The sequence below is a fragment of the Providencia sp. UF-183 genome (assembly GCF_058246155.1).
Genome location: NZ_JBSICD010000002.1, coordinates 229,596 through 331,131, shown reverse-complemented (window position 1 = coordinate 331,131; position 101,536 = coordinate 229,596). Strand labels below are relative to the sequence as shown.

General features: G+C 42.7%; 90 protein-coding genes, 1 tRNA gene and 1 pseudogene (1 of these 92 running past the window's edge). 41 read left to right on the top strand and 51 right to left on the bottom strand.

All coding sequences use genetic code 11. From position 1 onward, the window contains the following. The 23 genes from AC4IFT_RS02970 to pth all read right to left on the bottom strand — a co-directional run. Positions 1–1,559: ImcF-related family protein (locus tag AC4IFT_RS02970; RefSeq protein WP_490750594.1), on the bottom strand; the 1,559-nt coding region annotated here is incomplete at its 3' end. A 1-nt stretch (position 1,560) separates the two neighbouring features. Then, the gene (locus tag AC4IFT_RS02965) at positions 1,561–2,643 is read right to left on the bottom strand and encodes a hypothetical protein (protein ID WP_490750593.1); all 1,083 of its coding nucleotides are present in this window, start codon (positions 2,641–2,643) and stop codon (positions 1,561–1,563) included. 21 nt (positions 2,644–2,664) lie between these two features. Next, positions 2,665–2,922 carry a PAAR domain-containing protein gene (locus tag AC4IFT_RS02960; protein ID WP_490750592.1) on the bottom strand — a complete coding sequence of 86 codons (258 nt, stop codon included), beginning with the start codon at positions 2,920–2,922 and terminating at the stop codon, positions 2,665–2,667. Positions 2,923–3,009: 87 nt separating this feature from the next. Next, the gene (locus tag AC4IFT_RS02955; protein ID WP_490750591.1) at positions 3,010–3,306 is read right to left on the bottom strand and encodes a hypothetical protein; all 297 of its coding nucleotides are present in this window, start codon (positions 3,304–3,306) and stop codon (positions 3,010–3,012) included. Between the two features lie 193 nt (positions 3,307–3,499). Continuing rightward, positions 3,500–4,615 carry a T6SS immunity protein Tli4 family protein gene (locus tag AC4IFT_RS02950; RefSeq protein ID WP_490750602.1) on the bottom strand — a complete coding sequence of 372 codons (1,116 nt, stop codon included), beginning with the start codon at positions 4,613–4,615 and terminating at the stop codon, positions 3,500–3,502. A gap of 162 nt (positions 4,616–4,777) precedes the next feature. Then, positions 4,778–5,902 carry a T6SS immunity protein Tli4 family protein gene (locus tag AC4IFT_RS02945; protein WP_490750600.1) on the bottom strand — a complete coding sequence of 375 codons (1,125 nt, stop codon included), beginning with the start codon at positions 5,900–5,902 and terminating at the stop codon, positions 4,778–4,780. 165 nt (positions 5,903–6,067) lie between these two features. Next, positions 6,068–7,186: a T6SS immunity protein Tli4 family protein gene (locus AC4IFT_RS02940; RefSeq protein WP_490750599.1), complete on the bottom strand. Its 1,119-nt coding sequence runs from the start codon at positions 7,184–7,186 to the stop codon at positions 6,068–6,070. Between the two features lie 188 nt (positions 7,187–7,374). After that, on the bottom strand, positions 7,375–8,439 hold the full coding sequence (locus AC4IFT_RS02935; protein ID WP_490750598.1) for a T6SS immunity protein Tli4 family protein: 1,065 nt from the start codon (positions 8,437–8,439) through the stop codon (positions 7,375–7,377). Positions 8,440–8,687: 248 nt separating this feature from the next. Further along, positions 8,688–9,800, bottom strand: coding sequence for a T6SS immunity protein Tli4 family protein (locus AC4IFT_RS02930; RefSeq protein ID WP_490750590.1), 1,113 nt, complete (start codon positions 9,798–9,800; stop codon positions 8,688–8,690). After that, complete coding sequence (locus tag AC4IFT_RS02925) at positions 9,781–11,499, bottom strand: esterase/lipase family protein (protein ID WP_490750589.1); 1,719 nt, start codon at positions 11,497–11,499, stop codon at positions 9,781–9,783. Before AC4IFT_RS02925 ends, AC4IFT_RS02930 begins: the two co-directional genes overlap by 20 nt. Positions 11,500–11,540: 41 nt before the next feature. After that, positions 11,541–14,060, bottom strand: a complete 2,520-nt coding sequence (locus tag AC4IFT_RS02920; protein WP_490750588.1) for a type VI secretion system Vgr family protein — start codon at positions 14,058–14,060, stop codon at positions 11,541–11,543. Then, a complete protein-coding gene (gene tssH, locus AC4IFT_RS02915; RefSeq protein ID WP_490750587.1) occupies positions 14,057–16,714 on the bottom strand; it encodes a type VI secretion system ATPase TssH in 2,658 nt (885 codons plus the stop codon). Before tssH ends, AC4IFT_RS02920 begins: the two co-directional genes overlap by 4 nt. Before the next feature lie 167 nt (positions 16,715–16,881). Beyond that, positions 16,882–17,373 (bottom strand): Hcp family type VI secretion system effector, encoded by a 492-nt coding sequence (locus AC4IFT_RS02910; protein ID WP_219248511.1) that lies wholly within the window; start codon positions 17,371–17,373, stop codon positions 16,882–16,884. Positions 17,374–17,428: 55 nt separating this feature from the next. Further along, on the bottom strand, positions 17,429–19,114 hold the full coding sequence (locus AC4IFT_RS02905; protein ID WP_490750586.1) for an OmpA family protein: 1,686 nt from the start codon (positions 19,112–19,114) through the stop codon (positions 17,429–17,431). Beyond that, entirely contained in the window at positions 19,114–19,773 is a 660-nt protein-coding gene (gene tssL, locus AC4IFT_RS02900) for a type VI secretion system protein TssL, short form (protein WP_490750585.1), read from the bottom strand. The genes AC4IFT_RS02905 and tssL overlap by 1 nt, the downstream gene beginning before the upstream one ends. Beyond that, positions 19,770–21,107, bottom strand: a complete 1,338-nt coding sequence (tssK, locus tag AC4IFT_RS02895) for a type VI secretion system baseplate subunit TssK (RefSeq protein WP_490750584.1) — start codon at positions 21,105–21,107, stop codon at positions 19,770–19,772. Before tssK ends, tssL begins: the two co-directional genes overlap by 4 nt. A gap of 12 nt (positions 21,108–21,119) precedes the next feature. Then, on the bottom strand, positions 21,120–22,667 hold the full coding sequence (gene tssC / locus AC4IFT_RS02890) for a type VI secretion system contractile sheath large subunit (RefSeq protein WP_273839727.1): 1,548 nt from the start codon (positions 22,665–22,667) through the stop codon (positions 21,120–21,122). Between the two features lie 20 nt (positions 22,668–22,687). Further along, complete coding sequence (gene tssB / locus AC4IFT_RS02885; protein WP_219248501.1) at positions 22,688–23,185, bottom strand: type VI secretion system contractile sheath small subunit; 498 nt, start codon at positions 23,183–23,185, stop codon at positions 22,688–22,690. Positions 23,186–24,228: 1,043 nt separating this feature from the next. Then, a complete protein-coding gene (locus tag AC4IFT_RS02880; protein ID WP_490750583.1) occupies positions 24,229–25,299 on the bottom strand; it encodes a T6SS immunity protein Tli4 family protein in 1,071 nt (356 codons plus the stop codon). Between the two features lie 93 nt (positions 25,300–25,392). Beyond that, positions 25,393–26,463, bottom strand: a complete 1,071-nt coding sequence (locus AC4IFT_RS02875; protein WP_490750582.1) for a T6SS immunity protein Tli4 family protein — start codon at positions 26,461–26,463, stop codon at positions 25,393–25,395. Continuing rightward, positions 26,460–28,217, bottom strand: coding sequence for an esterase/lipase family protein (locus AC4IFT_RS02870; protein WP_490750581.1), 1,758 nt, complete (start codon positions 28,215–28,217; stop codon positions 26,460–26,462). The genes AC4IFT_RS02875 and AC4IFT_RS02870 overlap by 4 nt, the downstream gene beginning before the upstream one ends. Before the next feature lie 373 nt (positions 28,218–28,590). Beyond that, positions 28,591–29,682 (bottom strand): redox-regulated ATPase YchF, encoded by a 1,092-nt coding sequence (ychF, locus tag AC4IFT_RS02865; RefSeq protein ID WP_219248458.1) that lies wholly within the window; start codon positions 29,680–29,682, stop codon positions 28,591–28,593. Between the two features lie 103 nt (positions 29,683–29,785). After that, entirely contained in the window at positions 29,786–30,376 is a 591-nt protein-coding gene (gene pth / locus AC4IFT_RS02860) for an aminoacyl-tRNA hydrolase (protein ID WP_490750580.1), read from the bottom strand. Positions 30,377–30,675: 299 nt separating this feature from the next. On the opposite strand from pth, the gene ychH reads away from it, so the two are divergent. Next, entirely contained in the window at positions 30,676–30,942 is a 267-nt protein-coding gene (gene ychH, locus AC4IFT_RS02855; RefSeq protein WP_490750579.1) for a stress-induced protein YchH, read from the top strand. Positions 30,943–31,246: 304 nt separating this feature from the next. Here the strand turns inward: ychH and prs are convergent, their stop codons facing one another. The 3 genes from prs to lolB form a co-directional block, all read right to left on the bottom strand. Continuing rightward, the gene (prs, locus tag AC4IFT_RS02850) at positions 31,247–32,194 is read right to left on the bottom strand and encodes a ribose-phosphate diphosphokinase (protein WP_219248451.1); all 948 of its coding nucleotides are present in this window, start codon (positions 32,192–32,194) and stop codon (positions 31,247–31,249) included. A 68-nt stretch (positions 32,195–32,262) separates the two neighbouring features. Beyond that, positions 32,263–33,138: a 4-(cytidine 5'-diphospho)-2-C-methyl-D-erythritol kinase gene (ispE, locus tag AC4IFT_RS02845; protein ID WP_490750578.1), complete on the bottom strand. Its 876-nt coding sequence runs from the start codon at positions 33,136–33,138 to the stop codon at positions 32,263–32,265. Continuing rightward, positions 33,135–33,791 (bottom strand): lipoprotein insertase outer membrane protein LolB, encoded by a 657-nt coding sequence (gene lolB, locus AC4IFT_RS02840; protein ID WP_275076760.1) that lies wholly within the window; start codon positions 33,789–33,791, stop codon positions 33,135–33,137. The genes ispE and lolB overlap by 4 nt, the downstream gene beginning before the upstream one ends. Positions 33,792–34,289: 498 nt before the next feature. On the opposite strand from lolB, the gene hemA reads away from it, so the two are divergent. From hemA to mnmL, 6 genes are read left to right on the top strand one after another with little or no spacing between them, the layout of a single operon-like run. Beyond that, positions 34,290–35,552 (top strand): glutamyl-tRNA reductase, encoded by a 1,263-nt coding sequence (gene hemA, locus AC4IFT_RS02835; protein ID WP_490736981.1) that lies wholly within the window; start codon positions 34,290–34,292, stop codon positions 35,550–35,552. A 31-nt stretch (positions 35,553–35,583) separates the two neighbouring features. Next, positions 35,584–36,666, top strand: coding sequence for a peptide chain release factor 1 (gene prfA / locus AC4IFT_RS02830; RefSeq protein WP_219248445.1), 1,083 nt, complete (start codon positions 35,584–35,586; stop codon positions 36,664–36,666). After that, complete coding sequence (gene prmC, locus AC4IFT_RS02825) at positions 36,666–37,499, top strand: peptide chain release factor N(5)-glutamine methyltransferase (RefSeq protein WP_490736984.1); 834 nt, start codon at positions 36,666–36,668, stop codon at positions 37,497–37,499. Before prfA ends, prmC begins: the two co-directional genes overlap by 1 nt. 23 nt (positions 37,500–37,522) lie before the next feature. After that, entirely contained in the window at positions 37,523–38,332 is an 810-nt protein-coding gene (gene sirB1 / locus AC4IFT_RS02820; protein ID WP_490736986.1) for an invasion regulator SirB1, read from the top strand. 45 nt (positions 38,333–38,377) lie between these two features. Continuing rightward, positions 38,378–39,232: a 3-deoxy-8-phosphooctulonate synthase gene (kdsA, locus tag AC4IFT_RS02815; RefSeq protein ID WP_219248439.1), complete on the top strand. Its 855-nt coding sequence runs from the start codon at positions 38,378–38,380 to the stop codon at positions 39,230–39,232. Between the two features lie 11 nt (positions 39,233–39,243). Next, positions 39,244–40,149 carry a tRNA modification radical SAM protein MnmL/YtqA gene (gene mnmL, locus AC4IFT_RS02810; protein WP_490750577.1) on the top strand — a complete coding sequence of 302 codons (906 nt, stop codon included), beginning with the start codon at positions 39,244–39,246 and terminating at the stop codon, positions 40,147–40,149. A gap of 79 nt (positions 40,150–40,228) precedes the next feature. Here mnmL and dauA read toward each other — a convergent pair whose 3' ends face one another. From dauA to AC4IFT_RS02780, 6 genes are all read right to left on the bottom strand, one after another. Beyond that, positions 40,229–41,944: a C4-dicarboxylic acid transporter DauA gene (gene dauA, locus AC4IFT_RS02805; protein ID WP_490750576.1), complete on the bottom strand. Its 1,716-nt coding sequence runs from the start codon at positions 41,942–41,944 to the stop codon at positions 40,229–40,231. Between the two features lie 286 nt (positions 41,945–42,230). After that, a complete protein-coding gene (locus AC4IFT_RS02800) occupies positions 42,231–42,632 on the bottom strand; it encodes a hypothetical protein (RefSeq protein WP_490750575.1) in 402 nt (133 codons plus the stop codon). After that, complete coding sequence (locus tag AC4IFT_RS02795; RefSeq protein ID WP_490750574.1) at positions 42,629–43,969, bottom strand: phosphatase PAP2/dual specificity phosphatase family protein; 1,341 nt, start codon at positions 43,967–43,969, stop codon at positions 42,629–42,631. Before AC4IFT_RS02795 ends, AC4IFT_RS02800 begins: the two co-directional genes overlap by 4 nt. 203 nt (positions 43,970–44,172) lie before the next feature. Further along, entirely contained in the window at positions 44,173–45,939 is a 1,767-nt protein-coding gene (locus AC4IFT_RS02790) for a bifunctional alpha/beta hydrolase/class I SAM-dependent methyltransferase (protein ID WP_490736996.1), read from the bottom strand. A 9-nt stretch (positions 45,940–45,948) separates the two neighbouring features. Further along, a complete protein-coding gene (locus tag AC4IFT_RS02785; protein WP_490750573.1) occupies positions 45,949–46,572 on the bottom strand; it encodes a CDP-alcohol phosphatidyltransferase family protein in 624 nt (207 codons plus the stop codon). Positions 46,573–46,818: 246 nt separating this feature from the next. After that, a complete protein-coding gene (locus tag AC4IFT_RS02780; RefSeq protein WP_490737000.1) occupies positions 46,819–47,622 on the bottom strand; it encodes a helix-turn-helix domain-containing protein in 804 nt (267 codons plus the stop codon). 154 nt (positions 47,623–47,776) lie between these two features. Here AC4IFT_RS02780 and AC4IFT_RS02775 point away from each other — a divergent pair, with 154 nt between their 5' ends. The 5 genes from AC4IFT_RS02775 (at position 47,777) to AC4IFT_RS02755 (ending at position 53,968) form a co-directional block, all read left to right on the top strand. After that, positions 47,777–48,727 carry a 4-hydroxyproline epimerase gene (locus tag AC4IFT_RS02775; protein ID WP_490750572.1) on the top strand — a complete coding sequence of 317 codons (951 nt, stop codon included), beginning with the start codon at positions 47,777–47,779 and terminating at the stop codon, positions 48,725–48,727. A 10-nt stretch (positions 48,728–48,737) separates the two neighbouring features. Continuing rightward, positions 48,738–49,985, top strand: a complete 1,248-nt coding sequence (locus AC4IFT_RS02770) for an NAD(P)/FAD-dependent oxidoreductase (RefSeq protein WP_490750571.1) — start codon at positions 48,738–48,740, stop codon at positions 49,983–49,985. A 17-nt stretch (positions 49,986–50,002) separates the two neighbouring features. Further along, positions 50,003–50,869: a 4-hydroxy-tetrahydrodipicolinate synthase gene (gene dapA, locus AC4IFT_RS02765; RefSeq protein ID WP_490750570.1), complete on the top strand. Its 867-nt coding sequence runs from the start codon at positions 50,003–50,005 to the stop codon at positions 50,867–50,869. Positions 50,870–50,879: 10 nt separating this feature from the next. Next, positions 50,880–52,364 (top strand): aldehyde dehydrogenase, encoded by a 1,485-nt coding sequence (locus tag AC4IFT_RS02760; RefSeq protein ID WP_490750569.1) that lies wholly within the window; start codon positions 50,880–50,882, stop codon positions 52,362–52,364. A gap of 86 nt (positions 52,365–52,450) precedes the next feature. Beyond that, positions 52,451–53,968, top strand: a complete 1,518-nt coding sequence (locus AC4IFT_RS02755; RefSeq protein WP_490750568.1) for an alanine/glycine:cation symporter family protein — start codon at positions 52,451–52,453, stop codon at positions 53,966–53,968. A gap of 9 nt (positions 53,969–53,977) precedes the next feature. Here the strand turns inward: AC4IFT_RS02755 and AC4IFT_RS02750 are convergent. Beyond that, positions 53,978–54,065 (bottom strand) — tRNA-Ser (locus tag AC4IFT_RS02750). Positions 54,066–54,402: 337 nt separating this feature from the next. On the opposite strand from AC4IFT_RS02750, the gene ghrA reads away from it, so the two are divergent. Together ghrA and AC4IFT_RS02740 are read left to right on the top strand one after the other, a co-directional pair. Continuing rightward, complete coding sequence (gene ghrA / locus AC4IFT_RS02745; RefSeq protein ID WP_490737012.1) at positions 54,403–55,344, top strand: glyoxylate/hydroxypyruvate reductase GhrA; 942 nt, start codon at positions 54,403–54,405, stop codon at positions 55,342–55,344. A gap of 143 nt (positions 55,345–55,487) precedes the next feature. Further along, complete coding sequence (locus AC4IFT_RS02740) at positions 55,488–56,039, top strand: TorD/DmsD family molecular chaperone (protein WP_490737014.1); 552 nt, start codon at positions 55,488–55,490, stop codon at positions 56,037–56,039. 134 nt (positions 56,040–56,173) lie between these two features. Here AC4IFT_RS02740 and AC4IFT_RS02735 read toward each other — a convergent pair whose 3' ends face one another. Together AC4IFT_RS02735 and mdtH are read right to left on the bottom strand one after the other, a co-directional pair. After that, a complete protein-coding gene (locus AC4IFT_RS02735) occupies positions 56,174–56,734 on the bottom strand; it encodes a lipoprotein (protein ID WP_206084148.1) in 561 nt (186 codons plus the stop codon). Positions 56,735–56,775: 41 nt separating this feature from the next. Then, a complete protein-coding gene (gene mdtH / locus AC4IFT_RS02730; protein ID WP_490750567.1) occupies positions 56,776–57,978 on the bottom strand; it encodes a multidrug efflux MFS transporter MdtH in 1,203 nt (400 codons plus the stop codon). 329 nt (positions 57,979–58,307) lie between these two features. Between mdtH and rimJ the strand changes: the two genes are divergently transcribed. From rimJ to AC4IFT_RS02710, 4 genes are all read left to right on the top strand, one after another. Then, the gene (gene rimJ / locus AC4IFT_RS02725) at positions 58,308–58,895 is read left to right on the top strand and encodes a ribosomal protein S5-alanine N-acetyltransferase (protein ID WP_490732440.1); all 588 of its coding nucleotides are present in this window, start codon (positions 58,308–58,310) and stop codon (positions 58,893–58,895) included. Between the two features lie 83 nt (positions 58,896–58,978). Beyond that, positions 58,979–60,517: a murein biosynthesis integral membrane protein MurJ gene (gene murJ / locus AC4IFT_RS02720; RefSeq protein WP_490732442.1), complete on the top strand. Its 1,539-nt coding sequence runs from the start codon at positions 58,979–58,981 to the stop codon at positions 60,515–60,517. Between the two features lie 333 nt (positions 60,518–60,850). Then, entirely contained in the window at positions 60,851–61,087 is a 237-nt protein-coding gene (locus AC4IFT_RS02715) for a hypothetical protein (RefSeq protein WP_490750566.1), read from the top strand. 52 nt (positions 61,088–61,139) lie between these two features. Then, positions 61,140–61,712 carry a helix-turn-helix transcriptional regulator gene (locus AC4IFT_RS02710; RefSeq protein WP_490732444.1) on the top strand — a complete coding sequence of 191 codons (573 nt, stop codon included), beginning with the start codon at positions 61,140–61,142 and terminating at the stop codon, positions 61,710–61,712. Positions 61,713–61,730: 18 nt separating this feature from the next. Here the strand turns inward: AC4IFT_RS02710 and argS are convergent, their stop codons facing one another. Beyond that, complete coding sequence (argS, locus tag AC4IFT_RS02705; protein WP_490732446.1) at positions 61,731–63,461, bottom strand: arginine--tRNA ligase; 1,731 nt, start codon at positions 63,459–63,461, stop codon at positions 61,731–61,733. Between the two features lie 166 nt (positions 63,462–63,627). Here argS and AC4IFT_RS02700 point away from each other — a divergent pair, with 166 nt between their 5' ends. The 5 genes from AC4IFT_RS02700 (at position 63,628) to AC4IFT_RS02680 (ending at position 69,279) form a co-directional block, all read left to right on the top strand. Next, positions 63,628–64,182, top strand: a complete 555-nt coding sequence (locus AC4IFT_RS02700; RefSeq protein WP_490750564.1) for a VOC family protein — start codon at positions 63,628–63,630, stop codon at positions 64,180–64,182. A 184-nt stretch (positions 64,183–64,366) separates the two neighbouring features. Further along, positions 64,367–65,128: a copper homeostasis protein CutC gene (gene cutC / locus AC4IFT_RS02695; protein ID WP_490732449.1), complete on the top strand. Its 762-nt coding sequence runs from the start codon at positions 64,367–64,369 to the stop codon at positions 65,126–65,128. A 321-nt stretch (positions 65,129–65,449) separates the two neighbouring features. Beyond that, complete coding sequence (locus tag AC4IFT_RS02690; protein WP_490732450.1) at positions 65,450–67,873, top strand: DMSO/selenate family reductase complex A subunit; 2,424 nt, start codon at positions 65,450–65,452, stop codon at positions 67,871–67,873. Positions 67,874–67,883: 10 nt separating this feature from the next. Beyond that, positions 67,884–68,501 carry a DMSO/selenate family reductase complex B subunit gene (locus tag AC4IFT_RS02685; protein WP_273803411.1) on the top strand — a complete coding sequence of 206 codons (618 nt, stop codon included), beginning with the start codon at positions 67,884–67,886 and terminating at the stop codon, positions 68,499–68,501. A gap of 1 nt (position 68,502) precedes the next feature. Beyond that, positions 68,503–69,279 (top strand): dimethyl sulfoxide reductase anchor subunit family protein, encoded by a 777-nt coding sequence (locus AC4IFT_RS02680; protein WP_490750563.1) that lies wholly within the window; start codon positions 68,503–68,505, stop codon positions 69,277–69,279. 52 nt (positions 69,280–69,331) lie between these two features. Here AC4IFT_RS02680 and cmoB read toward each other — a convergent pair whose 3' ends face one another. The 5 genes from cmoB to AC4IFT_RS02655 all read right to left on the bottom strand — a co-directional run bounded on the left by cmoB (position 69,332) and on the right by AC4IFT_RS02655 (position 72,567). Next, entirely contained in the window at positions 69,332–70,303 is a 972-nt protein-coding gene (gene cmoB, locus AC4IFT_RS02675; protein ID WP_490732451.1) for a tRNA 5-methoxyuridine(34)/uridine 5-oxyacetic acid(34) synthase CmoB, read from the bottom strand. Between the two features lie 2 nt (positions 70,304–70,305). Beyond that, positions 70,306–71,055 carry a carboxy-S-adenosyl-L-methionine synthase CmoA gene (cmoA, locus tag AC4IFT_RS02670; RefSeq protein ID WP_490750562.1) on the bottom strand — a complete coding sequence of 250 codons (750 nt, stop codon included), beginning with the start codon at positions 71,053–71,055 and terminating at the stop codon, positions 70,306–70,308. A gap of 124 nt (positions 71,056–71,179) precedes the next feature. Then, positions 71,180–71,578: an MAPEG family protein gene (locus AC4IFT_RS02665; protein WP_490732455.1), complete on the bottom strand. Its 399-nt coding sequence runs from the start codon at positions 71,576–71,578 to the stop codon at positions 71,180–71,182. Positions 71,579–71,727: 149 nt separating this feature from the next. Beyond that, complete coding sequence (locus AC4IFT_RS02660) at positions 71,728–72,132, bottom strand: NUDIX hydrolase (RefSeq protein ID WP_490750561.1); 405 nt, start codon at positions 72,130–72,132, stop codon at positions 71,728–71,730. Between the two features lie 111 nt (positions 72,133–72,243). Continuing rightward, positions 72,244–72,567, bottom strand: coding sequence for a DUF4377 domain-containing protein (locus AC4IFT_RS02655; RefSeq protein WP_490732459.1), 324 nt, complete (start codon positions 72,565–72,567; stop codon positions 72,244–72,246). 539 nt (positions 72,568–73,106) lie between these two features. Here AC4IFT_RS02655 and aspS point away from each other — a divergent pair. The 6 genes from aspS to ruvB all read left to right on the top strand — a co-directional run bounded on the left by aspS (position 73,107) and on the right by ruvB (position 78,629). Then, positions 73,107–74,876, top strand: a complete 1,770-nt coding sequence (gene aspS / locus AC4IFT_RS02650) for an aspartate--tRNA ligase (RefSeq protein WP_490750560.1) — start codon at positions 73,107–73,109, stop codon at positions 74,874–74,876. A gap of 8 nt (positions 74,877–74,884) precedes the next feature. After that, positions 74,885–75,316, top strand: a complete 432-nt coding sequence (gene nudB, locus AC4IFT_RS02645) for a dihydroneopterin triphosphate diphosphatase (protein WP_490750559.1) — start codon at positions 74,885–74,887, stop codon at positions 75,314–75,316. Between the two features lie 30 nt (positions 75,317–75,346). After that, complete coding sequence (locus AC4IFT_RS02640; RefSeq protein ID WP_273827371.1) at positions 75,347–76,090, top strand: YebC/PmpR family DNA-binding transcriptional regulator; 744 nt, start codon at positions 75,347–75,349, stop codon at positions 76,088–76,090. A 232-nt stretch (positions 76,091–76,322) separates the two neighbouring features. Further along, positions 76,323–76,844, top strand: coding sequence for a crossover junction endodeoxyribonuclease RuvC (gene ruvC / locus AC4IFT_RS02635; RefSeq protein ID WP_206084169.1), 522 nt, complete (start codon positions 76,323–76,325; stop codon positions 76,842–76,844). 140 nt (positions 76,845–76,984) lie between these two features. After that, on the top strand, positions 76,985–77,602 hold the full coding sequence (ruvA, locus tag AC4IFT_RS02630; protein ID WP_219248376.1) for a Holliday junction branch migration protein RuvA: 618 nt from the start codon (positions 76,985–76,987) through the stop codon (positions 77,600–77,602). A 16-nt stretch (positions 77,603–77,618) separates the two neighbouring features. Continuing rightward, positions 77,619–78,629, top strand: coding sequence for a Holliday junction branch migration DNA helicase RuvB (ruvB, locus tag AC4IFT_RS02625; protein ID WP_490732466.1), 1,011 nt, complete (start codon positions 77,619–77,621; stop codon positions 78,627–78,629). 59 nt (positions 78,630–78,688) lie between these two features. Here the strand turns inward: ruvB and znuB are convergent, their stop codons facing one another. Both znuB and znuC read right to left on the bottom strand, forming a co-directional pair. Next, positions 78,689–79,474 carry a zinc ABC transporter permease subunit ZnuB gene (gene znuB, locus AC4IFT_RS02620; protein WP_490750558.1) on the bottom strand — a complete coding sequence of 262 codons (786 nt, stop codon included), beginning with the start codon at positions 79,472–79,474 and terminating at the stop codon, positions 78,689–78,691. Further along, positions 79,467–80,234, bottom strand: coding sequence for a zinc ABC transporter ATP-binding protein ZnuC (gene znuC / locus AC4IFT_RS02615; RefSeq protein ID WP_490732470.1), 768 nt, complete (start codon positions 80,232–80,234; stop codon positions 79,467–79,469). Before znuC ends, znuB begins: the two co-directional genes overlap by 8 nt. 76 nt (positions 80,235–80,310) lie before the next feature. Here znuC and znuA point away from each other — a divergent pair, with 76 nt between their 5' ends. The 4 genes from znuA to AC4IFT_RS02595 all read left to right on the top strand — a co-directional run bounded on the left by znuA (position 80,311) and on the right by AC4IFT_RS02595 (position 84,310). After that, entirely contained in the window at positions 80,311–81,270 is a 960-nt protein-coding gene (gene znuA, locus AC4IFT_RS02610) for a zinc ABC transporter substrate-binding protein ZnuA (RefSeq protein WP_490750557.1), read from the top strand. 20 nt (positions 81,271–81,290) lie between these two features. Beyond that, complete coding sequence (mepM, locus tag AC4IFT_RS02605) at positions 81,291–82,628, top strand: murein DD-endopeptidase MepM (RefSeq protein WP_490750556.1); 1,338 nt, start codon at positions 81,291–81,293, stop codon at positions 82,626–82,628. Between the two features lie 117 nt (positions 82,629–82,745). Continuing rightward, positions 82,746–83,720: a lauroyl-Kdo(2)-lipid IV(A) myristoyltransferase gene (gene lpxM, locus AC4IFT_RS02600; RefSeq protein WP_490750555.1), complete on the top strand. Its 975-nt coding sequence runs from the start codon at positions 82,746–82,748 to the stop codon at positions 83,718–83,720. A gap of 161 nt (positions 83,721–83,881) precedes the next feature. Then, entirely contained in the window at positions 83,882–84,310 is a 429-nt protein-coding gene (locus AC4IFT_RS02595) for a DUF7832 domain-containing protein (protein WP_490732478.1), read from the top strand. Between the two features lie 48 nt (positions 84,311–84,358). On the opposite strand, the gene AC4IFT_RS02590 is transcribed toward AC4IFT_RS02595, so the two are convergent. The 5 genes and pseudogenes from AC4IFT_RS02590 to AC4IFT_RS02570 form a co-directional block, all read right to left on the bottom strand. Continuing rightward, positions 84,359–85,219, bottom strand: coding sequence for an ABC transporter substrate-binding protein (locus AC4IFT_RS02590; protein WP_490750554.1), 861 nt, complete (start codon positions 85,217–85,219; stop codon positions 84,359–84,361). Positions 85,220–85,230: 11 nt separating this feature from the next. Continuing rightward, complete coding sequence (locus AC4IFT_RS02585) at positions 85,231–86,580, bottom strand: TonB-dependent receptor domain-containing protein (protein WP_490750553.1); 1,350 nt, start codon at positions 86,578–86,580, stop codon at positions 85,231–85,233. A gap of 349 nt (positions 86,581–86,929) precedes the next feature. After that, positions 86,930–87,226 (bottom strand): annotated as a pseudogene (locus AC4IFT_RS02580) (Plug domain-containing protein); the annotation flags it as partial. 333 nt (positions 87,227–87,559) lie between these two features. After that, the gene (gene pyk, locus AC4IFT_RS02575; protein WP_206084183.1) at positions 87,560–89,002 is read right to left on the bottom strand and encodes a pyruvate kinase; all 1,443 of its coding nucleotides are present in this window, start codon (positions 89,000–89,002) and stop codon (positions 87,560–87,562) included. A 199-nt stretch (positions 89,003–89,201) separates the two neighbouring features. Next, on the bottom strand, positions 89,202–90,047 hold the full coding sequence (locus AC4IFT_RS02570) for a MurR/RpiR family transcriptional regulator (RefSeq protein ID WP_490750552.1): 846 nt from the start codon (positions 90,045–90,047) through the stop codon (positions 89,202–89,204). Positions 90,048–90,517: 470 nt separating this feature from the next. Between AC4IFT_RS02570 and zwf the strand changes: the two genes are divergently transcribed. After that, positions 90,518–91,993: a glucose-6-phosphate dehydrogenase gene (gene zwf / locus AC4IFT_RS02565; protein WP_206084185.1), complete on the top strand. Its 1,476-nt coding sequence runs from the start codon at positions 90,518–90,520 to the stop codon at positions 91,991–91,993. Between the two features lie 75 nt (positions 91,994–92,068). Here zwf and pdxK read toward each other — a convergent pair whose 3' ends face one another. Then, positions 92,069–92,917, bottom strand: coding sequence for a pyridoxine/pyridoxal/pyridoxamine kinase (pdxK, locus tag AC4IFT_RS02560; RefSeq protein ID WP_490750551.1), 849 nt, complete (start codon positions 92,915–92,917; stop codon positions 92,069–92,071). Positions 92,918–93,550: 633 nt separating this feature from the next. Between pdxK and mdtJ the strand changes: the two genes are divergently transcribed. Next, positions 93,551–93,979, top strand: a complete 429-nt coding sequence (gene mdtJ / locus AC4IFT_RS02555; RefSeq protein WP_206084191.1) for a multidrug/spermidine efflux SMR transporter subunit MdtJ — start codon at positions 93,551–93,553, stop codon at positions 93,977–93,979. Position 93,980: 1 nt separating this feature from the next. Further along, positions 93,981–94,313: a multidrug/spermidine efflux SMR transporter subunit MdtI gene (gene mdtI, locus AC4IFT_RS02550; RefSeq protein ID WP_042843883.1), complete on the top strand. Its 333-nt coding sequence runs from the start codon at positions 93,981–93,983 to the stop codon at positions 94,311–94,313. A gap of 163 nt (positions 94,314–94,476) precedes the next feature. On the opposite strand, the gene AC4IFT_RS02545 is transcribed toward mdtI, so the two are convergent. Then, the gene (locus AC4IFT_RS02545) at positions 94,477–94,824 is read right to left on the bottom strand and encodes a RidA family protein (protein WP_110591678.1); all 348 of its coding nucleotides are present in this window, start codon (positions 94,822–94,824) and stop codon (positions 94,477–94,479) included. Positions 94,825–94,975: 151 nt separating this feature from the next. On the opposite strand from AC4IFT_RS02545, the gene yoaA reads away from it, so the two are divergent. The 3 genes from yoaA to AC4IFT_RS02530 all read left to right on the top strand — a co-directional run bounded on the left by yoaA (position 94,976) and on the right by AC4IFT_RS02530 (position 98,500). Then, positions 94,976–96,898, top strand: coding sequence for a DNA repair helicase YoaA (gene yoaA / locus AC4IFT_RS02540; protein ID WP_490750550.1), 1,923 nt, complete (start codon positions 94,976–94,978; stop codon positions 96,896–96,898). Positions 96,899–96,988: 90 nt separating this feature from the next. Beyond that, positions 96,989–97,687 (top strand): tRNA (adenosine(37)-N6)-threonylcarbamoyltransferase complex dimerization subunit type 1 TsaB, encoded by a 699-nt coding sequence (gene tsaB / locus AC4IFT_RS02535; RefSeq protein WP_490750549.1) that lies wholly within the window; start codon positions 96,989–96,991, stop codon positions 97,685–97,687. A 216-nt stretch (positions 97,688–97,903) separates the two neighbouring features. Then, positions 97,904–98,500, top strand: coding sequence for a Slp family lipoprotein (locus AC4IFT_RS02530; protein WP_490732493.1), 597 nt, complete (start codon positions 97,904–97,906; stop codon positions 98,498–98,500). A 71-nt stretch (positions 98,501–98,571) separates the two neighbouring features. Here AC4IFT_RS02530 and AC4IFT_RS02525 read toward each other — a convergent pair whose 3' ends face one another. Further along, positions 98,572–99,102: a helix-turn-helix domain-containing protein gene (locus AC4IFT_RS02525; protein WP_490732495.1), complete on the bottom strand. Its 531-nt coding sequence runs from the start codon at positions 99,100–99,102 to the stop codon at positions 98,572–98,574. Between the two features lie 113 nt (positions 99,103–99,215). On the opposite strand from AC4IFT_RS02525, the gene AC4IFT_RS02520 reads away from it, so the two are divergent. Together AC4IFT_RS02520 and fadD are read left to right on the top strand one after the other, a co-directional pair. Then, positions 99,216–100,175 carry a DMT family transporter gene (locus AC4IFT_RS02520; RefSeq protein ID WP_490750548.1) on the top strand — a complete coding sequence of 320 codons (960 nt, stop codon included), beginning with the start codon at positions 99,216–99,218 and terminating at the stop codon, positions 100,173–100,175. Between the two features lie 332 nt (positions 100,176–100,507). After that, positions 100,508–101,536, top strand: the 5' portion of a protein-coding gene (fadD, locus tag AC4IFT_RS02515) for a long-chain-fatty-acid--CoA ligase FadD (protein ID WP_219248341.1). The gene runs 660 nt beyond the window's last position; only the first 1,029 of its 1,689 coding nucleotides appear in the window; the start codon lies at positions 100,508–100,510; its stop codon lies off the right edge, out of view.

Sequence of the window (101,536 nt, the reverse complement as noted above, 5' to 3'; positions counted from 1 at the left end):
AAAAATTCGGGCTCCATGCGCTCGGGGGAGCTCATCATTAAATAAGCTTTTAACAAGGCGTAAGTGGCAGGCGTGGCGTCGGCGCGAGCGGGGCTATCAGGGGGGAGCTCGGCATACTGCTGTAATTTTGCTTCCAATTGCTGGCGAGTGTTGTCGCGCAACAGGGGTAAAATGGTTTGGGTGTAGGTGGGCCATAACTGGTCGAGCAGGGCATCATTGTGGTTTAAGCCAAAGCGCTGCCACACGGGGGTAAAGTGGGTGGCACGGTGGTCGAGTTTTCCTAACATTTGTTGGAAATCGAACTGGGCATTTAGGCGCTCGGCGGCGCTGCGCTGGTTATCCACGGCAGCAAATGCCAGCTGCTGGCTGTCGTTAATCAATTGGCGGTTGGCAAAATACGACACCACCAACCCCACGCCCCACACTGCCATCGCCGTGGCGACCGCGTATTGCATCACGCGCTGCGGGTTGATGCCTAAGTGTGACGGTTGCAATGACGGGGCGATATCGCCTTGCACTGCAAGCAGGCTTTTCCAGCGGTTATCTTCTTGCCATGTATGGGGGTGAAGGGCCTCACTCGGTTGGGTGACGGCGGTGCTAAATGCTAACCCTGCAAAGGGTAAGCGACGAATGCCAGAGGTCAATGGGGCTAAGCGAACGGCTAACTCTTCGCTGCCGCTCCCCCGTAAAAACTGCGCTAAAATCAGCCAATAAGTGTGCGTTAGGTTGACAGACAGGGCTTGGGCGCCATGCAATGACAACAGCGGAACCAGCTCACGCAGCGCGGGGGTGAGCTGCTCGGGCTGGCCGTAAGGCTCGGTTAAACACAACACCGCAGGTGCATCGGCACTGCAAAGCTCGGGGTTATCGCTAACATTCCACACCCACACAGGGGCTTGCCACTTAAGGGCTTTAAACAGGCCATAAATAAAGCGGCTCGCCATATCGGACGTCGCCGCATTGAGGTGGTGAACGTTGAGGGTGCTGTGCATCAATTGGTCTATTACGGTGTTTTCGGTGACCCAAATCAGCGCATCCACCGGCCGACGGCGGCGTAATTGTTTGAGCATCAACACATTTTCGTCATTGACGGTGGCCGCGACCTCGCCCCCATAAATCAACACGGTGCCATTGCTTTCCTGCCAAATTTCGTGAGACAACCGCGGCGCCAGTTTATCAACGGCGGCGGGGGAGCCGATAAGCAGTTGGATGGCGACTTTTTTACGCCAAAAAAGGCCGTAGTGGGATTGGAGGTAGTCTTTTAATTCAGCGGAAATTGTTGCGCGGTTATCAATCACCTTAGTTGATTTATTAATTGGCTGATTCAGTGGTTTATAGCCAATTTGCTGTATCTTTTGCTTGAGTCTATTTAGGTTGGGATAAAACATAATACTCACTAAAGCCACGGCAAAGAAAACAGATAAAATAGTCAGAAAGTAATTAATATTAAAAGCATAGGACTGATGAATTATAAATGCGATAACCAATATTAACGCCATAAAACCAAATAGGAGTAAAAATAATGTCCATCGTGATAAATGATTAGATGATTGTTCCATATTAAGACCTGTCGCTAATATAAACAGCATATCCCGTATTATCGGGGGTTATGTGGACTAAAACTTGATCAGTTTTTGTCTTCTGAGCAATGTCAGAGACAAGGGATAAATAGGTAAAAAAGGCATTAGGGTGTGATTTAGCATAAGATAAATTGATAGAGTTAATGGGGCGAGCCCTATTAAAATCAATTTGGTTTTCGGCATAATCCAGTAAAATTATTTCTGTTTGTGGCTGGCTTATATTAGAAAGCCAAGTCTGAAAAAAGTTTTTTCGTGATATTCCGCTGTAATTAACAAATTTATTAAATTCAGTACCAAAGGTGTTGCTATCGAAAGTCATGACACGTTCTATCGCGATAAGCTGATTTGCTGATTGGCATATTTTATTGTCTTGGCTAAATAACTGAGCAGAAACAAAATGGCTATATGCGCCATCTTGCTGAATAGTGATCACTAAAAATGTATTTCTATTCTCATTATCATAATTTAAAAAAAGAGGCTCAAATGAAGATAATAGAATAGGTTTTAGGTGCCATTGATTGAAAACTAAGACATCAGGTGAATTGATGCCAGAATGGCAGATTAAATAAATGACAGATAATGTATTTCGGTAATTTTTACACTGTTTTTCAATTTTTTGATGTATTTCACTAAATAATTCCTCATCTATTTCCTGTAATAACGGCCGGGGCTTTTCTGGAAACATAGGGATGTCTTCTGAATGTGTTAAAAAAACATCAGTACCTTGTTTGTCAGGTGTATAAATCACATTAGCAATCGACATAATAGAAGACTGGCTCCATGCTTGCCATTGTGATTTCGTGACATCCTTTTCATTTTCCCAATTATCATAGGTCATTAATGAATGTTGATAGCGTATATATAAAAAAGCGAGAAGAATAAAACCAATCAGTAAAATAGCGGGAACAGTCAATAAAAGTAAGCGTGTTTTTTGTTCTGCTGAAAGCGTTAAACTGTATGTATAAATACCCCCTATAAGAAGCGTGAATGCGGCAATAATTGGCTTATATTTAGGTGGGGTTAATTTTGTTTTATTTGGAATAACGGGGATTTCCCAGCGCATAGCGTAATAACCTTTGATAAGTTAGACAATATTGGCAGTGGGCTCTGAACTGATAACATGGCAACCACAGGCACAAAGGCACTGGTCAATAACAATTGCGATATTATTTTCAAACGCAGAATCAGACCCTTGTATAATGGTATTATTACCGTGCTTTGAGCATGATATTAAGTCACCAACCAATGCAACTTGTTTGCCGTTAATAAATAGGGTTGATGAAGCAGAAATAACGTAGCCACCATGTGTGTTTCTATCACCAAGACAGACCATTCCTTTCATAGTAAACCAACTTAAATTAAATAGTTATGATTAATAAATATAAATTAATGGCTATTCTATAAGCATTAAAATAGTCATCAGATAATTTTAAAGCCCTTGTTCTTTACAATCATTATCTGTTAATAAAGATAAGCGAATAGAAATATCTTTATCAGCAATTTCAGGTATGACTAAAGGGTGCCCGTCTTTATCTAAACGGCCATAATAATCTTTACCTTCCGCAGTGATTTTATAGCATTGTCCTTCATTAGAGTCGCCAAAAGGGCTTGCTATCGTAATGTTTTTATTTCGCTCGGTGGTTGCTGTTTTTGTCACACAACCTGAAATGGCGGCGATGCTGATAACTAAAGAGGACAGTGTAAATAACTTTAAATAATTGTGCATAATAGTTCCTTGAAATAAACTAAGAAATAATTAAGGTGGTTTTAATTGTTGCTCTAGCCATAAAGCAGAGCAGGGGTTAGCGATTTAAATTATGTAATATAAAAATTATATTATTAAAATAGCTGATATAATATATTAGTGAGTTGCAGTATAATTGCTTGGTGATAACGGTCTAATTATTATGTGGTAAAGACTAAAATGCATTGGGTTTATAACGCAGAGACCCGACAATGCGATCCCAAATTTCAACCATTTGAGCATCATTGTAAGTCGTTTTTTTATTGTCGTTAAATAAGGTGATGCTTAAAAAGGGTTTGGAAAATGAAGAGGTACCTTGGTTCGCTTTTAACAGAAAATAATAGTAGGGGAAACCTGACTCCACTTTATTTTCTTTTTCATTATAAACGTCTTGTCGGCCTGCCATTAACCATTCTTGAACTGGAACATCATTAGGCTTTAACTCACCTTTTTTAAAGGTGTGCATATTATTTAATATCATTGATTTTTTTATCTCTGATGACCGACTTAATAGGGTATCATCAGCCGCTGTTACATGGTCTTCCATAATGGCGGATAAGCCGAAATCATTATTTTCATATAAAAAATATAATCTTTCGTTAGGTTGACTTTTATCATCAAGTATAAATCCATTGGGAATACAGACGCCTTTCCCTTTTGGGATCTCATGATCTAATCGCCCGCTCATTCGTGAAATCAATGATTGCATTGCAGCTAACTTGGCTGGTTTTTCATTCATATCAAACTCAGAAAAGCCTGCTTTTTCATATGTTTCTTTTCTAGCAGAGTGTTTCGGATTTGATAAATCCAATATGTCTACAGTAATAATAAATGCGATATGTTCAGTATATACATGAGCTTCAAGCGTACGGCTTGAGTCATCCTGTCCTGAATTATTTCTATCAAAAATAACGCCTTTACCGTTTGGCAATTGAATGATACTTTTAAGCGCAGGGGCATTTTCTTCACTTGGTTCCCATTCTCTTAATTCTTTTTCCCGTAATTCAATTCGTTGCCTAAATGCTGGTGGATAAATAAATTGACTTTCAATTTTAAAATCACCAATAAAGATTTTGTTTTTAAGCTTATTGTTAAATGATTCAGGAACATCTATCACATAGCGCCCAATACATTGTGGTTTTGCGTTTTCAAATAATAAGTCGATCACAATTTTTTCCTTATCAGTTAATGGAGAAGGTAAACTCTCACGAGTTAACCAAAAAAACGCCACAATAATTATCGCAATCAACCCGATTGCTATTTTTTGTGTTTTAGTTAACTGCACGGATATTAATCTCTAACATTATTTTACTGACTGACGGAAATAGGATATTTAATGCATTCATGGTGTTGCATTTATTATTTAAAGTAACCGCGTATTGAATAGCCAATAATAGGTGGCGGTTGTGTAACTGACTGACTAACAACCACCTAATTATCGCTTTTGCATAGGTTAAAATGCATTGGGTTTATAGCGCAGAGACCCGATAATACGATCCCAAATTTCAACCATTTGTGCTTCGCTATATGAGGTGAATTTGTTTTGATTATGTATACCAATATTCAATTTAGGGATTATGTTAGTTGCTGTTGCTTCATTAGCAAAAAACTGAAAGTCATAATACCGCAGGTTGGGTATTCGCCTATTTTCAATTTTAGAATAAACTTCTTGTTTTTTTGTCACAAGCCACTCTTGTGATGGTATACCATTAGGTGCTAGATTACCTTTTTTTATCGTCTGATACCCTTGCTGATAGAGCATTGGTATTATCTCACTATCTCGATTTAATAGAGTATCATTAGAACCTAAGTAACGATTATCAAATTCTAATGATAAGTAAAAATCTGTATTCCCATAGAGAATAGTCGCTTGTTGTTGATGTTTTTCAGTGTCATCTAAAATAAAACCATTAGGAATACAGGTGCCTTTTTCTATAGGGATTTCATGATCTAATCGTCCACTTAACCGAGAAATAAGAGAGCGCATAGCGATTAATCGAGAAGGTTTCTGATTTGATTGGAACTCGCTTCCACCCCGAGCTAAATATTCAGCCTTTCTTTTTGTGTATTTTTTATCGGAGAAATCTCGGATATCAGTAGTAATAATAAATGCAATATGATTAAGATAGATATGTGCTTCTAATACTCGGTAGGCATCATCAGTGGCAGGTTTATTTCGATCAAAAATTACGCCTTTACCATCAGGTAATTGAATGATTTCTTTAAGCATCGGGGCATTTTTTGCGCTTGTTTTCCATTCTTTTAACTCTGCTTCTCGGAGCTTAATACGTTGTTTAAATGCAGGGGGATAAATAAATTGGCTGTCAATTTTGAAATTATCAAAGTAAATATTGTCTTTTAGCTGATTATTAAATGATACTGGCACATCAATAACATAACGACTAATACATTGTGGTTTGGTTTCTTGAAATAATGAATCTATCACCACTTTTTCCTTGTCAGTCAGTTGAATGCGGGCTTGCTGTTCTGTAAAAAGAATAAGCCCCACCAGTATCATTATCACGGTAAGTGTTATTGCACCCCAATAGAGGTTTTTTTTAGTTAGCTGCACGGATATTAACCTCTAACATTATTTTACTGACTGACGGAAATAGGATATTTAATGCATTCATGATGTTGCATATATTATTATTTAAAGTAACCACGTATTGAATAACCAATAATAGGTGGCGGTTGTGTAACTGACTGACTAACAACCACCTAATTATCGCTTTTGCATAGGTTAAAATGCATTGGGTTTATAACGCAGAGACCCGATAATACGATCCCAAATTTCAACCATTTGAGCATCATTGTAAGTCGTTTTTTTATTGTCGTTAAATAAGGTGATGCTTAAAAAGGGTTTGGAAAATGAAGAGGTACCTTGGTTCGCTTTTAACAGAAAATAATAGTAGGGGAAACCTGACTCCACTTTATTTTCTTTTTCATTATAAACGTCTTGTCGGCCTGCCATTAACCATTCTTGAACTGGAACATCATTAGGCTTTAACTCACCTTTTTTAAAGGTGTGCATATTATTTAATATCATTGATTTTTTTATCTCTGATGACCGACTTAATAGGGTATCATCAGCTGCTGTTACATGGTCTTCCATAATGGCTGATAAGCCAAAATCATTATTTTCATATAAAAAATATAATCTTTCGTTAGGTTGATTTTCATCATCAAGTATAAATCCATTGGGGATACAGACGCCTTTCCCTTTTGGGATCTCATGATCTAATCGCCCGCTTAGCCGTGAAATAAGAGATAGCATAGCAGTGAGTTTTATTGGTCGAGTATTTGTTTCTATTTCGCTAAATCCTGAAACTTCTATATAAGATTTTTTTTCATCTGCATATCTGGGGGCTGATAAGTCTCGTATGTTTGTTGTGATAATAAATGCAATATGGTTGATATATACATGTGCTTCTAATGTACGATATGCATCATTAGCCCCTGGTCTATTTCTATCGTAAATAACGCCCTTACCGTTTGGCAATTGAATGATGTTTTTAAGTGCAGGGGCATTTTCTTCACTTTGTTCCCATTCTCTTAATTCTTTTTCCCGTAATTCAATTCGTTGCCTAAATGCTGGTGGATAAATAAATTGACTTTCAATTTTAAAATCACCAATAAAGATTTTGTTTTTAAGCTTATTGTTAAATGATTCAGGAACATCTATCACATAGCGCCCAATACATTGTGGTTTTGCGTTTTCAAATAATAAGTCGATCACAATTTTTTCCTTATCAGTTAATGGAGAAGGTAAACTCTCACGAGTTAACCAAAAAAACGCCACAATAATTATCGCAATCAACCCGATTGCTATTTTTTGTGTTTTAGTTAACCGCACGGATATTAACCTCTAACATTATTTTACTGACTGACGGAAATAGGGTGTTTAATGCATTCATGGTGTTGCATATATTATTATTTAAAGTAACCACGTATTGAATAGCCAACAATAGTGGGTGGTTGTGTTGACAGCGGGTAATTCACGGTACAGCTATCAGACTAACAACCACCTAATTATCGCTTTTGCATGGATTAAAATGCATTAGGTTTATAACGCAGAGACCCGACAATACGATCCCAAATTTCAAACATTTGCGCTTCGCTGTATGAGGTGAATTTATTTCTGTTATTCATAAGAATATGTAATTTAGGGATAGTCAAAGAACCCGTTGCTTCATTAGAATAAAACGTAAAGAAATAATACGGTAAATTAGTGATCCTTTTGTTTTCTGATTTTGAGTAAACGTCTTGTTCGCCTTTTACCAGCCATTGTTGTGATGGAATATCACTGGGGGATAAATTTCCTTTTTTAATTGTTTCTCTGTTTTGTTGGCGTATGGCTGCATTTATTTCAGTACTTCGACTAAGTAAGGTATCATCAGAGCCTGCAAAGCGGTTATCCGATTCAACCGAGAAAATAAATTCACCTGTATCGTAAACAAAAGAAACTTGCTGCTTAGTTTTTTCATTGTCATCTAAAATAAAACCATTTGGAATGCAAACGCCTTTTTCCATCGGAATTTCGTGATCTAAACGGCCACTTAACCGCGAAATTAATGAATGCATAGCGATTAGCTTAGATGGTTTTTCATTTGACTGAATCTCAGTGAATCCTCTAGATAAAAATGCTAATTTCTTTTTTTCATATTTTTTATCAGAAAAATCTCTGATATTTGTAGTAATGATAAAAGCGATATGATTAACATAAACATGAGCCTCTAACATTCGATATGCATCATCTGACGTTGGTTTATTTCTATCAAAAATAATCCCTTTGCCATTGGGTAGCTGAATAACTTGTTTCAGCATAGGGGCATTTTCAGCGCTGGTTTTCCATTCTCGTAATTCTGTTTCACGTAACGCAATACGTTGTCGAAATGCTGGGGGATAAATAAACTGACTTTCAATTTTAAAATCGCCAATATACACACTGTCATGTAGTCGATTATTGAATGACTCAGGAACATCAATAACATAACGGCCAATACATTGGGGTTTGGTTTGTTCAAATAAATTTTCTATCACCACTTTTTCCTTGTCAGTCAGTTGAATGCGGGCTTGCTGTTCAGTAAAAAGAATAAGCCCCACCAGTATCATTATTACGGTAAGTGTTATTCCACCCCAATAGAGGTTTTTTTTAGTTAGCTGCACGGATATTAACCTCTAACATTATTTTACTGACTGACGGAAATAGGATGTTTAATACATTCATGGTGTTGCATATATTATTATTTAAAGTAACCGCGTATTGAATAGCCAATAATAGAGAGTGGTTGTGTAGACAGCGGGTAATTCACGGTACAGCTATCAGACTAACAACCACCTAATTATCGTCTTTGCATGGATTAAAATGCATTGGGTTTATAACGCAGCGAACTGATAATACGATCCCAAATTTCGACCATTTCGGCATCACTGTATATTGTTTCTTTATCATTGTTAAATAAAGTTATACTTAAAAATGGTTTAGAAAAAGAGGATGTACCTTGATTTACCTTCAAAAGAAAAGAATAATAAGGAAATCCTGATTCTTCGTTATTTTCTTTGTTATAAACTTTTTGTCTCCCATACATTAGCCATTCTTGAGCGGGAACGCCATTGGGTTTTATTTCACCTTTTTTAAACGTGTGCATATTATTTAACACCATCGATTTTTTTATTTCAAAAGATTTATTCAATAATATTTCATCTTGAGGTGTCTCGTGATGATCCATGTTAAGTGCTAAACTAAAATCACTATTTTCATATAAAAAATAAATATCTTCTTTTTGTGTATTTTGAACATCTAAAATAAAACCATTAGGAATGCAAACCCCTTTTTCTGTGGGAACGACATGATCTAACCGCCCACTTAATCGTGAGATCAAAGATTGCATAGCCGCTAATTTAGCTGGTTTTTGGTTTGATTGAAATTCTGTTCCGCCTCTGGATAAAAAACTAGCTTTTCTTTTTTCATATTTTTTATCAGAAAGATCTCGGATATCAGTAGTAATTATAAACGCGATATGATTAACATACACATGGGCTTCTAATGTTCTATAAGCATCATTAGATCCGGACTTATTCGAATCGAAAATAACGCCTTTTCCATCCGGCAACTGTATAACCTCCTTCAGTACAGGTGTGTTTTCTTTACTCGTCGTTCTCTCTCTTAACGCCTTTTCTCGTAACTCAATTCGTTGCCGAAATGCAGGAGGATAAATAAATTTGCTCTCAATTTTAAAATCATCAATAAATATCTTATCCTGCAATTTGTTATTAAATGATGCTGGAACATCAATAAGATAACGACCAATACATTGAGGTTTCGCTTTATCAAACAGAGTTTCTATCACAATCTTTTCCTTGTCACTTAACGGAGCAGGAGCAACTTCACGAATGAGCCATAAAAATGAAATGATGAGCATAGCCAAAATTATCATGAACCATGCTTGTAATTTAGTCAGCCGCACTGGCATCAACCTCTTGTACAATTTTAATAATCGACCTTAATGTAAATTTAATGGCATCACTAAATTCAGAATAAGCCGTATCATCTAATGCATAAGCATTTTGATGATCAACATTTGTCGCCAAGACACTTTTAATTGACGGATGTATTTTTATTTTATTGAGTGACTCAATGGGAACAGTGCTATCACCTTTGCCTAACGACGAAACTAACTCATAAACATTATCGTCATCTATTTTGTAATAATAATGCGGAACATCTCCTGTAGGAATAACATACATTTTACCATCTGATTGTTTTTCAAATCGAACATTTTTAACGGGCGGTAAACGTCGCAATGCATCCTCACTCAGTTGTATTTCTCGTTTATATGAAACACGACTCCATGAAAGATAATTATCGGATTCTTTTTCATTACCATAAAATACGTACGTGTTAGGGTGATAAAAGCCTTTTTCCTGATGCTCCATAAAAGGTCTAACCGAACCTTCCATTAATTTATCATATTCATCCCAATTACTCGTGACCTTCGCATTATCGGAATCAATGATGTCGGATTGATACAGTTTCCACCACACATCATTACGTAAGTAAATTTCATCAAAAGGATCTACTTTAGGATATTCACTCTCACCATCAATTTTTAACCATCCTGATGGGTATGACGGATACGGCAGTAATTGTAATGGCGCTGGCGCTCTTGCTAAAACAGGCATTAATTTTTCTGCGTTTCCTCCTAAAACTTGCCCTGGAATATCTTCTTTACCCGCTCCGGTTTTCATTCGGCGATAAGCTGCTGGAGACCCCAAATCAGGGATAACCCCGTGAACAACCCCTAAAACCTTATCTTGGCAGCCTTTAAATGTAGACTCTTCAGGAGGATTCATTGCATAACGAGCGACTAACCCCCCCATAGAATGCGTGACTAAAATGACTTTTTCTACTGCTAAACCATATCCATGCTTATTTTTGTAGATATCTAAAACATCATCAATATATTTAGTCAGTTCTTCAGCGGATATAGCATTATCCTTCAACCAATTATAGCCAAAAACATGAACAGAAAAGAGGAAGCGTTTAAAGTGCGTTAGCTCAGGATCGGTTAGCGGAGAGTCATGAGTATCCCCTAATTCTCGGCTAACTAAGTTAGTTAATACACCTGAACGTTTGAATTGTTTTAGTTTAGCGTCAGAATACATACGATAAACATCAGTTTGCCAATCATCCAACAAAGCATATTGAAAAAATTCTAAGAATTTTCCATAGCTTAAATATAACGCTTCACCCCAATGCCGCTCGTGTCTAGTAGGGAGTAGTTTTCCATTATCAGGAAAGAGAGAATGAACTCGAGAGCTAATACTTGTTTTCCTGTTTTCAACAGTAGTAGTATCTGGGTTTAAAGTTTTTCTACGTTCATGACCGTCTTTCGGGACAAACCAAAGGGTATCAGCCCCCTTAATCGATTCCGCTTTCCAAGAATCTTCACCAACATCACTTTTAAGATTTGTCCCCATGACCCCAGGGATAAAAATAATAGGTATTACCTTTGTTGGCGGAACAATGCATTTAGCTTCTGCATTGAGTGATTTATGTTGAAGTTGAATATCAACCCAACGGCATTTCCCGTTTTTATCCCATTGTGGTAAGTAATACGAAATATGTTGGCATTCACTGGATATTGCTGAATTGTCTGATTTATCTGTCATAAAAGCTCCTAAAAATAAATTCTCTGACCGTTAGAACGTCACTACTTACCATCAAGTTTAATGTCGAGCTGATCTAGCCCTAAGCCCTTACGTTCAGATAAATTTCCTTGGGCATCACTTGCACTGGTACTCTTTGTGCCTTCGGCATAAATACCAACAGGTTTTGGTAGATGAGGACTGCCTAAATCGCCTAAATTAACCAATTGAGGCTTAATAGCAAACTCAGAGCTTTCCCATGATTGCATTGCGACATTCATACTTTGCCCTCCGAATTTCTGCCAGACGGCACTGCGCTGGATAATTTTATCGGGTGCTGCACACTCCACGGTGCCATCTGCGATGCGAATATAACCGCCGCCACTGGTTAAAATAATTTCCTTTTTGGCTTTAATAATCACTTTGCCATCATGGCTGCTAATGCTTAAATCCTTTAACGCATCTAAGGACATTTCATCGTGCTGCGCTTCAATGGCGATTTTGCCTTGATTCGCAAAAATTTTGATCCCAAGCCTTTGGGCAAACAGGCTAATAATTTCCCCTGCGGCAACGGTGAATTTTTTGGCAATACTAAAATCTGCACTATTACGGGCGGTATTGATGATATTTTCCCCTGCGGAGGTTTGAATACTCTTAGGGGAGGTGTGTGCAATGCCCTCAGGGGATGAAATCAGCAGGGCGGCTTGCTTAAGTTCGTTAAGCGTTTCAGATAAAAGGTCTTTTTGTGTTTGCAAATCAGCAAGCTCAGCCTTTGCAACGTTAGCGGCTTCTTTTAATGACTCGGTAAGTTGTTGGGCTTGTTTTAACTGGGCAATGGCCTCTTCCATCGCCAGCACATCCCCGCCGGCTTTTTCTTGCTTATCGGTGGAGATAAACAACCCTTTACCTGCCCGAATTGCGCCCCAGCTGTCGGTTCGCAGCTCAAAGCCATCGCCGCGTTTTTTTCCCTCACTATCCACCAAATGCCCCAAATTGAGCTGGGTTTTACCGCCGTATTCGGTGCTGACTTTAATGTGCTCTTCTCCGCGACGGTCTTCCATGCGCAATTTGTTATTGGCAGGGGTGCGAATCACGTTACGGGTGCGGTTGAGCTCCGTGATGTGGTCGGGGTGAACGGAATCATGCAGGGCGTGGGCGATATACGGCCTGTCAGGGTCACCCTCGTGGAAGGCAATCGCCACTTCGGTGCCTTGAATTAACGGAAAATGCATTCCATAAGTTCTGCCCGCGTAAGGCTTGGCAAGGCGCACGGGCATGCTCTCAAACCCCGCGGGCTTGTCGTCACGGTCGGCATCAAACTTAACCCAATAATGGCCGTTTTCGTTTTGGCGGGCGTAGATGTCGCTCTCTATCGGGCTGGTGACACGGGCGGTTAAGGTGCCTGAAATCACCGGGCGAGGCTTCAGCTCAGGGCGCCAGCAGATGGCTTCCGTGTACGGCACGGCATCAAATTTCACGATAAGTGCGTTGGCCCGGCTGGCAGCAAAGTGCAAGCGGGTTAATAACACGGGGGATTGAAATACCGTCGGCAGGGTGGAAATTGGCGAATTATCAGTGATTTCCAGCACCATCAACGGCACCACATCGGGGGCGGTGGTTTTCCCGTTTAGTAAAGTTTGGCACGCCAGAAAGCGCTCGAGGTCTAAGTGTGCCCAAAAGTTCGCGGTTTCAGGCTCGGGCTGATATTTGTCCCCGCGAGTGAGGTGGCGCGCTTTGTAGTGGTAGACGTCACCGTATCTCGGCGTCTCATTTTCCCCGTGGCTTCTATCCACCACTCTGGAAACCAGTGGGTCATCGGCAATCAGCGGGTTGTAATCTTTGGTAAAAACACTGTTTTCAACCACTTGGTGGCGCAATGCTAAGCCCCAAACGCTGTCGGCGTGGTTATCACTGAGCCCTGATGGGCTGTTTAATGGCAGGGATTTGCCGTAAATATAGCCGCGCTGGCTGTCGGTAAAGTTAATTACCTCGGTTTGGGTATCAGGTTGCAAGGTAAAGTGATAAAAAATCCCTACCTCGCTGAGCAAACGCTCAATAAATTGCTTGTCATTTTCGTTAATTTGGTTGATTTGCAGGCGCTTGGGGTATTTTTGTTTCAACGTAAATTCAAACTGCCAGCCTTTAAAGTTGTGGTCACGCAGGACTTGCTCTACCACTTGGGGTATTGATTGGTTGATAAAAAAGCGGTGGGTGCGAAATTGATGGCGCAGCAGGGCAAAAAATGGCTCGATAACCAGTTGGTAGCGCGCTTCGTCCGCAGAGCCCGATAAGCGCTGGAAATCCGTTACGGTGCCGTGTACCCGCTTGGTGACGGTGCGCGTTGGCACGCCCAACATGGTGGTAGCAGGGGCGTTAAAGGTCAATGTGGTATAGCGTCGCAGCAGTTGCTCGGGTTGCAGGTCTTTATCGGTGCTGGTAAAGGTGATTTCGTAGCGATAGGTGTCGCTGACGGCTTCATCCCCGGTGAAGTGCTCCACATCCAACAAGCCTTGGTAGCCTTGCACGTCAAGCTGGTAGCGGTTTTGCCCAGGTAACAGGGCTTCGGCGATTTCAGTTATACTCATAATGTGACTCCCTGATCGTCAAAACTCAGGGTTATACCTTCTTCTTCATCATAACCAAGAGTGATGGATTGAGCGTTCTGCTGCGTGGATTGGCGCATCAGTAACTGCTGGCTAAGAACGGGCAAAATTTGCTGGTTGAGCAAGCTATCAATATTACGGGCGCCAGTGTCGGGTAGCAGGCAGGCGCTGACTAACGTGTCGTACAGCGCTTCTTCAACGTGCCCCGTTAAACCGTAATGCAGTTGCAGGCGTTTGATGACACTACCTAGCTTCATTTCAACAATGGTGCGCAGGGCAGTTGGCCCTAATGGGCGGTAAATCAGGGTTTGGAAACGGGCTAATAAGGCAGGTTGGAAATGGTCGCGCAGTGTGGGGCGCAACAATTCATGCAACTCGCTGTCGCTGGACTCAGGGAATTCCTCAAGTTGTTGCATCAACAAATCACTGCCTAAATTGGCGGTCATTAAAATCACCGTGTTGCGAAAATCGATTTCGCGCCCTTCACCGTCACGCATAAAACCGCGGTCAAACACTTGGTAGAACAGGTTGATCACGTCGCGGTGGGCTTTTTCCACTTCATCAAGTAATACCACGCTGTAAGGGCGCTTGCGGACGGCTTCGGTTAGCACACCGCCTTGCCCGTAACCCACGTAGCCTGGAGGTGAACCTTTAAGTTGGCTGACCGTGTGGGCTTCTTGGTATTCCGACATATTAATGGTGACGAGGGCTTTTTCACCGCCAAAGAGTTGGTCTGCCAGTGCCAACGCGGTTTCTGTTTTCCCAACACCGCTTGGGCCGACCAATAAGAACACGCCTTGTGGCCCATTTTCAGAGGCTAAGCCTGTTCGAGCGGCACGTAGCCGCTGCCCTAAGGCGATAAGGGCACTTTCTTGCCCCACCACACGCTGGGCTAAGTTATTTTCGAGTTCAAGTAAGCCCGTTTGTTCATCTTTGAGCAGGCTTGAAAGGGGCACGCCAGTCCAGTCTGCTATCACCGTTGCGACAGTGCGCACGTCAACATCAGGGCAAATCAGCGGTTTACCTTGTTGTAAGTGGTCTAATTGGCCTTGTACCTCAGTGACGTCTTTTTCTTCGCTTCGTAAGGTCATTAATTGGTTGATTAAGCTTTTTTCTTGCTCAAAACGGTGTTTGATATCCGCCAGTTGCTGTTCAATGTCTTGTTCTTCTGCGGCCAGTTTATCAAGGGCGGGTTGGCTGGCCGTGTTACCAATGGCGATATCGTCATTAATGGCTTGCTGTTCCAGTGATAACGCTTGCTGGCGTGATGCTAAGCGGGTGAGTTCTTCAGGCAACGTGTCTAAACTCATGCGAATACGGGCACTGGCGGTATCCAGCAAATCGACAGCTTTATCGGGCAGTTGGCGGCCCGTAAGGTAGCGACGTGACAACGTCACGGCTGCTTTGACTGCATTATCGGTAATATGCACACCATGGTATTTGGCGTAGCGGGACTTTAAGCCACGTAACATGAGGCAGGCTTTTTCGTCGTCAGGCTCGTCCACTTTGACCACTTGAAAACGGCGTTCTAATGCGGCATCACGCTCAAAATACTGTTTATACTCAGACCATGTTGTGGCGGCGATAGTGCGCAATTCGCCACGAGCTAAGGCAGGTTTAAGCAAGTTGGCTGCATCGGCGCCACCTGCTTGGTTGCCTGCGCCAATGATGGTGTGGGCTTCATCAATAAACAGCAAAATAGGGGTTGGGGATTGCTGCACGGCTTCAATCACATTTTTAAGGCGCTGTTCAAATTCCCCTTTAACCCCTGCGCCCGCTTGCAATAAGCCTAAATCGAGGGTGCGCAATGCGGTAGTTTGCAGGCTAACAGGGACGTTACCCTGAGCAATACGCAAGGCCAGCCCTTCGACCAACGCGGTTTTCCCGACGCCCGGTTCGCCCACTAAAATGGGGTTGTTTTTACGGCGGCGGGAGAGAATATCCACCATCTGGCGAATTTCGTCATCACGACCAAACACGGGGTCGATGGTACCCTCACGGGCTTTTTCGGTCACATCAAGGGTAAATTTGTTTAAAACGTCAAGTAAGGCGTCATTGAGTGGTGTACCTGCCACGCCAGATGCGGCCTGCGGGTTGTTATCGGTTTGGTTGGCAGGCTCTGCATGGGTAGGGCTGTTATGCACCGCCAATTGCTGTACTTCAGGGCGTTCATCGGATTGCGCATCCAGTAAAGGGCGTAATCGCTGTAATTGGGTGGCACTCAAGGTCATCAGTGGCCATAAGTTTTCGTTAGGTAACAACGCTGGCTGTTTGATGATTGCGGCTAATAAATGGACGCTGCGAATATGTTCCACATCTTCATCTAAAGAGGCATTAATCCACGCTTGTTGGATCAACGTTAATAAGGGTTTGGCAAGTTGTGGTCGGCTATGTACAGAGCGGGGGAGCTGTTCAATGCTATCCAATAAGCTTTGCCATAATGCGGTCATGTCCCACTCATAGCGACGTGCTAACACCATAATATCGCTTTCACCAAGTTCGAGGAGTTTAAGTAACCAATGCTCAATCGTTATTTCTGCATGCGCACGGGTTTGGCATAAGGAAGCCGCAGCTTCTAATGCGTTGGCACAAAAAGGGTTTAAACGACGTAACAGCATAACGGGGGAGTTTTCCATGTTCTCTTCTTCCTACAAATTGGCTATTTGATATTTACCGTGAAAAGGGGGGGCCGAGGTACGCTACCGCCCTTTCCCTTTCGCATAGGGGCATAAGCATTTGTGTTATTGGGTTTGTGTGTGGGAAAAATAAAAAAAGCAGGCGACTAGCGCCTGCAATGCGAAAATTAAGCGGTTGATCTCTCATTCCAAGAATCAGAATGAATGATGTTGCCGTCTTTAAAGGTCCACGTAATTTTTTCATAACGCAGCTCGATTTCTTCGAGGTGGTTATGTTTTTCTTTACTTGGCTCTTTAACGTCGTGCATTTTTGGCGCGACTTTGACGACTTTGACGTTTTCAAGGGTGGTGTTGAAATATTCAACTTCTTGGCCTGCATCATCAATGCGGTACCATTTGAACTCGGCTTTTTTCAGCGTTTGGCCAGTGGTGACCGCTTTGTATAAGTAAGGCGTAGAGGAATCAATTTCTTTAACGAAAATGAAAGGCGTATGGATACGCGTGCCGGTTAACTTACCAGTGTTGTTATCCGTTGGGATATACAAGTTATGGTCTTGAGCCACGATTTCGATGCTGCCTTCACGGTCTTGTACATTGACAGAACCTTTGATGTCCGCACCGCCATCATCTTTAAGCCATAGGTAAATAGGAATAGCCATAAATTACTTCTCCATAATAGTGAAATGTGTGTCCCTGTCCTTCAGGGACACGTTTTTACTCATTCGATGCCTGACAAGCATCCACTTGGGGCATTAAACGAATTTCGACCCGGCGATTTTTCGCGCGTCCTTCTGCGGTGTTGTTGCTGGCAATAGGGTTAGCTTGCCCGTTGCCTTGTACCGCAAAACATGAAGGTGCGATGTCGCTGGTTTGTATCATCCAATCACGCACAGATTCGGCGCGTTGCAGTGATAGTTTTTGGTTGTTTACTGGGTTACCTGTGTTGTCGGTATAGCCCGAGACCACAATCAGCCAACCGGATTTTGCGCGGATATGGATCAGCGCATCGATTAACACTTTGGTTGCGCTCGGTTTTAAGGTGTATTGGCCGACATCGAACAGCGATAGGCTGTCGAGGCTTACCATCTCAGGGGCTTCTTGCACAATGACGGGTGCAGGTGGGGCGGGAGGTGCCCAACTGCTCAGTAAAGCATGCAAGTGTGGTAATAAATAACCACCTTGGTATAAGGCCAGCGAATATCCCGCGGGCACACCTTCACGTTGCCAATGGGACAGCTGAACGGCATCGGTTTGAAGTTGTTGATAAGTCACTAGCTTTGGTGCTAGCGGCGTATCCGAAAGTTGAATAAACCGCGCGGTGTCTTCTCCAACATGGCGAACTAGTTGGCGGTTATTGTGGTAACTGCCGCTTAAGGCGCCCACTAAAAACAGACCGCAGATAATCCCAACGGCACCCATTAAACGTTCATAACGGTTCAGGCTAATATCGTGGTGTAAGCGTGTGAGTAAAATATCGGGCAGGGGTAAAAGTGGCACATTTTGCGTCGATGTTAGCGGTGCTAAGCCTGTTCTTCGCGTAATAAATTGCTGCCATGAATTATTTTCCACGCTGGTAATGGGAATGAATTGTATCGCCCAAGCGGAAGGCACTAGCTTACGCACACCGGCTTGTTCCACGGTTAATTGCGGGGTAAATACTTGTTGCAACCAATCCAGTAAGTAATCAAAGCCTAACATGGTGTGAAGTTGTTGGTGCTCGCTGGTAAAAAATTGCTGAACCCACTCGGATAAAGGTTGCACTAAACTGCCATTTTGCTCGACTTGAAACTCACGCTGGTGATTGAGTAAGGTCAGCCAAGGGCGCTCTTCGTGTCGGTATTTTGCATAAGGATCCGTCTGCTGAATGGGGGACAAATATAGCGAAACCCAAAATGGCAGATGAACACCCGCTTTGCTGCGACTTTCGCTAATGGCACGTCGCCAATTGAGCATCTCTTGGGTCAATGTTTCTTGTAAAACCAGTTGTTCAGGCAATACCGCAAATAACACGGAGAGTTGCCCAAGCTGGACTGGCGAGGTTTCCACCACAGTTTGCGTCACATCAAGTAACATGACGGGAGAGGTGATAGACACATACCACGCTTGGGACGTTTCACGGTGGGTTAACCCGTTAGGAAACAAAGCCTCTGATTGCCCACATACCAGTACGATAGCTTGTTGGTATGACGCAGGTGGTAACATCGTACTAACTTGTTTTTCAAGGCTTTTGGAGTGTTGTTGCTGTTTAAAACGCCAATACCATGCAACGCCTGCTATGACAATAGCCAACGCGCTGAGAAACAGGGAAACGGTGTTTCCTAACGGCCAGAATCCCCAGACTAACCACAAAAAAAGCAGGGTTGCCAGTAAGATGACCACGAATTTAATCGAGTTTTGCATTACTGTCCTTGAGGCATCCATTGTTGCAGTAAATGCTCGAGTGAGGTTGAGAAACCCCACCACATAGCGAAGATCACTACCGCCCCCGCCAGCCAGCTAAGCCAATATAAACGGCGGCGGCTAAAGCGCAGTTTCGGTTTTATGACCAAAGGGAGTTTAGATATGGTCTGAAAGCGAGGGAGCATGGCATTGAGCTGAACCATAATTTGCTCGCGCTCGGGGTGGTCAAGGCGGCGAAATTTCCCAACAAAACCTAAGGTTAAAATACGGTAAAAACAGGTCAGGGCAGCTTGGTTGGGCGCGGCTTCCGAGAGTAGCCCTCGCAAGCGATCCCAAATCTGTTCACCTGCATCTAACGTATTGAAATAACGTGCTTGTAAAGGTGACTGAACCCATGCTTGGTAACCGAAGTCACCTTTTTTGCGTTTCAAGACATTTTCATCAAGCAAGGCACATTGGGCATAGAGCATATGCTCTATGGTGCGCTCATCATACCCATGTTGAATAAGCAATTGACGTGTATGATCAATAAGTTGGCAAGCATGATGATAAAGATCATCGCCGTTGTTGATCTGCACGCCGTGCTGTAATTGGCATACCATTAGCCATGTATCGGCAAAAATATTGTCGAGGATTTGTGTTGCTGTGTTTTTACTCATGAATGAACCACCGCGAATAATTCAAGCTGGATATCCCCGAGCGTACTTGGGACATAAAACGAACAATTTCCTGACTCCAACATGGCAATACCCGCAGGGCTTGATAAATCAAGGGCAAAATATTGGTTTTCGAGTCGCAGTGGTAAGGCAGTTGGGACGTGGCTTAATGCACGCAGAGGAATACCGTTTAGCGCAACGTTCACCACATCGGCAACATCATCAGCACTCCCAGCCTTACATAGCAATGGAAATTGTGTGGCTAATACGTGTGTTGGTAGTGATGAACGAACGGACAAATAGAAATCTGCGCTATCTCGTAAGCGGCCATCATGCAGCTTGCCTCTCCAGAAAGGTTCTTCTTTGACAAGGTCAATGGTGACGATGCGTGAGGGCAAGCTGGCTTCTAACAAGGTATTGAGCAACATAAACAGCGGCGGAAAAACCGCTTCTGGTTTTGCATGTTGATATTCAGGAATGCTCTCAATGTGATGGTCGAGGGAAAATGTGAGTAACCCACCCGCCAAACGCACCAGCTCCCGATACAACATTTCAGGGTGACGATTCAACGATGAACGTAGCTCATTAAGAACAGGCTCGGCGCTATTTAACGCATTGAGCAACCAAAACAGAGACACATCAGCTACCGCAAAATCCGCCATTTTTTCATTACTTTCACGGCGTAATGTCATTAAACGACGGCGTTTTGCCACTAAGCGATGCATAAATTCAGTGAGTAGTGCGACGAGTTCTTGGTTACCTTGGCAGCTTAATAGCGGCGGAATGAAGGTGGTGTCAAACATCCAACCACCTTGAGCATTGCGGACTAACCGTGCGACAGGGCAAGTGATGTAGTGGCTGTTTTCATCGTGCGCAAATCGTAGACTGACCGCATGGCGCAAGACCGCAATATCGGTTTGCTCGTGGCCCACTAAGTCCTGAACGTTGACCCACTCTTGTGCAAAACGACGAGGGCGCTCTGCGTTCGCCTCGGATAATAAATTCCCGCCATTTGCCAGTAACAGGGGAAGCGCGATAACAATATCTAATACTTGTTTATCAGCATGTTCACTGAGATCGACGACAGGGGGAAGGTTATCAGAAAGCGTGCTGTCAATCAGCGTACCATCTGGCAGGCGTACTACCATTTTCTGCGCACTGAGTCGTGAAATGGTTAACGCACTTTCGTCGAACTCGGTGCTGATCACCCCCCAAGGGGAGGCGATCGTCATACCGGCAACAACATCAGTAATGTGGCTATCCCAGCGGGCTTGCTGCTGAAATTGCTGAGGTGTCAAAAACGCACCATCAGTCCACAGAGGACGGTAGATTTTCACCAGACAGTCCTCTTACGCTTTTGCTTTTGGCATTTGTGAAACTAAAGAGAGATCAACATCCATGCCTTCAACTTGGAAGTGTGGAACGGCGTACAGTTTCACACGGAAGAAACCAGGGTTATCTTCAATGTCTTCCACAACCACTTTTGCATCACGCAGTGGGTGAGAAGCTTGTAAATCATCACTCGGGTCGGTCATTTCAGTGACTAGCCCACGAACCCAATTGTTTAACTCAAGCTCCAGTAAACGGCGGTCTTTGGTGGTACCGATATTTTCGCGCTGAATTAATTTTAAGTAATGGGCGATGCGTGATAACAAGAAGATATACGGTAAGCGCGAGTTAATACGGCTGTTTGCAGTGGCATCAGGAGTATCGTAAAGTGCTGGCTTTTGCGCTGAATTTGCAGAGAAAAAGCATGAGTAATCGCGGTTTTTATAGTAAGACAGTGGAATAAAACCGAGGTTAGAGAACTCAAACTCACGGGTCTCAGGGATCATTACCTCAGAGGGGATTTTTACCTGACTGCCAGTGCCTAAATCAAACAGATGAATAGGGAGGTCTTTAACCGCACCGCCTGCTTGTGGGCCACGGATCTGCACACACCAGCCATTGTTAACAAAGCTTTTGACCATATTTGCCGCAAAAGCAAAGGTTGCATTCGTCCACAAATATTTTTCGTGATCAGGGCCTTTGACTTCTTCAACATAGTTAAAACTGCGTACTGGTACAGTGTCTGGGCCATAAGGTAGACGACCTAATACGCGCGGCATCGTTAAGCCGATGTAACGTGCATCGTCAGAGTCACGGAACGCTTTCCATTTCAGGTATTCTGCGCGATCGAAGTAGTTGCCAATATCTTTGATAGCCGCGACTTCTTCCATGGTGTCTTTTCCAAAGAATTTCGGGCCAACAGAGCCGATAAAAGGCATGTGGGCAGAGGCTGAAACTTTAGAAATACTGCGTAATAGAGCGATATCTTGCGCACTTCTGTCAAACTCATAGTTTGAAATCATCGCGGCGATTGGCTCACCACCTGGGGTGTCATATTCCGCAATGTAAGTGTGCTGATACAAACCGCTTTGAATGACCTCAGGGCTATCTTCAAAATCCTGACGTAAGTCGTCTTTTGAGACATCAAGGAGTTCAATTTTCACATTTTGGCGAAAATCGGTGCGATCCACTAAGAATTTTAAGCCGCGCCACGTGGACTCAACTTGTTGAAATTCAGTATGGTGCATGACTTCATCGAGTTGCTGGCTGATTTGTTTATCAAGTTCTGCAATATGGTGGTCGAGCAGGTTACGGTCTAAGCGCTCAACCTGTTGACCCGATGATTTTAAGCGATCAAGAAACACTTGAACGGCAACAGTGACGCGCTCATCTGCGGTTGTATCAGCGAGTGCTGCGTTATCTTGGAACGCATTGATATCACTGATTTGTGTTACAGGGGTGAGGTTGATTTTTTCAAATAAAGAGGCGTAGATACCGTGGTTAGTCGTATCGTCCAGTACAGTTGTGGTGTTATTTGAGGTTGTTTCGTTATTCACTGACATCAGCATAATCCTGTGTTATATCCAAATTAGTCTTTTTTCGGGGCCAGTTGAGCCAGTTCTTCGCGTAATTCATCGCTTAACGTTGGGTCTTTAAGGATGTTTTCGAGTTCACGACGGAAAGTAACGTTATCGAGCAGATTGGATTTGAGGTCACGTAACAGGTTACGCATAGCCAACATGGCGCGAAGTTGAGGAATTTGGCGTGCCACTTGTTCAGGCTCAAAATCTTTCATATTTTTGAATGAGAGGGCGATACTTTCTTCTGTTCCATCCCCTGCAAGTGTATTTTTAACCGTGAGGTTGACGGTTGGATTATGTTCCGCCAATACACTATCAAAGTTATTTTTATTGATATTTACCTTTTCACGTTCAGATAAAGCGCGCGTATCTTGTCCGTGGCTATAATCGCCAACTGCTAATAACTTTAGCGGTAATTCAACTTTCTTTTGTGCTCCACCCGTGTGTAAATCTAATTTAATATTGACCCTTGCTTTTGGTACTTCATTTTGGAAACTGTCTGACATAAGAGAAATTCCTTTACTGATTCACGTATATTATCTGTTTAATATTGGTAAATGGTTGAGTTTAAATAATGTAAATTTAACTTAGTGCGTTTTTGTACTTATATAGCGATTTAAAAGACAAATCAACTTTTCTTATCAATATTTGGATAATGATAAAAAAGGTTTTTTTAGAGGAATAGCTAAAATGAAAGCATTAATAATGTTAATTAACAGAGGGTTAGATTTTTTGGGGTATATAATAAAGTTATCAAATAAATATTTTAATTAATTTGTAACATTAGATTTCAAATGATTTTTAGAATTATAGATTAATGAATTTACTCTTATAAAGGGTGTTTGTGGAATGATTTATGTAAAAAGAGAATGCGTTGGAAAATATCTCTTATTAATTGAAAGTTGGTAAGTGTTTCGAATAAGAAAAAATATAATAAGAATTGATATTGTTTTTTAGAGTGAAAATTAAACAAAAAATAATTTCACTTGTTTTTTGTGTAAAATATAACGAGAGATAAAAGAGTATTTACTCATTAATGGTGTTATTTTGAAAGTAATGACCAAAGTTATTGACATAATAAATTATGTTACATATTAGATTGGTTGAATAAGCTACCTATACTAAAAAAATATATAAAGCCTATTTTAAGTTTACTTAATGGGGTAATTTGAAAAAATACAGTGAGTTGCTTTTGTGGAGCCATTGAAAATGAAAATCTGCAGAGGGACAAAGCTGTACTTAGCATGCTTTTTGGGGTATTCAGCTAAAGATGATACCGCGTTTACAGAAACGCCTTAGCTTCTTTGATAAGCGAATAAGTCACTCGGTTGGCTGGTAGAGATGAATGAATGTGCCGATTAGCAAAAATGAGTGATAGGCTTGAATGAGAAAAACATCAAGCCAACAGGGTGATAAGTCTTGTTTTTACACTCAAAGCGCATCTAACAGATAGGCTGTAACTCATCCACCTTCCTGTTTGACAAAATGTGCTCTTGATTATATTCGATGGATAAGGGCGCAGCTAAAGCTGATAGCTGCGCTTATGGCCTTAATAGGCGTTAGGCCGAACTTTAAAGGACTGTAAGACCCTATCCCAGATTTCCACCATTTGTTCATCGGTATAATCTTTTACGGTCAATATCCCTGAGTTATGAAGTAAAATAAGGACTAAAGGCTGTAGGTATGTCACATGCTTTTCATTCGCATTGTATTGGAAACGGTATTTTTTATCGCCATCCTCTTCACCAGAGACGAGCCATTCTTCACCTTGGATTGTATTATATTGCACTTGGCCTTTTTTCAATGTAGATGCCCCCAGTTGCCGCATAACGGGCTTAATTTCGGATGAGCGTTCAAGTAAGCTTTCTTCTTCACTACCCAGTAAATTATCCATTACAATTGCCCATGCAAATTGACTGTTTTTAAATAGCATAGATAATTTAAATTTGTGGTCACGTCCGTCATCCTGAATAAACCCATAAGGAATACAAATTCCTTTTTCGGTGGAGATTTCATTTTTTGGACGACCGTGTAATCGAGAAATTAATGATCGCATGGCCGCGAGTTTTTGCGGTTTGTCGGTTAGATCCCAATTATTATCTTTAAATCTTTTTTGTCTTTCTAAATATTTAGAATCAGTTATATCACTTATATCTATTTTAATAATGAATGCGACATTATCAATATAAACATGCGCCTCTAATTCCCTTGCAGAATCTGGTTTAATGTTATCTTTGTTATGTTCAAAGATCACACCATTATTCAATCGAGTTGTTTCTTTCAAAAATGGCGCATTAGAATTATTTCTTACTGATGAATTCTTTAACTCATCCTCACGCAATTCAATACGTTGTTTAAATGCAGGCGGATAAAGGAACTGACTTTCAATGGTCATGTTATCAATATTAATAATGGAGGACAGCTCTTGCGTTAACGCTTTCGGATAATTAAAGGTATAACGACCCAAACAATAGGTTGGTGCATCATCAAACAGAGAGTTAATCACAGCAGGATCCTGTTCATTGAGAGAATATGAATAGGTTTTGTTGGGCACAGTGCACGCCGTTAAAACACTAAAGATAAAAGCCCCAAGCGCGATGATTATAATCTGTTTTTTCATCATATTCCTTTACCTTACTGTTTGACAAAATGTGCTCTTGATTATATTCAATGGATAAGGGCGCAGCTAAAGCTGATAGCTGCGCTTATGGCCTTAATAGGCGTTAGGCCGAACTTTAAAGGACTGTAAGACCCTATCCCAGATTTCCACCATTTGTTCATCGGTATAATCTTTTACGGTCAATATCCCTGAGTTATGAAGTAAAATAAGGACTAAAGGCTGTAGGTATGTCACATGCTTTTCATTCGCATTGTATTGGAAACGGTATTTTTTATCGCCATCCTCTTCACCAGAGACGAGCCATTCTTCACCTTGGATTGTATTATATTGCACTTGGCCTTTTTTCAATGTAGATGCCCCCAGTTGCCGCATAACGGGCTTAATTTCGGATGAGCGTTCAAGTAAGCTTTCTTCTTCACTACCCAGTAAATTATCCATTACAATTGCCCATGCAAATTGACTGTTTTTAAATAGCATAGATAATTTAAATTTGTGGTCACGTCCGTCATCCTGAATAAACCCATAAGGAATGCAAATTCCTTTTTCGGTGGGGATTTCATTTTTTGGACGACCGTGTAATCGAGAAATTAACGATCGCATGGCCGCGAGTTTTTGCGGTTTGTCGGTAATAGGTATATTATATTTCTGATCCCTTATCTGCATATTTTTATATTTAGGACTAGATACATCCCTTATTTCAGTTTTGATAATGAAAGCAATTCTATCAATATATATATGTCCTTCCAAAATTCGACCAAAATCTGGTGTTGTAGAATTCTCGTTGCTGTCGAATATAACTCCATTATTTAATTTAATGACCTCTTTTAAAAAAGGAGCATCAGAGTTATCAACTACACGTTGACTCTTTAATTCATCCTCACGCAACTCAATACGTTGTTTAAATGCAGGCGGATAAAGGAACTGACTTTCAATGGTCATGTCATCAATATTAATAACGGAGGACAGCTCTTGCGTTAACGCTTTCGGATAATTAAAGGTATAACGACCCAAACAATAGGTTGGAGCATCATCAAACAGAGAGTTAATCACAGTATAATCCTTTTTATTAAGAGAATACGAATAGGGTTTATTCGGCACGGAGCAAGCTGCTAAAGTGCCCATCAAGACTAAACAGAAAAAAACAATCAGCCCTTTTTTCGTCACGGTTTCACCTCATCTGTTTGCAAAATGCGACATAATGAACGCAAGGTAAATTTAATGGCGGGGGAGATATCACCTGTTTTTTCATATGTCTCAAACTCGGCATCCCCTTTCAGAGGGGCAAACTGATAGGCATTCTGGTGGTCGACATTCAATTTTAAGATCTCTTTGAAGCGTGATTTTGCCTGTAAGTTGATAGAGTATTGGGGGACCGTGCCATCACCAGCTCCACCCTCATAATCATATGAAAGGGTATTTTTCCATTGATAACTGGATTTGACTAATGTGTACTCACGCTTATCGCCATATTCCTCTGTTGCTCGGCTGTCATCAGAGACCCATAACCAAGAGGTTTTATCCCGTAATTTCCATGTCACTGTTTCATCTGAACGACGAGCGTCTTTTGGGTCAAGTTTATCAAAATACGCCCCGTAAAATTGGTAGGTATTGGTATGGTATTGACCGTCCATTTTTTGAATGAAAGGGGAAACTTGCCGTTCAATTATATTTTTATAATTAATAAAATTGCCTTTGCTAGCGATATCATTTTTATCAAGAATGTCTGATTCATACATCCGCCACCATACATCATCTTGAAGATAAATTTCCTCAAAGGGATCACCATTTTGAGGCAGTAATAAATCCGTCATTCCATCAGGGCTGCCTTTTTCAATTCGTAACCACGGTTTTCCGTGGTTATAGTTTGCTGATGGTAAAAGTTGTAATGGCGCTGGGGATTGCGCTAATACTGACATCAAACGCGTAGCACTCATACCCAACACTAACCCCATTGGCATGGAATGCTCACCAATTTTCATCATTTTATAGGCAGTGGGTGACCCCAAGTCCGGCATTACACCATGTACAATCCCGAGGATTTTATCTTTGTATGGTGTGGCTAATAATTCCGAGGCGTAACGTGACACTAGCCCGCCCATTGAGTGGGTTACCAGAATGACTTTCTCATGCCCCTTTTCAAATGCCAGTCCATGTCCGACTCGCCCATTAGCATCATAATTATACATTTTCAACACGTTATCGATATAATCGGCAAGTTCTTGTGCGGACTGCGCGTTGTCTTGCAGCCAGTTATAACCAAAAGCATGAAGCGGAAGTAGCAAGCTGCGAAATTTAGCCGCTTCTTTAAGCGAAAGCGGGTTTTCATCATCAGGTGACAGTTTCTTGTCTAAAATATGTTGAAAAATAGACGCTGAACCTTTGCCAGTGCCTTTAAAATACTCCGTTGCTGCATCGACAGTGGCGATACCATCACTTCGCGCTTGGTTATAATAATCTTCCCATATCAGCAATTCTTTTTGTAATTTGTCGAGAGGCTCTGCATATGAAAATTGCAATACGCTTCCCCAGCCACGTTGTTGGCGAGAGTTAGCAAAATAAGTCGACTCTTTATCATTATCTCCCACCTTTTGATCAAAATCCGTCACAACTGCGTTAGGATCTAATAACTCACGACGGCGCTTTCCTGATGTAAAAACCCATCCCAGTGCATCCCATGCCTTTAATGTCAGATTACTGCGTATTCGCCAGACCGAATCGCCTGTATCTTTATGTTTTAAGTTAGACCCCATAATACCGGGTAAAAAAATGACAGGAACCACTTTGGTGGCAGGGACATAGAGGTAAGCTTTGGCATTCAGTGACTTGTGTTCAGTCGTACACTCCCAAGCAACCCGTTTTTTCTCATCAAACTCACAAAAACAGTGTTGAATATGCTCTTTTTTTTCATCTTGACTCATTATTTATCCTTTAATTGTAGGTCATATTTTGAATGTTATTTTGGTAATAGTGATGAAAATTTGACTTACGCTAACAGATTGAGAAGGTTAAAAACAAATTAAATATTGAAAAAATTTAATGAATGAGAGATGAACGAGATTTATCTGAGGTAGAGTACGTCATGAGTCGCTTTTTTGTGCGATATGAGGAAATACCAATACGATAGATAACTAAATACCCATGTTGCCAAGGTATATCTAGTGTGGGGGCCAATAATTATCTTCAGGATACTTTGAGGAAAAAACAGCATAAAACCCAGTTAATATTATGAATTTTATGCTGTTTTATTATGAAATGATGCTTTATGAAACAGTATAGGACTTAAGTGTAGGCTTACACATTAAACAAGAAGTTCAGGACATCACCGTCTTTAACGATGTAGTCTTTTCCTTCTGCGCGCATTTTACCTGCCTCTTTTGCACCTTGTTCACCGCGGTACTGAATGAAATCCGCAAATGCGATGGTTTGAGCACGGATAAAACCTTTTTCGAAGTCAGTATGGATTTTACCAGCCGCTTGTGGCGCGGTTGCACCGACAGGGATTGTCCATGCGCGAACTTCTTTAACACCCGCGGTGAAGTAAGTTTGCAGGTTTAGTAATTCATAACCAGCACGAATAACGCGGTTTAAGCCTGGCTCTTCGATGCCTAAATCTGCCATAAATTCGTCGCGTTCTTCATCATCTAACTCAGCGATGTCGGACTCGATAGCCGCGCATACAGGGACAACCACAGAGCCTTCGGCTTGTGCAATTTCATACACTTTGTCTAAGAATGGGTTATTTTCAAAGCCATCTTCATTGACGTTCGCGATATACATGGTTGGTTTTAACGTTAAAAAGCTTAAATAGCGGATTGCGGCTTTATCTTCTGTGGTTAAATCCAATGTACGCAGCATGCCTGCTTGCTCTAAATGTGGCAGGCATTTTTCTAACGCTTCTAATTCCGCTTTCGCGTCTTTATCGCCACCTTTAGCGCGTTTTTGTACGCGGTGGATAGCACGTTCACAGGTATCAAGGTCAGCTAAGGCTAATTCAGTATTGATAACATCAATATCTTCAGCGGGGTTAACTTGGCCAGCAACGTGGATAATGTTGTCATCTTCAAAACAACGTACAACGTGGCCGATAGCTTCAGTTTCACGGATGTTAGTTAAAAACTGGTTACCGAGACCTTCACCTTTTGATGCGCCTTTAACCAAGCCTGCAATATCCACGAATTCCATGGTGGTTGGTAAAATACGCTGTGGCTTCACGATTTCAGCTAATTGATCAAGACGTGGGTCTGGCATTGGCACAACACCCGTGTTTGGTTCAATTGTACAGAAAGGGAAGTTGGCTGCTTCGATGCCGGCTTTGGTCAATGCATTAAATAATGTGGATTTACCCACGTTTGGCAGACCAACGATACCGCATTTAAAACCCATATGTTTCTCACCTTAAATAGCGAGGGGCAGGCGAGTGCTGCACCCAATGTTTAGAAATTGGCGCTGATTATACACAAAAAGTCGATTTTGATGAAATGAACTCTTATGCAGTCGCTTTAAAGCTATGTAAACGGTTAATCGCTTTGTCCATTCCATCAGATAACAGAATGTCTGTGCACCTTACCGCTTCATCAATCGTATCATCAATCAGTTTTTGCTCAGACATCGGTGGCTTACCTAAAACGAAACCGACAACCTTGTTTTTATCGCCCGGATGACCAATACCAATGCGCAAACGGTAAAAATTTGGGTTATTGGCAAATTTGCTCTGAATGTCTTTTAACCCGTTATGGCCGCCATTACTACCACCAAGCTTCATTTTTGCCACACCCGGTGGGATATCAAGCTCATCGTGGGCGACTAAAATTTCATCGAGGTTAATACGATAAAAATTTGCGATGGCTGCGACGGCTTTCCCACTGAGGTTCATAAAGGTGGTCGGTACTAATAAGCGAATATCATTACCACCAAGATTAATGCGTGCGGTATAGCCGAAAAATTTCGGTTCTTCTTTTAAGGGTTGATTGTGACGTTCAGCTAACAAATCAACATACCATGCCCCTGCATTATGGCGGGTTTGTGCGTATTCAGCCCCCGGATTTGCAAGGCCAACAATTAATTTAATTTTGCTCACGGCGACTATTTCACTGTCAGTTTATGGAATTAATCGCCTAGTTTACCTTGTGATGGGGAGGATGTACAAAAATCCGATAAAAACATCACGTTCATTATAGTTGCGTTATGAACTATTCGTTTTTTCTGTATTTTTGATAAAAAGCACTTTATGGGTAGATATTATGGACAACTTTGTACCTTGTGATGCCTATCGCAAAAAATTTTACTTAATGCACTATAATCCTTACATAAATATAAAGAATCACCGAATTAATTTACAGATGCTTGCTTATCAGTCCACTGATACTGGAGGTAGATATGAAACGGAAAAGTGCTCATTTAATTGGTAATGTTCTCATGGGATTAGGGATGGTCATGATGATTGGGAGCATTGGGGTTAACCTATTCGCCCATGTGATCAATTTTGGCTTGTCTGAACTGGTTACTAACGGCTCACTCTTCGGAATTTTCGTGGGTGCGATGGTGTGGCTAGCAGGGGCGAGAGTTGGGGGACGTGAGAAAGTTGCAGACCGTTACTGGGTATTAAAACATTACGGTCGTAAAGATAATCACCGTTATCCATAATTATTTAGCTTATTAATAAGCCAGCGATAATTTTAGGTGATAGTTAGCTGGGTGATAGTCGATGTTTTTAACGTCAAGGTCGCCTAGCTGTATAGGTTTTGTGTCTGTTTTTTTAAGCATTCACAACAAAGAAGTTGGTTATTTTTATGGCGTAGAGGTTGAGTGAATAAAAAAAGCCATAGAAATAGGTATCTATTGTCTATACGCGCTAAAAACATAAAGCCCCTACAGATGACTGCAGGGGCTTAATTTTTGGCTGTGATTTCATTCCATCACTGTAAGAGCATGAATAACCTGACGGTAATTAGTGCTCGAACATTGCTGAGATTGACTCTTCGTTGCTAATGCGACGAATAGCTTCAGCCAGCATGCCTGATAATGTTAAGGTGCGAACGTTAGGCAGCGCCTTGATTTCAGGTGACAGTGGAATAGTGTCACAAACAATGACTTCATCAATCACTGAATTTTTGATGTTGTCTACAGCATTGCCTGAGAAAATCGGGTGAGTTGCGTATGCGAACACACGTTTTGCACCACGTTCTTTCAGCGCTTCAGCCGCTTTACACAGAGTACCACCGGTATCAATCATATCGTCAACTAAGATGCAGTCACGACCTGAAACATCACCGATAATGTGCATAACTTGAGAAACGTTTGCGCGAGGGCGACGTTTATCAATGATTGCCATGTCGGTGTCATTCAGGAGTTTTGCGATAGCTCTAGCACGTACCACGCCGCCGATGTCTGGAGATACAACGATTGGGTTTTCCAAGTTTTTCTGGAGCATATCTTCCAGAAGAATTGGGCTACCGAATACATTATCAACAGGAACATCAAAGAAGCCCTGGATCTGCTCTGCGTGAAGGTCAACAGTGAGAACACGGTCAACGCCAACACTGGACAGAAAATCGGCAACAACTTTAGCGGTGATTGGTACACGGGCAGAACGTACGCGACGATCCTGTCTTGCATAACCGAAGTAAGGGATAACAGCGGTAATACGACCAGCAGATGCACGGCGCAGGGCATCGACCATAACAACCAGTTCCATTAAGTTGTCATTAGTTGGTGCACAAGTTGACTGGATGATAAAAATATCACCACCGCGAACATTTTCATTAATTTGAACACTGACTTCGCCGTCGCTAAAACGACCAACAGCCGCGTCTCCAAGATTAGTGTAAAGGCGGTTAGCAACACGTTGTGCTAGTTCCGGTGTAGCGTTACCAGCAAAAAGCTTCATATCGGGCACGAGAAAAACCTCAGGCTTGCGTCCAGAGAGATATTGTTGACCAATAGCAATGAGCGTTGTTTCATTACTTATTGGTGCAATACACGGGTTATCCCAGCGCGGAAATTGTGCAGTGGGGATACGTTAGCGCCTTGAGCGACGAACCCTTGCACCCACGATGGGGCTTTATTTAACACCTTAAGGGCATTCGCTTGTGTTTCAAATTCAGAAAAAACACACGCGCCTGTTCCTGTTAGGCGAGACGGAGCATATTCTAACAGCCAAGAAACAAGCTGTTCAACCTCACGAAAACGTTTTCTTGCGATCGGTTCGCAATCATTTGCGTACGGAGCCAGTAATAATGCGGCTAGGGAGCGTTTTGGAGAATTTCGATTTAATTGCGGATCTGTGAAGATAGTCGGAGTTGATATTTCAATTCCGGGGTGAGCAACCAGATACCATTTCTCTTTAGGGGAAGCTTTGGTTAATATTTCACCGATTCCTTCAGCGAATGCAGCATGGCCTCGAACAAACACAGGCACATCTGCACCGAGCGTTTTGCCAAGCTCAGCCAAAACCTCATCGGACACTTGTGTACCCCAGTGTTCATTGAGGGCAATCAATGTGGTTGCCGCATTCGATGAACCACCGCCAATACCACCGCCCATCGGGAGGATTTTATCAATCGCGATATCCGCACCAAGGGGCTGAGCCCAATTGAGCGTTTCACGGCAATAGCGTTGTAGTAATGTGGCAGCCCGCAAAATTAAGTTCTTTTCGGGAGGAACCCCAGCCATTTCAGTTACTAAATTCAGTTGATCATCATGGCGTGTGGTAATCGTGATTTCATCGCCATAATCTAAAAATTGAAACAGCGTTTGTAGCTCATGATAGCCATCTGGGCGCTGTCCCGTGATATACAAGAATAAATTTAATTTAGCAGGAGAGGGCCAAGTTAATGTCATTTTTTCAGTGTCCAGCTGTCCATTTTCAATTTAATTAATCGGTCGCCTTGGCGTAGTTCAAGGTAATTTGGCAGCATTGGCGAGGTTTTGGTGTCGTAGGAAATATAATCTAACACCCATTTTTCCCCATTTTGTTCAAACGTCACGTTTTTCAGTAAGTGGTTTTCATCTAAGGTGAAATCCGTCGCCCGACCCGGAGAACCCACTAACCACGCAGTTAAGTCATCTAGCGGGATTTCCATGCCAGTCAGTTGATAGATTAACTCGCTAGGGACATCACTCATATGAGTTTGCCCATCTTTGGTGGTTAAACGCGCCAAATCAGGCTCAACGGTGAGTTCTAATTCACGGCTTCCCAGCGGGTTTGTCAGCAATAAACGATACTTTTCGGGTGTATATTGCTGCCAGAAGAATTTTGCGTAAGTCTTGGTTTCGCCGCCATTATAAACGAAAGAGCCACGTGTTTGATAATCACGCAGTTGATTCAATTCTTGCTGGTGGGCTTTCCATTGCGCGTCAGACGCTGAACCTGTGCCTTTGGTGGTATTTTGTGACGTAGTGACACAAGCTGTTAATAAAAGGCAGGAAAGAGGCAAAAGCCGCCAAAAGCCTTTTACAGGGTGAGTGAACGACAAAACTTGGGTTAATTGCATAGTCAATCTCAACGTTTTAGGGCACAGATAACATCATAAATTAAAGCGAATTACGCTAGGTTATACATAAGGTAGCGTATTGATGGGCAAAATTGTGCGCTAATCTGCTGATTGAATCAATCAGAATAGGGTTATTTCCCGTAAAGTTGATTAAAGCAATAGGACATCACCATTTGCTTTCTGTGCGAAATAATTGCATTCTTTATGCATGTTATTGTAGTCGTTAGCGTTGTGATTAATAATTTGCTAACAATAAAATTAAAGGAACGATAGGTTTCAATCATGAAAAATAATCGTTAATACCTTTTTTTTCGTTTATTTTTTGGGATTGGTCATCTTTCTGAATGATAGAACCTTGCAAGGCGTAGAAAGCGTCGCGAGGATCATCTACAATAGTCGTATATAAATAGCAGTAATGTTCTCTTTATTAATAATGAGCATAACGTTACTGACAAAATAATTAGCAATGTAAGCAATGTGAGTAAGTCGTAAAGCGCAATGACCTTATTAGCCTTAGGCATCAATCATAAAACGGCACCAGTTGCCCTGCGTGAGCGGGTGACTTTTGGTCCTGAAAAAATCGACCATGCACTTGAGGATCTTCTTAAACAACCTCAAGTGAATGGCGGCGTTGTGCTGTCTACGTGTAATAGAACAGAACTGTATTTGAGCCTTGAGTCGCAAGACAAAGCGCAAGAGCAGCTGGTTAAATGGTTGTGTGATTTCCACGGAATTACCCCAAAGGATTTGCAGCCTAGCCTGTATTGGCACCAAGATGACCACGCCGTTAGCCACTTAATGCGAGTGGCAAGTGGCCTTGACTCCTTGGTATTAGGGGAGCCGCAAATTTTAGGCCAAGTGAAAAAAGCGTTTGCACTTTCACAAGATAGCCATTCGTTATCCAGTGAATTAGAGCGTTTATTCCAAAAATCATTTTCTGTCGCCAAACGCGTGCGAACTGAAACAGATATTGGTGCGAATGCGGTGTCTGTCGCGTTTGCAGCTTGTACTCTGGCTCGTCAAATCTTTGAATCACTCAAACATTTGAATATTTTGTTAGTCGGAGCAGGGGAAACTATCGAGCTCGTAGCTCGCCATTTGCGTGAGCACGGCGTGCAAAAGATGATGATAGCCAACCGAACCCGTGAGCGTGCTGAACTGTTAGCCAATGAAGTTAACGCTCAGGTGATTTCATTATCGGATATCGATAGCCGCTTAGCTGAAGCTGACATCGTGATCAGCTCGACCGCCAGCCCGCTGCCAATTATTGGTAAAGGCATGGTTGAGCGTGCAATGAAAGTCCGCCGCAGTAAGCCAATGTTATTAATCGATATTGCTGTACCGCGGGATATCGAACAAGATGTTGAAAAACTTCGCGATGTGTACCTGTATACTGTTGATGACCTTGAGTCCATCATTGCGCAAAATTTAGCGCAACGTAAAGCAGCAGCGGTTGAAGCGGAGTTTATTGTTGAACAAGAAAGCAGCCATTTTATGGATTGGTTGCGTTCACAAGCCGCAGTGTCTACAATTCGCGATTACCGAGAGCAAGCTGAGGCAATCCGAGCTAATATGGCCGAAAAAGCTTTAGCAGCTGTTCGACAAGGCGCTGACCCTGAGCAAGTGATTATGCAGTTATCGCAGCAACTTACCAACCGCCTTATTCACGCTCCGACCAAATCGCTGCAACAAGCAGCGGGAAATGGCGATGTTGAGCGTCTAAATCTACTTAGGGACAGCTTAGGGCTGGACCATCAATAACCACTTTTTAATCATAGGTCTTATATAACGAATGAAGCCTTCTATTGTCGCAAAACTAGAAGCATTACAAGAACGCTACGAAGAAATCGAAGCGCACCTTGCAGATGCGGGTGTGATTGCCGATCAAGACCGTTTTCGAGCTTTATCAAAAGAATATGCGCAATTATCAGATGTAGCGAAATGCTTTAGCGCATGGCGTACAGTGCAGGACGATATCGAAACGGCAGAAATGCTGTTAGACGATCCTGAAATGAAAGAAATGGCTCAAGAAGAGCTTAAAGAAGCCAAAGCACGTAATGAAGAGCTTGAGCAACAACTACAATTATTGTTACTTCCTAAAGACCCTGATGACGAATATAACTGTTTCGTAGAAATTCGTGCAGGTGCAGGTGGTGATGAAGCCGCAATTTTTGCTGGCGACTTATTCCGTATGTACAGCCGTTATGCAGAGAATAACCGCTGGCGTGTTGAGCTAATGAGCACCAGCGATGGTGAGCATGGCGGTTATAAAGAAGTTATTGCAAAAATTTCCGGTGACAGTGTTTACGGGCGTTTAAAATTTGAGTCTGGTGGACACCGTGTGCAGCGTGTTCCTGAGACTGAATCTCAAGGCCGTATTCACACTTCTGCGTGTACTATCGCGATTTTGCCTGAATTGCCAGAAGCTGAGTTACCTGAAATCAGCCCTGCGGATTTACGTATTGATACTTTCCGCTCATCAGGGGCGGGTGGTCAGCACGTTAACACCACCGACTCGGCAATCCGTATTACTCACCTTCCTACAGGGATTGTGGTGGAGTGCCAAGACGAGCGCTCGCAACATAAAAACAAAGCGAAAGCGATGTCAGTATTAGGTGCGCGTATTCGCCAAGCCGAAATGGACAAGCGCCATGCAGCTGAAGCGTCAGAGCGTCGTAACTTGCTGGGTTCTGGGGATCGCTCAGACCGCATCCGTACTTATAACTTCCCGCAAGGTCGTGTCACGGATCATCGCATCAACTTGACGTTATACCGTTTGGATGAAGTGATGGAAGGAAAATTGGATGCATTAATCCAGCCTATCATCAACGAATACCAAGCAGACCAACTTTCTGCACTTTCTGAGCAGGAATAATGCAGTATAGCGAATGGCTAAAGCAGGCAGTCAGCAGACTGTCTGCAAGCGATAGCGCAAAGCGGGATGCAGAAATCCTGCTTGAACATGCCACGGGTCGCAGCCGTACCTACCTTTTTGCTTTTAGTGAGACTGAACTTAGCGCGTTAGAACTGCAGCAAGCTGAACAGCTATTGCAACGCCGAGAGAAAGGTGAGCCAATTGCCTATATTATCGGTGAGCGTGAGTTTTGGTCGTTACCACTTTATGTATCACCTGCCACATTAATTCCAAGGCCAGACACAGAATGTTTGGTCGAACAAGCATTAACACGTTTAACAAATCAACCTTGTGATTTATTGGATTTAGGCACAGGAACGGGCGCGATTGCTTTAGCCGTCGCCTCTGAGTTGCCTAACAGCCACGTTATTGGCATTGATTTCAATCCTGAAGCAGTGAAGTTAGCGCAACGAAACCAACAACGTTTGAATATTGCCAACGTTCAATTTATGCAAAGTGATTGGTTTACTTCCCTATCATTTCAACAATTTGATATGATTATGAGTAATCCGCCTTATATTGACGAAAATGATAATCACCTGAGTGAAGGTGACGTGCGTTTTGAGCCAGCTACTGCATTAATTGCAAAAAATGAAGGGCTAGCTGATTTGGCATTGATCATTGATAAATCAAAAAACTATCTTAAAAATCAAGGTTGGTTACTTCTTGAACATGGCTGGACACAAGGTTCGGCCGTGCGTGATTTATTTGCAAAACATGGGTACACCCAAATTGAGACGTGTCTCGATTACGGTGGGCAAGAAAGAGTTTCACTCGGTCAATGGAATGGTTAAGTGGGCACAGTAGTGGGAATGTAATGAAGACCATAGCGAATATTGAATTTAATCAGCTCCCCTTAAGTGAAGGGATTATGACCGTTTCTCAATGCATCCGTCATGATTTCCCGTTGATGAAAGTCCAAGCTCAATTAGATAGCCTTGTCGTATCTGCAAAATCGGTCATCGATTTACACGCTGATAATGAAACTAAAGTGGAACAGTTAGTTACACTGTTTTATCAGCAGTGGTCATTTGGCCCGGCACAGGGCATCTATGCATTATCAGATATGCTTTGGCTTGATAAAGTATTAGCGTCTAAACAAGGTACACCCGTCACATTGGGTGCTATTTTGTTGTATATCGCTCAGCATTTAGATATTGATATCCGGCCTGCCATTTTTCCAACCCAATTATTAATTATTACGGAAAAACGGGATGGAAAACCGTGGTTTATTAACCCAGCGAATGGCGAGTCGCTATCACTTCATACATTGAACATGTGGCTAAAAGGTACTGTTGATCCTTTCTCTGAGTTTTTCCAAGATCAACTCGATGTAGCTGAAAATAGTATTATTATTCGCAAGATTTTTGACACGCTAAAAGCGGCGCTGATGGAAGAGAAAAAAATGGAGGTCGCGTTGCGAGTGTGCGAAACACTGCTGACGCTAGACCCTGAAGACCCTTATGAGATTCGTGATCGCGGGTTAATACTGGCGCATTTAGATTGTAATCATGTGGCGTTAAGTGACCTTAATTATTTTATCGAGCACTGCCCAGAAGATCCTGTATCTGAAATGATTAAAATTCAAATTTATTCATTGGATAATCATCCAATCGTATTACATTAATTAACGCAATGACAGACAGCCTGTCTTAACTTTAAAGGTAAGAGTATGCAACAGAAAGTAGTCAATATTGGTGATATCAATGTCGCGAACAACTTGCCATTTGTGTTGTTTGGTGGAATGAACGTCCTTGAATCTCGCGATATGGCAATGAAAGTGTGTGAGCACTATGTCACTGTAACGCAAAAATTGGGCATTCCTTATGTGTTCAAGGCGTCATTTGATAAAGCGAATCGCTCATCTATCCACTCTTACCGTGGTCCAGGTCTTGAAGAAGGGATGAAAATTTTTCAAGAACTGAAACAAACTTTTGGCGTAAAAATTATCACTGATGTGCATGAGCCTTCACAAGCCGCACCAGTTGCTGAAGTGGTTGATGTCATTCAATTACCAGCATTTTTAGCACGCCAGACCGATCTCGTTGCTGCGATGGCAAAAACGGATGCTGTCATTAACATCAAAAAACCACAGTTTATTAGCCCGGGCCAGATGGGTAATATCGTTGAGAAGTTTATTGAAGGCGGTAATGACAAAATTATTCTGTGCGACCGTGGTGCAAACTTTGGTTATGACAACTTAGTTGTTGATATGCTTGGGTTTAATGTCATGGTGCAATCATCTAAAGGCTGCCCAGTGATTTTTGACGTGACCCACGCACTGCAATGTCGTGACCCATTTGGTGCAGCATCAGGTGGTCGTCGTGCTCAAGTTGCTGAATTGGCGAGAGCAGGTATGGCAGTGGGTATCGCTGGCTTATTCCTTGAAGCGCATCCAGACCCAGATAACGCACGTTGCGACGGTCCATCAGCATTACCTTTAGATAAACTGGAACCATTCCTCAAGCAAATGAAAGCTATTGATGATGTGGTGAAAGGGTTCCCTGAGTTAGACACTAGCCGTTAAGTTTGGTGTAAATGCAACTCACTGAAGTCGTTTCCATGTTCGGCGCTGACCTCCAGCGCCGATATGGTGAGAAAATTTATAAAATTACCTTGCACGGGGGCTTTAGCTGCCCAAACCGCGATGGCACCCTTGGCCGAGGGGGCTGCACCTTCTGTAATGTGGCCTCTTTTTCCGATGAGAGCCAATCTAGCCAAAGCATTAGTGAACAAATATCAGACCAAATCACCCGCATTTCCCGCGCTAAACGCTATCTTGCTTATTTTCAAGCCTACACCAGCACCTATGCAGAAGTGCATCTACTCAAACAGTTGTATGAAGAGGCATTGCAACAAGCCGATATCATTGGCTTGTGCGTAGGTACACGCCCCGATTGTGTGCCTGAGTCCGTTTTATCGCTATTAAGTGAGTATAAACAACAAGGTTATGAAATTTGGCTCGAGCTTGGGTTACAAAGTGCTCATGATAAAACATTGCATCGGATTAACCGTGGTCATGGGTTTGATGCCTACCAACAAACGACAAAAAAGGCGCGTCGACTTGGCTTAAAGGTGTGTACGCATTTAATCTGCGGCCTACCTGGTGAGAATGATCAGATGAATATGCAAACCTTAGAGAAGGTGATTGAATGTGGCACAGATGGTATCAAACTACATCCTTTGCACATAGTTGAAGGCAGTGTGATGGCTAAAAGTTGGCGAGCAGGGCGTTTATCAACATTATCGTTAGACGAATATACTGCTATTGCTGGCGAAATGGTACGCCATACACCGAAAGACATTGTTTATCATCGCATTAGCGCCAGTGCAAGAAAGCCGACTTTACTCGCACCGCAGTGGTGTGAAAACCATTGGGTTGGCATGAATAATTTATATCAATACTTTTTACAACATGGTGGGCAGGGGTCTGCACTGCCATAAAAAGAAAAGTGGTCGATGATTTTTGATATTAAATTAAACCGCTATGAGAAATAACATAGCGGTTTAATGTCACTTTATATTATTCCGCTGCTAATTTTTTAGCCTGTTCAATCGTTTTAGTCGCTTCGAGTGCGTTATCCATAGAGTTATGGAAGCTCAATACGCCATCAATGGGGGCAACTTTGGCGCGAGCCAAGGTTTTTAGCGGTTGGAATGGAATATCACAAACCATCACATGGGTGTCTTTACGCACTGCGTCAATGAATTTTTCAAAGGCTTCTAACCCCCCTGCATCCAGCACGGGTACTGCATCCCATTGCATGATGATGGTTTTATATCCTGCACTTTTTACGCGCAACTCATCGAAAATACGTTCTGCAGCGGCGAAAAAGAGTGGGCCATTAATACGCACGACTAATCGGCTATTTTCTTCATCCGTTTCAGCTAGTTGTGTTGAACGTGTCATATTCGCAATACGGCGCATAAATAGCAGTGATGCCAACACGATACCCACAGTAATGGCAATGACCATGTCGAATAGAACAGTTAAAGACATGCATAACAGAAGAACGATGATGTCGTCTTTAGGTGCGCGTTTGATGAGATAAACCACTTTCCCAGCTGCGCTCATATTCCATGCCACAATCAACAATAATGCTGACATTGCCGCGAGAGGTAAGTAAGAGAGCATTGGTGCCAGTACAAGTAAGGTCAGCAACACTAAAATTGAGTGAATAACCGCAGAAATAGGGGATGTGGCTCCCGCACGGACGTTGGCAGCAGAGCGGGCAATTGCTGCCGTTGCAGTGATCCCACCAAAAAATGGTGCTGCAATATTACCAACGCCTTGGCCAATGAGCTCACTATTTGAATGGTGCTTTTTACCTGTCATATTATCAAGTACAACAGCACAAAGTAGCGACTCTATCGCGCCCAATACGGCCATCGAAAATGCTGCTGGCATCAGTGCGGTGATCATTGCCCAACTAATTGGCGCACTACCGGGCAGTTCCCACGGCAAAATAAATTGCGGCAAAATAGGGGGGATACCACTCCCTTCAGTGCCATCAGGCAGAAAATAACTAAATTCAGAACCAATCGTGGCGACTTCTAACCCAAATAATGAAAGCACCCACATGACTAGCGTGCCAACGACAAGCGCAGGCAAGTGACCCGGGAATTTTAACTTTAACTTAGGCCAAAAGATTAAGACAAGCAGTGTGGATAAACCAATCAGTGTGTCACTGTATTGAAACGTTGGGAACGTATTACCAATGGCAATCAGTTTATCAACATAGTTCTCAGGAACATGTTCCATCTGCAAGCCAAAAAAATCCTTGATTTGCATGGTGGCAATAGTGATGGCAATACCTGAGGTAAAGCCCAAAGTCACTGATACGGGAATATATTCAATAAATTTACCAAAGCGGGCAAAACCCATTGCCAGTAAAATAACACCCGACATCAGCGTGGCAACTAACAAGCCACTGAGGCCAAACTGTTGTGATACAGGGTATAAAATAACCACAAACGCAGCGGTAGGGCCTGAAACGCTATAACGTGAACCACCCGTAATAGCGATAATAATACCCGCAATCGCAGCGGTATAGAGGCCATATTGAGGGGGAACACCACTGGCAATCGCTAAGGCCATGGCTAATGGAATGGCGATAATCCCAACAGTAATACCCGCAATTAGGTCTTTTATAAACCGTGCTGCGGTATATTTTTCTTTCCAACATGAATCGATTAATGCGCTAAAAGGGCGCAACCTATTAATATTTTTTGTACTCATTATACCCTACCAAATAACAGGGTGAAAAATAAACGAAAATGTATCTATAAGGATACGCTTAGCTAAGCTCAAAAAATCTGTTATGTATCAATGAAACGCCAATTATCATAACGTTTTCAGTAACAAAAGTAAAAACCATCTAATTTACGGGGTAAATAAATTCAATATATATTTATACATATTAAAGCTGATCTGGAATCTATTTGGTAAATAATAAATTAACAAAATTTAAAATTTATAGTAATACTAAATTATAGATTGAAAAATTAATATTAGACGAGCGTTATTATATTGCTATTACAGTCACTAATAGCCATGCCCAAAGGATAACAACAGACAAGAGAGCACGGTTAAATAAGGTCTTTGTACCTTGCCAGCGCTGCTCCATCGTACGGTTATTGGGCTTGTTAGGCATAAAGAAACTTAGCGCATAATCAAAGGGTTCAGTCATTCCTTGCTGATAAATTATTTTGAAAAAATGGTTATCAAGCCACAAACGATAAATATAATAGTGGCAAATGATAAATAAAATCATGCTGATAAATAAATAATACTTCCCGTTATTTATTCCTAAAAAAAGACTAAGTTGAAAAATTAAACCCAGCACAGAGCTAATCGCTAAATAGAGCCAGCTTCGAGTCAATACTAGAATGACTTCGCCGCAGTTTTTATCGGTAAGTTGGTTCATTTTTGCGTCCTATTTAAATGATAACGTGCAAACCAGTTATTTAATTGCTCTTTAGTTGCTGGGTTTAAAATAACTTGTGGCCTTGCGTGTTCTACCATTTCAACGGCTTTATCTATTGTTTGAGCATCACCATGGTGAACTAACCACGCAACAGCAACGGTGGCACTGCGTGAATAGCCTAATTTGCAATGAATATAGACAGCACCATGCTGGGCCAAGGTATCCATCATATGCACAGATTGCTCAATATCTTCTGCGCTTAGTGGTAACAAATCGATTTGTGGCTGGCTACAATATTTCAGCCCTTTGCTAAAAGAATTGCGAGGCCATTCGCAAGTCATGTCTAAAACGGCGGCGGTTTGCAAAGGATAAAGCGGGCGGCCTCCCAAAACGATATGCGGGCTCACGATACTGGGTTGCCGACAATGTTTTGCAAAGTAATGATAGGTCCCCCAAGCAATGAGGCGATAGGGTAACAATAAAATTGCAGCGGATGGGGAGATCTTGCCATCGGGTGTTTTTTGAAAAACGCTGGCACCAGCACCTAAGTAACCGAGGGTAATAAATAACAAAGCAATCGCGGGCCACAGCAACACCCAAGCAGCGCCCTGAATTAAAAAAGCGAGTAAAAAACACGCTATTGAGCCAAGACCGTAATTTTTGCTCATTTTAAAACTACGTGGCGACCCAGTGTAGTGCCATTGCCAGCGTGTATTAATAGGTAACAAATAACTGACAAGCAAGCCCACCGCAAAGCCAGAAATAACATCAATAAAATGATGCTGCCATGTAGTGAGGACAGAAACTAAGATTAATACAGACCAACCGTGGAGCAACCAGCGCCATTGTGTTGGCGTATGAGCTCGAAAACATAACCATAGGAGCCATAACAAAATGATATGTAATGAAGGGGCTTGGTTAAACGGCAGATCAAACAGTTCTAAGCTATCAAACATCCAACCAAAAGCGCCATCCGTCGTGGGGCGCGGAAAACTAAATTTAAGTGGAAATAACAAGAAACCAACGCAGGCACAAACAGAAGCAGCAATTAATCGTAGCCCATGAATTGTTTGCTCACGTCGTGTTGTACAGATAAATAATGATAACCCATAGAATAGGTCAATACTCCAATAGGGAATAATGGTCCAAGGCACAAATGGGATGTGTTTCTCCCATGCATACACAAAGGAGGGGACATTGGTTAAGGTGGCTGTGTAATTATTGACTTGCCCATAAGTGAGAAAGAAAAATGGTGCTAAAAATATCAGCCACAATAGGCCAAACAACAAAATTTGTCGTTTAGATGATGGCTTAGTGGATTGATGGTGGGCTGTCATTGTCCTTTTCAATATTCCTTTGTGCTTTACAAGACATTTAAGGGGAAATCGTGAGTACTGCAATTAATTGTTTATAGGAGAAAATATCTATTTAACTGACAACATAGGGGCTTTGATAAAAAGAAGCAATAGAGATAGCCAATATTAGCAAGATTGAGGTTGGCAGAACTAACGGCAACCAACCTCAATGGCAGGTTAAGAAATTAACGGCGCCTTGCTATTGATACGCTGAATATTCCCCAGTTATCAATAGACTGGTTTAGTTTTTCGAAACCTGCCTCGTCGACTAATGCATCCATTTCGCCTTGGCTGCGGCAACGCATCACCCAAGCTTGCCCGCCTTGGTGGCTGGGTAAAACGCGGGCAATCATTTCCACTTGAGGGTGCCATGGTTGGCAAGTGTAAATGAGGAGTCCACCTGAAGGTATTGCTCTTGATAACCCATCTAATGAAGCTTTAATTAATTTATTGCTTGGGAATAGTTCGTATAACCCACTCACGACACCCAGCGTTGGCGCAGGTGTTACTGACGCTAAATCATCAGCGTCGAAGGCATTACCTTCAACAAAACGGATTTTATCTTCAAGGAAACGCTCTTTTATGTGTAAGCGGCCTTGTTCTACGTTAATTGGGCTGTAATCACGTAAGAGAACAGATTCGACTTTGCCATAATCGTTAATTGCATCAAAGATATAGCGGCCTTGACCCGCTGCAATATCCATAATTCGTACTGGCATATTGTTATCGGTTAAGTCGCGAATAGCTTGGCGTAAGGTATTCTCAATATTAACTTTACGCTGGCGGATCCCTTGCCAGCCAATACTATTGAGGTATTGCCTGTCAATTATGCGCCCGAATAGGCCTTTTCCTTCGGCTTTGTCACGATAAACATAGTCTAAGGTTGAGCCTGAATCGAAGCCTTTATCGTAGCCTATGCGGACGCCTTCAGAAGCTTTGCCTAAGGTGCTCATTGATTTACTCATAATTTTGAAGGCAAGGTTTTTTGGGCACCATTTTGGTAGTGGCGTCGCCAGTTTGCGGTAATTTTCTGCGCTAGTGCTCCATGTATCTTCATACTGGTAATCGTGTCGGTAAACAGGGAGATTAAATAATTTACCAATAAAATCACGTATTTTTTCGATAGGAATATGCCTTTCTTTTTCACCTAATGTATCGTGATAAAAGCCCGGCAAGATGTGCTTTTCTTTGATTGGTGTATTTAAGCGCTCAAAAAACTGATGCTGTGGACGGTGATGGACAACATGGTCGCTGCCAGATATAAACAACTGAGTTGGCAGGGTAATTGCGCTGGCATCAGCAACGACTCTATCTGCCGTTTTATACAATTCGAGTAAGATATTAACGGCAATAGGACGAGTGATCAGCGGGTCTCGGTTAAATGAATCAATACGCTGCTCATCATGAGTTAGAAACTTCGCTTTGACATAAGAATTCACATAGAACAAACCTCGCACTTTTTGCATCAAAGCTAACCCTGTGCGGGCAAAAGGCACATACAGTTTAACTTTAAAAGCCGGTGAGGCTAAAACCATTCCACGAATTTTTGGCGCATAGTCGTGTACCCATGCTGAGACTAAAACAGCGCCTACGCTTTGCCCAATGACAATAATATTTTCTAAGGGGATTTGATATTGGGTGGATACATATCGAACAAATTCATCAACATCATGTATAGATGTTCCAAGGGAAGGGCTATAGCCCCTTGGGCCTTCATTTCGTCCATGTCCCCGCGCATCCCAAGCAAACATGGCGTAATCAGGAAGGTTTAATTCATCAACGAGGTGTGCTACACGGCCTGAATGCTCATGGCCTCGATGGAATAGAATAATGGCTTTATCCGTCGGCACTTGTGTTGGCCAATGACGATAAAAAAGTGGCGTGTGATCGCTGGTCGTAAATTGCGATTCTAAAACAGGGCGTTGCGTCAGATAATCTGTCTGAGCGTTCATAATTATTCCTTAATTATTGTCCGAAGGCGTGCGAAGTTCATCCAATGCACGGCGAATACGGTTATAGCAGGTATAAAGCAGCAACAAAGATAGAATAACAAAGAGATAGTTTACCCAGCCTGCAAGCAGTAGCTGCGGGAAAATGCTCACGAACAAACCAAGGGCGCCAAAAATAAAGGCACGGTCGCTTTTCCCGATAGGGCCGTCATAGCGCCTAGAAGCGCCTATTGCTTGTGCGGTAACACCAATAAATTCAGTGAGTAATGAGAGAAATAAAATAAGTAAAATTAGCCAAATCGAGTGAGGGAAAATAATGGCGAAAGGTAGGTATAGCGCAACATCAGAAACAACATCGCCCAACTCATTGAGTATCGCACCTAAGTGGCTTTTTTGGTGATGATCTCGCGCTAACATGCCATCTATTGCATTGAGCGCCATGCGAATAAACAACACAAACGGCAATAAAATAAACAGATGTGGATTTGGGAAGAAAAACAAAACTAACCCGACAATCACGGATAACAATAATGCTGCCAACGTTACCTGATTAGCAGTGACCCCAGCATTAAATAATTTACGGACTATCGGGCGAAGCAGATCTTGAAATTTTGGTTTCAGATCATAAATGGTCATTTTTTTTCCTTTTATATGCCATGCAAGAGCACTTTTCTTTGTGACATATCAATACGCTATTCATCAACAGCCGCAATAAGAGCTATCTTAAGTTAATATATTTCACGTAGGGATATAGTGAAGATGAAAGGGAGGTTTTATTGATTAATATATTGAAATGGCAGGGAAAAACAATATATCAACAAACCTTAAACCAAGTTTGTTTAATATTAAGTAAAAATAGTAAATGCGCAATAAGATACCCGATCATGCGATTATTTTTTGCTTATCAATCGTTGAGCGCATGCGTTTAAACTGGCTGGGCGTCATAGTGGTCATTTCTTTAAATTTTCGGCAAAAAGCACTGTGATCGGTATAAGCGCACTTTATCGAAATATCAGTAATTGAAAAATCATCTTCTAATAACTCAATCGCATGTTCGAGACGTTTTTTCTGGATATATTGTTGAGGGGTAATTAAAAAAATGGCTTTAAATTGACGATTTAATTGTGAAAGTGAAAGTCCTGAAATGTCGGCAAGTTCCGTGATTTTAATTGCGGTATCAAAATGGTCACTAATATAACGCTCGACTAGGCTAAGCTGGTTATTCAGTTTTGGGCTGACAGACTTAATATCTTGTAAATCTACAGAAATCCCAGCCACACCAATCACTTGATTGCGCGTGTTAAATATCGGTACTTTTGTCGTTAAACACCAACCAAGTAACCCCGCTTTATAAAGATGCAGCTCAAGCTTATTTATCACACTGATTTTCTTTTCCATCACAAGGTAATCTTGCGAACTATAGCTTTGCCCTAGTTCTGCGTGGAATAACTCTTCGGCACTTTTACCAATTACATCATTAATTCCCTTCATTTTACAGCGGGTTGCCAGATTATCATTGGCAAGTAAATAGCGTGCATTATGGTCTTTTACAAAAAAAGTGACATTGGGAAGCGTATTAATTAGCGGCATGACTAAACCGAGATGGTTTAGTAAAACGTCAATGTTATCAACGGGAAAAAGCATATTTTCCTGACTGATTAATAATAACTTATTTAGATTGATCATGCTGCGCTCCCAAATATTAAATTATTGTTACTAATTTTCTTGAATATTTTTAGATTGTGCAGAAAAACGCATAAGTTCGATGGAAAGATATCAAGATTGATTAACAAAAATCAAGCAATCTATTAACAAATTATGGTTAATAGGGTGCTAATCAATGCAATCTAAATATTCTAAAATTGAAGTAATAGATTCCCATACCGCAGGGGAGCCAACGCGCTTAGTGATTGATGGGTTTCCACCGTTAGGTGACGAAAGCATGGCCACCCGCTTGGCAATATTGCGTGATAACCATGATGAATGGCGAAGAGCAATCATTTTAGAGCCGCGGGGTAATGACATATTGGTCGGTGCACTGTTGTGTAAACCACAAAACCCACAAGCAGCGGCAGGGGTGATCTTTTTTAATAACGAAGGTTACCTTGGGATGTGCGGGCATGGAACGATAGGCTTAGTCGCCTCCTTACATTTTCTCGGGAAAATCTCTTATGGAAAGCATTTGATTGAAACCCCTGTAGGAGAGGTCACGGCGGAACTGCACAGGGATGGTAGCGTGAGCATCCAGAACGTGTATTCGTATCGTTATCGCAAAGGGGTACAAGTTGATGTACCCGATGTCGGCATTATCACAGGCGATATCGCGTGGGGCGGCAATTGGTTTTTTCTTGTGGAAAACTCACCCGTTTCGATTGATTTTAAAGAGGTTAAATCGTTAACAGAAGTGAGCTTAAAAATTAAACAAGCACTTGTTGACCAAAAAATATTTGGTAAAGACGGGCAAGAAATTGATCACATCGAATTATTTGGTTCACACCCAACAGCAAATAGCCAAAGTTTTGTGTTATGCCCCGGTGGCGCGTATGACCGCTCGCCGTGCGGCACAGGTACCAGTGCCAAGTTAGCTTGTCTAGCGGCGGATAAAAAACTCGCAGCAGGCGAAATTTGGCATCAAGCCAGTGTAATTGGCAGTGAGTTTCAAGGGAGCTTCCAGCCTGCGGATGAAAACGGAATTGTCCCAACCATTCGCGGAAATGCCTATATTAGCGGGCAAAATACGCTGCTTATTGATGAGCAAGACCCATTTCGTTTCGGTATTTCGGTTGCGTAAGGGGATGGCGATGAAGCGTCAATATTCAGTGATTGTTGTCGGCGGTGGAATTATTGGCCTTAGCATCGCGCTTACAGTACAAGCTAACGGTACCGACGTTCTGCTGGTGGATAAAAATGATATTGGCTCAGGGGCATCGTTTGGTAACGCAGGGCACATTGCGACAGAGCAAGTTTTTCCCATTGCAGACCCTTCTGTTTTGAAATCGATTCCGAAAATGTTGCTCGATCCACTTGGCCCATTGCGTATGGATTGGCGTTACTTATTGCCTCTCACGCCTTGGATGTTAAAGCTATTAGGTAATATGCGTCATAAGCCGTTTACCCATATTCACCAAACATTAATGGCATTAAATAGTGCGGCTTTTGGCTCATGGCAGGCATTCATTCAAAAATGGCAACTTGATGACCTCGTTAAAATGCAGGGGTCATTATTAGTGGCTGAAAAAAAGGAAACCCTTGAAAAGCTCCATCAGCATAGCGAGTATTTGCAAAAAATTAACGTACACAACTCAGTTATCAATCAGTCGGAGTTACTTGAGCGTGAACCTGCACTTGCTACGAGCCAAATTGGGGGGGTATTTTTCCCCAATACAGGGCATGTGGTTGATTTAGCAGAATTACATTCGAAGCTTGCACATTCATTTGTTGAGTTGAGTGGAGATATCTTGACTGACTGTGAAGTTACTGCGATATCCTCGACATCAAATAAAGAAGCCTCTATCACCACAACCCAAGGGAAATTTACAGGGCAAAAAGTGGTTATCTCAGGCGGTGCATTTTCTAAGTCATTAGTCAAAATGGTCAGCCGTATTAATGTGCCCCTCGAAACAGAGCGAGGCTACCATTTAATGCTACCCCAAGAACAAAGTCTACTGAGTATTCCTGTATCCAGTATGGACAGACGTTTCATTATGACACCGATGGCAGGGGGACTGCGCCTTGCTGGTACGGTTGAATATGCTGGGTTAAAGCGCCCTGCAAATATGCAGCGAGCTCGCCACTTTTTGCCATTGGCTTCCCCCATGCTAAAGGCTCCTTTAAATGACGCACAATCGTCACCGTGGATGGGGTTTCGCCCGTCAACATCTGATTCATTGCCAGTCATTGATAATAAAGGCCCATATATTTTTGCCTTTGGTCACCAACACCTAGGGCTCACACAGGCGGCTATTACCGCTGATCTTGTCAATAGTTTTATTCACGAGCAGCCGACCGCTATCGACTGCACCCCTTTTTCTATTGAGCGATTTTTATAATTCTAAGGAGAATTCAAATGAATTTTCATGGCATTTTGGTCCCTTTAATTACCCCTTTTCATGATGATTACTCATTAAATATTAGTGCATTAGCTGATTTAACTGAAAAACTTATTGAGCGAGGTGTCACGGGGTTAGTGGTCTGTGGCACGACAGGGGAATACTACGCGTTAAATGAAGATGAGCGCAAAAACGTTTTATCAACCGTGAGCAAAATTGCGAAGGGGCGCGTAACGTTGATTGCAGGGATTAATGATTTATCAACGGAAGGTGCGATCGCCCGCGCAAAACAAGCAAAAGACCTTGGATATGAAGGTTTAATGTTATCACCACCACCGTATAGTTTGCCTGATCAACAAGGGGTGTACGGCCATTATAAAAAAGTGGCAGAGGCTACAACGCTGCCGATCATTATGTATAACTTCCCTGCACGAATTGGTATCGAAATTGAATATGACACAGTGGTTAAGCTGGCGAAAATCGACAATATCGTTGCCATTAAAGAAAGTAGTGGAGATTTCAGCCGCGCCTTACGCCTATTACAGACACCGTTTAATAACTTTGAGGTGATTTGTGGTTGTGATGACCAACCCGTTGACTTCTTCTTTTGGGGTTCAAAAAGTTGGATAGCAGGTGCGGGCAATGTGTTCCCTGCGGAGCAAGTCGCTATTTTTAAAGCAACGCAAAAGGGCGATTGGCAAGAAGCAAAAAAAATCATGAATAAAATATACCCAGGAATCTATTCCATGGAGTCCGGTGATTATAACCAAAAAGCGAAAGCAGGTTGTTTAAATGGCACATTTAACGCAGGCCCTGTGCGTTTGCCGTTAACCAACTTGGCTGCTGAAGCTAAAGGTGAATTCGTCAAATTAATCAAACGGTAAGGGGATAATAATGAGACTAAACCAACAGCAGGTTTTTGACCTCGCTAAACAAGGGAAGCTGTGGGCGGGTAATTTAATTGATGGGGCGAAGGTTTCTCAGGCTAAATTAGAAAACCGCACACCAATCGATAATAGCCTTATCGGATATATCGCTGATGGTGAGGCACAAGATATTGATGCAGCTGTGAAAGTGGCGCGAGATGCTTTTAAACGTGGCGAGTGGAGCGCACTTTCCCCCCAAGAACGCAAAGAGATAATGCTCAAGTGGGCAGATTTAATTTCTGAACACAGTGAAGAACTCGCTGCACTTGATTGCATTGATGCAGGAAAACCCATTACGGAATGCATCAATACCGATATGCCCGCAACGGTTGAAACCTTTTATTGGTATGCCGAAGCAATTGATAAGTTGTTTGGCAAAATAGCGTCAACAAGCCAGCAAGAACTCGGGTTGATTGTAAGAGAACCCATTGGTGTTGTAGGTGCTGTTCTGCCATGGAATTTCCCTGCTCAAATGTTTGCATGGAAAGTTGCACCTGCTCTTGCTATTGGCAACTCAGTGATTGTTAAACCTGCGGAGCTAACCTCATTAAGCGCGTACCGAATGGTTGAACTGGCGTATGAAGCAGGCGTGCCGAGGGGGGCATTAAGTTTAGTTTGCGGATTGGGTGAAAAAGTGGGAGAAGCGCTGGGGCGCCATCCAGATGTGGATGTGGTGTCATTTACGGGTTCAACCGAAGTGGGGCGCTTATTTTTAAAATATTCCGCAGAAAGCAACTTAAAGGAAATTGTCCTCGAATGTGGGGGTAAAAGTCCACAGGTTGTTTTTGAGGATGCTAACCTAGATGCTGCTGTTCCCCATATCATGGCTGCCGCCTTTTGGAATATGAGTGAAAACTGTAGCTGTGGTTCTCGCTTAATTGTGCATGAAAATATTAAACAAGCACTGTTGGATAAACTGGCGGTTGCAGCAAAAGAATGGAAAGTGGGAGACCCGAGACAGCCGGATGTATCAATTGGGCCAATGGTCGAAAAAGCGCATTTTGATAAAGTGACATCGTTTTTAGCGACCACACAGCAAGAGGGGGCAAAGATTGTTACTGGAGGCAAAATTCACCATGAAATAGGTTCTGGTTGGTATATCGAACCTACTATTTTCGATAATGTAACGCCAGATATGACGTTGTTTCAACAGGAAGTCTTCGGCCCTATCTTAGCGGTAACGTCATTTAAAACGCAAGAAGAGGCCATCGTACTTGCCAATGATACACAGTATGGCTTAGCGGCTTCGTTTTATAGTCAAAATATTCACCAAGCCATGCGCGTTGCCCGCCAAATCAATGCGGGAACGGTGTCTGTTAATGGCTTTAGTGAGGGCAATATTACCACGCCATTTGGTGGTTTTCGTCAATCGGGTTTTGGCGGGAAAGACAATGGATTAGAGGCTTTTGAGCAGTATAGCCAAACCAAAGTTATCTGGTTTGTTCATCAATAAATTACGTTGACCTGAGCCTACAAAGCTCAGGTTTTTTTTACCCTGCAAACACACAATAAACAATTACAATAACGAAGGAGTACAAAATGGAAGCCATCGTTAATACCGTCGTTGGTTACATCTGGGGTAATGCACTGGTGTTCTTATCACTGGGCGTAGGACTCTATTTCACTTTAGCGACACGCGGCGTGCAATTTCGCTATCTCATCAAAATGGTTTGTTTATTAAAGGAAAATAAAGCGTCAAAAGAGGGGATTTCATCCTTCCAAGCCTTTTGCTTAGCATTATCAGGGCGTGTTGGGGTGGGTAATATTGCGGGTGTTGCAACAGCGATTGCCGCGGGCGGCCCGGGTGCTATCTTTTGGATGGTCGTCATGGGGTTATTAGGCGGTGCGAGCGCCTTTATTGAATCTACGCTTGCTCAAATCTATAAACAACGTTCAGATGGGCAATATCGCGGCGGTTCCCCTTATTATATTGAAAAAGGGCTAAAGCTTAAGCCGTTTGCCATTATTGTTGCTGCGGTGATTTGCTTATCTTATGGCGTCTTAGTGCCAGGTATTCAGGCTAATACGATTGCAGATTCTTTCCAAACTTCATTTAATCTTCCACCTATGGCAACAGGGGCGATTGTCACGGTATTAATGGCATGGCTTATCTTTGGTGGCGTAAAACGTATCGCGAGCGCGGCAGATAAAATTGTTCCCTTGATGGCGATAGCTTATCTGGTGATGATGGTGATCATTTTGGGCAGCCACTATGAAAAAGTGCCTGCAATGTTTAATTTAATCTTCCAAAGTGCATTAGGTATGGATGCAGTCTTTGGGGGGATTGTTGGAACTGCGGTATCGTGGGGTGTTCGCCGTGCAGTATTTTCCAATGTGGCGGGGGCGGGTGAGGCAACATTTAGTTCGGCGGCCGCAGAAGTGAGCCATCCTGTCAAACAAGGGCTTATTCAAGCATTCTCAATCTACATTGATACCGTTGTTGTGTGTACCGCCTCAGGCTTAATGATCCTCGTCACCAATATGTACAATGTGTTCCCTGATGGCTCTGCAACCGCGCTGGTGGAATATATACCCGGTGTTGCAGCGGGAACGGCATGGACACAAATGGCGGTTTCTACTGTATTTACCTCCGCAGGTTCGGGGTTTGTATCCATAGCGGTGTTCTTATTCGCATTCACCACACTAATGGCTTATTACTATATTGCTGAAACCACCATTGTTTACCTTGACCGCAAATTAGCGTACCCCGTGCTAAAACTGGTACTTAAATTTGTGTTCTTAGTTATTGTCTTTATGGGGAGTGTGCAATCAGTAAGTTTGATGTGGAGCTTAGGCGACATTGGGTTTGGCAGTATGAGTTACCTTAATTTAATCGCGATAGTGTTTCTTTCTAAACCCGCTCTAAGAGCATTGCGAGATTATGAAAGACAGGAAAGATTAGGTGTAGACCCCGTATTCGACCCGAAAGTGGCAGGGGTAGAAAATGCAGAACTATGGGACGATATTAGTCGCGAATATCATGAGTTAGGCATCGGTATTGAACCGAAAGGTGGTCAAAATAATGGGAAATTACAAATAAAAGAAGAGGAAAACTAGAAGAAAAAATGGCGGTGAGGGAGGGATTCGAACCCTCGATACGTTGCCGTATACACACTTTCCAGGCGTGCTCCTTCAGCCTCTCGGACACCTCACCGTTTTTTCTAAATCCGTTGCATATCAGAGATAAATCCTGCTGTGCAACGGGGCGCTACTATAGGGAAAATAGCGTCTTGCGTCAACTCCCTATTTATTCTTTTTCTTACTTTTATTACTGTTTAGCTAAATAAAAATCAATTTGATTAATATCTAATCTTAATTAGTTGCTTGTTAAGGCAAATCATTTTTTTAATGTTAATAAGAACTGCAAGGATTAATCATAAAAATCGTTAGCCAGTTAACAAAATCCTCAATGAATGTGATCTTGGTTGCGGTATGGACTTGAAAATAAACGCCATTGCGCACACTCTGTTAGAAACCTAAGAGGAGTTGCCATGAATATTTTATTTTACCATCCATTCTTTAATTCAGAACAATGGATTGAAGGTATGCGTGTTAGATTACCACAAGCTAATATTCGCCAATGGGAAAAAGGGGATAACCAAAGCGCAGATTACGCCATGGTGTGGCTGCCACCCTATGAATGCCTTGCAGGGCGCAATGATTTAAAAGGTATTTTTGCATTAGGTGCAGGTGTGGATGCTATCTTAAAGCAAGAGCAAGATAAGCCGGGAACATTGCCGGCGGGTGTGCCTGTCATGCGCTTAGAGGACACAGGGATGGCGATTCAAATGGAAGAATATGCCTGTGCTAAAGTACTTGCGTACTTTCGTCGTATGGATGAATACCGCCAGTTGCAGTCACAGCGCCAATGGAAGCAATTACCAGCATATCAACACGAAGAATTTGTGATTGGTGTGATGGGGGCTGGTGCTTTGGGGCAAGCCGTTGCGAAGCGCTTAGTCAGCTTTGGCTTTCATGTTAGAACATGGAGCCGCTCCGAGAAACACATCCCTGACGTAAAAAGTTATTATGGCAATGATCAGCTGTCAGCATTCCTTTCGGGGACTCGCGTAGTCATTAACCTATTACCAAGCACACCAGAAACGGCTGGGATTTTAAATCAACAACTGTTCAGCCAATTGCAACAAGGCGCTTATGTGATTAACTTAGCCCGCGGCGCGCACTTAATTGAGCAAGACTTACTTTCTGCGCTGGATGCAGGGCAAATCGCGGGTGCGGCGTTAGATGTGTTCGCGAGTGAGCCGTTATCCCAAATGCATCCGTTCTGGACGCATCCGCGAATTGCAATTACACCGCATGTGGCTGCATTTACACAACCGAAAGAGGCCATGGACATGATTGTCAGTAATATCAAACGCATTGAAGCGGGGGAAGCCCCTGTTGGTGTGGTTGATATGGAGCGTGGTTATTAATTACGTCTAAAAGAATTGCAAGCTACCCGCTTTTTGTTAGCTTGCAATTTTCTTGGGTTTTTCTTCTCTAATACGTTTCCTATTTTTTCGGTATACTTAGCTTAAGAGCGAGTCGCAACTGAATTTTAAATAGGAAAACCCATATGAACGAATTCTCAATCGTCTGCCGTATTTTAGGGACATTGTTCCAACGCAGTGCAAATGATGACCTCGTCAAACCCCTGATGGAATTGATAGCGCAGGATAAACTAAAAGCGTCTTGGCCACTGGAACAAGATGAATTATGGGCACGTATGGCGAAAGGGATGGATATCAACGCGATCAGTGCTGACTACCAAGCCTTGTTTGTCGGTGAAAACGCAACAGTATCCATGCTGGCCAATGATTATGACGAAGAAGTCACTGAAGCCGAAATCCGCGAATTTTTAGCGGTAAGAGGCATGACCTTAACGGATGCACCAGTGAGCACGTTTGGTGCGTTATTGCTGGCGGCTTCTTGGTTAGAAGACCAAGCTGCAGAAGATGAAACCGCGGCACAAGAAGAACTATTTGATAGCTACATTCTTAGCTGGTATGGCGCATTTTTAGGGAAAGTTGAAGCTCATGCTACGACAGCATTTTATCGTACGTTAGCACAAATCACCCGCGATGCAGTTATCGCACTGCGCGATGAATTAGATTCAGAAGCCGAATAATTTTGACGTTATCACGTTGGATTTGAGCGCGATATTAAACTGTATTGATTAATATTTTTGATTGAATTAAAAAGGCAACAGATTTCCCTGTTGCCTTTAATGCTTTTCTCAATCGAAATAATTTATGGTCAGAATTAATCCACCAATGGAATGACCAGTTTGCCCGGTTTAATTTCTAGCCCTTTCGCCAGTTTTTTAGCGGTTGCTTCTGCGGCGCCGTTATCTGGATTAAGCACATACACCGGTTGTGTTTCGAAGAAAGTCTCAAGAGAGCTATTCAGATAAGGGATCACAGCTGACATCGCGGTGTCCATATTCTCTGGAGTGACTTTATAGTTGCTGATATTCAGCTCTTTTAAGTAAATAGACCCGGTTTTTGCGTCAAAAATAGGGCGAGCTGTTAAGGTTAAGCTAATTTGCGCTTCAGCTTTGCCGATTAACGAGTCTAACTTAACCGTTGCATCCCCATTTAAGGCGATTTTTCCCGGTTCACTACGGCCGATTTCAGATTTTAAATTCGCCAGTTGGATATCGGCGTCAGCAAGTCCTGAAATGCCAACTTTGTGGTCATACTTTACTTTATTAGCAAGGTAACTATTTATTTGTGACTCACTAATACTGAATTCTGATAATTGACTACAGCCCGTTATTAGGGTGATAAAACCAATCATTGTGGCCAATAAAAACTTTTTCATAATGACTCCTTTTACAGTAATTCCGCTAGTTTAGCGCATTACTACCCACTCAACATGACTGTTTCAATTTTTTTACGGTTAAATTGCTTATGCAATGCCCACAGCGTAATAAAACCGATGATCCCCAATAAAAACCACGGTAATTGAGGCATGTTCCATTGATGACCAATATCGTACATCCAGCCCCCACCGGTATAGCCGACGGCACCGCCTAGGGCAAGGCCGAGACGGCTAAAGCCCATATAACTGCCACGTGCGCGAGGGTCGGCAAGTGACGCGCTCAGCGTTTCCCTTGCTGGGTCAGCTGTCACGGTGCCTAAATAGAACAGGCAAATCAGCGCAAATAACATATTCAGGGAGGTTGTCATCCCAATCGGGAACATGCTTAAACTCATTAAAAATAAGCCTGCCATCAACCGCTGTTCAAGTCGAAAATGTTTTTCACTCCAGCGCGCAATGGGGTAAAGCAAGGTGAGGGAAATGGCCGCCTCGATGGCATACATCCATTTCACCGCCGTTGGCGTTCCCGCTAACTCATTGACGACAATTGGGAACATCAACATCACTTGTACGGAAAGCATAAAATAACCGGCTAAGGTCACAACATAGGTGACAAACCGTTTGTCCTTTAAGACGCGGTTCATACCCTCTTTGATTGGCGTTCTCACGGTTGAGATCCGATAAGCGGGGAGTAGCCATGCATTGCAGATAGCGGCAATGATAAACACGGCGGCACCAGCCCAGCAGACATAGTGGAAATCATATTGCAGCAGCCAGCTACCAATTAGGGCACCAATAACAGCACCAGCGCTGTCTTGCATCAATAAAAGTGAGTAGAAACGACCACGTTCGTAGGGGCGAGTGAGTTTGATAACTAGCGCCGTTCTGGGAGGGTCAAATAGCGTGCCACCAAGGGCAGAAAGCACGCAAGATAGCCATAGCACCCAAGGGTCGTAAGCAACAGCCATCACAGCAAAACCACTTGCACGCAAAAGCATCCCGATAACAATCATAGGCTTAGCGCCAAATCGGTCGGCAATGGCACCACCAAAAATGCCTAAACCCTGTTGAACAAATTGCCGTAGGCCCAATGCGAAACCTACCACGACGGCGGCCCAACCAAGTTGGTCAACAAAGCGGATTGAAATCAAAGGAAAAACGACAAAAAAGCCGAGGACAACCAACATGTTGTCGAGCAAAAGAAAATATTTACCAAGGCTTCTTGCCCGTGACACCTGCGCCATGACACACCATTAAAAAAATAGCTAAGGGGGGAATGTTCCATAATGTTACTTATCAATAATATCAGTATAATAGCGGTCAATAGATGATATTTTTTTATCGAGGGTATGCTCTATGATCGATGATTTATTTTTATCGATGCAATAGCCGTCATATTTTGCACCGCAGCGTTGTTGAATAACTGAAAATGAAAACAAGATAATTCATCTATCTAAATGGCTGATTTTAGATGCTCATCAATAATAGAGAGTGCTACACTTTACTGCCTAAGTTACGGGTTAACATGCACGGCTAGGAAGCCTAGCTATCTTAAACTAATAAAGGGTTAACGATGTTTGGTTATCGCTCAAATGTACCCAAGGTACGCCTGCTCACTGATAGAATGATTATTCGTTTGACTTATGAGCGAGATAATTATCGCTTAGCTGACTATTACAGCTTGAATAAAGACTTTCTTATCCCTTGGGAACCAACTCGAGATAACTCCCATTATCAGCCGGCGGGGTGGCAAAATCGTTTGCAAGTGATGAACGAAATGCATCGCGAAGGCAGCGCTTATCATTTTCTTTTATTAGATAAAGAAGAAAACGAGGTGATGGGTGTGGCAAATTTCAGTAATGTTCTGCGTGGCTCATTCCATGCGTGTTATTTGGGGTATTCACTGGGCGAAAAATGGCAAGGTCAGGGCTTAATGTTTGAAGCGTTAACCCAAGCTACTCGCTATATGCAACAACATCAAAAAATGCACCGTATCATGGCGAACTATATGCCGCATAATATGCGTAGCGGTAATCTATTGACCAAACTCGGTTTTGAGCGTGAAGGTTACGCAAGGCAGTATCTGCAAATCAACGGTGAGTGGCGTGACCATGTATTGACGGCGCTAACGGATAATTCGTGGACAACCAACAAAGCGTAAACTCTTAATTTACTTTTCAATCGTAGTCAGTGGCAGCACGCGCTGTTAAACTGATACGATTGTTTACTTTTAGCCTATCAATCATGAATTTATTAAAATCGCTGGCGGCAGTAAGCTCAATGACCATGATGTCTCGGGTCCTTGGGTTTATTCGTGATGCCATCATTGCTCGGGTTTTTGGTGCTGGCGCGGCTGCCGATGCCTTTTTTGTGGCATTTAAACTGCCAAACTTGTTACGCCGAATTTTTGCCGAAGGGGCATTTTCTCAAGCGTTTGTCCCGATATTAGCCGAATATAAAAACCAACAAGGTGAAGAAGCCACTCGCACGTTTGTCGCTTATATTGCGGGAATGCTAACCCTCGCTTTAGCAATCGTGACCGTGCTGGGTATGATTGCAGCACCTTGGATTATCTATGTAACGGCTCCCGGGTTTACGGATGATGCGGATAAATTTGTCTTAACAACGGACCTTCTGCGAGTCACATTTCCCTATATTTTTCTGATCTCACTCGCTTCCCTGGCTGGGGCAATTCTCAATACGTGGAATCGCTTCTCAGTACCTGCGTTTGCACCCACATTACTGAATGTGAGTATGATCATTTTTGCCGCCTTTGCTGCGCCGTATTTTGATCCGCCAATTATGTCACTGGCGTGGGCGGTGTTAGTGGGTGGGGTGCTGCAATTGGTGTATCAGCTTCCTCATTTGAAGAAAATTGGTATGTTAGTGCTACCGCGCCTTTCGTTTCGCGATAGCGGTGTTTGGCGCGTAATGAAAATGATGGGGCCTGCGATTATCGGGGTGTCAGTCGCACAAATCTCATTAATTATTAACACGATATTTGCCTCATTTCTGCAATCAGGGTCTGTTTCGTGGATGTATTATGCGGACCGATTGATGGAGTTACCCTCTGGTGTGCTTGGCGTAGCATTGGGAACGATTTTACTGCCATCCCTCGCAAAAAGTTTTACGAGCGGAAACCAGAATGAATATCGTCAATTAATGGATTGGGGGCTGCGTCTTTGCCTATTATTAGCATTACCGTGTGCTCTTGGTTTGGCTATTTTATCGGAAGCGTTGACCGTCTCATTATTCCAGTACGGTAACTTTACGGCTCATGACTCCTTAATGACACAATATGCCTTGATAGCCTACTGCGTGGGTTTAACAGGCATGATTTTAGTGAAGATTTTAGCGCCAGGCTTCTATTCACGCCAAGATATCCGTACACCCGTTAAAATTGCGATTGTGACCTTAATTTTGACGCAATTAATGAACCTAGCCTTTATCGGCCCATTACAGCATGCCGGTTTGGCGTTATCTATTGGTTTGGCAGCGTGTTTTAACGCAGGCGTTCTGTATTGGCAATTACGTAAACAAGATATTTTTCAACCACTCGCGGGTTGGAAAGGCTTCCTATTTAAATTACTCATCGCGTTAGTGGTGATGGGAGCAGTGTTGTTTGGTTTGTTGCATTTTATGCCATCTTGGCAAGAGGGCAATATGCTGATGCGTATGCTGCGTTTAATTGGTGTGGTGATTGTTGGTGCAGGAAGCTATTTCGTTGCTTTATATGCGTTGGGCTTCCGACCTCGTGATTTTATGAAAAGAAGCATCGCGTAACACGCGGAAAGTCCGTTAATTTAATGAAAGCCCATTAATTTGGGCTTTTTTGTCTCGATATTCTATCGTTTTGCACCCCATTGTATTTTCTATCCATTTTCAATCTTTTCGTCTCTTTTAATAATTCCTCAATCAATAATGCCATAATTATTTTATGATATATCAAGTAATTGTTTTTGTTGATAAAAATTACAAACATTGTTGATTTTACGATATATTTAAGGTGCGCTTATTTATTTACCAATAAAGCGTAGGAGGCCACTAGAAATTGGCATAAATCACAATGTTGACTAATGTCAACGTTTTTGGTTATAGTGTATTTATCGGAGGGCGATGAAAAAACATCCGAATAAGCATATTCAAGCAGCCATTGAATATGCGATTGCTAACGGCTGGTTTTGGGTGAGTGCAGGGAGTTCATCACATACATTTTGTAAATTACGATGTGGTAACGCTGTTGATGAGCACAAAACACATATGATGAGCGTTTGGTCAACACCAAGAGTGATGGAAAACCATGCCAAGCAGATCATCCGGAAAGTGGAACACTGTATTGCACTTTCGAAATAATTATAGCGGCTTAGGCCGCTTATTAGATGAAAAAACAGAATAAGGAGCTTTGATGGCGCAACACACATTCATATTAACACTTTCTGGGGTAACGGTAGATACTGCGGGTTTAGAAGATGCCTTATTTGCAGCAGGTTGTGATGATGCCTTGGTTTGCTACTATGGTAAGTCCGTTTATTTAGAGTTTGATAGAGAGGCGAGTTCACTGGATGCGGCTATAGAAGCGGCAATTGCTGATATTGAGAGCGCAGAAATCCCAATGCAAGTGGCGTCAGTAGATAGCACGTTGGTTGGTTTAAGTGATATTGCAGAGTTAGCAGGGTTAACACGCCAAGCTGTTGCATTATTAAAAGATGGAACGAGAGGCAAAGGCAATTTTCCAGCTCCAGTGCAACGTTTAAGTGGCAACTCACCTTTGTGGGATTGGGCTAGTGTGGCCAGGTGGTTAAAGGATAATAATCGTTTAGGGCATGACCCTGAACTTTGTGAAAAAGCAAAAACATTGTGCAAGTGGAACCTAGTCTTACAAAATTGTGCAAATGAAAACGTTGAAGAAATTCAGATTTTGACGCGAAAATTATTTGCACAGCGTAAAGAAAAACAGCCCACCGAGGCGAGCTGTTAATCAAATAACGACAAGTAATTACATTCTTTCGACGGTTTCAATACCTAGTGTATCTAGACCTGTTTTTAAGGTTTTTTGCGTTAAAGCGGCTAATTTTAAGCGGCTTTGGCGTACGGCTTCATCTTCTGTCGATAAAATTGGGCAATGTTCGTAGAAACCAGAGAATAAACCAGCCAGTTCGTACAGGTAAGCACACATAACGTGTGGCGTTCCGTCACGTGCAACAGTGAGAATGGTTTCTTCAAACTGCAATAAACGTGTTGCCAGCGCGATTTCACGTGGGTCTTGCAGTGAGATTGGTAACGTGAGATCTGCTTGCGTTAAGTTGGCTTTTTTGAAGATTGATGCAACACGGGTATAGGCATATTGCATATAAGGCGCGGTGTTTCCTTCAAAGGCTAACATGTTATCCCAATCGAAAATGTAATCCGTGGTTCTGTTTTTTGATAGGTCTGCATATTTCACGGCACCGATACCAACGACATTTGCCACATTCTGTAACTCATCTTCTGGCATGTCAGGGTTTTTCTCGCGGATCAGTGCTTGCGCACGTTCAACAGCTTCATCTAATAAATCAGATAGGCGAACAGTGCCACCCGTACGGGTTTTAAATGGCTTGCCATCTTTGCCTAACATCATGCCAAACATGTGGTGCTCAAGTGCCATAGACTCAGGGATGTAACCCGCTTTACGGACAATGGTCCAAGCTTGCATTAAGTGTTGGTGCTGACGTGAATCGATATAATACAATGAGCGATCAGCATGAAGTGTTTCATAACGGTATTTCGCACAAGCGATGTCAGTCGTGGTGTATAAGAAGCCGCCGTCTTTTTTCTGGACAATCACGCCCATCGGCTCGCCTTCTTTATTTTTAAATTCATCAAGGAAAACGACCGTTGCACCTTCACTTTCAACGGCTAACCCTTTGGCTTTTAAATCCGCGACGATACCCGGTAACATGCTGTTATATAAGCTTTCACCCATAACATCATCTTCTGTTAGCGTCACGTTTAAGCGTTGATAAGTTTCTTGGTTCTGCTTCATCGTGATATCAACGAGCTTACGCCACATTGCACGGCAGTACTCATCACCAGATTGCAGTTTTACAACATAGCCACGTGCGCGAACTGCGAATTCTTCATCTTCATCATAGTGTTTTTTGGCTTCACGATAAAACTCTTCCAGATCAGCCAGTGCCATATCATTGGCATTTTCATTTTGCACTTTTTCAAGATAGGCAATCAACATGCCGAACTGGGTTCCCCAGTCGCCAACGTGGTTAGCGCGGATCACTCGATGGCCGATAAACTCTTGAGTACGTGCTGCTGCATCACCAATAATAGTTGAACGTAGGTGACCCACGTGCATCTGTTTGGCGACGTTAGGGGCGGAGTAGTCGATAACAATGGTTTCGGCTTTTACAGGTGCAAGGCCTAAACGTTGGGATGCTAGCGCTTCTTCAACGTGTTTTTCAATCCACGAAGGCTCAAGAAAGATATTAATAAAGCCAGGCCCGGCAATTTCGACTTTGCTTGCAATGCCGTCTAAATCTAAGTGAGTGAGGATCTGTTCAGCGAGTTGTCGTGGTGGCATCCCCAGTTTTTTAGCCGCGCCCATCACGCCATTGGCTTGATAATCACCAAACTGTGCTTTAGCGGATTGACGCACGAGCGCATCACTGTCAGCTGGAGCACCCGCTGCAAGCATTGCAGCACTAATTTTATCTGAAAGAATCGCCTGAATATTCACTGAATTACCTTAAATTACCAACATAGTTACCACATTGTGCCATCACATGCGAAGAACTAAAAGGTGGAAGAGAAAAATCGGCAGGTTTTATACCATATTTTGGGGGAGTCATGCTACAGTCAGCGCCATTGTTTAGCGGATTAGTAAATAAAAAGAGGTTTTTGTTGTGCTGCCATTTTGTGACGTTCCACAATTAAACGATTTATGGGAAGACTTACCTAAATTTGCCGACCAATTAAAATCAATGGCGCGAGTGCTTGATATATCATTAACAGATTACGTTATTGACCACATTTCAATGCGTTGCCATCACATTGAAACTGCTTTGCGTTGGCATGAGGGTTTACAGCAATGCAGTCAGCTTATTTCCGATAACATCATCAATGGCAGGCCAATTCGCTTGTATGAGCTTGACGAACCTTTGCAAATTGCGGGGCAAGACGTGTTTATTATCGAGTTACCGTTTCCTAAAGATAAAAAATACCCACAAGAAAGCTGGGAACATATTGAAATGGTGATTGATGTACCGCCGACTGAACTGGAGAAAACTGCGCGAGCCTTGTTACCTAAGATGTTACCTGCAGGGATTAGCATAAAAGTGAGTCAACCCAAAGGTCAGCAAGAACGGTTGCCTAATCCAACATTGGCAGTATCAAATGGCAATATAACCGTTAAATACCATCCATTTTCGCTAAAAAAGATAATTGAAAGTGAAAAATAAGTGATGCAATTAACGTTATTGATCAATAATGCCAGTGTTTTTTTCGGGGTGTGATATCCATCCGATAACATTTTTTAATAAATGGCATTATTCGAAACGGAATCAACAATACATATTCTGCCCCTAACTATTTGTATTAGGGAAATTTAAAGCATGGGCTTTATTACCACAGTTGGAGGTAATCATGGCAAAACTGGAAATTTGCTGTTTCGGAATTGAATGTGCTCAAGTAGCGCAAGAATACGGGGCTGACCGTATCGAATTATGCTCTGGTGCCGCAGATGGCGGTTTAACACCAAGCTACGGCTATCTGAAATTAGCAAGGGAAAAACTCCACATTCCAGTTCATCCTATTATTCGTCCTCGTGGTGGTGATTTTTGCTATAACGTCAGTGAGTTTGACGTTATTCGTGAAGATTTAATCATGATTAAGGAAATGGGGTTTCCGGGGGCTGTCATCGGTATTCTTGATAGCGAAGGGCGCATTGATATTAACCGCATGCATGGGTTGATGGAAATCGCCAAAGGAATGAATATTACTTTCCATCGTGCGTTTGATATGTGCATTAATCCACTCCTCGCCTTAGAGCAATTAAATGAATTGGGCGTAGCACGAATTCTCACGTCAGGCCAACAGCAAAATGCTGAATTAGGCTTGCCATTATTAAAAGAATTGCACGAAAAAAGCCAAGAAATCAATGGCCCGAAAATCATGGCGGGGGCTGGGGTTCGTTTAGCCAATTTAAGCAAGTTTATGGAGATTGGACTCGCAGAGGTGCATAGCTCAGCGGGCAAAACGGTTCCTTCAACCATGAACTACCGCAAAGTCGGCGTGACGATGGCATCTAACAGTGAAACGGATGAGTTCACACATTATTGCGTTGATGGGCCAACAGTCGAAGCCATGAAAGACTTTATTTCTATCACGGAAAAAGTGTTGGTTTAGTGCACCATCAGAACATAAAGGAGAAACCTGTTTTAGGTTTCTCTTTCTTTTATTTAATCCAATTTGGATGGGACATAAATAAAAGTAGTAACATTATAATTTCTATAAATATTCTCTATTCGTCATCTTCCCTGCAATAGTCAATTATGCGCTAAAATCAAACAAAACATGTGGATTATTTGGTTTACGTAGACAACATATTCACAAACTCGCCTTGGTTGATGCACATCAATTAACCACATGAAATACATGCCTACTATCTAATTATTATAAAAATATATTTTTTAGTTAATTTAATAATAATTAGAAGGTAGCAATGTAATGATTAATCACTTTGGAAAGAAAACGTTAAGCAGGAGGCGATTTATTCAAGCCTCAGCTTCGGTCGCAACAGCAACCGCTGTTGCAGGTTCTATCTCATTACCCTTCACGGCACAAGCCGTTCCAATCACGAAAATTCAGCCAGATGAAGTGAATGAAAAAATCAAATATAGCGCTTGTTTAGTGAACTGTGGCAGTCGGTGCCCACTAAAAGTGCATGTCAAAGACGATGTTATCACGCGCATCTCTAATGAAACGATGTATGACGACAGCCAATTTGGCTTACATCAGATACGCCCGTGCTTAAGGGGGCGTTCGGTACGTTGGAAAACGTATAACCCAGACAGAATAAAGTATCCGATGATACGTGTCGGTAAGCGTGGAGAGGGCAAATTCAAACGCATTACTTGGGATGAAGCGACGACTATCGTTGCTGAAAAACTAAAAGAAACAATAAATAAATATGGTAATGAAGCGATTTATTACCAGTATGGTTCAGGCTCGACAGGGGCAAACTTACAAGGGCGAAATGCCTGTAAACGCCTTTTAAATCAATTAGGTGGCTTTCTTGATCAACATGGAACGTACTCAACGGCGCAGATAAACGGGGTGATCCCGTATGTATATGGCAAACTGGATGATTCCTTGCTCTCTGAAATTGCCAATAGCGATTTGGTCGTTATGTTTGGGCACAACATTGCGGAAACACGGATGTCAGGGGGCGGGCAATTTTATGAAACCTTGCAAGCGTTAGAAAAAAGTAAAGCCAAGGTGATTATTATCGACCCTCGTCGAACCGACAGTGTAACAACGTTAGGGGCGGAGTGGATACCCATTTACCCCGGCACGGATGGTGCGCTAGTCGCTGCCATTATCCATACTTTAATTAAAGAAGAATTAACGGACGAAGCCTTCCTTGCTCAATATTGTGTTGGCTGGGATAGCAAAACATTACCCGACTCAGCCCCTGAAAATGCGTCCTATAAAGATTACATTTTAGGGTTTGGTGACGATGGAATCGAAAAAACGCCGGAATGGGCGAGTAAAATTACTGGGATATCACCAACCCGTATCATACAACTGGCGCGTGAGTTAGGGACGGCTAAAGCAGCTTGGATTTCACAAGGGTGGGGTTTGCAAAGAACTGCGTCAGGGGAGCAAGCTGCACGGGCGGTGATGATGTTGCCTATCGTGACGGGGAATATTGGTCGAGCAGGGACGAATGCGGGAGGATGGGGTGGTAACGTCGCTTACCCAGTTCCCGGATTTGCAATACCAAACCCAGTGAAAACCAAAATTCCGTGCTTTATGTGGACTGACGCTATTGTGCGTGGAACCGAAATGACGGCGGAAAACGCCACATTGCTAGGGAAAGAAAAACTTGACACTAACGTGAAATTTCTTTGGCATTACGCCAGTAATGTGACGGGAAATCAGCACTCAGATCTAAATAAAACCCATAAAATTTTGGCTGATGAATCTCTTTGTGAATTTATTCTTGTGTGGGATATCCACATGACGCCATCCACAAACTATGCGGATTTAATTTTACCGGATGTGAGCAGTGTTGAATCAAATGATTTAATTAATAACTCCTATGCCAGTGGGGCATATCATTATGCTATACGCTTGCAAAATGCCATTACACCGCTGTGGGAATGCCGCCAATCTTACGATGTATTAGCTGATATTGCTGAAAAACTGGGAATTAAAGACCAGTTTACAGAAGGGCGAACGCATGAGCAGTGGATAGAGCATTGTTATAATCAAATGCGAGAAAAAAATCCGCAGTTACCGACATTTGAAGAAACAAATGACATGGGGATTGTCGATAGAAAACTGGCGAATAGTGCAGATTATATTGCCTTGAAGTCTTTTAGAGATGCACCAACGGAAAATCCACTACCAACACCGTCAGGGAAAATTGAAATCTACTCAGCGCGATTGGCGAAAATTGCCCACGAGTGGGAATACCCAGATGACCAGCGTATTCCAGCCGTACCAGAATATTGTGTGAATACCGAAGGGGTTGAAAACACACAGGCAAGGGAAAAATATCCGCTACAAATGACGGGGTTTCACGATAAAGGCCATGCTCACTCATCCTACTTTAATGTTGCCGTATTGCGTGAGGCAGTACCCCATCAATATTGGATAAACCCAATCGATGCAGCGACCCGTGGCATTCAAGATGGAAATATTACTGAAATTTTTAATGACAGAGGGCGTATCAAAATAAAGGCGAGGGTGACCGCGCGAGTCTTACCGGGCGTGATTGCCGTACCGCAAGGGGCATGGCGTGAGCTCGATAGCGAAGGGGTTGATATTGGCGGTTGTATTAACACGTTAACAACTCAGCAGCCTTCAGCTTTAGTGAAAGGCAATCCTCAACATACTAATCTCGTTGATGTGAAACGTGCATAAGGAGTGGCAAATGAAACAGTATGGTTTTTATTTTGACTCGACCAAATGCACGGGATGTAAAACCTGTCAGGTGAGCTGTAAAGACGAAAAGGATTTAGACCTTGGCCCTAAGTTTCGCCGCATTTATGAATTTGGTGGAGGGAGTTGGCAGCAACAAGACGGTATTTGGCAACAAAATGTGTATAGCTATTATTTGTCAATCTCATGCAATCACTGCTCAAACCCAACGTGCGTCGAGGGGTGCCCAACGGGTGCGATGCATAAAAGAGAGCAAGATGGTTTAGTGGTTGTCGATCAAACCATTTGTGTTGGCTGTCGTTATTGCGAATTACGTTGCCCTTACGGTGCACCGCAATACGATGAAAAGAAAAAGCTGATGAGCAAATGTGATGGCTGTTATGAACGAGTTGAAAAAGGCATGAAGCCTGTGTGTGTCGAGTCGTGCCCGCAACGTGCGTTAGATTTTGATGATATTAACGTGTTACGAGAACGCCATGGCCAAATCAGTGGAATTGCCCCAATGCCAGACCCAAGTTTAACAAATCCCAATATTGTCATTAAGCCACATAAAGATGCTAAGCCATCGGGTGATAAAAGCGGCACACTACAAAACCCTGCGGAGGTCTAACATGCACGAGCTTCCTCTTGTCTTTTTTACGGTATTTGGTCAATCCGCAGCGGGGCTTTACCTGTTTGCCTATTTAAGCAAACGAATCGGTTGGTTAAGTAGTGAACAACTGCGTAGCGCTAACATGCTGGCCTTTGTGTTGATGCTTATTGCATTAATTATTGGTAGTTTGCATGTGGGGCAACCGCTACGTTTCTTTAATATGTTGTTAGGTGTAGGGCGTTCACCAATGAGTAACGAAGCCCTATTAAGCGGGATTTTTGTTGCCTTTGGTGCGGGCATTGTCTTTTTTACGTTGTTTGTCAAAAATGCGATGCTGCGCGAAGTGTGTAATGTGGGCGCAATTATTTTTGGACTCGCATTCACTTGGTCAATACCGCAAGTCTATAACATTGAAACAGTTGCTAATTGGTATACGGTTTTCACCACGCTGCAAATGTGGATGACATTGTTTGTTGGCGGTGGGGCACTGGCGATTTTAATGGGGGCACAGAGGCTCGGTTCGATGGCTTTCCTACTTGGGGCAGTGATTATTTTCGCTACAAGGGCTGCCTATATCTCATTTCTCGGTGAAACAGGGCCTGTACTCAGTGGTGAACAAACGGGTTTTTGGGCATTCCAGTTAGTGGTTATTGCGGTGATGCTTTTTGTTTATCCTGCGCTGCTATACCGAGGTCGAAATGCAGTTTTCGTTCTGGGGATTTGTGCATTAGCGGTGATCGTTGCCGAATTATCTGGGCGAGTTGCATTTTATAACTTATGGCAGATAACAATGTAGTGATAGGATGATTAAATGTGCCTATGGGCTAGACCGATAGGCACATTATTTGTTACGGCTTACGTGCGACTAAAATTGCACGTAACGGAGCCGGATAGCCTTCAATGGTCTTGGTTTGATCGTTCGGGTCTAAAAATTCGGCGAGTGAGTCCGTCTTCATCCACTGCGTTCGGCGCTGTTCGTCTAACGAGGTCACCGCTTGGTCAACAATACGTACATCCACAAAACCGCATTTTTCTAACCATACTTTGAGCATTTTAGCAGAAGGAATAAAATAGACGTTACGCATTTGGGCGTAGCGGTCACCTGGGATAAGGCATTGAAATTCATCACCCTCAACCACTAAACTTTCAAGCACTAATTCACCTTCACTCACTAACTGGTTTTTCAATTGCCATAAGTGATCAAGTGGGGAACGACGGTGATACAGAACTCCCATGGAGAATACGGTATCAAAGGCTTTTAACTCAGGAAGTTGTTCAATACCAAGGGGTAACAAATGTGCCCGTTGGTCATCCCCCAATAACTTTCTAACAGCTTCAAATTGGCATAAAAAAAGCTCTGTAGGGTCAATGCCGACAACAAATTTGGCTTCTTGCCCTAACATACGCCACATATGGTAGCCACTACCACAGCCAACATCTAACACATATCGGTCTTTGAGTGATGAAATATGGGGCAAAACGCGATCCCATTTCCAATCGGAACGCCATTCGGTATCAATATTGACGCCATAAAGGGAAAACGGGCCTTTACGCCATGGCATTAATTGCTCAAGGATATTATTCAAACGGCGTGTTTCGCCAGAGGTAAGCTCAGGCTCGCGAGTTGCGGTCACACTGTTCACTAAGTCCAGCTGAGTTGGGTGCATGATAGGCAAATTATCAAGCATTTTTTCCCACGAGGAAAAACCACCGTGTAAACCTTGTTTTTTCCACTCAGTTAACTGCGCAGGTAATGTTTCTAACCAATGGCTTAATGGGCCAACGGCAATTTGTTGGTAGAAACGACCGAAATCAATCATTTTTAAGCCTCTTTAAGCGCTAACAGTGAGCCGAAATTAAAACATTGGAACCACACTTCGCAGTGGCTAAACCCAACCTGTTTAAGACGTGCTTTGTGTGTTTCAACGGAGTCAGTCAACATGACGTTTTCTAACATGCTGCGTTTTTGGCTGATTTCGAGCTCGCTATAGCCATTCGCGCGTTTGAAATCATGGTGCATATTGAACAGTAACTCGCCGATTTCGTTATCTTCAAAATTAAACTTTTCAGAAAGCACCAAAATACCGCCGGGTTGTAACCCTTGATAAATTTTTTCGAGTAATAACAGACGGTCATTTGGGTTGAGGAATTGCAAAGTAAAATTGAGTACAACCATTGATGCATTTTCAATTTTCACATCACGAATATCCCCTTCGATGACCTCAACAGGGGTTTCTGCACGATAGGCATCAATATGACGGCGGCATCGCTCCACCATTGCAGGGGAGTTATCAATAGCAATTATTTTGCTATTTTCAACGGCAATATTGCGCCGAATAGAAAGCGTTGCAGCACCTAATGAGCAGCCCAAATCATAGACGTGGCTGTTTGGTTTTACAAAACGGCCAGCAAGCATGCCAATCATGGTAATAATATTGGAATAACCCGGCACAGAGCGCTGGATCATATCGGGGAAAACTTCGGCGACTTTTTCATCAAATTGCCAATCACCAAGGTTAGCAATCGGCGCGGAAAAAAGACTGTCTTTGTGGTTAGGATCCTGACTTGACATAAGTTCTGTATTAATAAGCAAACAAAAGTAGTGGGGGATTGTACCAGAAAGGCGGCGTAGTGAAAATCAATCCATTAAGAATGAAATAATGAGGCGGCACATTAGGTTGTGCCGTAGAAAACCGCTAAAGATTGAATGACACGATTTGCAGCCATGGTAGGTAATAAGTATTGGCGATAACCATTAATGCCATCGAAAGGTAAGTGGCAACCATACCTGAGCGACGATAAGAATAATCATGGTTTTTTAAACCATAAGAGTGAAGTAGTCGACCTGCAATCAAAATTAAACCACAAAGATGGATCATCCAAACTTGTGCACCGTTCATCTCCATTAAAAGCAGTAAAATAAGGGAAATAGGAATATATTCAATGGCGTTACCATGAACACGGATTGCGGTTTGCAGTTCATAAAAACCACCATCACCATAGGCTATACGGTACTGGCTACGCAGCTTCACAACATTTAAAGATAATCTAAGTAGCAGTAAGGCACCCAGTACAGCGTACAAAGAGCTGACCATTTTTTACTCCACCATAAAACGAATCAAATTATGAAAACACCTAAAAATATAAGTTATAGTAATGGGTATTAACGATATTTTCTAAATTGTAAATCCTAAAATGCCGTTCGACAAATGAATTCACAACTTTTTTGGGTAATCACGTAGGGTTATTTGACCAAACCATCTTGTTTTAATTGGGATAGAACAGCGGCGGCGGTTGTGGAGCATTGAGGCAAATCTTCACTGGTAAACCACGCTAATTCAGCAATCTCAGCCGCGGGCTGTGGTTTTCCTTGGTAATCAGCAAAGTAACAACGTATACACACTTGTGTCCCGTCTTGTTTTCCATCCGCAAGGCCCAAAAATTCACCGTAAAAACGAACTGTTCCGGTGTCTAATTGTAATGTTAATTCTTCTTCAATCTCGCGGCATAAAGCTTGCTCATCACTTTCACCTTGCTCGCGTTTCCCCCCAGGGATGTAAAACAAGCTTTTATTGTGAGAGCGCACCATGGCAACTTTATTTTCAGACAAAGCAATTAACCCAAGCTTATCAATAATTTTAGCACTCATGATTTTACCACTCTTGTTATTAACGATGGTTATTTGAATCAATCTGGTTGAAATGAAATAAAGCCATTAAGCAGGTAATAGACCTACCTAATGGCTATCAAGAATTAAAATTTATTTCTTTTCAACAATTTTTACAAGTTCATAGCGGATGCTAGGTGCATCAGCCGGTGGGTTTGGTACATCAAATTGTTTAACTTGTAAGATATAAGAGAAGCCAGGTTGATATTCAAAACCTTGAATAGAGTTGTAAAATAACTGCCAGTCATCATTCGGATTTTCTTTGACTTTCATACATTTCATCGGGGCAACACCCATACAGTCTGCGAGTGTAGAATCAACATAAAATGTTTTATTGTTATCAATATCTGCGGTTTTCGCGGTTTGGCATCCAACCAATAACATCAGCATAGATGAAGCAAGTAACAGTTTTTTCATGTGCAATCCTTAAGCGGCAGACGATGATTAATTAGGTTTATTACCTAGTTGAAGGGATTATAGCAAACAGGAAAAGGTAACAATTCCTAAATCGACCTAATTATCGAAATGAATAAGTTTTTTTATGTGATAAAAAGACGTTTGGTAGAATAAAAAGGGGACAAAGACTTTATGGGAAGGGTTCGTGTGCTTTTTGTACAGTAGTCAGTAAATAGAGAAATAAACCTTTACCACAATATATACATGGCGACTTTAGTCCCTTAAAATCAACTTAACCATGTTCTTCATTTATCCCTGTCAAGGGTTGATAATTTAATTGGAATTGATTAACCATCGTAAAATTGATGAAAATATGATTAAAAACAAAATGATTTAGGCGATAAGCGGTATTCGCAACTATTTGTCTAACAGAATTTCCTGTATAATGTCTGCCTTTTTGACATTCTGAATTTTCAGCCCGTGTTTCGCCAATAGGGTTCAGCAAAATGCCAAAATCCCGCAGCAAGCAAAAGCACAACAGCTGAGTAAAAGGATATTGTATGCGTACTAATTATTGTGGGCAGTTAAACATCGCTCACGAAGGCCAACAGGTCACTCTTTGTGGATGGGTAAACCGCCGTCGCGACTTAGGTGGTTTGATTTTTATCGATATGCGTGACCGTGAAGGCATCGTTCAAGTTTTCTTCGATCCGGATCGTAAAGCCATATTTGAAAAAGCGTCAGAGCTGCGTAATGAGTTCTGTATCCAAATCACAGGGACAGTACGCGCGCGTCCAGATAGCCAGAAAAATAAAGATATGGCGACTGGGGAAATTGAAATTTTTGCGCAAGAGCTTCACGTATTTAATAAATCAGAACCGTTGCCGCTCGATAGCAACCAAACAAATACTGAAGAACGTCGCTTAAAATACCGTTATTTAGATTTACGTCGCCCAGAGATGTCTGAGCGCTTACGTACTCGTGCGAAAATCACCAGCTTTGTTCGTAATTTTATGGACACAGAAGGTTTCGTTGACGTTGAAACGCCAATGTTAACCAAAGCAACCCCTGAAGGTGCTCGTGACTATTTAGTCCCAAGCCGTGTTCACAAAGGTAAATTTTACGCGCTGCCACAATCTCCACAACTGTTCAAACAGTTACTGATGATGTCTGGCTTTGACCGCTATTATCAAATCGTAAAATGCTTCCGTGATGAAGACTTACGTGCTGACCGTCAACCTGAATTTACCCAAATCGACGTTGAAACCTCATTTATGACCGCAGAGCAAGTGCGCGAAATCATGGAACGCATGATCCGTAACTTATGGTTAGATGTGAAAAACGTTGACTTAGGCGACTTCCCAATTATGACGTTCGCAGAAGCCATGCGCCGTTATGGTTCAGATAAACCAGACCTTCGTAACCCAATGGAGCTGGTGGATGTTGCTGATATCGTTAAAGATGTCGAGTTTGCAGTATTCTCTGGCCCTGCGAATGACCCGAAAGGCCGTATTGCTGCATTAAAAGTGCCGGGCGGCGCAGCAATGACCCGTAAACAAATTGACGATTATGGCCAATTTGTGGGTATTTATGGTGCGAAAGGCTTGGCTTGGATGAAAGTCAACGAGCGAGCTAAAGGCTTAGACGGTATTCAAAGCCCAGTGGCGAAATTCCTCAATGAAGAGGTAATTAACCAACTGTTAGACCGTACTGGTGCAGCAGATGGCGATATCATTCTATTCGGTGCGGGTGCGAAAAATGTCGTTACCGACTCTATGGGCGCACTGCGCTTGAAAGTGGGTCGTGATTTCGAGCTGACAAACTTAAACAGCTGGCAGCCTCTGTGGGTTATCGACTTCCCAATGTTTGAAGAAGATGGGGAAGGCGGCTTAACAGCGATGCACCACCCATTCACATCACCGAAAGATTTCTCACCAGAAGAGCTGGCGGCAAAACCTGAAGATGCAGTTGCCAACGCTTACGATATGGTGATCAACGGTTATGAAGTGGGTGGCGGTTCAGTGCGTATTCACCGCAATGAAATGCAGCAAACCGTGTTTAGCATTTTAGGCATTAATGAGGAAGACCAACGTGAGAAATTTGGCTTCTTATTAGATGCACTGAAATACGGTACACCACCACACGCAGGTTTAGCATTTGGCCTTGACCGTTTAGTGATGTTGTTAACTGGAACGGATAACATCCGTGATGTTATTGCCTTCCCGAAAACAACGGCTGCGGCATGTTTAATGACCAATGCGCCAAGCCATGCAAACCCAGATTCACTGACTGAGCTGGCGATTGCTGTTGTGGCGAAAGACGAAGAGTAAGACGGCGAATGACTGCATTTAAGCGCCCTGAATCGGTATTAGTCATCATTGTGGCTGAAACAAGCGGTCGGGTGCTAATGCTACGGCGTAAAGATGACCCAGACTTTTGGCAGTCCGTGACCGGAAGTCTGGAATCTAACGAAAAGCCGTATGAAACAGCGTGTCGTGAAATCAAAGAAGAGACAGGTTTTGACGTCGAACAAAACGGCTTACAAGACTTGTCCCATAGCATCATCTTTGAAATTTTTCCGCATTTCAGGCATCGTTATGCACCTGATGTAACACATTGCAAAGAGCACTGGTTTAAATTGGTGCTTGATGAAGAACACATGCCATTACTGGCTGAACATACTGAATTTCGTTGGTTAAGCCCAAATGAAGCGGCGAAACTCACTAAATCATGGAGTAACAGTCAGGCTATTTTAGAATTTGCTAATTAATTATTGTATTGACGTTTTTGGAGATATTTCATGGCAGGTCATAGTAAATGGGCCAATACCAAACACCGTAAAGCAGCCCAAGATTCTAAGCGCGGTAAGATTTTCACAAAAATTATTCGTGAGCTCGTCACCGCTGCACGTTTAGGTGGTGGTGATACCGGCACTAACCCACGTTTACGTGCCGCAGTGGATAAAGCATTATCAAATAACATGACTCGTGACACCTTAAACCGTGCAATTGCACGCGGCGTGGGTAATGATGAAAATGATAATATGGAAACCATCATTTATGAAGGTTATGGCCCTGGCGGTACCGCTGTTATGGTTGAGTGCTTAAGTGACAACCGTAACCGTACCGTATCTGAAGTTCGCCATGCGTTCACAAAAACAGGTGGTAACTTAGGCACTGATGGTTCCGTCTCTTATTTATTTACCAAACGTGGTGTGATTACGTATGCACCGGGTGTGGACGAAGACGCATTGATGGAAGCTGCGCTTGAAGCGGGTGCAGATGACGTTGAAACTTATGACGATGGTGCTATCGATGTTTACACCACGTTTGAGACGTTTGGTATCGTTAAAGATGCGTTAGATGCAGCAGGTTTCACCAGCGAAGCGGCTGAAGTTTCGATGATCCCATCGATTACCGCAGAACTCGATGCAGAGACAGCGCCAAAATTAATGCGCCTTATCGACATGTTAGAGGACTCTGACGACGTTCAAGAAGTTTACCATAACGGTGATATTTCTGACGAAGTTGCAGCGACACTGTAATCAGTGGCGTACTATTTTACATCTGTAATCTAGTCCCTCCGCGTAGAGAAAGCGGGCTGACGCAGCCTGTTTTCTCTAACGCCTTTGTTTTTTCTTCTTCTATACTTTTTGTATATCCCTTGCTTAATACGAAGAATCAAATAGCTATTTAATTGAAATAGATAGTATTATGCTGCTAAGTAATATAATGAATAACGAGTAATAAATATTAAGAGGCACAAATCGATTCTTTATGGCAATTATATTAGGAATTGACCCCGGTTCTCGCGTCACCGGTTATGGCGTCATTCGCCAACAAGGTAGACAATTACTGTATTTAGGCAGTGGCTGCATCCGCACACAAGTTGATGATTTACCAAGTCGTCTGCAACGTATTTATGCGGGGGTCTCGGAAATTATCACCCAATACCAGCCAGATGTTCTTTCAATCGAACAAGTTTTTATGGCTAAAAATCCAGACTCAGCGCTCAAATTAGGCCAAGCTCGCGGGGTGGCGATTGTCGCAGCGGCAAATTTAAGTATTCCAGTATTTGAATATGCGGCTCGCCAAGTAAAACAAACGGTTGTTGGCACTGGTGCGGCTGAGAAAAGCCAAGTACAACATATGGTTAAATCTATACTTAAGCTATCCGCAAATCCGCAGTCTGATGCCGCGGATGCACTGGCGATCGCGATTACGCACTGCCACTTTAATCAGAACTTATTAAAAGTGGGCGATCCACGTTTGGTCTTAACGCGTGGCCGGCTAAGGTAGAGTTTGTCCGAAAGCCGATGGTATGAAAACAAATAGCTTGCAACTGGATATGCATCCAGCCTTTTTTGTGGTATAAACAGCACTATTAATAACAGTTGGCTAGATGAGTTTGACTTTAGGCCATAATAGAGGAATTCAATGTGATTGGTCGTTTACGTGGCATCGTGTTAGAAAAGCAACCACCAATAGTTTTATTAGAACTGCAAGGCGTAGGCTATGAAGTCCATATGCCAATGACGTGTTTCTATGAATTACCTGATATTGGCCAAGAAGCGATTGTTTTCACTCATTTTGTTGTGCGCGAAGATGCCCAATTACTGTACGGTTTTAACGATAAGCAAGAAAGAGCGCTGTTTAAAGAGTTAATTAAAGTGAATGGTGTCGGGCCAAAGCTTGCATTAGCCATTCTCTCTGGTATGTCTGCTCAACAATTTGTCTCTGCTATCGAACAAGAAGCCATTGCCTCATTGGTTAAATTACCGGGGATCGGCAAAAAGACAGCTGAGCGCTTAGTTGTTGAAATGAAAGACCGTTTCAAAGGGTTGAATGGTGACTTATTCAATCAAACCAGTGATATCAACTTACCTGATGTTAATAGCAAAGTACCAAGTACTGCTGATATCGAAGCAGAAGCGGCGGCTGCATTAATTGCATTGGGCTACAAGCCACAAGAAGCTAGCCGTATGGTGAGCAAAGTCGCGAAACCGGGCAGTGATTCGGAAACATTAATCCGTGATGCCTTACGTGCAGCACTCTGACTAAGAGGCCATTAAGATGATTGAAGCAGATCGCCTAATTACCGCTGAAGTTTTACAGTCGGATGAAGAAGCCATTGATCGTGCGATCAGACCAAAACTACTTAGTGAATATATTGGTCAACCGCAGGTGAAAGATCAAATGGAAATTTTTATCCAAGCAGCCAAAATGCGGGGCGATGCGCTTGACCATCTATTGATTTTTGGCCCCCCAGGGCTCGGTAAAACGACACTCGCTGGTATTGTTGCTAACGAATTAGGTGTCAATTTACGAACCACCTCAGGGCCAGTGCTGGAAAAAGCGGGTGATTTAGCTGCTATGCTAACTAACCTTGAGCCCCATGATGTGCTTTTTATTGATGAAATCCACCGCCTTTCACCCGTTGTTGAAGAAATTCTTTATCCTGCAATGGAAGACTACCAATTAGATATCATGATTGGTGAAGGGCCCGCTGCGCGTTCTATCAAAATTGACCTCCCACCCTTTACCTTAATTGGCGCTACAACACGAGCAGGGTCGTTGACTTCTCCATTGCGTGACCGCTTTGGCATAGTACAGCGGCTCGAATTTTACCAAGTTGCGGATTTACAATATATTGTCAAACGCAGTGCTCAATATATGGGGCTTGATATAACGGAAGAAGGGGCGATGCAAGTCGCGATGCGTTCTCGTGGTACCCCACGTATTACAAACCGTCTTTTACGCCGTGTACGTGATTTCGCGCAAGTTAAAGGGGATGGTTCAATTGATGGGCTCATCGCAAATCAAGCTTTGGATATGCTCAATGTGGATGCGGCGGGCTTTGATTATCTAGACCGTAAATTGCTTGTGGCGATTATCGATAAGTTTATGGGGGGGCCTGTTGGTGTCGATAACTTGGCCGCAGCCATTGGTGAAGAGCGCGAAACTATCGAAGATGTTTTAGAACCTTATCTAATTCAGCAAGGTTTTATTCAGCGTACCCCTAGAGGGCGAATGGCGACAGCACATGCTTATAATCATTTTGGTTTAACACCAAAAGAAGTTTAATACAAACGCCATTGTTCAAAATAAACAATGGCGTGAATTAAACGTGTGGGGTTCACCAATTAGTTTTTTGCTTTAACAGTTAAACTCAGCACGAATAAAATGGCAGAAACCAGAACGACAGAAGGGCCTGCTGGTGTGTCATAAAATGCAGAAAATGCTAACCCACCCGTGACAGATATCATGCCAATTAATACCGCGACAAATGCCATTTGCTCTGGTGTACGGGCAAAACGGCGAGCCGTAGCCGCTGGAATAATCAATAGCGAAGTAATAATCAGCGCACCCACAAATTTCATGGCAATACCAATGGTTAATGCGGTTACTAACATCAGTAATAAACGCAAGCGTTGGATATTGATGCCATCGACAAAAGCAAGCTCAGGGCTAACGGTTATGGATAAAAGCGCCCGCCAACGATAAAAAAGCAATCCGCAAACGACAATCACACCAATAAATATCGTGATAATATCTTCATAGCTAACGGAAAGTAGGTCGCCAAATAAATATGCCATCAGGTCAACGCGGACATTTGCCATTAAGCTGACAACCACTAAACCAAGTGATAGTGAGCTATGTGCCATAATTCCGAGTAATGTATCAACGGCGAGTTGTGGGCGTTTTTCGAGCCAAACTAAAATTAAGGCAAGTAAAAGTGTAACGGCAATAACAGCATAAAACGGGTTGATATTCAGTAATAACCCAAAGGCAACACCCAATAAAGATGCATGCGCTAAAGTATCGCCAAAATAGGACATGCGTCGCCAAACCACGAAGGAGCCTAAAGGCCCCGCGGCGATCGCAAGTAACATGCCTGCTATCCAGCCAGGTAATAATAACTCAATCATGCTTGCAGTCCTTGCTGTGTTGGTGGCCGTTAATAATATTACCTTCTAAATCATGTTGGTGGTTATGTTGATGACGATATACCCCCAGTTGTTGCGCGCCACGGTAGCCGAACATAGCAACAAATTCAGGATGGTTGGATACGACATCAGGCGCACCAGAGCAGCAGATATGGCCATTAATACAGAGAACTTTATCTGTTTTAGCCATCACTAAATGTAAGTCGTGGGAAACCATAAGCACGGCGCAACCAAGCTCTGATCTTAATTGGTTAATTAAATCATATAGTGCAACTTGGCCAGTTATATCAACACCTTGTGCTGGCTCATCAAGCACAAGAAGGTCAGGTTTATTAAGCAACGCACGAGCTAATAAGACTCGCTGCGTTTCACCACCCGATAATTTTTGCATCGGTTGGTCTAGAAGGTGAGTGGCTTTAACACGCTCAAGTGCAGGCAATAAATGTTCTTGGCGAACCCCGAGTTTAAGTAGCATAAAACGCTTCACCGTTAAGGGGAGCGTGGTATCTAGATGGAGCTTTTGCGGTACATAACCAATAGCAAGTGACGAGGCGCGTTTAATTGTGCCTGATGTCGGTGGAAGTAGCCCTAGAACGACACGTACTATGGTTGATTTTCCTGCACCATTTGGCCCTAAAAGCGTCACGATATCGCCTTTATTAAGTTCAAAGGAGACATCTTTGAGGACCTGCTTTTCGCCAAATGAAACAGAAATTTTATTTAAAGTCAGTAATGGTTGCATATGAAAAACATCTTGCAGAAATCATGTTGTGTTATATTATAACATTTCAAAATTAAAATCACGGAAAAAGACTGCTATGATACATAAATCGAAACACATTGCTCGCAAATTTATTTTTGGGGCGGTGGCAACCTCCGTATTAAGCGCGACAATGGCGTCTACTGCGAATGCAGATGTCGTTACATCAATTCGCCCATTAGCTTTTATTGCATCTGGTATTGCTGATGGCGTGACAGAGACGCAAGTTTTACTGCCAGACGGCTCATCACCCCATGATTACGCATTAAAACCTTCTGATTTGAAAAAAATTAAACAAGCTGACTTATTTGTGTGGGTAGGACCTGATATGGAAATGTTTTTACAAAAGCCTATCAATACGTTACCTCAGAATAAACGTCTGGCATTAGCGGAACAAGCAAATATTAAATCACGACTTATGGCCGAGTCACATGAAGATGAACACGATCATGAACATGCTGATGAAGCTAATCATGACAAGGATCACGAACATCATCATCATGGTGAGTATAATATGCACATCTGGTTATCCCCAGAGATAGCAAATTTCGCCGCACAGGACATTCACGATCGCTTAGTAGAGCTTTATCCTGACCAAAAAGATAAGCTAGACGTAAACCTTCGTAAATTCAGAGAAAATATGACGCAAAATGATCAAAAAATTGCTAGTATTTTACAGCCAGCTATGAATAAGGGTTATTTTGTTTTTCACGACGCCTATGGTTACTTTGAAAAACACTATCAGCTCGCCCCTTTAGGGCATTTTACGATAAACCCAGAAATACAGCCTGGTGCGCAGAAATTACATCAAATACGAACGCAACTGGTTGAGCATAAAGCACAATGTGTTTTTGCTGAGCCACAATTCAGGCCTGCTGTGATTGAAAGTGTAGCACGTAATACGGGAGTCAAAATGGGAACTCTCGACCCACTCGGAATTGGGCTGGCTCTTGGACCAGATAGCTACATGAAGTTTTTGACACAATTGTCAGAACAATACGCCAGCTGCCTGAATTAAAAATAGAAGGAATTGTTTAAGTGCAGCAAATGGCCAAAGGTCTGGCTCAGGTATATGGTAGCCTGTCTAGAACTCACAAAATTGTGTTAAGTACGCTTACAGTCGCTACCATGGCCGTCGCAATTTGGCGGCCAGTACATATTCCAACCACTTCTGATAATGATGGTACACCTGATACCATCATTCCTCTTGCATTATTACCCTCTACAGATGCCACAGATGACATTATCCAAGATAGTAGTGATCAACTGCCTGATGAAGGTGTGGCTGATACGGATGCAGAAGCGGACGAAGCTGGTGGTGATACAACACCGCTAGCTCATGAATATGTTGTTGCGAGTGGCGATAATTTAACAACGATTTTAACTCAGTTTGGTATCGAAGCTGGGGATGTTGCAACACTTTCAAATCAACATAAGTCATTAAGAAATTTAAAGATTGGCCAAACGTTAAATTGGTCTTTAACGGAGCAAGGCGAATTAGAATCGTTAACATGGGAAGTGAATCGTCGTGAAACGCGGGTATTTAACCGTGTAGGCGCGACAAATAAATTCGAAGAAGTTAAGCAGGTTCGTACAGGTGAATGGACTAACAGTGTCTTAAAAGGCACCGTTGATGGTTCTTTCGCGCAAAGCACCAGTAAAGCGGGTTTAACACGTAATGAAGGCCGTGAGGTTATCAAGGCGCTGCAATGGCAAGTGGATTTTCGTAAACTGAAAAAAGGCGATAAATTCAGTGTATTAATGAGCCGTGAAATGCTCAATGGGCGCAGTGAACAAAGCCAGCTTGTTGGTGTGCGTTTGCAAACCAATGGCAAAAGTTATTTTGCGTTCCGAGCCGAAGATGGTAAGTACTATGATAGCGAAGGAAATGGCTTAGAACGTGGTTTCTTGCGTTTTCCAACCGCTAAACAATTTAGAGTTTCCTCTCAATTTAACCCTCGCCGTGTTAACCCTGTAACAGGTCGGGTTGCCCCCCATAAAGGTGTCGATTTTGCGATGCCAGTTGGAACACCCGTTTTAGCTGTTGGTGACGGCGAAGTAATTGTATCGAAATACAGTGGCGCTGCGGGTAACTTCATTGCTATTCGCCATGGTCGCCAATACACCACTAGATATATGCACTTACGTCAATTACTTGTTAAGCCAGGTCAAAAAGTCAAACGTGGTGATCGCATCGCATTATCAGGCAATACAGGGCGTTCGACTGGGCCGCACTTGCATTTTGAAATGTGGGTGAATCAGCAAGCGGTTAACCCTTTAACTGCTAAACTACCAAGTTCAGGCGGGTTAACAGGTAAAGAGCGTAAAGAATATTTAGCATTAGTTAAAGAAACAAAACCGCAACTGAAGCTGTAATATATTCTTCTTCTTCATAGCTGGCAGGTACTTGTATCTGCCAGTTTTTTTTGAAATGCTTCCATAAATCATTATTTTAAGCTATAAAAATATAGCCATTATTCACTTGAGCGCAGTATGAATAAAGATAAAGACACAGACAGTAAAAAAGGTTATGTGCCAACATTCCACCGTTCCTATTTATTGCCTAAATATTGGGGCGTTTGGTTTGGAGCTGCAGTATTTGCAGGCCTTGCTTATGTTCCTGTTAAAGTGCGTGATCCCGTGCTGGCGAAAATAGGTAAATGGGTAGGGCGGATAGCGAAAAGTGCTCGTCGCCGTGCAAAAATCAACTTACTTTATTGCTTCCCTGAATATACAGAGGAACAACGAGAAGATTTAGTTGACCGCATGTTTGAAACTGCTCCCCAATCTTTTGTTATGTTGGCTGAGTTATGTATTCGTGGCGCAAACAAAACACTGGCTCGCACACATTGGCATAACGAAGAAATTATTCTTCGGTTACAGGAACAAAAAAGCAATGTAATTTTTATGGTGCCACATGGTTGGGCGGTGGATGCGCCTGCGATGTTATTAGCCGCCAAAGGGCAGCAAATGGCCGCGATGTTTCACCACCAGAAAAATCCTGTTGCTGATTATCTGTGGAATAAAGCACGTTATCATTTTGGTGGCCGCCTTCATTCACGGGAAGCGGGTATAAAGCCGTTTATTGCATCGGTCAGGCAAGGGTACTGGGGCTTTTATCTTCCAGACCAAGACCATGGTGAAGAGCACAGTGAATTTGTCGATTTCTTTGGTACATACAAAGCCACACTCCCTGCCATTGGGCGTTTAATGAAAGTTTGTAAGGCGAAAATTGTTCCATTATTTCCAGTGTATGACCATAAAACGCATCAGCTACATATCTATATTCGTGAACCTATGGATGATATCGATGGTAAAGATGATGAATACATCGCACGTAGAATGAACGAAGAGCTTGAATTCCTTGTTTCACCAAATATAGAACAATACACCTGGATCCTAAAGTTATTGAAAACCCGCAAAGAAGGGGAAATAGAGCCTTACCAACGTAAGGATTTATATCGATAACTGTGTAAAATAAACACATAAAAGCCACCACACCATGTGGTGGCTTTTTATACAAAACAATGAAAATTCGTCGCGTTATTTCCTAATTTCCTATCTATTAAATGAATTGAACCCTGTATAGTAATCTTCGTTGATAAATAATAATGAAGGCGTGAAAAGCAATGGCAATTGATCGTATGGATTGGCACTATGGCGGCGATTACCCTGAAGGGCTCCCAACTGAAAACGGTGGAACACACATCGGTTTTTACCTTACGTGGATTATTCAAAATGATTTAGTGGGCGAGTTTCACCTTGAAGAGTCAGAGGATGAAATTGCGTTAGTTAAATCGCGTAAATTGGATGGCCGCGAATTTTTAATGTCTATGTGTGATGAAAAATTCATCAGTGAAGATTTAAATGATGAAGGTAACGAATTCACTGAATTCTATTACGCTGCGGAAGAAGGTGGGTATTTCGATGATTATGAGCGCGTTTTGCAAGGCGAGCTCCCTTCTACATATCATGTCGAAAACAGCTGGGAAAATTACGATAAAATCGCTGCGGTGATCAGCGATGCTTATGCAAAATGGAAACTAGCGAAGTCTTGAAAGCAGGGATAGGGTATAGGCAGCCAATTCTAGCTGCCTTTTGTGTAACTACTTGTCTATGTCAGCATAAGGCCAAACGGGATAAAATAATGGCCTGCCATCATTGACTACACCATCGTAACAAGCTAAAAAAACTTGAATTTCTTGACTTAATAGAAAATCGGCAAGTGCTTTAGCCCCTTTATAATTGACGTTCGGGTGACGAATGGGATTCGTTTCCATAACAATATATGGCCGGCGCATAGTCGGATCTTGGTCAACAAGAATAGCCATTTTATCGTTAGCTTTCCACTTTCCAACATAGACTGGCATTCGCCCTGTAATAATGTAAGCATTGCGGTCAGCGACCTGTTGCAGAAAATTCGGCCCACCACGTAAATCATCCTTTAGCACCCAATCACCAACAGGTTTTACGCCTGCTTTTCGCCATAAGTTATGTGCCATTTCACGAGGGCCTATCCCTTGAAAATCGATCCAAGGTGACTGAGTATTGGCAATTTTTGCTAAAGCCGCAGCGCCATCCTTCATGCCTCGAATACCCGCAGGATCAGAACTTGGCCCCCAAATAACAAGGTCGTTGCGTGTCCATGGACGCATGTTGATACCATGACCATCAGCAACGAGATCTGTGGTAATATCCCCTGAGTGCATAGTCAGTAAATCAACATTGCCAAGCTCAATAGCTTCTTTAAGTTCAGGGCGCTCACCTGATATGACCACTTGAACTTCATAACCTGTTTTTTCCTCAAAACGCTGAGCAATTTGGCGCCATAAATCAGCGTAAACCATGCCCCCAATAACGGCCACTCGCACGGTTTTTTCTTGTGTAGGCTGCGCAATGCTGTGCAATGGCGTTAAAAATATAAGCATTGCCAGCAATAATAATGAACGTCTAGTTTGTCTTAACATATGTATTTCCATCAAAATTCAGTTTTTACTTGGAAGAACCATTCTCTGCCTGGACGAGGGAAGTTCAGTGCTTGCTCGTAGTCTTTATCGAAGAGGTTTTTGACGGTAAATTGCCAAGTGACAGGTTTCCATGGTGAAATGCCAGACAAGCTGAAATCCACTAATTGATAATTATCTAACTTAACGGGTGTTTGCGTTTTACCTTGATATTGCACGCTATCCCAAAATGATTGCGCTTGGATAGAGGCATGCATATCGAGAGGTAAATCTGCGTTTAATCCAATGGCTACACTGTGTTTTGGGCGACCTTGCAAAGCAGATTTTGAGTTATCATTCCCTTTATTTTTGGCTTTTAACCAAGAATAACCCACAGTTACGTCAATACCGTCGGTGATAACGTAGCTCAAGTCTGTTTCGATACCTTGAAAGCGGTAGTGATCAAAGTTTTCATAACGTTCACCAGTGTCAGTCGTTGCTTTCTCGATATAATCATAAATATCGCTTGAATATAGGCTTAAATGCAGTTGTAGATCCGTAAAAATGAGTTGCTCTAAACCAATCTCATAATAGTTAGAGGTTTCTGGTTTTAAAGATGAGTTACCAAACTCAGTTTCATATAACTGGCGCAGATCAGGGTAACGAACACGATGAGATGCAGAGCTATATAAGCGTGTATCTTCAGCAGGGTACCAAAAAGCAGAAATTTGCCCAGCATAATCAACACTGTTAGCGGGATTATTGTGGTAACCACCTCCACCAACTGCAATTCCATAGGTTTTTACGGGGTGATATTGATATTCTACTACCCATTCTTGCTGGTCAATTGTGCGATGTTGGTTTTCAGTCCCACATTCGCCCGTGCAGCGCCAGTTGTCTTGGAAAATACGTAATCCATTAGTGACTGTATGATTTTCTTGTGAGTAAACCCATTGCAGGTTACCACCATAGCTTTGACTAACAGTGCGCTGATCACCAGGGAAAGCATAATGTTTATAATGGATATCTCGGGCTTCACGTGAGTACCATGTATAGCCACGCAATGTATTTGCATCGGTTAATTGTGTATCAAATGTAGTTTGAATATTGTAATGCTCTGAAGGGTTAACACGCTGATATTTATTATTTTGTTTAGTCTTATTGTTAGTTGGCACTAAGGCGTTATGAACAGCGTTGTTACCACCGCCATTTCCACCGCCGTTACCACCACCATTTCCACCGCCGTTTCCGCCGCCGTTTCCGCCGCCGTTTCCGCCGCCGTTTCCGCCGCCGTTTCCGCCGCCATTTCCACCGCCGTTTCCGCCGCCGTTTCCGCCGCCGTTTCCACCGCCGTTTCCACCGCCGTTTCCACCGCCCGTTTCCACCCCGATTTAGTTTATCGGGTACACCCCAATTATCTCGATGATAATCGATATTAAGTCCAAGTTGAGTGAGTTCAGTCGCTTGCCAACTTAACGAGGTCGATATTGCATGGCTTTTACTATCGCTATTTTCTCGTAATCCTTTGCCTTGCTGGTTTAAGGGATCAAAATGACTAGACATAGGGAATCCATTACGGCTATCGAAAACATAACTCGCGGTGTATCCAAGTGAATCGGTTATACCTGAAGTACTGCCACTTAAATTATAATGTTCACCATTCCCAGCGCCCAGAGAAACGCGTGTTTTTGGAGTATATTGCCCATGAGTAATCACATTGATCACACCACCAAAGCCGCCCGCACCATATAACAGTGAACCTGAACCTCCTTTGATGATATCGACGCGTTCAATTTGTTCTACTGGGATCAGTTGTGGGTCAAATTGGCTATTCCATGCATTATTTTGAGGGACACCATTGACTAAAAATGTGATGTGGCGAGACTTATATCCCCGAATATCAAGTTGTGGGACACCTTGTCCACCGTAACGTAGTTGAATACCAGGGGTGTTTTGTAAAACATCTGCTAGGTTCAAGCTGCCTTGTACTTCCATCATTTCTTTACTGATAGAAAGAGATGTGGATGTCATGGCCTGCTGGTTTGGCATCGTGGAGTTTACCACGATGACATCTGAGACATTACTTAAAGAAGCCAATGAAAAAGGGGAGAAGAGGAGTAGCGCCAATGAAGAACGACGGTGCATTGCTATGTTTCCTTTATTATTTTAATAAGTAAATATTGTCGCCATTACAGCGAAAAGAACGAGAGGGATTGATGATACCGATCAAACTAGCGTTATATAAGATTTAATATATCGAATTTTGGCACAATGTTATGGTTTCATTATGACTTAAGGTCGAAAAAGGAAATTAAAAAAGGAGATAGGCAAAAGAACCCCGCTCGGTTGAGCGGGGTGGGAAGATTATTCGACTTCTAAGATACGACAAGTGTTAGTGCTTCCGACTGTACCCATTAAGTCACCTTGGGTCACGAGGACAATATCACCACTCATTAAATAGCCGTTATCACGTAAACGCGTAACTGCTTCCGCCGCAGCTTCAATACCATCAGTGTGTGTGCTACAGAACACAGGGGTAACACCACGATACAGGGAACATTGGTTCAGTGTTTTTTCATGGCGCGACATAGCAAAAATAGGCAAGCCAGAGCTGATGCGGGACATCATCCGTGCTGTACGGCCTGATTCAGTCATCGCAATAATCGCTTTCACGCCTTTCAGGTGGTTAGCAGCGTACATCGTTGACATCGCAATGGCTTCTTCTGGGCTACTAAATTCAGCATCTAAACGGTGTTTAGACACGTTTAAGCCTGGCATTTTTTCTGCACCAAAACAAACTTGTGCCATAGCGGCAACGGTTTCTGCTGGGTATTGGCCTGCGGCAGTTTCGGCAGATAACATTACCGCATCTGTGCCATCTAATACCGCATTTGCCACGTCCATGACTTCTGCACGGGTTGGCATTGGGTTAGTTATCATCGACTCCATCATTTGGGTTGCAGTGATAACCACGCGGTTTAATTGACGTGAACGGCGGATCAGTTTTTTCTGAACCGCGACAAGTTCTGGGTCACCAATTTCTACGCCTAAGTCACCACGAGCGACCATCACAACATCAGAAGCAAGGATAACTTCATCCATCACTTGGTCGTTTGCGACGGCTTCTGCACGCTCAACTTTTGCGACAATTTGGCATTCACAACCTGCATCGCGGGCTAAACGGCGTGCGTAATCTAAATCTTCACCAGAGCGCGGGAAGGAGACGGCTAAGTAGTCGACGTTAATTTTCGCTGCGGTTTTGATGTCTTCTTTATCTTTGTCAGTTAATGCTTCAGCGGAAAGGCCACCGCCTAATTTATTGATACCTTTGTTATTTGATAATTGACCACCCACAGTTACTTCAGTAAAGACTTGCAAACCTTGTACTTCACGGACTTTTAATTGAACGCGCCCATCATCGAGTAGCAGGATATCGCCAGGAACAACGTCAGCAGGTAACCCTTTATAGTCGATGCCGACTTTTTGCTGGTCACCTTCACCTTTGCCTAAGTTGGCATCAAGAATGAATTTATCACCGATATTTAAGAAAACTTTACCGTCTTTAAACGTAGAAACACGAATTTTTGGACCTTGTAAATCACCGAGGATCGCAACATGGCGACCTAAACGAGCGGCGATTTCACGCACTTTATTAGCACGTAATTGATGGTCTTCTGGAGTTCCGTGGGAGAAGTTAAGGCGAACAACGTTGGCACCTGCATTGATGATTTTTTCGAGGTTATTATCACGATCGGTAGCTGGACCAAGGGTTGTAACAATTTTAGTTCTTCTAAGCCGTCTAGACATGTATGACTCCGTTGACCTGTAATGGCGTTGATAAAAGGGTGAAACCATTTCACCCCATTTCGAAACCTGTTTACTGCAAATAGGGATGCTGACACGAACACAGCTATTATATACTGCGAATTTCTTAATGCTATCAGGTCTGTAAAACTATTAAAGCCCGATAAGCATAGAAAGACACTTTATCCTGCCAGTTTTAGCTTTAGACGTTATCAAACCGCGAATCACGCAAGGCTTCTTTGACGCGCTTCAAGTTATCTCTAAATTTTTCACCTCTTCTTAACGTAAACCCAGTTGTTAAGACATCAATAACAGCAAGTTGTGCCATTCGAGAAACCATTGGCATGTACATATCAGTATCTTCTGGGACATCAATAATGATAGACAACGAAGCGGCTTGTGCCAGTGGAGAGTTTTCTGAGGTAATTGCGATGACAATTGCGTCATTTTGTCTCGCCAATTGAGCCATATCGACAAGGGCTTTGGTTCTTCCTGTGTGGGAAATCAACACAATCACATCCCCTTCAGTACTATTTATACAGCTCATGCGCTGCATGACAATATCATCAAAATACATGACAGGAATATTAAAACGGAAAAACTTATTCATCGCATCGTGTGCCACGGCAGCGGAGGCACCAAAACCAAAGAAACTAATTTTTCGAGCTTGAGTGAGTAAGTCAACAGCACGGTTAACCGCGCTGATATCGAGGGTATGCTTCACATGGTCAAGCCCCGCCATCGCAGACTCAAAAATCTTGTGCGTGTAGGTGTTTACTGTATCCGTCTCTTCTATATGGCGGTTAACGTAGGGCGTGCCATTAGCAAGGTTTTGGGCAAGGCGAAGTTTAAAATCTGGAAAGCCTTTGGTGTCCATTTTCCGGCAAAATCGGTTAACGGTAGGTTCACTGACATCAGCTAATTGTGCAAGAGCTGCGATACTGAGATGAATAGCGCGCTGTGGCATCCCTAAAATCACTTCAGCCACTTTTTTCTCCGATTTACTTAAAAAATCGAGGCTGGTTTTCATTTGTTCTAAAATATTCATATAGCAAAAGCGCCTATTTCATCAAAAGGAGAAATTTTTCTGCCATCACGCTATGTTATGTTTGATTATAGCTTGCTGTCGTGAGGCAATCACTTAGAGTGAAAATATACTATGTAGGGTAAGTAGGCTATCTGAATGCGGGTGATCAATGGCAGCTTTTTTATGAAACTTTGAAGCGTATCTAATTTTCACCTCAGTAAGTTGGGTACTTTTTTTGTCATTTTATTTCAGAAGCTGGCTCCTTTCAGTTTTTGAGTAAGTTTTATGGGTAGGATGGCATAAAGTGTATAATGACAGTTAAGAACAATGATATGCTGCTTTTTTCAGCATAAAAACTGTGATCAGTATCATGAAGATTTACTGAACACCAGCAACAGGGTACATTAGCGGAATTAGGGCTAATTTTAACAAAATTACAATAAGGTCTATCCTAGTTAGGCCTTAGATTCCGCAAATTGAGGAGAACCAATATGGCGGTACATAATGCTGCTCAAGCTTGTGACTTAATTATTTTCGGTACCAAGGGAGACCTCGCGCGTCGTAAGCTGCTTCCTTCTTTATATCAGTTGGAAAAGGCGGGTTACATCCACCCTGATACCCGAATCATCGGTGTAGGCCGTGCAGATTGGACACAAGCTGATTATGTCGAATTCGTTAAAGAAGCGTTAGACAAATTCTTAAAAGAAGAACTCGATTCAGCATTGTGGGAAAAACTCAGTGCCCGCTTAGATTTCTGTAATTTAGACGTTAACGAAACAGACAGTTTTGTGCGTTTAGCGGATATGCTAAAGCAAGACTCACATCCTGCGATTCATTACTTTGCTATGCCGCCGAGTACATTCGGTGCCATGTGCCAAGGCCTTGGCCACGCAAAATTAAACAAAAAACCAAACCGTGTGGTAATGGAAAAACCATTAGGTACCGATTTGGAATCTTCCCAAGAAATCAATAACGAAGTGGCAAAATACTTTGATGAAAGCCAAGTTTATCGTATTGACCACTATCTGGGCAAAGAGACAGTTTTAAACTTATTAGCGCTGCGTTTTGCAAACTCGTTATTTATTAATAACTGGGATAATCGCACTATCGACCACGTGCAAATTACCGTTGCAGAAGAAGTTGGAATTGAAGGTCGTTGGGGTTATTTTGACCAAGCAGGTCAAATGCGCGACATGATCCAAAACCACTTACTGCAAATCCTGACCATGATTGCCATGTCCCCACCTGCGGATTTAACTACTGACCGTATTCGTGATGAAAAAGTAAAAGTGCTGCGTTCATTACGTCGCATTGACCATACAAATGTGCGTGAAAAAGCGGTTCGTGGGCAATATACATCTGGTTTTGTTCAAGGTAAAAAAGTGCCAGGTTATCTTGAAGAAGAGGGCGCTAACAAGCAGAGCATGACGGAGTCATTCGTTGCACTGCGTGTGGATATCGACGATTGGCGTTGGGCAGGTGTACCTTTCTATTTACGTACAGGTAAACGCCTACCAGCAAAATGTTCAGAAGTAGTTGTTTACTTTAAAAAACCTGCGCTGAATATTTTCTCAGAAAGCTATCAAGATTTACCACAAAACAAACTGACTATTCGTTTGCAGCCAGATGAAGGGATTGATATCGAAATTATGAACAAGGCGCCGGGTCTTGATCATAAACACCGCTTACAAACCACAAAGCTGGACTTAAGTTTCTCTGAAACGTTCAACCAAACTCACTTGGCTGATGCCTATGAGCGCCTGTTGCTTGAAGCAATGCGGGGCATTCAAGCGTTATTCGTTCGTCGTGATGAAGTCGAAGAAGCATGGAAATTTGTGGACTCCATCATGGATGCATGGGCGATGGACAACGAAGCACCAAAACCATACCAAGCAGGTACGTGGGGGCCAATTGCCTCTGTTGCAATGATTGCCCGCGATGGTCGTTCTTGGAATGAGTTTGAATAAGCGATAACTAAACGCGATTTATTGATAAAAGCCAAACCGTCGAGTTTGGCTTTTTTTATGGCTCATCGAAATAAGTTAAAGCACTAATTCACTGCGACCCGTTGCCACCATATGGATGATCCCTTGTTCGATACGTAAACATGCCATTTTTGCAGCATCAGGGACGGATAGGCCAGCAATGAGTTGTGCCGTCAGTTCCGCCCCAAATAAATCACCTGTTCCCTTTGGCGTGACAGGGTAACGTTTATGGCGGATCACGGCGACATCATCTTTCGTCACACAGACCACTTCAATATTATCGTCATCAGGTTGGAAGGCACTGGTAATAATGACCCATTGTGTATGGCCTTTTAATAAGCTGCGAGCGGCAATAATCGCTTCGTCTAAGTCATTAACCTGCTGCCCACTTAAGGTCATCAATTCGAATTTATTCGGGATAATGCCTGTTGCTAATGGGATCACTTTGTCACGATAGACATCCGCAATTTCAGGTGGAATATAAAAACCGCTATCTTCATCTCCCATTACTGGGTCGACAATGACTGGTAATGTAGGGCGCTGTTCACGCACTTTTTCCAGCCAATCTGCTAAATCCCGCGCTTTGTCTGGTGAACCTAAATAACCCGTTAGAATTGACCTGACGGAGTCTAAGCTACCGCGTTCCACAAAACCGTTTAAATAGCCCCGAAACCATTCCCCCGGTAATTCACCACCATAGCAGGTTGGATAGTGAGGAGTATTACTTAATACGACGGTTGGAATTGCAGCAACACGTAAACCTTGCTTGGTCAGTGCAGGAACGGCGATACTGTTTCCCACACTGCCATAAATCACTTGGGATTGAATAGATACGACATCATAAGGGAGTGGCGTTGCGTCTGCGGCATTTTGAAAGCTATTGGAGGTTAGGCTGAAGGTGTTCATGTCTCTCTCTTTGGTGTAACTCAATCATATGGTTACTATAAGAAGCTTGTTCCTTTAGCTTGTCAATGTGAAAGATCAAACAGCGCACGCATTGGGCTAGCAAAGTCAAAAAAGTGGTAAAAATAAATTTTTTTATTAAAAAACACTAAAAGAAAATGTCGAAATAACGGTTGGATATTCGGTTGAAGCTTGATGGCTCTAGGGTTAGTTAGCATATTAATGAATAAGTATGCATATTTTTATGCAATATAAAAGGTGTTTGTATTCATTGACTTAATAAAAAAGGCATGCTAAAAATAAGCTGTAATCAACTATCAACATGAGGGTTCGGAGTAAATTGGGTGGATGTCCGCCTGATGAAAAGAATAAGATATCATGCTTAGCTCAACTAGCGGCAAGATCAGCAAGTCCCAAAAAAGAACGACACACAGGCTTTTCCTTTCAGCTATCCTTTCCAGTGAACACTACTGGTGTGGTGCATTATAGCGTCTCTCTCGAATATTCATTTTGCTGAATAAAATCAGCATCGTATTGTTTTTATTTGAATTTTCAACAACTGCGTTAACGCTTTCTGTTTGCATGATCTGTACAAAAAACAGGCTGTGACGCGGCTGTATATAGAGAGATATTATAATGATTTATTGGATATTTTTAATATTAGCTATCGTAACTGAAGTTATTGGTACCTTATCAATGAAACACGCCAGTGTGAGCGGCGATTTCACCGGTATGGTGGTCATGTACGTGATGATAGCCACTTCTTACATTCTTCTTGCTATCGCGGTAAAAAAAGTCGCATTAGGTGTTGCTTACGCACTTTGGGAAGGTATCGGTATTTTGTTTATTACTACCTTCAGCGTTATGTGGTTTGGCGAAACCTTGTCACCAATGAAAATAGGTGGATTAGTATTACTGATCACCGGTATTGGTCTGATTAAATCAGGAACCAAAAAAGCAACAGTTCGCGGATCGGCTCAAAAAGTAAAACAAGCCACTCAACATGCGGTCAACGCAGCCAAATCAAGTGCTTTAGTTGGACGCGAAGCTAAGTCGGAGGCGTAATATGGCCAGTCATTTTGAATGGTGGCATGCTGCGTTTTTGATCCTAGCCGTTGTATTGGAAATCATTGCGAATATCTTGTTAAAAATGTCGAATGGCTTTAAACGATATTGGCTTGGGATCCTCTCGCTGGTAGCCGTACTGGGGGCATTTAGCTCTCTCGCACAAGCGGTAAAAGGTATTGAGCTATCCATCGCTTATGCGCTCTGGGGGGCATTTGGGATCATCGCAACAGTGGCAGCAGGGTGGATACTGTTTAACCAACGGCTGAATTATAAAGGCTGGGGTGGAATAGTGTTGCTGTTGTTAGGCATGGTGCTGATTAAGATGTCCTAATGCGCGTTATATTTTGTGCTGTAGCATTGTTGGCTGCACTTGCTAATCCAAGTCACATACTACTGTATGCTCCTTGGGATTAGCGCGATTGCCGCCTAGCTACACCACAAACAAAAAAGGGCTTACCAAAAATGGTAGCCCTTTTTTCTATGAGGACGTTGGCTTAATCAATTGCCGCAACAACTTTGATTTCAACTTTGTATTCGGGTTTCATCAGTAGGGCTTGAACCGTACAGCGAACAGGTGCGCTACCTGCGACAACCCATGCATCCCATGCTTGGTTCATTCCCGCAAAGTCCGCTTTATCCGCAAGGAAAATAGTGGCATCAAGAATTTTACTCTTATCAGAACCGACACGCTCTAACATCACGTCAATAGCGGCTAATGTATTCGCGGTTTGAGCGACAATATCCGCATCCAAATTTTCGGGAACACTGGTGTAATAAATCACATTATTGTGAATAACAGCTTCAGACCAACGATTATCGGGGTCAATACGTTTAATAGTCATAATTATTCCTTATTATTTATTCTGTTCAAGGATAGCAGCTTGCGGACGGGATGAAAATCGCTTGATCAATGAAACCATAATTAGAACAGCACAGAGGAATAACTCATGGTAAAGTGAGCGTCTTATTTTTGCTGACAAATAGGTTTTTGTAGTGCACGACGACTTTTCTGCTGACGGCTTCTTGGCTAAAACAATTTCAGGCTTTCAACCGCGTGCCGCGCAGGTGACGATGTCTAATGCAGTCACAGAGGCCATTGAACAACAACATGTTTTAGTTGCAGAAGCGGGTACTGGAACAGGGAAAACCTATGCGTATTTAGTACCAGCGCTAAGAAGCGGTAAAAAAGTGATTGTTTCCACGGGGTCAAAAGCACTGCAAGATCAACTTTATCACCGTGACCTGCCAACGATTATTAATGCGATGAATTACACCGGGCGCACAGCTTTACTAAAAGGGCGCTCGAACTACTTGTGCTTAGAACGGTTAGATCAGCAATCACTAGGTGGCGGGAGCTTAGAGCCGGAAATTTTATCCGCCGTGGTGCGATTGCGCAGTTGGTCTATTGAATCTGAGCTAGGTGATACCAGCACTTGCCATGATATTGCAGAAGATAGCCCAGTTTGGCCGCTAGTCACTAGCACCAACGACAACTGCCTTGGTAGTGACTGCCCGCGTTACCAAGAATGTTTTGTGTTAAAAGCGCGCCGAAAAGCGCTAGAAGCGGATGTCGTGGTGGTTAACCATCACTTGTTTATGGCGGATCGTGTCGTTAAAGACACTGGGTTTGGGGAGTTGATCCCACAAGCCGATGTCATGATCTTCGATGAAGCCCACCAAATTCCTGATATTGCTAGCCAATATTTTGGGCAACAACTCAGTAGCCGGCAGTTACTCGATCTTGCTCGCGATATGATAATGACCTATCGCACGGAATTGAAAGACCAAGTTCAACTGCAAAAAAGTGCGGATAGACTAACACAGAGTACTTTAGATTTTCGCTTGAATTTGGGGGAAAACAGTTTCCGTGGCAATTTGCGTGATTTATTAAAACTGAATGAAGTTCAGCGTGCCTTAACCTTGCTCGATGATTCCTTAGAACTTTGTTATGAAGTCATTAAAACGTCGTTAGGGCGTTCCCAAAGTTTAGACTCTATTTTTGAGCGTGTGACTATTTACCGTAACCGATTGAATCGTTTAAAAGATGTCACCATTCCCGGCTACAGTTATTGGTTCGAAAGTTATGGACGTCATTTTTTACTTGCGTTAACGCCCCTTACAGTTGCAGATAAATTTAGCGAAATGATAGCGGGTACGCCAGCGACCTGGGTGTTTACCTCTGCGACGCTGTCTGTGAATGAAAAGTTGAGCCATTTTACGGATCGTTTAGGGCTCACTAAAGCAAAAACGTTGTTGTTAGCCAGTCCTTTTGATTACGAAAGCCAAACGATGCTGTGTGTCCCGCGTTTTCTGCCTGAACCAAATCAACGGGGTAGCGCGCAGAAGTTGGCAACCATGTTGCGGCCGTTGATTGAAAAAAATCAGGGGCGCTGTTTTTTTCTCTGTACGTCTCACTTAATGATGCGAGAGCTGGCTGAAGAGTTCAAAGCCTCGTTGACCCTGCCCGTGATGATGCAGGGGGAAAGCAGCAAAAATAAATTACTTGCACAGTTTATTGCCGCAGGTAATGCGGTGTTAGTCGCGACGAGTAGCTTTTGGGAAGGCGTAGATGTGCGTGGTGATGAGTTAACCTGTGTGATCATCGATAAACTCCCCTTTACCGCGCCCGATGACCCACTATTAAGAGCGCGCATTGAAGATTGTGAACTGCGAGGTGGTGATCCATTCGCGGATGTGCAATTACCTGATGCGGTGATCACCTTAAAACAAGGGGTGGGGCGTTTAATTCGTGATACCAGTGATTACGGGGTGATAGTGATTTGCGATAATCGCTTAGTCACGCGTCCTTATGGTGAAGTATTTTTGCGCAGCTTGCCGCCTTCACCACGGACACGCAGCTTAACCAAGGCGATAAATTTTCTCGCGGAAAAAAAGGCACAGGCCGCCGCGAAATAACTGCGTGTTTTTCTGCAATCCTGTCGGCGGTTTATGCTACTATAAGCCGCATCTTTCAATTGAAATCTGTTAATTTGCCGGAGTTTAGGCATGTCGAGTCGTATTCTTGCTGTCGATACAGCAACTGAAGCCTGTTCTGTCGCACTATTATGTGGTGATGACATTATCTCACGTTTTGCTATTTCACCTCGCGAACACACGCAAAAAGTTTTACCGATGGTCGAGGAAGTGCTAGCAGAGGCGGGTGTCACTTTAAATCAACTAGATGCACTCGCATTTGGCCGCGGGCCGGGAAGTTTTACCGGTGTGCGTATTGGTGTGGGCATTGCTCAAGGTTTAGCACTCGGAGCTGATTTACCGATGATTGGCGTGTCATCGCTGATGACCTTGGCGCAAGGGGTATTTCGTACAACCAACCAATCAAACGTGCTGGTGGCGATAGATGCCCGTATGTCTGAAATCTATTGTGCACAGTATTCACGTACTGCTGAGGGTGTTTGGCAGGGCGAAGAAACAGAAGCTGTCTTATTACCTGATGACTTTAAAACCAAATTTGCTGGTATTTCAGGGCAATGGAGTTATGCAGGAACAGGGTGGGAAGCATATCCATCATTACTAGACGGTTATGAATCTCTCAATAACAGCCAAATAACCCTGCCTGCTGCACAAGATATGCTGCCTATTGCTGTGAAATTATGGCTTCAAGATAAAACCGTTGCAGTTGAAAATGTGGAGCCGACCTATTTACGTAATGAAGTGACGTGGAAAAAACTTCCAGGCCGCGAATAAGTCTAACGACAAAACCATTAAAATAAACAGGCTATTTTTCACAAATAGCCTTTTTTTGATGGATAAAAAAACACATCGAATCCTTCATAAATATAGGATATGATTAATAAGTATCCTATTTACATCTATCCGATTTAACATATCGTGTCTTCTTTGCTACAGACTATTTTAAACCGTATGACCTGAATTTATACTGTTGCTAATCGGAGGTAGTCTATGAACATTGAATTAAACTGCCGTAATGCACTGAAAGGCCTTTTTATTGCAAGCGTATTAGCACTAACCGGGTGCGTTTCGATACCTGCATCAATTCAAGGGTCAGTGAAAAATCCAGCAGATAGCTTAACATCTGTACAAAATGCACCTGAAATGTATATTGGTCAGGAAGCGCGCTTTGGCGGTAAAGTACTCGCCGTGGCGAACGAGCCTACCCGGACGCGTTTAGAAATTGCGGTGATGGCACTAAGTAAATATGACGCTGCGCCTGAACTCAATGCGCCATCTATTGGCCGTATTTATGCCTATATTAATGGCTTCCGTGAGCCAAGCGACTTTACGAACCGTTATGTGACTGTTGTTGGGAAAATTACCGGAGAACAGCAGGGGAAAGTTGGGCAAGTTCCTTATAAATATGTCACTTTAGATGTGACAGGCTTCCAACGTTGGAATGTCGCACAAAGCGTGATGATCCCACCATCAGGCCCATGGGGCTACGGCTATTATGGTGACCCGTACTACTATAATCACCCTTGGGGTTATGGTTACGGTTATCCGGGAGGCCCTGCACAAGTCCATACCTACCTAACTGAATAATCATCAATTTCTGTTAAAGCTGGCATTCATGTACTGAATGTCAGCTTTATTATTAGGCATAATTTGTCTCATTATGATGGATAATGAATAATATTATAAAATTCCACATCTGCCTGATGCCGATTAATGTACGTATGCTCTTGATCAGCATTGAAGCGTAAACATTCTCCAGCCGCGACATCTTTTATCTCACCATTAATTGAAATTGATACGGAATCCTTTAAAGGCAATATGTCTTCAACCACGCCCTTATCATGGGCGCATGATGAGTGAATAGAATTTGCTTTTAATGTGATCTTTAATATTTCATAGCCGAGAACATCGCAATAAGGCTTAATATTTTTGACTGAAACGGTTTCATCTTCATGTTGCATTGTCCCGTCATTACCTGGTTCTAAGGGGATGAATTGACTTAATGAAGTATGAAATCCCATCGCTATTTTCCAGAGAGTCAAGACGGTAGGATTACTTTCTTCTCGCTCGATTTGACCTAACATCGCTTTGCTGATCCCTGTTTCTTGGGCCGTTCTATCTAAACTCCAGCCCTTTTCTTTGCGTATTGATTTTAGTGTTAACGCAATATGGTTTAGGAGAAATGACATCGATTACCTCTATTAATCTTGTGCGTTATAACATACACTGATTTCCTTGTGCATTATAACGCACAAAAGACTACCAGCCAATGTTCAATTAAACAAATAAATAGGGGCAAAATGTGCGCGCAATACTGCTTGGCTTACTGGCTTCATGCTTTTTTTCCTCAGCCTTTATCTTTAATCGGGCAATGGAGGTTGGAGGGGGAAGCTGGTTATGGAGTGCTTCCTTGCGTTTTATTTTGATGGCACCAATTCTGTTTTTCATTATTGCGATAAGAGGGCAATTAGCTGCCAGTATGCGGCATTTATCTCAACATTTCTGGGCGTACCTTATCTGGAGTACTGTGGGTTTCGGCTTGTTTTATGCTCCACTTACATTTGCAAGTGTATATTCACCAGGATGGTTAGTCGCGGGTAGTTGGCAAATTACCATTATTGCAGGTTCCTTATTATTACCCTTTCTTAGTAAAACATCGGCTCAAAAAAGAATTCCTTGGAAGGAGCTAAAATGGTCATGTGTGATTATCATTGGCGTATTTTTAATGCTTTGGGAACAAATCACGCAAGTGAGTGTATTTACTGTTCTTGCGGGTTTTTTACCCGTGGTATTGGCTGCATTTATGTATCCATTAGGTAACCGCAAAATGATGCAAATTTGTGACGATGAAATCAAAACACCAGAAAGAGTATTCAATATGACCCTTGCAAGTTTGCCGTTTTGGTTACTTATTTCACTTTATGGGGGGATAGCTCATGGAGTGCCATCAATGGCTCAACTTTCTTATTCGTTTATTGTCGCGTTATTTTCGGGGGTCATTGCAACATTGCTCTTTTTTTCTGCAACAAATAGCGTGAAAAATCAGCCAAATCAGCTAGCAATCGTAGAAGCAACACAGTCAGGTGAGGTACTTTTTACTCTATTTGGTGAAATGCTGCTTTTAGGCTCACAATTACCCTCGACTACAGCGCTATTAGGCGTTTTTTGTATTATTTTGGGTATGGCCATTCATAGTATGATATCAATGCAAGCAACAAACAATTTAGCTAAGAACCAAATAGCATTAGATAAAAATACGTAAATAATCCATCAAAAGGTATTTTATTTCTTATTAGCTTACAATTATGATGCTTACAAGTTGAATTGGTTGCAGATTCTTCTGATAACACCTCCAAAATTAGTCAAGTTCAGTGTATAATTAGGCATAACTTATGCAGATTAACATCTGATTAACGAAATTTAAGAAAACAGGGCGGCGGATGCCGCCTTATTTTTTCTTGAAGGGACTAAAATTTATTTAGTGATAGACCTCTCAACCTTGACATTGTCTGTTTTTCAAACTGGTACAATGAGTTAATAATTTGTTAAGGAGACGTTGGGTATAATAACTTCACTAAATTCAGGAGCAACATTTTGGAAAAAATCTGGCTAAAAAATTACCCTGCTGATGTGCCGGAAGAAATCAATCCTGATCGCTTCGCTTCTTTAGCAGAGTTACTGGAAAACGCGGTTTCTCAATATGCCGATCAGCCTGCTTTCATTAATATGGGCGCAGTGATGACGTATCGGAAATTAGAAGAAAGAAGCCGTGCCTTTGCTGCCTACTTACAAAATGGACTGGGACTTAAAAAAGGCGACCGTGTTGCCTTAATGATGCCTAACTTATTACAGTACCCAATTGCTTTATTTGGAATATTGCGAGCGGGAATGGTTGTGGTGAATGTAAACCCACTCTATACCCCAAGGGAGTTAGAACATCAGCTTAATGATAGCGGCACAACCGCGATTGTGATTGTCTCAAACTTCGCCTCTACGCTTGAAAAAATCGTTTATAATACCAAAGTTAAACATGTGATTTTAACCCGTATGGGGGATCAACTATCGCGGCCGAAAGCGACAATTGTTGATTTTGTCGTTAAATACGTAAAACGCTTAGTACCCAAATACAATTTACCCGATGCCATCTCGTTTCGCCGTGCTATGCATTATGGTTACCGGATGCAATACATTAAACCCAATATTTCAGGTGGTGATTTGGCCTTCTTGCAATATACCGGGGGGACCACTGGGGTGGCGAAAGGGGCGATGTTAACCCATCGCAATATGTTAGCTAACCTAGAACAAGCAAGAGCCGCATATGGCCCTGTATTGAAATTTGGTGCTGAGTTCGTGGTGACAGCGTTACCGTTGTACCATGTGTTTGCGTTAACCGTAAATTGTTTGCTTTTCATCAACGTGGGGGGCGTTAATTTACTGATTACTAACCCACGGGATGTACCTGATACCGTCAAGCAGCTGGGGCGTTATCCTATCACTTCAATAACTGGGGTTAACACGCTGTTTAATGCGTGGATCCACAATGCTGAGTTTCAAAAGTTGGATTTCTCACGCTTGAGATTGTCAGTAGGCGGTGGGATGCCTGTGCAAAAAGCGGTGGCTGAA

Bases quoted from the DNA above. Each gene is read 5' to 3' on its own strand.
- AC4IFT_RS02960 (WP_490750592.1), bottom strand. From the start codon at position 2,922: ATGAAAGGAATGGTCTGTCTTGGTGATAGAAACACACATGGTGGCTAC.
- cmoB (WP_490732451.1), bottom strand. From the start codon at position 70,303: ATGATTGATTTCGGTCGTTTCTACCAACAAATTGCCGTTGGCCCATTA.
- tssB (WP_219248501.1), bottom strand. From the start codon at position 23,185: ATGTCAGACAGTTTCCAAAATGAAGTACCAAAAGCAAGGGTCAATATT.
- AC4IFT_RS02925 (WP_490750589.1), bottom strand. From the start codon at position 11,499: ATGACAGATAAATCAGACAATTCAGCAATATCCAGTGAATGCCAACAT.
- AC4IFT_RS02685 (WP_273803411.1), top strand. From the start codon at position 67,884: ATGAAACAGTATGGTTTTTATTTTGACTCGACCAAATGCACGGGATGT.
- AC4IFT_RS02965 (WP_490750593.1), bottom strand. From the start codon at position 2,643: ATGCGCTGGGAAATCCCCGTTATTCCAAATAAAACAAAATTAACCCCA.
- znuB (WP_490750558.1), bottom strand. From the start codon at position 79,474: ATGATTGAGTTATTATTACCTGGCTGGATAGCAGGCATGTTACTTGCG.
- mdtJ (WP_206084191.1), top strand. From the start codon at position 93,551: ATGATTTATTGGATATTTTTAATATTAGCTATCGTAACTGAAGTTATT.
- nudB (WP_490750559.1), top strand. From the start codon at position 74,885: ATGACTGCATTTAAGCGCCCTGAATCGGTATTAGTCATCATTGTGGCT.
- AC4IFT_RS02735 (WP_206084148.1), bottom strand. From the start codon at position 56,734: ATGAAAAAGTTTTTATTGGCCACAATGATTGGTTTTATCACCCTAATA.
- AC4IFT_RS02660 (WP_490750561.1), bottom strand. From the start codon at position 72,132: ATGAGTGCTAAAATTATTGATAAGCTTGGGTTAATTGCTTTGTCTGAA.
- AC4IFT_RS02905 (WP_490750586.1), bottom strand. From the start codon at position 19,114: ATGCAAAACTCGATTAAATTCGTGGTCATCTTACTGGCAACCCTGCTT.
- AC4IFT_RS02640 (WP_273827371.1), top strand. From the start codon at position 75,347: ATGGCAGGTCATAGTAAATGGGCCAATACCAAACACCGTAAAGCAGCC.
- zwf (WP_206084185.1), top strand. From the start codon at position 90,518: ATGGCGGTACATAATGCTGCTCAAGCTTGTGACTTAATTATTTTCGGT.
- lpxM (WP_490750555.1), top strand. From the start codon at position 82,746: ATGAATAAAGATAAAGACACAGACAGTAAAAAAGGTTATGTGCCAACA.
- prfA (WP_219248445.1), top strand. From the start codon at position 35,584: ATGAAGCCTTCTATTGTCGCAAAACTAGAAGCATTACAAGAACGCTAC.
- lolB (WP_275076760.1), bottom strand. From the start codon at position 33,791: ATGCAATTAACCCAAGTTTTGTCGTTCACTCACCCTGTAAAAGGCTTT.
- AC4IFT_RS02935 (WP_490750598.1), bottom strand. From the start codon at position 8,439: ATGATACTGGTGGGGCTTATTCTTTTTACTGAACAGCAAGCCCGCATT.
- znuA (WP_490750557.1), top strand. From the start codon at position 80,311: ATGATACATAAATCGAAACACATTGCTCGCAAATTTATTTTTGGGGCG.
- aspS (WP_490750560.1), top strand. From the start codon at position 73,107: ATGCGTACTAATTATTGTGGGCAGTTAAACATCGCTCACGAAGGCCAA.
- AC4IFT_RS02800 (WP_490750575.1), bottom strand. From the start codon at position 42,632: ATGAACCAACTTACCGATAAAAACTGCGGCGAAGTCATTCTAGTATTG.
- AC4IFT_RS02760 (WP_490750569.1), top strand. From the start codon at position 50,880: ATGAGACTAAACCAACAGCAGGTTTTTGACCTCGCTAAACAAGGGAAG.
- mnmL (WP_490750577.1), top strand. From the start codon at position 39,244: ATGCAACTCACTGAAGTCGTTTCCATGTTCGGCGCTGACCTCCAGCGC.
- tssL (WP_490750585.1), bottom strand. From the start codon at position 19,773: ATGAGTAAAAACACAGCAACACAAATCCTCGACAATATTTTTGCCGAT.
- AC4IFT_RS02680 (WP_490750563.1), top strand. From the start codon at position 68,503: ATGCACGAGCTTCCTCTTGTCTTTTTTACGGTATTTGGTCAATCCGCA.
- pyk (WP_206084183.1), bottom strand. From the start codon at position 89,002: ATGTCTAGACGGCTTAGAAGAACTAAAATTGTTACAACCCTTGGTCCA.
- cutC (WP_490732449.1), top strand. From the start codon at position 64,367: ATGGCAAAACTGGAAATTTGCTGTTTCGGAATTGAATGTGCTCAAGTA.
- AC4IFT_RS02870 (WP_490750581.1), bottom strand. From the start codon at position 28,217: ATGAGTCAAGATGAAAAAAAAGAGCATATTCAACACTGTTTTTGTGAG.
- AC4IFT_RS02930 (WP_490750590.1), bottom strand. From the start codon at position 9,800: ATGCCAGTGCGGCTGACTAAATTACAAGCATGGTTCATGATAATTTTG.
- dauA (WP_490750576.1), bottom strand. From the start codon at position 41,944: ATGAGTACAAAAAATATTAATAGGTTGCGCCCTTTTAGCGCATTAATC.
- AC4IFT_RS02545 (WP_110591678.1), bottom strand. From the start codon at position 94,824: ATGACTATTAAACGTATTGACCCCGATAATCGTTGGTCTGAAGCTGTT.
- AC4IFT_RS02595 (WP_490732478.1), top strand. From the start codon at position 83,882: ATGGCAATTGATCGTATGGATTGGCACTATGGCGGCGATTACCCTGAA.
- AC4IFT_RS02795 (WP_490750574.1), bottom strand. From the start codon at position 43,969: ATGACAGCCCACCATCAATCCACTAAGCCATCATCTAAACGACAAATT.
- ychH (WP_490750579.1), top strand. From the start codon at position 30,676: ATGAAACGGAAAAGTGCTCATTTAATTGGTAATGTTCTCATGGGATTA.
- ychF (WP_219248458.1), bottom strand. From the start codon at position 29,682: ATGGGTTTTAAATGCGGTATCGTTGGTCTGCCAAACGTGGGTAAATCC.
- AC4IFT_RS02715 (WP_490750566.1), top strand. From the start codon at position 60,851: ATGAAAAAACATCCGAATAAGCATATTCAAGCAGCCATTGAATATGCG.
- AC4IFT_RS02740 (WP_490737014.1), top strand. From the start codon at position 55,488: ATGAACGAATTCTCAATCGTCTGCCGTATTTTAGGGACATTGTTCCAA.
- AC4IFT_RS02775 (WP_490750572.1), top strand. From the start codon at position 47,777: ATGCAATCTAAATATTCTAAAATTGAAGTAATAGATTCCCATACCGCA.
- AC4IFT_RS02710 (WP_490732444.1), top strand. From the start codon at position 61,140: ATGGCGCAACACACATTCATATTAACACTTTCTGGGGTAACGGTAGAT.
- AC4IFT_RS02785 (WP_490750573.1), bottom strand. From the start codon at position 46,572: ATGACCATTTATGATCTGAAACCAAAATTTCAAGATCTGCTTCGCCCG.
- AC4IFT_RS02780 (WP_490737000.1), bottom strand. From the start codon at position 47,622: ATGATCAATCTAAATAAGTTATTATTAATCAGTCAGGAAAATATGCTT.
- AC4IFT_RS02880 (WP_490750583.1), bottom strand. From the start codon at position 25,299: ATGAAAAAACAGATTATAATCATCGCGCTTGGGGCTTTTATCTTTAGT.
- AC4IFT_RS02910 (WP_219248511.1), bottom strand. From the start codon at position 17,373: ATGGCTATTCCTATTTACCTATGGCTTAAAGATGATGGCGGTGCGGAC.
- AC4IFT_RS02770 (WP_490750571.1), top strand. From the start codon at position 48,738: ATGAAGCGTCAATATTCAGTGATTGTTGTCGGCGGTGGAATTATTGGC.
- tssH (WP_490750587.1), bottom strand. From the start codon at position 16,714: ATGGAAAACTCCCCCGTTATGCTGTTACGTCGTTTAAACCCTTTTTGT.
- prmC (WP_490736984.1), top strand. From the start codon at position 36,666: ATGCAGTATAGCGAATGGCTAAAGCAGGCAGTCAGCAGACTGTCTGCA.
- AC4IFT_RS02790 (WP_490736996.1), bottom strand. From the start codon at position 45,939: ATGAACGCTCAGACAGATTATCTGACGCAACGCCCTGTTTTAGAATCG.
- AC4IFT_RS02690 (WP_490732450.1), top strand. From the start codon at position 65,450: ATGATTAATCACTTTGGAAAGAAAACGTTAAGCAGGAGGCGATTTATT.
- AC4IFT_RS02590 (WP_490750554.1), bottom strand. From the start codon at position 85,219: ATGTTAAGACAAACTAGACGTTCATTATTATTGCTGGCAATGCTTATA.
- AC4IFT_RS02955 (WP_490750591.1), bottom strand. From the start codon at position 3,306: ATGCACAATTATTTAAAGTTATTTACACTGTCCTCTTTAGTTATCAGC.
- AC4IFT_RS02920 (WP_490750588.1), bottom strand. From the start codon at position 14,060: ATGAGTATAACTGAAATCGCCGAAGCCCTGTTACCTGGGCAAAACCGC.
- ispE (WP_490750578.1), bottom strand. From the start codon at position 33,138: ATGACATTAACTTGGCCCTCTCCTGCTAAATTAAATTTATTCTTGTAT.
- sirB1 (WP_490736986.1), top strand. From the start codon at position 37,523: ATGAAGACCATAGCGAATATTGAATTTAATCAGCTCCCCTTAAGTGAA.
- AC4IFT_RS02530 (WP_490732493.1), top strand. From the start codon at position 97,904: ATGAACATTGAATTAAACTGCCGTAATGCACTGAAAGGCCTTTTTATT.
- cmoA (WP_490750562.1), bottom strand. From the start codon at position 71,055: ATGTCAAGTCAGGATCCTAACCACAAAGACAGTCTTTTTTCCGCGCCG.
- ghrA (WP_490737012.1), top strand. From the start codon at position 54,403: ATGAATATTTTATTTTACCATCCATTCTTTAATTCAGAACAATGGATT.
- AC4IFT_RS02570 (WP_490750552.1), bottom strand. From the start codon at position 90,047: ATGAATATTTTAGAACAAATGAAAACCAGCCTCGATTTTTTAAGTAAA.
- AC4IFT_RS02655 (WP_490732459.1), bottom strand. From the start codon at position 72,567: ATGAAAAAACTGTTACTTGCTTCATCTATGCTGATGTTATTGGTTGGA.
- rimJ (WP_490732440.1), top strand. From the start codon at position 58,308: ATGTTTGGTTATCGCTCAAATGTACCCAAGGTACGCCTGCTCACTGAT.
- tssC (WP_273839727.1), bottom strand. From the start codon at position 22,667: ATGCTGATGTCAGTGAATAACGAAACAACCTCAAATAACACCACAACT.
- kdsA (WP_219248439.1), top strand. From the start codon at position 38,378: ATGCAACAGAAAGTAGTCAATATTGGTGATATCAATGTCGCGAACAAC.
- mdtH (WP_490750567.1), bottom strand. From the start codon at position 57,978: ATGGCGCAGGTGTCACGGGCAAGAAGCCTTGGTAAATATTTTCTTTTG.
- dapA (WP_490750570.1), top strand. From the start codon at position 50,003: ATGAATTTTCATGGCATTTTGGTCCCTTTAATTACCCCTTTTCATGAT.
- pdxK (WP_490750551.1), bottom strand. From the start codon at position 92,917: ATGAACACCTTCAGCCTAACCTCCAATAGCTTTCAAAATGCCGCAGAC.
- murJ (WP_490732442.1), top strand. From the start codon at position 58,979: ATGAATTTATTAAAATCGCTGGCGGCAGTAAGCTCAATGACCATGATG.
- znuC (WP_490732470.1), bottom strand. From the start codon at position 80,234: ATGCAACCATTACTGACTTTAAATAAAATTTCTGTTTCATTTGGCGAA.
- mdtI (WP_042843883.1), top strand. From the start codon at position 93,981: ATGGCCAGTCATTTTGAATGGTGGCATGCTGCGTTTTTGATCCTAGCC.
- ruvC (WP_206084169.1), top strand. From the start codon at position 76,323: ATGGCAATTATATTAGGAATTGACCCCGGTTCTCGCGTCACCGGTTAT.
- AC4IFT_RS02665 (WP_490732455.1), bottom strand. From the start codon at position 71,578: ATGGTCAGCTCTTTGTACGCTGTACTGGGTGCCTTACTGCTACTTAGA.
- tsaB (WP_490750549.1), top strand. From the start codon at position 96,989: ATGTCGAGTCGTATTCTTGCTGTCGATACAGCAACTGAAGCCTGTTCT.
- ruvB (WP_490732466.1), top strand. From the start codon at position 77,619: ATGATTGAAGCAGATCGCCTAATTACCGCTGAAGTTTTACAGTCGGAT.
- hemA (WP_490736981.1), top strand. From the start codon at position 34,290: ATGACCTTATTAGCCTTAGGCATCAATCATAAAACGGCACCAGTTGCC.
- AC4IFT_RS02755 (WP_490750568.1), top strand. From the start codon at position 52,451: ATGGAAGCCATCGTTAATACCGTCGTTGGTTACATCTGGGGTAATGCA.
- AC4IFT_RS02525 (WP_490732495.1), bottom strand. From the start codon at position 99,102: ATGTCATTTCTCCTAAACCATATTGCGTTAACACTAAAATCAATACGC.